The organism is Streptomyces sp. NPDC054813 (assembly GCF_053611365.1).
Map to the genome: position 1 here is coordinate 12,299 of NZ_JBSHAF010000014.1, position 115,343 is coordinate 127,641.

General features: G+C 71.0%; 91 protein-coding genes and 3 pseudogenes. 32 read left to right on the top strand and 62 right to left on the bottom strand.

Going from position 1 to position 115,343, the window contains the following annotated elements:
* Positions 1–938: 938 nt before the first annotated feature.
* Positions 939–3,593: a MinD/ParA family ATP-binding protein gene (locus tag ACWGJB_RS27140; RefSeq protein WP_453382866.1), complete on the top strand. Its 2,655-nt coding sequence runs from the start codon at positions 939–941 to the stop codon at positions 3,591–3,593.
* Between the two features lie 87 nt (positions 3,594–3,680).
* Here ACWGJB_RS27140 and ACWGJB_RS27145 read toward each other — a convergent pair whose 3' ends face one another.
* The 9 genes from ACWGJB_RS27145 to rimP all read right to left on the bottom strand — a co-directional run bounded on the left by ACWGJB_RS27145 (position 3,681) and on the right by rimP (position 15,725).
* Complete coding sequence (locus ACWGJB_RS27145) at positions 3,681–4,631, bottom strand: bifunctional riboflavin kinase/FAD synthetase (protein ID WP_453382698.1); 951 nt, start codon at positions 4,629–4,631, stop codon at positions 3,681–3,683.
* 120 nt (positions 4,632–4,751) lie between these two features.
* Entirely contained in the window at positions 4,752–8,393 is a 3,642-nt protein-coding gene (locus ACWGJB_RS27150; protein ID WP_453382699.1) for a trypsin-like peptidase domain-containing protein, read from the bottom strand.
* A gap of 264 nt (positions 8,394–8,657) precedes the next feature.
* Positions 8,658–9,563, bottom strand: coding sequence for a tRNA pseudouridine(55) synthase TruB (gene truB, locus ACWGJB_RS27155; protein WP_453382700.1), 906 nt, complete (start codon positions 9,561–9,563; stop codon positions 8,658–8,660).
* Positions 9,560–10,039 (bottom strand): 30S ribosome-binding factor RbfA, encoded by a 480-nt coding sequence (rbfA, locus tag ACWGJB_RS27160; protein WP_453382701.1) that lies wholly within the window; start codon positions 10,037–10,039, stop codon positions 9,560–9,562. The genes truB and rbfA overlap by 4 nt, the downstream gene beginning before the upstream one ends.
* A 40-nt stretch (positions 10,040–10,079) precedes the next feature.
* Positions 10,080–10,373: a DUF503 domain-containing protein gene (locus tag ACWGJB_RS27165; protein WP_365805416.1), complete on the bottom strand. Its 294-nt coding sequence runs from the start codon at positions 10,371–10,373 to the stop codon at positions 10,080–10,082.
* Between the two features lie 159 nt (positions 10,374–10,532).
* On the bottom strand, positions 10,533–13,667 hold the full coding sequence (gene infB / locus ACWGJB_RS27170) for a translation initiation factor IF-2 (RefSeq protein WP_453382702.1): 3,135 nt from the start codon (positions 13,665–13,667) through the stop codon (positions 10,533–10,535).
* A 154-nt stretch (positions 13,668–13,821) separates the two neighbouring features.
* Positions 13,822–14,091, bottom strand: a complete 270-nt coding sequence (locus ACWGJB_RS27175) for a YlxR family protein (RefSeq protein ID WP_362572456.1) — start codon at positions 14,089–14,091, stop codon at positions 13,822–13,824.
* A 135-nt stretch (positions 14,092–14,226) separates the two neighbouring features.
* Positions 14,227–15,213, bottom strand: coding sequence for a transcription termination factor NusA (nusA, locus tag ACWGJB_RS27180; RefSeq protein ID WP_360497183.1), 987 nt, complete (start codon positions 15,211–15,213; stop codon positions 14,227–14,229).
* Between the two features lie 2 nt (positions 15,214–15,215).
* Positions 15,216–15,725 carry a ribosome maturation factor RimP gene (rimP, locus tag ACWGJB_RS27185; protein WP_453382703.1) on the bottom strand — a complete coding sequence of 170 codons (510 nt, stop codon included), beginning with the start codon at positions 15,723–15,725 and terminating at the stop codon, positions 15,216–15,218.
* Between the two features lie 216 nt (positions 15,726–15,941).
* Here rimP and ACWGJB_RS27190 point away from each other — a divergent pair, with 216 nt between their 5' ends.
* From ACWGJB_RS27190 to ACWGJB_RS27200, 3 genes are read left to right on the top strand one after another with little or no spacing between them, the layout of a single operon-like run.
* Complete coding sequence (locus ACWGJB_RS27190) at positions 15,942–16,469, top strand: hypothetical protein (RefSeq protein WP_453382704.1); 528 nt, start codon at positions 15,942–15,944, stop codon at positions 16,467–16,469.
* A complete protein-coding gene (locus ACWGJB_RS27195; RefSeq protein ID WP_453382705.1) occupies positions 16,466–16,954 on the top strand; it encodes a ferritin-like domain-containing protein in 489 nt (162 codons plus the stop codon). The genes ACWGJB_RS27190 and ACWGJB_RS27195 overlap by 4 nt, the downstream gene beginning before the upstream one ends.
* Before the next feature lie 31 nt (positions 16,955–16,985).
* The gene (locus tag ACWGJB_RS27200) at positions 16,986–17,879 is read left to right on the top strand and encodes an aminoglycoside phosphotransferase family protein (RefSeq protein WP_453382706.1); all 894 of its coding nucleotides are present in this window, start codon (positions 16,986–16,988) and stop codon (positions 17,877–17,879) included.
* An 85-nt stretch (positions 17,880–17,964) separates the two neighbouring features.
* Here the strand turns inward: ACWGJB_RS27200 and ACWGJB_RS27205 are convergent, their stop codons facing one another.
* Genes ACWGJB_RS27205 through ACWGJB_RS27220 form a run of 4 tightly spaced genes read right to left on the bottom strand, consistent with a single transcriptional unit; the run spans position 17,965 to position 20,924 of the window.
* A complete protein-coding gene (locus ACWGJB_RS27205; protein ID WP_453382707.1) occupies positions 17,965–18,165 on the bottom strand; it encodes a ferredoxin in 201 nt (66 codons plus the stop codon).
* Between the two features lies 1 nt (position 18,166).
* Positions 18,167–19,384, bottom strand: coding sequence for an NADH-ubiquinone oxidoreductase-F iron-sulfur binding region domain-containing protein (locus ACWGJB_RS27210; RefSeq protein WP_453382708.1), 1,218 nt, complete (start codon positions 19,382–19,384; stop codon positions 18,167–18,169).
* Positions 19,384–19,959 (bottom strand): ferric reductase-like transmembrane domain-containing protein, encoded by a 576-nt coding sequence (locus tag ACWGJB_RS27215; RefSeq protein WP_453382709.1) that lies wholly within the window; start codon positions 19,957–19,959, stop codon positions 19,384–19,386. Before ACWGJB_RS27215 ends, ACWGJB_RS27210 begins: the two co-directional genes overlap by 1 nt.
* Positions 19,956–20,924 carry an FAD:protein FMN transferase gene (locus tag ACWGJB_RS27220; RefSeq protein ID WP_453382710.1) on the bottom strand — a complete coding sequence of 323 codons (969 nt, stop codon included), beginning with the start codon at positions 20,922–20,924 and terminating at the stop codon, positions 19,956–19,958. Before ACWGJB_RS27220 ends, ACWGJB_RS27215 begins: the two co-directional genes overlap by 4 nt.
* Positions 20,925–20,945: 21 nt before the next feature.
* Between ACWGJB_RS27220 and ACWGJB_RS27225 the strand changes: the two genes are divergently transcribed.
* Positions 20,946–21,179: a hypothetical protein gene (locus ACWGJB_RS27225; RefSeq protein WP_453382711.1), complete on the top strand. Its 234-nt coding sequence runs from the start codon at positions 20,946–20,948 to the stop codon at positions 21,177–21,179.
* A gap of 278 nt (positions 21,180–21,457) precedes the next feature.
* On the opposite strand, the gene ACWGJB_RS27230 is transcribed toward ACWGJB_RS27225, so the two are convergent.
* From ACWGJB_RS27230 to dxr, 9 genes are all read right to left on the bottom strand, one after another.
* Entirely contained in the window at positions 21,458–23,164 is a 1,707-nt protein-coding gene (locus ACWGJB_RS27230) for a proline--tRNA ligase (protein ID WP_453382712.1), read from the bottom strand.
* 73 nt (positions 23,165–23,237) lie between these two features.
* Positions 23,238–23,783, bottom strand: a complete 546-nt coding sequence (locus ACWGJB_RS27235) for a GNAT family N-acetyltransferase (RefSeq protein WP_453382713.1) — start codon at positions 23,781–23,783, stop codon at positions 23,238–23,240.
* Between the two features lie 146 nt (positions 23,784–23,929).
* A complete protein-coding gene (locus ACWGJB_RS27240; RefSeq protein WP_453382714.1) occupies positions 23,930–24,778 on the bottom strand; it encodes a GNAT family N-acetyltransferase in 849 nt (282 codons plus the stop codon).
* Between the two features lie 327 nt (positions 24,779–25,105).
* A complete protein-coding gene (ispG, locus tag ACWGJB_RS27245; protein WP_453382715.1) occupies positions 25,106–26,263 on the bottom strand; it encodes a flavodoxin-dependent (E)-4-hydroxy-3-methylbut-2-enyl-diphosphate synthase in 1,158 nt (385 codons plus the stop codon).
* Positions 26,264–26,495: 232 nt separating this feature from the next.
* Positions 26,496–27,185 carry a transposase gene (locus ACWGJB_RS27250; RefSeq protein ID WP_453382716.1) on the bottom strand — a complete coding sequence of 230 codons (690 nt, stop codon included), beginning with the start codon at positions 27,183–27,185 and terminating at the stop codon, positions 26,496–26,498.
* Positions 27,186–27,202: 17 nt separating this feature from the next.
* On the bottom strand, positions 27,203–28,129 hold the full coding sequence (locus ACWGJB_RS27255; protein ID WP_453382717.1) for a recombinase family protein: 927 nt from the start codon (positions 28,127–28,129) through the stop codon (positions 27,203–27,205).
* The gene (locus ACWGJB_RS27260; protein WP_453382718.1) at positions 28,093–28,389 is read right to left on the bottom strand and encodes a recombinase family protein; all 297 of its coding nucleotides are present in this window, start codon (positions 28,387–28,389) and stop codon (positions 28,093–28,095) included. Before ACWGJB_RS27260 ends, ACWGJB_RS27255 begins: the two co-directional genes overlap by 37 nt.
* Positions 28,390–28,570: 181 nt before the next feature.
* Positions 28,571–29,863 carry a M50 family metallopeptidase gene (locus tag ACWGJB_RS27265; RefSeq protein ID WP_453382867.1) on the bottom strand — a complete coding sequence of 431 codons (1,293 nt, stop codon included), beginning with the start codon at positions 29,861–29,863 and terminating at the stop codon, positions 28,571–28,573.
* Positions 29,864–29,871: 8 nt separating this feature from the next.
* The gene (gene dxr / locus ACWGJB_RS27270; RefSeq protein WP_453382719.1) at positions 29,872–31,143 is read right to left on the bottom strand and encodes a 1-deoxy-D-xylulose-5-phosphate reductoisomerase; all 1,272 of its coding nucleotides are present in this window, start codon (positions 31,141–31,143) and stop codon (positions 29,872–29,874) included.
* Positions 31,144–31,343: 200 nt separating this feature from the next.
* Here dxr and ACWGJB_RS27275 point away from each other — a divergent pair, with 200 nt between their 5' ends.
* Positions 31,344–31,802 (top strand): lamin tail domain-containing protein, encoded by a 459-nt coding sequence (locus tag ACWGJB_RS27275; RefSeq protein WP_453382720.1) that lies wholly within the window; start codon positions 31,344–31,346, stop codon positions 31,800–31,802.
* A gap of 4 nt (positions 31,803–31,806) precedes the next feature.
* Here the strand turns inward: ACWGJB_RS27275 and ACWGJB_RS27280 are convergent, their stop codons facing one another.
* Together ACWGJB_RS27280 and ACWGJB_RS27285 are read right to left on the bottom strand one after the other, a co-directional pair.
* Positions 31,807–33,741 (bottom strand): acyl-CoA dehydrogenase family protein, encoded by a 1,935-nt coding sequence (locus tag ACWGJB_RS27280; protein WP_453382721.1) that lies wholly within the window; start codon positions 33,739–33,741, stop codon positions 31,807–31,809.
* A gap of 146 nt (positions 33,742–33,887) precedes the next feature.
* On the bottom strand, positions 33,888–34,697 hold the full coding sequence (locus ACWGJB_RS27285) for a GH12 family glycosyl hydrolase domain-containing protein (protein ID WP_453382722.1): 810 nt from the start codon (positions 34,695–34,697) through the stop codon (positions 33,888–33,890).
* Between the two features lie 233 nt (positions 34,698–34,930).
* Here ACWGJB_RS27285 and ACWGJB_RS27290 point away from each other — a divergent pair, with 233 nt between their 5' ends.
* The 3 genes from ACWGJB_RS27290 to ACWGJB_RS27300 all read left to right on the top strand — a co-directional run bounded on the left by ACWGJB_RS27290 (position 34,931) and on the right by ACWGJB_RS27300 (position 39,585).
* The gene (locus ACWGJB_RS27290; RefSeq protein WP_453382723.1) at positions 34,931–35,938 is read left to right on the top strand and encodes a LacI family DNA-binding transcriptional regulator; all 1,008 of its coding nucleotides are present in this window, start codon (positions 34,931–34,933) and stop codon (positions 35,936–35,938) included.
* Between the two features lie 287 nt (positions 35,939–36,225).
* Positions 36,226–38,280: a glycoside hydrolase family 31 protein gene (locus tag ACWGJB_RS27295; RefSeq protein WP_453382724.1), complete on the top strand. Its 2,055-nt coding sequence runs from the start codon at positions 36,226–36,228 to the stop codon at positions 38,278–38,280.
* 117 nt (positions 38,281–38,397) lie between these two features.
* The gene (locus ACWGJB_RS27300) at positions 38,398–39,585 is read left to right on the top strand and encodes a sulfotransferase family protein (RefSeq protein ID WP_453382725.1); all 1,188 of its coding nucleotides are present in this window, start codon (positions 38,398–38,400) and stop codon (positions 39,583–39,585) included.
* A 48-nt stretch (positions 39,586–39,633) separates the two neighbouring features.
* On the opposite strand, the gene ACWGJB_RS27305 is transcribed toward ACWGJB_RS27300, so the two are convergent.
* The 7 genes from ACWGJB_RS27305 to ACWGJB_RS27335 form a co-directional block, all read right to left on the bottom strand.
* Positions 39,634–40,347, bottom strand: a complete 714-nt coding sequence (locus ACWGJB_RS27305; RefSeq protein WP_453382726.1) for a glycoside hydrolase family 12 protein — start codon at positions 40,345–40,347, stop codon at positions 39,634–39,636.
* A 36-nt stretch (positions 40,348–40,383) separates the two neighbouring features.
* Positions 40,384–42,579, bottom strand: a complete 2,196-nt coding sequence (locus ACWGJB_RS27310) for a glycosyl hydrolase family 95 catalytic domain-containing protein (protein WP_453382727.1) — start codon at positions 42,577–42,579, stop codon at positions 40,384–40,386.
* Entirely contained in the window at positions 42,576–44,561 is a 1,986-nt protein-coding gene (locus ACWGJB_RS27315) for a beta-galactosidase (RefSeq protein WP_453382728.1), read from the bottom strand. The genes ACWGJB_RS27310 and ACWGJB_RS27315 overlap by 4 nt, the downstream gene beginning before the upstream one ends.
* The gene (locus ACWGJB_RS27320; RefSeq protein ID WP_453382729.1) at positions 44,558–46,744 is read right to left on the bottom strand and encodes a 1,4-beta-glucanase; all 2,187 of its coding nucleotides are present in this window, start codon (positions 46,742–46,744) and stop codon (positions 44,558–44,560) included. The genes ACWGJB_RS27315 and ACWGJB_RS27320 overlap by 4 nt, the downstream gene beginning before the upstream one ends.
* A gap of 214 nt (positions 46,745–46,958) precedes the next feature.
* On the bottom strand, positions 46,959–47,897 hold the full coding sequence (locus tag ACWGJB_RS27325; protein ID WP_453382730.1) for a carbohydrate ABC transporter permease: 939 nt from the start codon (positions 47,895–47,897) through the stop codon (positions 46,959–46,961).
* The gene (locus tag ACWGJB_RS27330) at positions 47,894–48,934 is read right to left on the bottom strand and encodes an ABC transporter permease (RefSeq protein ID WP_453382731.1); all 1,041 of its coding nucleotides are present in this window, start codon (positions 48,932–48,934) and stop codon (positions 47,894–47,896) included. Before ACWGJB_RS27330 ends, ACWGJB_RS27325 begins: the two co-directional genes overlap by 4 nt.
* 27 nt (positions 48,935–48,961) lie before the next feature.
* Positions 48,962–50,653, bottom strand: coding sequence for an extracellular solute-binding protein (locus tag ACWGJB_RS27335; RefSeq protein WP_453382732.1), 1,692 nt, complete (start codon positions 50,651–50,653; stop codon positions 48,962–48,964).
* 356 nt (positions 50,654–51,009) lie between these two features.
* Between ACWGJB_RS27335 and ACWGJB_RS27340 the strand changes: the two genes are divergently transcribed.
* Positions 51,010–53,853, top strand: coding sequence for a glycoside hydrolase family 3 C-terminal domain-containing protein (locus ACWGJB_RS27340; protein ID WP_453382733.1), 2,844 nt, complete (start codon positions 51,010–51,012; stop codon positions 53,851–53,853).
* Between the two features lie 392 nt (positions 53,854–54,245).
* On the opposite strand, the gene ACWGJB_RS27345 is transcribed toward ACWGJB_RS27340, so the two are convergent.
* The 5 genes from ACWGJB_RS27345 to ACWGJB_RS27365 all read right to left on the bottom strand — a co-directional run bounded on the left by ACWGJB_RS27345 (position 54,246) and on the right by ACWGJB_RS27365 (position 61,528).
* Positions 54,246–54,632 (bottom strand): TraR/DksA family transcriptional regulator, encoded by a 387-nt coding sequence (locus ACWGJB_RS27345; RefSeq protein ID WP_453382868.1) that lies wholly within the window; start codon positions 54,630–54,632, stop codon positions 54,246–54,248.
* A 58-nt stretch (positions 54,633–54,690) separates the two neighbouring features.
* Positions 54,691–55,761, bottom strand: a complete 1,071-nt coding sequence (locus ACWGJB_RS27350; RefSeq protein ID WP_453382734.1) for an NADH:flavin oxidoreductase/NADH oxidase — start codon at positions 55,759–55,761, stop codon at positions 54,691–54,693.
* 249 nt (positions 55,762–56,010) lie between these two features.
* Entirely contained in the window at positions 56,011–57,459 is a 1,449-nt protein-coding gene (locus ACWGJB_RS27355; RefSeq protein ID WP_453382735.1) for an aldehyde dehydrogenase family protein, read from the bottom strand.
* Between the two features lie 183 nt (positions 57,460–57,642).
* Positions 57,643–59,208: a PucR family transcriptional regulator gene (locus tag ACWGJB_RS27360; protein WP_453382736.1), complete on the bottom strand. Its 1,566-nt coding sequence runs from the start codon at positions 59,206–59,208 to the stop codon at positions 57,643–57,645.
* Between the two features lie 130 nt (positions 59,209–59,338).
* Positions 59,339–61,528, bottom strand: a complete 2,190-nt coding sequence (locus tag ACWGJB_RS27365; protein ID WP_453382737.1) for an ATP-binding protein — start codon at positions 61,526–61,528, stop codon at positions 59,339–59,341.
* Between the two features lie 307 nt (positions 61,529–61,835).
* On the opposite strand from ACWGJB_RS27365, the gene gabT reads away from it, so the two are divergent.
* Together gabT and ACWGJB_RS27375 are read left to right on the top strand one after the other, a co-directional pair.
* On the top strand, positions 61,836–63,170 hold the full coding sequence (gene gabT, locus ACWGJB_RS27370) for a 4-aminobutyrate--2-oxoglutarate transaminase (protein ID WP_453382738.1): 1,335 nt from the start codon (positions 61,836–61,838) through the stop codon (positions 63,168–63,170).
* Positions 63,171–63,364: 194 nt separating this feature from the next.
* Positions 63,365–64,252 carry a phosphatase PAP2 family protein gene (locus ACWGJB_RS27375; protein ID WP_453382739.1) on the top strand — a complete coding sequence of 296 codons (888 nt, stop codon included), beginning with the start codon at positions 63,365–63,367 and terminating at the stop codon, positions 64,250–64,252.
* Here the strand turns inward: ACWGJB_RS27375 and ACWGJB_RS27380 are convergent.
* The 8 genes from ACWGJB_RS27380 to ACWGJB_RS27415 form a co-directional block, all read right to left on the bottom strand.
* Entirely contained in the window at positions 64,191–65,960 is a 1,770-nt protein-coding gene (locus ACWGJB_RS27380; protein WP_453382740.1) for a chitinase, read from the bottom strand. The genes ACWGJB_RS27375 and ACWGJB_RS27380 overlap by 62 nt on opposite strands.
* A 239-nt stretch (positions 65,961–66,199) precedes the next feature.
* Complete coding sequence (locus ACWGJB_RS27385) at positions 66,200–66,643, bottom strand: hypothetical protein (protein WP_453382741.1); 444 nt, start codon at positions 66,641–66,643, stop codon at positions 66,200–66,202.
* A 126-nt stretch (positions 66,644–66,769) separates the two neighbouring features.
* Complete coding sequence (locus tag ACWGJB_RS27390; RefSeq protein ID WP_453382742.1) at positions 66,770–68,197, bottom strand: NAD(P)/FAD-dependent oxidoreductase; 1,428 nt, start codon at positions 68,195–68,197, stop codon at positions 66,770–66,772.
* Positions 68,198–68,222: 25 nt separating this feature from the next.
* Positions 68,223–69,023 (bottom strand): ABC transporter permease, encoded by an 801-nt coding sequence (locus ACWGJB_RS27395; RefSeq protein ID WP_362572347.1) that lies wholly within the window; start codon positions 69,021–69,023, stop codon positions 68,223–68,225.
* Positions 69,024–69,953, bottom strand: coding sequence for an ABC transporter permease (locus ACWGJB_RS27400; RefSeq protein WP_453382743.1), 930 nt, complete (start codon positions 69,951–69,953; stop codon positions 69,024–69,026). It abuts the gene before it with no gap.
* On the bottom strand, positions 69,953–71,098 hold the full coding sequence (locus ACWGJB_RS27405) for an ABC transporter ATP-binding protein (RefSeq protein ID WP_453382744.1): 1,146 nt from the start codon (positions 71,096–71,098) through the stop codon (positions 69,953–69,955). The genes ACWGJB_RS27400 and ACWGJB_RS27405 overlap by 1 nt, the downstream gene beginning before the upstream one ends.
* Positions 71,099–71,105: 7 nt before the next feature.
* Complete coding sequence (locus tag ACWGJB_RS27410; RefSeq protein WP_453382745.1) at positions 71,106–72,341, bottom strand: ABC transporter substrate-binding protein; 1,236 nt, start codon at positions 72,339–72,341, stop codon at positions 71,106–71,108.
* Positions 72,342–72,393: 52 nt separating this feature from the next.
* A complete protein-coding gene (locus ACWGJB_RS27415) occupies positions 72,394–73,929 on the bottom strand; it encodes a gamma-aminobutyraldehyde dehydrogenase (RefSeq protein ID WP_453382746.1) in 1,536 nt (511 codons plus the stop codon).
* Positions 73,930–74,138: 209 nt separating this feature from the next.
* On the opposite strand from ACWGJB_RS27415, the gene ACWGJB_RS27420 reads away from it, so the two are divergent.
* Positions 74,139–74,702, top strand: a complete 564-nt coding sequence (locus ACWGJB_RS27420) for an NADAR family protein (RefSeq protein ID WP_453382747.1) — start codon at positions 74,139–74,141, stop codon at positions 74,700–74,702.
* A gap of 223 nt (positions 74,703–74,925) precedes the next feature.
* On the opposite strand, the gene ACWGJB_RS27425 is transcribed toward ACWGJB_RS27420, so the two are convergent.
* Complete coding sequence (locus tag ACWGJB_RS27425) at positions 74,926–75,669, bottom strand: DUF4190 domain-containing protein (protein WP_453382748.1); 744 nt, start codon at positions 75,667–75,669, stop codon at positions 74,926–74,928.
* 62 nt (positions 75,670–75,731) lie between these two features.
* Here ACWGJB_RS27425 and ACWGJB_RS27430 point away from each other — a divergent pair.
* Positions 75,732–76,905: pseudogene (locus tag ACWGJB_RS27430) on the top strand (adenosine deaminase); the annotation flags it as partial.
* Between the two features lie 33 nt (positions 76,906–76,938).
* Positions 76,939–77,634, top strand: coding sequence for a glycerophosphodiester phosphodiesterase (locus ACWGJB_RS27435; protein WP_453382749.1), 696 nt, complete (start codon positions 76,939–76,941; stop codon positions 77,632–77,634).
* Here the strand turns inward: ACWGJB_RS27435 and ACWGJB_RS27440 are convergent.
* On the bottom strand, positions 77,616–79,298 hold the full coding sequence (locus ACWGJB_RS27440; protein ID WP_453382750.1) for an RNA polymerase sigma factor: 1,683 nt from the start codon (positions 79,296–79,298) through the stop codon (positions 77,616–77,618). The genes ACWGJB_RS27435 and ACWGJB_RS27440 overlap by 19 nt on opposite strands.
* A 273-nt stretch (positions 79,299–79,571) precedes the next feature.
* Between ACWGJB_RS27440 and ACWGJB_RS27445 the strand changes: the two genes are divergently transcribed.
* The 3 genes and pseudogenes from ACWGJB_RS27445 to ACWGJB_RS27455 all read left to right on the top strand — a co-directional run bounded on the left by ACWGJB_RS27445 (position 79,572) and on the right by ACWGJB_RS27455 (position 81,934).
* A complete protein-coding gene (locus ACWGJB_RS27445; protein WP_453382751.1) occupies positions 79,572–80,741 on the top strand; it encodes a serine hydrolase domain-containing protein in 1,170 nt (389 codons plus the stop codon).
* Between the two features lie 138 nt (positions 80,742–80,879).
* A pseudogene (locus ACWGJB_RS27450) lies at positions 80,880–81,086 on the top strand (response regulator transcription factor); the annotation flags it as partial.
* 140 nt (positions 81,087–81,226) lie between these two features.
* The gene (locus tag ACWGJB_RS27455; protein WP_453382869.1) at positions 81,227–81,934 is read left to right on the top strand and encodes a LuxR C-terminal-related transcriptional regulator; all 708 of its coding nucleotides are present in this window, start codon (positions 81,227–81,229) and stop codon (positions 81,932–81,934) included.
* Here ACWGJB_RS27455 and ACWGJB_RS27460 read toward each other — a convergent pair.
* The 3 genes from ACWGJB_RS27460 to ACWGJB_RS27470 all read right to left on the bottom strand — a co-directional run bounded on the left by ACWGJB_RS27460 (position 81,931) and on the right by ACWGJB_RS27470 (position 84,382).
* Positions 81,931–82,347 (bottom strand): nuclear transport factor 2 family protein, encoded by a 417-nt coding sequence (locus ACWGJB_RS27460; protein WP_453382752.1) that lies wholly within the window; start codon positions 82,345–82,347, stop codon positions 81,931–81,933. The two genes, ACWGJB_RS27455 and ACWGJB_RS27460, sit on opposite strands and share 4 nt — an antisense overlap.
* Before the next feature lie 113 nt (positions 82,348–82,460).
* Positions 82,461–83,162 carry an SDR family NAD(P)-dependent oxidoreductase gene (locus ACWGJB_RS27465; protein ID WP_453382753.1) on the bottom strand — a complete coding sequence of 234 codons (702 nt, stop codon included), beginning with the start codon at positions 83,160–83,162 and terminating at the stop codon, positions 82,461–82,463.
* 119 nt (positions 83,163–83,281) lie between these two features.
* Entirely contained in the window at positions 83,282–84,382 is a 1,101-nt protein-coding gene (locus ACWGJB_RS27470; RefSeq protein ID WP_453382754.1) for an MBL fold metallo-hydrolase, read from the bottom strand.
* Positions 84,383–84,649: 267 nt separating this feature from the next.
* On the opposite strand from ACWGJB_RS27470, the gene ACWGJB_RS27475 reads away from it, so the two are divergent.
* From ACWGJB_RS27475 to ACWGJB_RS27490, 4 genes are all read left to right on the top strand, one after another.
* Positions 84,650–85,126: a MarR family winged helix-turn-helix transcriptional regulator gene (locus tag ACWGJB_RS27475; RefSeq protein ID WP_450766812.1), complete on the top strand. Its 477-nt coding sequence runs from the start codon at positions 84,650–84,652 to the stop codon at positions 85,124–85,126.
* 273 nt (positions 85,127–85,399) lie between these two features.
* A complete protein-coding gene (locus tag ACWGJB_RS27480; RefSeq protein ID WP_453382755.1) occupies positions 85,400–87,103 on the top strand; it encodes an NAD-dependent malic enzyme in 1,704 nt (567 codons plus the stop codon).
* A 91-nt stretch (positions 87,104–87,194) separates the two neighbouring features.
* Entirely contained in the window at positions 87,195–88,118 is a 924-nt protein-coding gene (locus ACWGJB_RS27485; RefSeq protein WP_453382756.1) for a LysR family transcriptional regulator, read from the top strand.
* A 31-nt stretch (positions 88,119–88,149) separates the two neighbouring features.
* Positions 88,150–88,281 carry a hypothetical protein gene (locus ACWGJB_RS27490; RefSeq protein ID WP_453382757.1) on the top strand — a complete coding sequence of 44 codons (132 nt, stop codon included), beginning with the start codon at positions 88,150–88,152 and terminating at the stop codon, positions 88,279–88,281.
* Between the two features lie 46 nt (positions 88,282–88,327).
* On the opposite strand, the gene ACWGJB_RS27495 is transcribed toward ACWGJB_RS27490, so the two are convergent.
* From ACWGJB_RS27495 to ACWGJB_RS27510, 4 genes are all read right to left on the bottom strand, one after another.
* Positions 88,328–88,822, bottom strand: coding sequence for a DUF3291 domain-containing protein (locus ACWGJB_RS27495; protein ID WP_453382758.1), 495 nt, complete (start codon positions 88,820–88,822; stop codon positions 88,328–88,330).
* 31 nt (positions 88,823–88,853) lie between these two features.
* Positions 88,854–89,558 carry a helix-turn-helix transcriptional regulator gene (locus tag ACWGJB_RS27500; protein WP_453382759.1) on the bottom strand — a complete coding sequence of 235 codons (705 nt, stop codon included), beginning with the start codon at positions 89,556–89,558 and terminating at the stop codon, positions 88,854–88,856.
* 164 nt (positions 89,559–89,722) lie between these two features.
* The gene (locus ACWGJB_RS27505; protein WP_453382760.1) at positions 89,723–90,445 is read right to left on the bottom strand and encodes a dienelactone hydrolase family protein; all 723 of its coding nucleotides are present in this window, start codon (positions 90,443–90,445) and stop codon (positions 89,723–89,725) included.
* A 612-nt stretch (positions 90,446–91,057) separates the two neighbouring features.
* Positions 91,058–91,975 (bottom strand): endo-beta-N-acetylglucosaminidase H, encoded by a 918-nt coding sequence (locus tag ACWGJB_RS27510; protein ID WP_453382761.1) that lies wholly within the window; start codon positions 91,973–91,975, stop codon positions 91,058–91,060.
* 617 nt (positions 91,976–92,592) lie between these two features.
* Between ACWGJB_RS27510 and ACWGJB_RS27515 the strand changes: the two are divergent.
* Positions 92,593–92,754 (top strand): annotated as a pseudogene (locus ACWGJB_RS27515) (transposase); the annotation flags it as partial.
* Between the two features lie 418 nt (positions 92,755–93,172).
* Here ACWGJB_RS27515 and ACWGJB_RS27520 read toward each other — a convergent pair.
* The 3 genes from ACWGJB_RS27520 to ACWGJB_RS27530 are packed head-to-tail and all read right to left on the bottom strand — an operon-like array spanning position 93,173 to position 96,728.
* Positions 93,173–95,518, bottom strand: a complete 2,346-nt coding sequence (locus tag ACWGJB_RS27520) for an ABC transporter permease (RefSeq protein ID WP_453382762.1) — start codon at positions 95,516–95,518, stop codon at positions 93,173–93,175.
* The gene (locus ACWGJB_RS27525; RefSeq protein ID WP_453382763.1) at positions 95,515–96,207 is read right to left on the bottom strand and encodes an ABC transporter ATP-binding protein; all 693 of its coding nucleotides are present in this window, start codon (positions 96,205–96,207) and stop codon (positions 95,515–95,517) included. The genes ACWGJB_RS27520 and ACWGJB_RS27525 overlap by 4 nt, the downstream gene beginning before the upstream one ends.
* Complete coding sequence (locus ACWGJB_RS27530; RefSeq protein ID WP_453382764.1) at positions 96,204–96,728, bottom strand: PadR family transcriptional regulator; 525 nt, start codon at positions 96,726–96,728, stop codon at positions 96,204–96,206. The genes ACWGJB_RS27525 and ACWGJB_RS27530 overlap by 4 nt, the downstream gene beginning before the upstream one ends.
* A 502-nt stretch (positions 96,729–97,230) precedes the next feature.
* Here ACWGJB_RS27530 and ACWGJB_RS27535 point away from each other — a divergent pair.
* Positions 97,231–98,736: a GMC family oxidoreductase gene (locus tag ACWGJB_RS27535; protein ID WP_453382870.1), complete on the top strand. Its 1,506-nt coding sequence runs from the start codon at positions 97,231–97,233 to the stop codon at positions 98,734–98,736.
* Between the two features lie 401 nt (positions 98,737–99,137).
* Here the strand turns inward: ACWGJB_RS27535 and ACWGJB_RS27540 are convergent, their stop codons facing one another.
* Positions 99,138–99,983, bottom strand: a complete 846-nt coding sequence (locus ACWGJB_RS27540) for a helix-turn-helix domain-containing protein (RefSeq protein WP_453382765.1) — start codon at positions 99,981–99,983, stop codon at positions 99,138–99,140.
* Positions 99,984–100,624: 641 nt separating this feature from the next.
* Here ACWGJB_RS27540 and ACWGJB_RS27545 point away from each other — a divergent pair.
* Positions 100,625–101,359 carry a hypothetical protein gene (locus tag ACWGJB_RS27545; protein ID WP_453382766.1) on the top strand — a complete coding sequence of 245 codons (735 nt, stop codon included), beginning with the start codon at positions 100,625–100,627 and terminating at the stop codon, positions 101,357–101,359.
* Positions 101,360–101,457: 98 nt separating this feature from the next.
* Here ACWGJB_RS27545 and ACWGJB_RS27550 read toward each other — a convergent pair whose 3' ends face one another.
* Together ACWGJB_RS27550 and ACWGJB_RS27555 are read right to left on the bottom strand one after the other, a co-directional pair.
* Positions 101,458–102,651 carry an ABC transporter substrate-binding protein gene (locus ACWGJB_RS27550; protein ID WP_453382767.1) on the bottom strand — a complete coding sequence of 398 codons (1,194 nt, stop codon included), beginning with the start codon at positions 102,649–102,651 and terminating at the stop codon, positions 101,458–101,460.
* Positions 102,652–102,885: 234 nt separating this feature from the next.
* Positions 102,886–104,325, bottom strand: coding sequence for a gamma-aminobutyraldehyde dehydrogenase (locus tag ACWGJB_RS27555; protein ID WP_453382768.1), 1,440 nt, complete (start codon positions 104,323–104,325; stop codon positions 102,886–102,888).
* Positions 104,326–104,490: 165 nt separating this feature from the next.
* Here ACWGJB_RS27555 and ACWGJB_RS27560 point away from each other — a divergent pair, with 165 nt between their 5' ends.
* The 7 genes from ACWGJB_RS27560 to ACWGJB_RS27590 all read left to right on the top strand — a co-directional run bounded on the left by ACWGJB_RS27560 (position 104,491) and on the right by ACWGJB_RS27590 (position 111,335).
* Entirely contained in the window at positions 104,491–105,009 is a 519-nt protein-coding gene (locus tag ACWGJB_RS27560; RefSeq protein ID WP_351712472.1) for an Lrp/AsnC family transcriptional regulator, read from the top strand.
* Positions 104,994–106,376 (top strand): aspartate aminotransferase family protein, encoded by a 1,383-nt coding sequence (locus tag ACWGJB_RS27565; protein ID WP_360484969.1) that lies wholly within the window; start codon positions 104,994–104,996, stop codon positions 106,374–106,376. Before ACWGJB_RS27560 ends, ACWGJB_RS27565 begins: the two co-directional genes overlap by 16 nt.
* A gap of 191 nt (positions 106,377–106,567) precedes the next feature.
* The gene (locus tag ACWGJB_RS27570; protein WP_453382769.1) at positions 106,568–107,308 is read left to right on the top strand and encodes an ABC transporter ATP-binding protein; all 741 of its coding nucleotides are present in this window, start codon (positions 106,568–106,570) and stop codon (positions 107,306–107,308) included.
* Entirely contained in the window at positions 107,290–108,735 is a 1,446-nt protein-coding gene (locus ACWGJB_RS27575) for a hypothetical protein (protein WP_453382770.1), read from the top strand. Before ACWGJB_RS27570 ends, ACWGJB_RS27575 begins: the two co-directional genes overlap by 19 nt.
* A 107-nt stretch (positions 108,736–108,842) precedes the next feature.
* Positions 108,843–109,250 (top strand): VOC family protein, encoded by a 408-nt coding sequence (locus ACWGJB_RS27580; RefSeq protein WP_453382771.1) that lies wholly within the window; start codon positions 108,843–108,845, stop codon positions 109,248–109,250.
* Between the two features lie 84 nt (positions 109,251–109,334).
* Positions 109,335–110,465 (top strand): LOG family protein, encoded by a 1,131-nt coding sequence (locus tag ACWGJB_RS27585; RefSeq protein ID WP_453382772.1) that lies wholly within the window; start codon positions 109,335–109,337, stop codon positions 110,463–110,465.
* Positions 110,466–110,603: 138 nt separating this feature from the next.
* A complete protein-coding gene (locus tag ACWGJB_RS27590; protein WP_453382773.1) occupies positions 110,604–111,335 on the top strand; it encodes an LAETG motif-containing sortase-dependent surface protein in 732 nt (243 codons plus the stop codon).
* 77 nt (positions 111,336–111,412) lie between these two features.
* On the opposite strand, the gene ACWGJB_RS27595 is transcribed toward ACWGJB_RS27590, so the two are convergent.
* Genes ACWGJB_RS27595 through ACWGJB_RS27605 form a run of 3 tightly spaced genes read right to left on the bottom strand, consistent with a single transcriptional unit; the run spans position 111,413 to position 115,154 of the window.
* Positions 111,413–112,435, bottom strand: coding sequence for an ABC transporter ATP-binding protein (locus tag ACWGJB_RS27595; protein ID WP_453382774.1), 1,023 nt, complete (start codon positions 112,433–112,435; stop codon positions 111,413–111,415).
* A complete protein-coding gene (locus tag ACWGJB_RS27600) occupies positions 112,435–114,033 on the bottom strand; it encodes an ABC transporter permease (protein ID WP_453382871.1) in 1,599 nt (532 codons plus the stop codon). Before ACWGJB_RS27600 ends, ACWGJB_RS27595 begins: the two co-directional genes overlap by 1 nt.
* Before the next feature lie 50 nt (positions 114,034–114,083).
* A complete protein-coding gene (locus ACWGJB_RS27605) occupies positions 114,084–115,154 on the bottom strand; it encodes a thiamine ABC transporter substrate-binding protein (RefSeq protein ID WP_453382775.1) in 1,071 nt (356 codons plus the stop codon).
* Positions 115,155–115,343: the final 189 nt, after the last annotated feature.

Here is a 115,343-nt window from a genome sequence, read left to right on the forward strand (position 1 = left end):
GCCACAACCTCCGCGACCCCGCCCCCCCCCCCGGGACCCCCCCCCCCGCGGGGGGGGCCCGGGGCGGGGCCGCGGCCCCCGGGCGCCCCCCCGGGCCGGGGTCCGGCGGCCGGCCCGGCGGGCCAGGGGCTCCGGGCTCCGCCTCCGGTACGACGCCAGCCGCGCAGCCCCGTTCGCCGTTCCCGCCGGGGGCGCCGATCCCCGGGCTGACTCCCCCGCCGCATGCCCAGCAGGGGGGCGGAACGCCGGGTCCCGGTGGTCCCTTCACTCCCGCGCCGACGTCGGCTCCGGGCGCGCCCTTCACCCCGCCGCCGACGGCAAACCCCGGGGCACCGTTCACCCCGCCGCCCGCCTCGACCCCGGGCGCACCCTTCACACCGCCGGCCACCGCCACGCCCGGTGCGCCGTTCACCCCGTCGCCCACAGCCACGCCGGGCGCGCCCTTCACGCCGCCGCCCGGTTCCGGGCCGGGTGCGCCGTCGGCGGCCGCGCCTGCCGCCGCGCCCGGGGCGCCGTTCACCCCGCCGCCCCCGTCAACGCCCGGAGCTCCGTTCACTCCCGCGCCCGCGTCAACTCCGGGAGCGCCTTTCGCCCCTCCGGCGGCGACACCCGGGGCTCCGTTCACGCCGGCGCCCACCTCGACTCCGGGCGCGCCGTTCACCCCGGCGCCTACCGCCACGCCGGGCGCGCCGTTCACTCCGGCGCGCACCACCACGCCGGGCGCGCCGTTCACTCCGCCTGCCCCGAGCGCAGACGCTGGGGCGCCGGCCGCTCCGCCGGCGCCGGTCGCCGCGCCGTTCACTCCTGCCGCACCGCCCGCGGACGGTGCGGCCGCCGTGCCGAAGCTGCCGGTCGGTTTCGAACCGCAGCGGCCCGCCGCCGAAGAACCGGCGCCGGAGCCCGAGCCGGACAACGGTGACCTGGAGAGCGGGGCGACGATGCGGTTCTCCGCCGGCGCGCTGAAGCGTGACATCGCCGAGGCCGCCGAGCAGGCGGCCGCGGCCAAGGACACGGCGGCCGAGCAGAGCCGCGCCGAGGACGAGGACGAGGTCGGAGCCGACGAGGAGGAGCAGTCGGCGGCCGACGTCATCGCGCTGCTGGTCAACTCCGGCGCCAAGGGCGCGGACGGCTCGCCGCACGTCGACAGCGACGAGACCGGCACCGAGGACGAGGCCCCCCTCGACGACGCGGGCTCCAGCGGTAGCACCGAGACCGGCGAACCCGCCCAGGAACCCGCCCCGGTGGACGACACCGAGACGGACGAGCACCAGGACGCGGTCGCGGACACCGACGACACCGACGAGTACGACGGTGCCGAAGGCGAGGCGCACTCCGCGTCCGACGATGCCGCCGACGCCGTAGCCCCCGAGGGCACCGCCGAGCCCGAGGACGTACCCCCCACGCCGCAGGACGCCGTAGCCGTCGCGCCCGCGCCCCAGAACGCCATAACCGCCGCGCCCGCGCCCCAGGACGCCGTAACCGCCGCGCCCGAGTCGCACGACGCGCCCCCGGCTCCCGAGGCCGCCGCACCGCCCGCCGCCTGGACTCCGCCGCCTACACCGCCGACGCCGCCGGCCGTGGTGCCGCCGCTGCCGCCGTCCTACCAGCCCGCGGCCCCCGCACCGGCCGCCCACTGGCCGGCCCAGTCGGCACCGTCGGAGCCGGCGCCCGGTCAGCCGCAGCCCCCGCAGGTACCCGCGCAGGGTCCCGCGGGCGTGCCCGGGCAACAGCCGGCGTTCCAGCCGCCGCAGGCACCGCAGCCCGCGCCCGCCGCCTGGAACCAGCCCCCGGCCCAGCAGCCGGGCGCCCCCGTGCCGCCGCAGGCGCCGACCGGTTACGGCTTCCCGCAGCCCGCCGCCCAGCCCCCCGTTCCCCCGGCCGAACAGCAGCGGCAGCCCGACGCACCGGGCGGCTACGGCTACCCCGGCGCTCCCGTGCCCCAGGCGCCCGCGCCGGCCGGTTACGGCTTCCCGCAGCCGGCCGCGCAGCCCCCGGCCCCCCCGGCCCCGCCCGGCGCTTACGGCTTCCCGCAGCCCGGCCCGCAGCCGCAGGCCCCCCAGGACCCGCGCGCCGCCCAGCCCGCCCAGCCGCCCGCTCCGGCCCCGTACCCGGAGCAGCCGGACCCGCAGGCGCCGCAGGCCCCCCAGGCCCCGGTCGACCCGCGGGTCGGTGCCGCCTGGCCGCAGCCCATGCAGCACGACCAGCGGCAGATGACCAACCCCGGTGCGGCACCGCTGGGTTACACCGCGGCCGTGGAGCTGTCCTCCGACCGGCTGCTCAACAACAAGAAGCAGAAGGCGAAGAGCGGCCGGCCCGGTGCCGCACCCTCGCGGTTCAAGCTCGGCGGCAAGAAGGAAGAGGCCGAGCGGCAGCGGAAGCTGGACCTGATCCGGACGCCGGTGCTGTCCTGCTACCGGATAGCGGTGATCAGCCTCAAGGGCGGGGTCGGCAAGACCACCACGACCACCGCGCTCGGCTCCACCCTGGCCACCGAGCGCCAGGACAAGATCCTCGCCATCGACGCCAACCCGGACGCCGGCACACTCGGCCGCCGGGTGCGCCGCGAGACCGGGGCCACCATTCGTGACCTGGTCCAGGCGATCCCGCACCTCAATTCCTACATGGACATCCGGCGGTTCACGTCCCAGGCGTCGTCCGGTCTGGAGATCATCGCCAACGACGTCGACCCGGCCGTCTCGACCACGTTCAACGACGAGGACTACCGGCGCGCGATCGACGTGCTGGGCAAGCAGTACCCGATCATCCTCACCGACTCGGGTACCGGTCTGCTCTACAGCGCCATGCGCGGTGTGCTGGACCTCGCGGACCAGCTGATCATCATCTCGACGCCTTCGGTGGACGGTGCGAGCAGCGCCAGTACGACCCTGGACTGGCTGTCCGCACACGGGTACGCCGACCTGGTGTCGAGGTCGATCACGGTGATCTCCGGAGTCCGCGAGACCGGCAAGATGATCAAGGTCGAGGACATCGTGCACCACTTCGAGACGCGCTGCCGGGGGGTCGTGGTCGTGCCCTTCGACGAGCACCTGTCCGCCGGCGCCGAGGTCGACCTCGACATGATGCGGCCGAAGGTGCGCGAGGCGTACTTCAACCTCGCGGCGATGGTCGCGGAGGACTTCGTACGCCACCAGCAGATGCACGGCCTGTGGACCAGCGACGGCAACCCGCCGCCGGTCGCCGCCCCGCCGCTGCCGGGCCACCCGCTGCCGGGCCAGCCGCTGCCCGGCCAGCAGTACGCCCCGCCGCCGGTTCCGGGACAGCAGCCGCCGTACGCGCCGGGACAGCCGTACCCGCAGCAGCCGTATCCGCAGCAGCCGGGACAGCCTCCGCAGCAGGAGCTCTACGGCCGGCCCCAGCCCGGCGCCCAGCCCTATCCGCAGCAGCCGGGCCAGCCGTATCCCCCGCAGGCGGGCCAGCCGTATCCCCCGCAGGCGCAGCAGCAGCCGAAGCCCGGCTACGGCTATCCGCAGCCCGGTGCCCAGCCCCCCGCCGCTCCCCCGGCCCCGCCCGGCGGCTACGGCTTCCCGCAGCAGGGCCAGCCCCAGGAGCCGCCGCAGCCTCCGCAGCAGTAGCAGAAACGCCGAAGGGCGGCCGGTGCCTCACCGCACCGGCCGCCCTTCGGCGTGTGTAGGGATGAACCCTCTGACCGAACCCTCTGGTCAGGCCTCCTCGGCCGCCACCAGCTCACGGCACCTTTTGACGTCCTCGGCCATCTGCTCCAGCAGCGCGTCGAGCGAGTCGAACTTGGCCTGGCCGCGGACGAAGGCCAGGAAGTCGACGGCGACGTGCAGCCCGTACAGGTCGAGGCCGACGCGGTCGATGGCGTACGCCTCCACCGTGCGCTCGGTGCCGTCGAACTGCGGGTTGGTGCCGACGGAGATCGCGGCCGGCATCACCTCGCCCTGGGCGTGCAGATAGCCGGCGTAGACACCGTCGGCCGGGATCGCGGTGTGCGGGAGCGTCTCGACGTTGGCCGTCGGGAAGCCCAGCTCACGGCCGCGCTGGGCGCCGCGCACGACCACGCCCTCCACCCGGTGCGGGCGGCCCAGGATCTCGCGGGCACCCGCCATGTCACCCTCGGCGACCAGGCGCCGGGTCAGGGTCGAGGAGAACGGCTCGCCGCCGCCCGCCTCGCCACGCACGTACAGGTCGACGACCTCGACCTCGAAGTCGTAGACCTTGCCCTGCTCGGTGAGGAACTCGACGTTGCCCGCGGCCTTGTGGCCGAAGCGGAAGTTGGGGCCCTCGACGACGGCCTTGGCGTGCAGCTTGTCCACCAGCACCTTGACCACGAACTCGGCCGGCGACAGCCGCGAGAACTCGGTGGTGAAGGGCAGGATGAGCACCGCGTCCACGCCCAGCTCCGCCATCAGCTCGGCGCGGGTGTGGTGCGGGGCGAGCAGCGGCGGGTGGCTGCCGGGGCGGACGACCTCGCTGGGGTGCGGGTCGAAGGTGACGACGACCGCCGGAATGCCCAGCTCACGGGCGCGGTCCACGGCATGCCGGATGATCAGCTGGTGACCGCGGTGCACCCCGTCATAAGAACCGATGGTGACGACGCTGCGCCCCCAGTCCTCGGGGATGTCCTCCAAGCCACGCCAGCGCTGCACTGTGACCGCTCCTCGAACCTGTGTCCGTTGTCCGTCTTACGCAGGTCTAAGGGTGCCATGTTTGCCGGACCCGTCTCACACCGGCACGGTCGCTGTGACCTGGCGCACGCCTCCGGCGCCTCACGCGGGCACCCGGACACCGGCCAGGTTCCCCAGCATCCGCCGTGTGCTGGGCCCCACCACGGCGGCCCATTCCTCCGGGGTGTCGGTGAGCCAGCGGGCCATCAGGGCGGCGAATCCGGGCACGTGCCGGCCCAGGTCGACCAGTCCGCGGTCGAACCGGGTCGCCCCGTCCGGGGTGCGGACCAGCAGCAGACCGGTGCGCCTGACCAGCTCACGCATCTGCTCGCCGTCGTCCTCGCGCTGTACGGCGGCCGCGTGCAGGAGCGCGTCGAGGACGCCCGGGTCCCGTTCGTGAGCGAGCAGGAACTCCAGCAGCTCCCGGCGCAGTGGGCGCGAGACGGGGGTGCCGGCCGCGCCCAGGACGGTCGCCAGGGCAGCCCGGACCGGCTCGGGGCCGTCCTCGAGCAGTCCGGTGACCAGCGGCAGCAGTACGGCGCGGGCTCCGGCGCCCTGGTCGAGGCGGCGCTCGACGAACCCGGCCACCTGCCCGGCGGTCTCCGGGCGTAGCCCGACGGCCTCGAGGACCAGCTCGGTGACCCGGTGGGCGAGGGCCGGTGTGGTGACGTCGGCGAGGGCGCGCAGCACCTGTCCGGCGCCTGGCCCGCGCAGCCGGGTGCGGAAGGCCTCCAGGACGTCGTCGGGGTGGGTGGCCAGGGCGGGGACCAGGGCGCTCGGCGCGAGCTGCGGGTCGCCGGTGGCGAAGTGCCCCAACGCCTGCGGGAGATGGCGGGCCCGGGTGCGCGGGTCCTGGACCAGCAGGGCGAGGGCGCCCCCGTGCAGGGTGCAGTCGGCGGGGCGCGCGAGCAGGGCGAGCGCGGCGTAGCGGAGCAGTTCACGGTCGGGTTCGCTGCGGACGTGCGGGGCGGCGCGCAGCCCGTGGGCCACGGCGGCCACCCGGCGGGCCGGGCGCTCGTCGTGCGCCCAGCGGTCGACGGCCCGGCACACCGCGGACGGCTCGTCCTCGGCGAGCACGGCGAGCAGTTCGTCGCCCCGTCGGTGCGCGGCGTCGACCAGCACCTCGGTCAGGTCGTCCAGCGCCCGGTGCCGGTGGGTGTGCAGCAACGCCTGCGCCGCGGTCGCCACGGTGGCGTGCGGCATCGCGGGCAACGGCCGCTCGTCGTCGAACCACCGGGTGAGATACGGCTGTACGGCGGTGGGGTCGGCGGCGAGCAGCCGGGCGACGGCGTCCAGGTAGCGCGGGGCCGTGCCCTCGGGGGCCTCAACCGTCGGCCGGGCCCCGAACCGGCCGAGGCCCGCGGTCTCCGGGAGCGGCTCGTCGGCGCGCACCAGCCTCCGCAGCAGGTCGAAGCGTTCGGTGTCGGGCAGGGTGAGCGCGGTCCAGAAGTCCGGCCCGAACTCGGTGGGCGCGGTGCGCTGCCGGCCCACGACCCGGTCGGCGAGCAGCCGTAGCACCCCGGTGTAGGGCGTGGCGTCGGGCAGCCGCAGCAGGGTCTGGGCGAGCAGTCGGGCGGCCCACCAGGAGCCGGGGTCGAGGTCGAGGGCGTGTGCCAGGTCGTTGAGTCGCGGGGCGAGTTGGGCCGGCCCGTACTGGCGGTCGAGGAGCAGCAGCGCCTGGACGACCGGTCCGACCCGGTGGTGCGGGACGGGCAGCGGGTGGGCGCTCTCGGGGGTCCGGGGGCGGTGGACGAGGGCGTGCAGGGCCTCGTCCAGGTCCAGGTGCATGCCCTGGATCCAGTCGGCGAGTTCCTCGTGGGCGAAGCGGTAGCCGCCGCCCGCCGGCACCAGCAGGCCCTCGGTGAGCACGGCGGAGGCCCAGCCGGAGCCGCCGCCGAGGTGGGCGGGGACGGGCCCCCAGGGGAACACCGCCTCGAACGACTCCCGGTCCAGCTCGCCCTGGCCGGGCCCGAGGCTGCGCCGGGCGGCCTCGTGCACCTGGCCGGAGACGCGGGCGGCGAGCCGTCGTACGGCCGTACCGCGCAGGCCGTTCTCGGCGGCCAGCCGGACCGCGATGCGCAGGCACAGCAGGTCGAGGTAGGCGGCGAAGACGTCGTGCCGGTCGATCGGGCCGGCGGCGGGGGCGTCCGGGAGGGCGGCGCGGACCTCGGAGAGCAGGCGCAGGGCGAGGGGGTGACGGGCGTCGCGGTCGGTGAGGGCGCCGTCGGGCACGCCGTAGCGGGAGCGGGCGCGGCAGGCCTCGTCGGGGGTGAGGTCGCTCAGCCGGACGCAGGAGGGGGTACCGGTGCCCCGGTGCAGCAGGTCGGGCGGGAACTCGGCACCGGCCCGCTCCCAGTACTCCTCGCGGCAGGCGACGAGGAGCCGGGCGCCGGTGTCGCGCAGCCATGCGGCGGTGCCCGCGGTCCAGGTGGAGAGCCGGTGGGCCAGGACCGGTGGCATCTCCTCCGGGCCGTCCAGCAGGAGGAGGAGCGGGTGTCCGGCCCGGGTGGCGAGCCGGGCCAGCCGCTCCACGGTGAGTTCGCCCAGGTCGCCCGGGAGTTGGGAGCGGGAGGCGGCGACGATCCGGACCGCGCGCTCCAGGGCGCGGCGGGCCGCGTCGGTGACGGAGTCGTCGGCGTCCTTGAGGTCGGCGCCGCGGAGCCAGAGGGTGGGGGCGGGGTGCGGTCCGCGGTGGCGGCGGGCGGCGAGGGCGGCGAGTTCGGTGGTACGGCCGGTGCCGGGGTCTCCGACGAGTGCCAGGACGGTCCCGTTGGCCTTGTCGGCTCCGGTGTCTTCGGCGAAGGCCGACAGCTCCTTTGCGGTTGCCGCTCGCTCGACGGGCTGAACGGGGTCCGTGTGTTCGCCGGCGAGTGCCATGAAAGGTGGTGGAACGTCTGCGGGTGCGTGGGGGCTGGTCGCGCAGTTCCCCGCGCCCCTTTCGGGCGCTCCAGTGCGGGGCGTTTTGCGGCCGATGTAGCCGGCCAGGGCGCCCGGGGGGCCGTCCTGGTCCACCGATGTGGCTGTCAGTTCCAGGATGCCTGCGAGGTTGAGGTCGGTGCCGTAGGCGGGGACCGTCGCGGCGTTGCGGGTGAGGAGGTCGGCCAGGGGGGTGCTGTCGGGGTGGTGGAGCGAGACGGCGAAGCCCACGTCCCGCTGGCCGGACTGGAGGGCGGTGCCCAGCACGCCGAGGACCGCGCCGGTCTCCGCGTCGAGGACCGGGCCGCCGGCCGCCCCGCCGCCGAGGCGCAGCGCGTCCCGGCCGGCCGTGCCCATCGCCAACTCCAGGGCGTCGTGCAGGAGATGGAAGCGGTCGGTGGCGGTGTACGTCACCTGGGTCGCGGCCAGTACCCGGGCCTCGCGCCAGCGGTCGGCGGCGATCCGTACGTAGGTTCCGACCGGGATCCGCTCCCGTACCGTGATCGGCAGCGGGTCCACGCACAGGCCCTCGGTGTGGATCAGGGCCAGGTCGTGGGCGGGCAGCGGGGTGACCGCGTCCGAGTCGACCACGCAGGTGCGGTCCCCGGCCGCGTGCAGCACGATCCGGGCCAGCCCGTCGACGGCCTCGTGGCTGGTGACCAGGGTGCCGTGGTGGTCGGCGAGGAAGCCGGTGCCACGCGGGCGCCCGGCGAGGTCGCGGACCCGGACCAGCCGGTCGTCGAGCACCGGCCAGGTGTCCTGCCGTGCCTCCCGCGTACCGTCCGCCGTGCGGCGGCCGCTCCCGGTCCGCGGGCCCCGTCCCGCCATGATCGAACCTCCCCGCCCGTCCATCCGTGCCCTTGGGCCCTTGGGCCCTTGGGCTCGACGGTAGGCGCGAAATGATCAGCGGGACAGAGCGGGTGGCGAACGCGCCCCCCTCCGCTCCCCCGGTTCACTCCGAGCGCCTGCTCGGTCGGGTGAATAGCCCGGGACAGGTGGATACACCCTAGGGGTGGGGGAACCGAGGGGGGACCGTGGAGCGGCGGCGGCGCCAGACCCCGTGGTCGCCGCTCCACGGGCACACCGGACGGTTCAGCGGAACACGGCGAGGCTCTTGGCCTTGCCCTTCTGCTCCTCGACGAGCACGAGGAAGCGCCCCTCGGGGTCGAACACGGCGACGGGACCGACGCCGGCGTACTGCTCGGGCATGTCGATCCGCACCCCGTTGGTGAGCAGACCGGCCCGTCTGGCGTCGACGTCCCAGCGCGGGAACGCAGCCGCGGCCGCCTCGGCGACCGGCATCACGGTCAGCTCCTGCTGGAGCTGGTCGAGGGTGCGCGCGGAGTCCAGCTTGTACGGTCCGACGCGCGTCCGGCGCAGCGCCGTGAGGTGGCCGCCGACGCCCAGGTCGGCGCCCAGGTCGCGGGCGAGGGCACGGATGTAGGTGCCGGAGGAGCAGACCACCGAGACGACCAGGTCGAGCACGGGGGTGCCGTCCTCGGCGACGGCGTCCCGGACGTCGTAGACCGTGAACGACGAGACGGTCACCGGCCGGGCCGGGATCTCGAAGTCCTCGCCCTCCCGGGCGCGCTTGTACGACCGGACACCGTCGATCTTGATGGCGCTGACCTTGGACGGCACCTGCATGATGCGGCCGGTCAGCTTGGCGATGCCGGTGTCGACGGCCTCGCGGGTGACCCCGGAGGCGTCGGCGGACGAGGTGATCTCGCCCTCGGCGTCGTCGGTGAGGGTGTTCTGTCCGAGGCGGACGGTCCCCAGGTACTCCTTCTCGGTGAGGGCGAGATGCCCGAGGAGCTTGGTCGCCCGCTCGATGCCGAGGACGAGGACGCCGGTGGCCATCGGGTCGAGGGTGCCGGCGTGCCCGACGCGCCGGGTGCGGGCGATGCCCCGCATCTTGGCGACGACGTCGTGCGAGGTGAAGCCCGACGGCTTGTCGACGATGACAAGGCCGTCGGGCGGGGTGGGCTTGCTGGTCATTCGGTGGCGTCGTCCGTCTCGTCGGCGTCGGCAGCGATGTCCGCCTCGTCGTCGGAACCCGGCTTCTTGTACGGGTCCGCTTCACCGGCGAAGGCAGCGCCCGCGGAGACCTCGCGGACCTTCGCGTCCGAGGCCCGTGCCTTGTCGAGCAGGTCCTCGATGGTCTTCGCAGTGTCCGGAAGGGCGTCCGCGACGAAGGTCAGGGTCGGCGTGAACTTCACCCCGGCCGCCGCGCCGACCGCCGAGCGGAGCACGCCCTTGGCGCTCTCCAGGCCCGTTGCGGCCGCGGCCCGCTCCTCGTCGTCTCCGTACACCGTGTAGAAGACGGTCGCCTCCCTGAGGTCACCCGTGACCCGGGTGTCCGTGATGGTGACGTGGGTGCCGAGCCGCGGGTCCTTGATCCCGCGCTGCAGCTTCTGGGCCACCACCTCTCGGATGAGGTCCGCCAGCCTCTTGGCGCGCGCGTTGTCGGCCACTGGTCCGTCTCCCGTTCTTTCTTCTGTGTCGTTCTCAGGTCTAGTCGTCGTCGCCGTGGAAGCGCCGTCGGACGGACAGCAGCTCCACCTCGGGGCGGGCGGCGACCAGCCGTTCGCACCGGTCGAGCACGTCGGTCAGGTGCACGGCGTCGCCGGAGACCATGGCAAGGCCGATGCCGGCCCTGCGGTGAAGGTCCAGGTGGTCCACCTCGGCCGCGCTCACAGCGAACTTCCGCTGGAGTTCGGCGACGATCGGGCGGACGACGGAGCGCTTCTCCTTCAGCGAATGGATGTCGCCGAGGAGGAGGTCGAAGGACAGAGTCCCCACGTACATGTATGTATCCGGTTCACCCGCCGGTACGGGATCGATGGCCCTGTCAGGAACGGTACCCCGTCCCCGGCGCGGGCTCGACCGACTTTCCCGGCCGCACGCGGCCGGGAAAAGCGCTGGCCGACGGAACCGAAGTCCCGTCGGCCAGCACCAACCGTCGGGTTACACCCGCGGCTTCTCGCGCATCTCGTACGTCGCGATGACGTCGTCGATCTTGATGTCGTTGAAGTTTCCGAGGTTGATACCGCCCTCGAAGCCTTCCCGAATCTCGGTGACGTCGTCCTTGAAGCGGCGCAGACCGTCGATGTTGAGGTTCTCCGCGATGACCTTGCCGTCGCGGACCAGGCGCGCCTTGGTGTTGCGCTTGACCTCGCCGGAGCGGATGAGAACACCCGCGATGTTGCCCAGCTTGGACGACTTGAAGACCTCGCGGATCTCCGCCGTACCGAGCTCGACCTCTTCGTACTCCGGCTTGAGCATGCCCTTGAGGGCCGCCTCGATCTCCTCGATCGCCTGGTAGATGACCGAGTAGTACCGGACGTCCACACCCTCGCGCTCGGCCATCTGCGCCGCACGGCCTGCCGCGCGGACGTTGAAGCCGATCACAATGGCGTCCGAGCCCATCGCCAGGTCGATGTCCGACTCCGTGACCGCACCGACGCCGCGGTGCAGGACGCGGATGTCGACCTCTTCGCCGACGTCCAGCTGGAGCAGGGACGACTCGAGCGCCTCGACGGAACCAGAAGCGTCACCCTTGATGATGAGGTTGAGCTGCTGGACCTCGCCGGCCTTGAGCACCTTGTCCAGGTCCTCGAGGGAGACACGGCGCGTGCGCTTGGCGAAGGCCGCGTTGCGCTCACGGGCGGCACGCTTCTCGGCGATCTGACGGGCCGTACGGTCCTCGTCGACCACCAGGAAGTTGTCGCCGGCACCCGGGACGTTGGTCAGACCCAGGACCTGGACCGGCGTCGCGGGTCCGGCCTCGGCGACGTTGTTGCCGTTGTCGTCGAGCATGGCGCGGACGCGACCGTAGGCGTCGCCCACGACCATCGTGTCGCCGACCCGCAGGGTGCCTCGCTGGACGAGGACCGTCGCCACGGCACCACGGCCGCGGTCGAGGCGGGACTCGATCGAGATGCCCTGCGCGTCCTGGTTCGGGTTGGCCCGCAGGTCGAGCGAGGCGTCGGCCGTCAGGATCACGGCCTCCAGCAGGGAGTCGATGTGCAGACCCTGCTTGGCGGAGATGTCGACGAACATCGTGTCGCCGCCGTACTCCTCGGCCACCAGCCCGTACTCGGTGAGCTGACCGCGCACCTTGGTCGGGTCGGCGCCCTCGACGTCGATCTTGTTGACCGCGACGACGATCGGGACGTCGGCCGCCTTGGCGTGGTTGAGCGCCTCGACCGTCTGCGGCATGACGCCGTCGTTGGCCGCGACGACCAGGATCGCGATGTCGGTCGACTTCGCACCACGGGCACGCATGGCGGTGAACGCCTCGTGACCCGGGGTGTCGATGAAGGTGATCTTGCGCTCTTCGTCGTTGACCTCGGTGGAGACCTGGTAGGCACCGATGTGCTGGGTGATGCCGCCGGCCTCGCCCGCGATGACGTTCGTCTTGCGGATGGCGTCGAGGAGTCGGGTCTTACCGTGGTCGACGTGGCCCATGACGGTGACGACCGGCGGACGGACCACCAGGTCGTCCTCGTCGCCCTCGTCCTCGCCGAACTCGATGTCGAAGGACTCGAGCAGCTCGCGGTCCTCCTCCTCGGGGCTGACGATCTGGACCGTGTAGTTCATCTCGCCGGCGAGGACCTCGAGGGTCGCGTCGGAGACGGACTGCGTGGCCGTGACCATCTCGCCGAGGTTCATCATGACCGCGACGAGGGACGCCGGGTTGGCGTTGATCTTCTCCGCGAAGTCGGTGAGCGACGCGCCGCGGGAGAGACGGATGGTCTCGCCGTTGCCGCGCGGCAGCATCACGCCGCCGACGCTCGGGGCCTGCATGGCCTCGTACTCCTGGCGCCGCTGCCGCTTCGACTTGCGACCACGACGCGCCGGACCGCCGGGACGGCCGAAGGCGCCCTGCGTGCCACCACGGCCGCCGGGACCGCCCGGACGCCCGCCGAAGCCGGGACGACCGCCGCCGCCACCGCCGCCGGGGCCGCCGCCGAAGCCGCCGCCACCGGGGCCACCGCCACCGGGACGACCGGCGAAGCCGCCGCCACCGCCCGGACGGGCGCCGCCACCGCCGCCGCCGGGACGACCGGCGAAGCCGCCGCCGCCACCGGGACGACCGGCGCCGCCGCCGGGACGACCCGCACCGGCGGGACCGCGACCGCCGCCACCGGGGCCGGGACGCGGGCCGGCAGCGGGACGCTGCGGCATCATGCCGGGGTTCGGACGCGGACCCGCGGAGCCGCCGCCGGGACGCGGACCGCCCTGCGGACGGGGCATGCCGGACGGGCTCGGACGGGAACCGCCGGGAGCCTGGGGACGCGGACCGCCGCCCTGGGCGCCGGACGCCTGGGGACGGGGAGCACCGCCGGGACCGCCGGGGCCGGGACGCGCGCCGCCCTGCGGGCGCGGGGCCTGCGGGCGGGCCATGCCGGTGGAGCCACCGGAGGTGAAGGGGTTGTTGCCCGGACGCGGACCGGCCGGACGGGCACCGCCCGGACGGGGGGCGCGCTCACCGGGGCGCTGCCCGCCCTGACCCGGACGGGCCTGGCCCTGCCCCTGACCGGGGGCGGGACGACCGCCGGGGCGCGGGGCGCCCTGACCCGGACGGGGAGCGCCACCGGGACGCTGGCCCTGTGCGGCGGCCGGGCTCTGTGCCGGGGCGGCCGGAGGGGCCGGCGGGGCGGTGAACTCGGGCGCGGCCGGGGCCGGACGCGGAGCGGGCTTCGGGCCCGGACGCGGGCCGGAGGCGGCCGGCGCGGGGGTGACCGGAGCCGGAGCCGCCGGAGCCGAGGGCTCGGCCGGAGCCGAGGCCGCGGGGGCAGGCGCCACAGGGGCCGGCGGCTGTGGGGCGGCCGGACGCGGAGCGCCCGGCTTGGGGGCACCACCCGGGCGTGCCGCCTGCGCCGGAGAGGGCGCGGCGGGCCTGGGGGCAGCCTTGCGCGGGGCGGACTTGCCGTTGCCACCGCCCTGGAAGGCGTCTGTCAGCTTGCGTACAACGGGCGCCTCGATCGTCGAGGACGCCGAACGGACGAATTCACCGAGTTCCTGGAGCTTGGCCATGACGACCTTGCTCTCAACCCCGAACTCCTTGGCGAGTTCGTATACCCGGACCTTAGCCACTTCGCTCCTTTTAGGTCCGGGTGTGTCCGGACCGTCGCTACTTCATGGGCGTACTCATCGCGTGCTCATCGAGTGCTCATCGCAATCTCGACCTACTTCCAACTCGCGGGGTACCAGAGCCGCACGGACGTTCCGTACGACGCTTCTTACGGTGTTACTGCTCGACGTAGGGGCGCAACGCCTTTACGTCCAGCGGACCCGGGACGCGGAGCGCCCGTGGGAGTGCCCGGCGGCGCACCGCCTGGTCCAGACAGACCTGGGCGGGGTGTACATATGCACCCCGGCCGGGCAGCGTACCGCGAGGATCGGGGACACATTCGTCCTCGACCGCCACGATCCGCAGCAGTTCGGTCTTGGCCGCTCGCTGCCTGCACCCCACACAGGTGCGCTCAGGGCATGCGCGGGCACGCGTCCGGCCAGACACCGCTAAGTCTACCTCCCCGCACCGACCTCACCCCATCGGGGCAAAGATCGAACGGCCGTTGTCGTAATCCAAGCGACCTGCGGCTTGGAACTATTCCCCCCGTCCGAGTGAACCCCCGACGAGGGAAAGAGTGATTTATTCGGACACCTGTTCGGTATCCGGCCGGATGTCGATCCGCCAGCCGGTGAGCCGGGCGGCGAGACGGGCGTTCTGTCCCTCTTTGCCGATCGCCAGTGACAGCTGGTAGTCAGGCACGGTCACCCGGGCGGACCGGGCCGCCAGGTCCACGACCTCCACCTTGGAGACCCGGGCCGGCGACAGCGCGTTCGCCACCATCTCGGCCGGGTCGTCCGACCAGTCGACGATGTCGATCTTCTCGCCGTTCAGCTCGCCCATGACATTGCGGACCCGGCCGCCCATGGGGCCGATGCAGGCGCCCTTGGCGTTCAGGCCCGAACGGGTGGAGCGGACCGCGATCTTCGTGCGGTGACCGGCCTCGCGGGCGATGGCGGCGATCTCGACGGACCCGTCGGCGATCTCCGGCACCTCGAGCGCGAAGAGCTTCTTCACCAGTGCCGGGTGGGTGCGGGACAGCGTGACGGAGGGGCCGCGGACGCCCTTGGCCACCCGGACGACGTACGAGCGCAGCCGCATGCCGTGCGGATAGGTCTCGCCGGGTACCTGCTCCTGCACCGGCAGGATGGCCTCCAGCTTGCCGATGTCGACGAGCACGTTCTTCGGGTCGCGGCCCTGCTGGACCACGCCGGTGACGATGTCGCCCTCACGGCCGGCGTACTCGCCGAGCGTGGCGTCGTCCTCCGCGTCCCGGAGCCGCTGCAGGATGACCTGCTTGGCGGTGGTGGCGGCGATCCGCCCGAAGTCCGACGGGGTGTCGTCGAACTCGCGGGGTGCCTGCCCCTCCTCCAGGTCCTCGGGGTCCTCCTTCGCCCACACGGTCACATGCCCGGTCTCCCGGTTGAGCTCCACGCGCGCGTGGCGGCGGCTTCCCTCGGTGCGGTGGTAGGCGATGAGGAGGGCCGACTCGATCGCTTCGACCAGCAGGTCGAAGGAGATCTCCTTCTCCCGAACCAAGCCCCGCAGGGCACTCATGTCGATGTCCACGGCTACGCCTCCTCTTCTTCCGTCATGTCCTTCTTGTCCTTGCGGTTGAACTCGACCTGCACACGCGCCTTGTCGATCCCGGCGAAGCCGAGTCTGCGGCTGGTGGGCTTGCGGCCCTTGACGCCGGGCACTTCGAGATCGAGGCCCTCGTCGTCGACGTCCAGGATTCTCGCGACCAGTTCCCCGCCCTCGGCCAGCTGGAACCTCACCAGGCGGTCCACGGCACGCACGTAGTGCCGGTGCTCGGTGAGGGGGCGCTCCGCGCCCGGGGTGCCGACCTCGAGGGTGTACTCGCCCTCGCCCATCGCGTCGCTCTCGTCGAGCTTCGCCGAGAGCTCACGGCTCACATCGGCGATCTGGTCCAAATCGGCCCCGGTGTCGGAGTCGACGACCACGCGCAGCACCCTCTTGCGTCCGACGGAGTCCACGGCGATCTCTTCGAGATCCAGGCCCTGAGAGGTGACGAGCGGTTCCAGGAGCTCTCGCAGCCTCTCGCTCTGGGTCGTGCTCATCCGGGTGACTCCTCGGCCGCGTGTGCTGTTGTGGGTTGGGTCGCGTGTCTGGTCAAAGGGTATCCGGTCGTGAGGAGTGTTGCCGTCCACCCGGGTACGGACGGTGCCGATGAGTGGCTTCGGACAGGTGCGCGGGTACGGTGATCACGGGCGGGTCCGTCCCGTGTCCCATTCCTTTCGCGTTTCTTCGTATCCAGCTCCCCGAGGACGTCTGCCGTGCCGTTCCCCCCGCCGCCGCGTACCCCCTGGGGAGTACGCAGAAGGAGCCTGATCGTCTCGGCGGCCTCGGCCGCCATGTTGGCGGGCTGCTCCGCCGACCCCGACTCCGCCGGCCGCGGCGGCAGCACGTCGGTCACCGCGCGGGCACGCGCGCGTGCGGCCAGGGACAGCCAGGCGCTGCTCCGGCAGTACGACGCCGTCCTCGCCGCCCACCCCGGACTCGCAGAGCGGCTGCGGCCGCTGCGGGCCCAGGTGGCGGCCCATGCGGCGGCCTTCACGGAGGGCGCATCCAAGGGCGATACGGCGACGGGCTCACCGTCGGCCACGGCGTCCGCGTCGGCCGCCCCGGAGGTTCCGGCCGACGAGAGGTCCGCGCTCGCGGCGTTGGCCGCCGCCGAGCGCAGCCTCGCCGACCGGCGGGCCAGGGAACTCCTGGACGTGCCCGGTGAACTGGCGCGGCTGCTGGCCGGGGTGGCGGCGTCCGGGTCCGCGCACGCCTACCTGCTGACGGAGGGTGAGAAGTGAGCGACGAGGCCGAGGCCGGGGCGCTGAAGGCGCTCCAGGCGGCACTGGCGGCCGAGCACGCGGCGGTCTACGGGTACGGCGTCGTCGGCGGCCGGATCGGCACACGGCGGCTGGCCGAGGCCCGCTCGGCCTACGACGCGCACCGGGCCCGCCGGGACGCGCTCGCCCGCGAGGTGCGGGACCTGGGCGCCGCGCCCGTCGCCGCGAGCGCGGCCTACGCGCTGCCGTTCGCCGTCACCGACACGGTGACGGCCGTACGGCTCGCCGCCGAGTTGGAGGAGCGGGTGGCCGACGTGTACTCCGACCTGGTCCGGGCCTCCTCCGGCGCGCGGCGCGGGTCGGCGGCCGGGGCGCTGCGCGAGGCCGCGGTGCGGGCGGTGCGGTGGAGCGGGCAGAGCGTAGCCTTCCCTGGGCTCACCGAGCGGGACGCGCCGCTGGGCCGGGCCGGCGGTTCGGCCTCGCCTTCGGCCACGTCAACTCCGTAGAGCACCAGAGCAGGAAAGGAACGACTCGCGTATGGCCTTCGAACCGCCGCGGCGCCTGGTGAGGGCGCTCGGTGAGACGGCGCCGGACGGTGACGAGTGGCTGGAGAAGCTGCCGGGTGCGGTGGAGCGGGCCGTAGCACTACGCGAGTTGACCGTGGAGCGGGTACAGGTACCCGGCGGCCGCAGCAGCGTCGTCCTGCTGGTGCGGCGGGCGGACGGCACACCGGCGGTGCTGAAGCTGGCGCCGCGGCGGGCCCGGCCGGAGAGCGAGGCCGCGGCGCTGGCGCACTGGGGCGGGCTGGGTGCCGTACGGCTGCTGGACGCGGACGGGGCCGACGGGGTGCTGCTGCTGGAGCGGCTGCATCCGGAGGTCTCGGTGCGGTCGCTGCCCGAGGCGAAGGCGTTGCTGGAGGCGGCGGGGACGTTGCGGCGGCTGTGGGTGGAGCCGCCGGACGGGCCCGTCTTCGAGACGGTGGCGGAGCGGACCGGGCGGCAGGCCACGGCGATGCGGGCGACAGCCGACCTTGAGGTGACCCCGCTGGTCGACGCGGCGCTCGCGGCCCGGGACGAGTTGCTGGCCGCGCCTCCTGAGCGGCGGTTGCTGCATGGAACGTTCCGGCAGAGCAAGGTGCTGGCCGGGGAGCGGCTGCCGTGGCTGGCCGTGGGGCCGGATCCGGTGGTCGGGGAGTGCGCGTTCGATCTGGCGCGGCTAGTGCGGGACCGGGTGGAGGATCTGATCGCCTCGTCGTCGGGGCCGACGATCACGCGGCGGCGGATCAAGCGGCTCGCGGAGTCGCTCGAGGTGGATCAGGAGCGGTTGCGGGGGTGGACGTTGTTCCGGGCGGTGGAGTCGGGCGTGCGGGCGCGTCGCGTGGGACGGCCGAGGGATGCGGAGCTGTTGCTCGAGTTCGCGGGGTGGCTCTGACGGGGTCGGGTGCGGGTGAGCGGGGGCTGGTCGTGCCGCGCGGCGGAGCCGCATGTCGATACAGCCCCGCACCCCTGAGGGGCGCTCAGCCAGACCTCAGTTTCAAAGCCAGGACTGGGCAGTCTGCCGCTGCTCTGCGGGCTCGTTTGCGGGTGCGGGGTGGGATGGGGCGGCCATCGACCAACGGGTAGCCCCACTCGTCCAGGGTGATGTGTTCCGGGAGCAGCTCTGCGCAGAGGCCGTGGCCCTGGCAGGACGTCCAGTCGACGGCTATGTGCTGGTCCATGTCAGGTCCGCTCCGTGGGGACGGGCAGCAGGGGCGTGGGGTCGGTCGCGGTGCACACCCCGTGGGCGTGCGCGTCCAGTTCGGTCGCGAACGTGGTCAGCGCGCTGCGGACCAGGCGGACCGTGCCGTCCGGGTGGTGGCAGGCGCCTCGGCCCTCCACCAGGCCCGCCCAGCGGGAGATGTCGGCGCGGGTGGTGCCCTGGGGGCCGGGCACGGCCAGGGTGTGGAAGGCGGCGGCGATGCGCGGGAGGCCGTTCAGGCAGGGGCCGCACTGGCCCGCCGACTCCAGGGCCAGATGGCGCAGGACGCGGGCGGTCTCGGCCGGCCCGCAGCGGCCGACGGGGAGAGCGGCCAGCACTCCTGCACCCAAGTAGGCCGAGGAAAGGGGGACTTGAGCCGCCTCGGCCGCCGGGATCCAGGTGCCGTGGTAGCCGCCGACCAGGACCGCGGACGCTCCTTCCAGCGGGAGCAGGCGGCCGATCCGCATGCCGAAGGGGGCTTCCACCACCCGGACTTCGCGGCCCGGCACATGCAGGGTGCACAGGGTGCTGCCGGGTTCGGCGGGGGTGCCTGCCGTGCGGAACCAGTCCGCGCCGTACCGGGCGATCAGCGCCAGGTGGGCCAGGGTCTCGACGTTCTGGACCAGGGTGGGGGCGCGGCGCACCCCGCGTTCGCGGACCGGTGGGGTCGGATGGGCGGGCCGGGCCGGGCCCCCGGAGAGGTACCGCACCAGGGCCGAGGCCTGGCCGGAGAGGAAGCGGGCGGGCAGCCGTACGACCGTCACGCGCACCGGATCGTGGCGCCGGGCGAGGGCCGACTCCAGGTAGGAGGCGCCGTCCTCCACGGCGAGGTAGGCCTCCCGCGCGCCGGTCGCCTCGGCCGCCAGCTGCAGTCCGTCCAGGACGAGGTGGGGTGAGAGCCGCAGGAGCGTCTTGTCCTTGTGGGCGGCCGGTTCGCTCTCCGCGCCGTTCGCCACGACGACTGGGGCGCGTTCGGTACGCCGGGCCGCGTCGGCGACCGCGACGAACTTCCGGTACGCCGGGAAGCCCGCCCCGCCACGGCCGGTGAGGCCGGACTCGGCGAGGGTGCGCAGGACGGCGGCCGGGTCGCCGTGGGAGAGCGGGCCGTAGCGCCGCTGGTGCGTGGTGAGGTCGGCCGGGGTGCCACCGGGGGCCAGCAGCCGGGGCGGCATGTGGACGTCGGTGCAGAGCGTGGTCATCAGTGGGCCCCTTCGGTGTGCAGAAGTGCGGCGGGGGTCCGGCGGGAGGCTCGGACGGCCTGGGCGGTACGCAGGGCGAAGGCGGCGATCACGGTCGCCGTACAGGCCACGGTCAGCCAGGTCGTCCAGTCGGCGCCGGTGTCCGTGCCGATGCCGATGCCGTGGATCAGGGCGACCGGCCAGGAGGCGTACGCCAGCCGGTGCACGGCCCGCCAGGTGCGGTGGCCGAGGCGGTCCCGGAGGAGGCTGGTGACCAGGACCGCGAGCATCAGGTCGAAGGCGACCGTGCCGAGGCCGAGCCAGGGCGGCCGGTAGTCGGAGGCGAAGGGGACGAGGGCGTCGAGGGGGCTGATGCCGACGTAGCCGTCGACCACCGCCGTGGTGATGTGCAGGGCCAGGAAGGCGGTGGCGGAGAGGGACAGGCTGCGGTGGAGGGCGAGGGTGCCGAAGCGGGGCAGGCCGGGGAGGCGGGTGCGCAGCCGGACGGCGATGCCGAGCAGGACGACGACCGTGAAGAGGACCAGGCAGACGGCGCCGGTGGCGCGGTTGGCGTACCAGAGTGTCTCGGAGGTCATGCGGCCGCCTCCAAGGCCGGGGCGGAGGTGGGCCAGCCCGGTGTGGTGACGACCGTGCCGTCGTGGGTGACCAGGCGGGCGGGCAGGCCGAGGCGGGTCAGCCAGCGTTCCGCGCCCGCGCCCTTGACCAGGGCCGCCGTCGTCGCCGCGTTGGCGTCGGCGCAGCTGGCCGCGGCCACCGAGACCGTGCGCCACGGGGAGCGGACCGGCAGTCCGGTGCGCGGGTCGACGATGTGGTGGAGGTCGTAGCCGCCGCGCTGCCAGCGGCGGGCGCCGGTGCCGGAGGTGGCGAGGCCTCCGGAGCGCAGGCCGACGGTGTCGTACGACCCCTGCGCGGGCCGTTCGCCGACCGGGCCGGTGATGTCCTGGACGCGGATCTGCCAGCCGCCCGCCGGGAGTTCACCGGCGACGGCCATGTCGCCGCCGAGGCTCACCAGTACTCCGCAGCCGGCCGTGCCGGCGAGCATCCGCGCGGCCCGGTCGGCCGCCCAGGCCTTGGCGGTGGCGCCCAGGTCGAGGCGGACGCCCGCGGGGACGGTGACCGTTCCGGTCGCCCGGTCGAAGGTGATCTTGCGCCAGCCGGGGGCGCGACGCACCCGCAGGGAGACCGGGCGGTCGTCCTCGCGGACGAGGGTGAAGTCACGGTCGTAGCCGATCGCGTCCATCGCCGAGCCGACCGTGGGGTCCACCGCGCCTTCGGTCGCCTCGGCCGCGCGCAGAGCGACGGCGAGTGCCTCGGCGAGCAGCGGGCTGACCCGGACCGGGCGGCCCCCGGCGGTGTCGAGAGCGGCCAGTTCGGAGTCGGCGCGGAACCGGCTGCAGGCCGCGTCGACCTCGGCGAGCTGCCGGGCGAGGAGCAGGTTGCAGGAGTCCAGCAGGGCCGGGTCGGTGACGACCAGGCGGACGGTGGTGCCGAGGGCGCGCCAGTCGGCGGCGGCCTTCGTACCCGGGACGAGGGCGGTCATGACGCCCCCGAGGTGGAGTCGGTGGAACTCGATCCGCTGCCGGAGGTGAGGCCGCCGGAGGAGGACTGGAGGTCCGAGGAGGAGCTTGAGGAGTCCGAGGAGGAACTTGAGTCGCTCGAAGTGCTGGAAGAGGAACTGTCCTTGCCGGAACTTGAGTTGGAGCTGGAACCGGAGCTGGAATCGGAGCTGGAGCTGGAGCTGGAGCTCGATGTCTGGGTGCCGGTGCCGCTGCCCGCCGTCGTGTCGGCGTCCTGAAACGTGCCGACCAGGGCGAACACCCCGGCCGCCGCGGCGAGCGTGACCGCCGCCGTCAGGGCCGCCGTACGCCGGGCGCCCCGGCGGACCATCGCGGCCGCCCCCTGCTCCCCCTGCTGCCTGCGCCGCACTCTCTCGGTCATGACCGATCCCCTCCCGCGTGACTCTCTGTCACGCATTACGTTCGGGCACCGGCCTGAGAGAAGTCTGTGAGGCTCCCATACGGAGTGGAAGAACTGTCTGAGAGGTTCCTGAAAAGGCGCGGCGGGAGTTGGGACTCAGCTGGCGGTCAGGCGGGCGATCGCCTCGTCCACCGTCAGCTCCTCGCGCTCGCCCGTCTTGCGGTCCTTGAGCTCCAGGACGCCCTCGCCGGAGCGTCGGCCCGCGACCAGGATCTGCGGTACGCCGATCAGCTCGGCGTCCGTGAACTTCACGCCCGGGGAGACCCCGGCCCGGTCGTCGACCAGGACGCGCAGTCCGGCGGCGCGCAGCTTCTCGGAGACGTCCAGGGCGAGTTCGGTCTGCAGGGCCTTGCCTGCGGCGACGACGTGCACGTCGGCCGGGGCGACCTCGCGGGACCAGACCAGGCCGTGCTCGTCGGCGGTCTGCTCGGCGAGCGCGGCGACGGCGCGGGAGACGCCGATGCCGTAGGAGCCCATGGTGACGCGGACCGGCTTGCCGTGCTGGCCGAGGACGTCCAGCTTGAGGGCGTCGGTGTACTTGCGGCCCAGCTGGAAGATGTGACCGATCTCGATGGCGCGGTCCAGCTTGAGGCCGGTGCCGCACTTCGGGCAGGGGTCGCCCTCCAGCACGACGACGACATCGACGTAGTCGTCGACGGTGAAGTCACGGCCCGTTACGACGTTCTTGGCGTGCGTGCCCGCCTTGTTGGCGCCGGTGATCCAGGCGGTACCCGGGGCCACGCGCGGGTCGGCGATGTACTTCACCTTCTCGCCGAGGCCCTGCGGGCCGACGTAACCACGGACCAGGTCGGGACGGCCGGCGAAGTCGGACTCGGTGACCAGCTCGACGGCGGCCGGGGCGAAGTGCTCCTCGACCTTGCCCATGTCGACCTCGCGGTCGCCCGGTACGCCGACGGCCACGATCTCGCCGTCGACCTTCACCAGGAGGTTCTTCAGGGTGGCGGAGGCCGGGACGCCGAGATGGGCGGCGAGGGTCTCGATGGTCGGCGTGTCCGGGGTCGGGATCTCTTCGAGGGCGGGCACGTCGGAGGCGTCCACCGCCTTGAGCCCGTACGTGATCGCCTCGGTGTTGGCCGCGAAGTCGCAGTTCGGGCAGTCGGCGAAGGTGTCCTCGCCGGCCTCGGCCGGGGCCAGGAACTCCTCCGACTTCGAGCCGCCCATCGCGCCGGCGGTGGCGGCGACGATGCGGTAGTCGAGGCCGAGGCGCTCGAAGATGCGCTGGTAGGCCTGGCGGTGCAGGGCGTACGACTTGGCGAGGCCGTCGTCGTCCAGGTCGAAGGAGTAGGAGTCCTTCATCAGGAACTCGCGGCCGCGCAGGATGCCGGCGCGCGGGCGGGCCTCGTCCCGGTACTTGTTCTGGATCTGGTAGAGGATGACCGGCAGGTCCTTGTAGGAGGACGCCTGGTCCTTCACCAGGAGGGTGAAGATCTCCTCGTGGGTCGGGCCGAGGAGGTAGTCGCCGCCCTTGCGGTCCTGGAGGCGGAACAGCTCCTGGCCGTACTCGTCCCAGCGGCCGGTCGCCTCGTACGGCTCCCGGGGCAGGAGGGCCGGGAGCAGCACCTCCTGGGCGCCGATCGCGTCCATCTCCTCACGGACGATCCGCTCGATGTTGGAGAGCACCTTCAGGCCGAGGGGCAGCCAGGACCAGATGCCGGCGGCCGTGCGGCGGACGTAGCCGGCGCGGACGAGGAGCTTGTGGCTGAGGACCTCGGCGTCCGCCGGGTCGTCACGCAGCGTCTTCGCCATCAACTGGGACATGCGTTGGACCGGTGCGTTCGCCATGGTTCTCGTACTCCTGCCGGGAAAGGTTGATGGCTAGGAGGTTAGCCGGGCTCGCTGTGCCGGTGGAAATCGGTTAGCGGCGTTCGGTACCCCTGCGGCGCAGCGGCAGGGGGGCGCCCATCACGGCGTACGGCTTGGGCGCGCTCGGGAAGTGGACCTGGCGGGCGAGGTCCACGTAGCCGAGGGAGTGGTAGAGGCCGCGGGCCGGGCTGTCCGTGTCGATCGCGGAGAGGATCGAACGGGGCTCGGTGGTGCCGTCGGTGATCGTCGTGATCAGCCGGCGGCCGATGCCGCGGTTCTGGTGGCGGGGGTGCACATGCAGTTCGGTGATCACGAAGGAGTCGTCGAGCCAGCCGGCGTGGCCCTGGGCGCGCAGGTAGGGCTCCACGACGGTGGACCACCAGTGGGTGCGGCTGTTCGGCATGCCGTAGACGAAGCCGACGAGCAGACCGTCGGCGGTCGCGCCGAGGGCTCTGGCGCCGGGGTACTGCATGTGGCGGACGACGATCTGACGGCGTACGGCTACCTCGTCGGGGCCCAGGCCGAAGGCGATCGCTTGGACTGCCAGGGCCTCGTCCACGTGGGAGGAGAGGTCCAGGGGGCCGATCACGAGGTCCATGTGGGGAGGGTACAGGGCGGTTCCGGTTGTCGTCCGGGTGCGGGTTGTGTGTGGGTGGTCGCGCTCACGCGGCGGTAGCCGCATGTCGGTTACAGCCCCGCGCCCCTTTCGGGGCGCTCCCCCCGGGGCCTGCCGGAAGAGAACCGTCAGAACAAGACGCTCATGAACGCGCCGACTTCCTGGAAGCCCACCCGCAGATACGTCCTTCTCGCCGCCGTGTTGAAGTCGTTGACGTAGAGGCTGACCACCGGGGCCACGTCGGCCAGCGCGTAGCGCAGCACCGCCGCCATGCCGGGGACCGCCAGGCCCATGCCCCGGTACTCGGGGGCCACCCACACGCCCTGGATCTGGCAGGCCGCCGGGGTCGCCGCGCCGATCTCCGCCTTGAAGACCACCCGGCCGCTGTCGTCGAGCCGGGCGAAGGAGCGGCCGGAGCCGACGAGTTCGGCGACCCTCGCCTGGTAGAGGAGGCCGCCGTCGCCGGCCAGCGGGGAGACGCCCACCTCCTCGGTGAACATCGCCACGCACGCCGGCATGATCGTCTCCATCTCGTCCTTGCGGATGCGGCGGACGTACGGATCCGGGGCGATGCCGGCGGGCATCCGCTCGGTGACCATCAGGGGCTGGTGGGCGCGGACCTCGCGGGCTGGGCCCCAGTGCGGTTCCAGGAGGCGCCACAACTGGGTGGTGGCCTCGCTCGGTCCGACGATCGAGGAACAGCGGCGGCCGGCCCGGCGTGCGCGGTCGGCGAACGCGCGGACCGCGCGCGGGGTGGCACAGATCGGGACCAGGTTGGCGCCGGCGTAGCAGAGGGACGTGAGCATGCCGTCCTCGTACCAGCCCCACATCTCGCCGCCGAGGCGCCAGGGGTCGAGGCCGGCCACCTGGACGCGTGAGGTCACGAAGGCGTTCGTGACCGGCTCGCGGTCGAGTACGGCGAGCGCGGCGTCCAGGTCACTCGGTTCGAGCACCCGAGAGGTGGTCTGCGTCAACACGTGCGGGGCCTCACGCTGAGGGGTTCTGCTGATCTCCGCACTGTACCTGCGGAAGCTTGGCGGTGCCGCCCCGTGTGGGTGACCGTTGGCCTTGCCGTACCGGGGGCCTAGTCCCGTCGCCGGGGGCTGCCGCCCCGGTCCCCCGCTCCGTGTCGCCTGCGAGCTCGGGAGCCATGTGTGTTCGCGAGTGCGGGTCGTCGGGGGCTGGTCGCGCAGTTCCCCGCGCCCTTCTCGGGCGCCTGGACCTGGCGGGGCCGAAAGGGCTCAGCCCCTTCGGGACGGGACGGGCGGGGACGGGTGACTCCCGCCGTCGCCCGAAGAGCTTCCTCAGCCCGCCACCGACACCGACGGCTCTCCCGACTCCGTGCCCTCCGCCTCCATCTGCTCGGCCAGCTTCATGGCCTCCTCGATGAGGGTCTCCACGATCTTGGACTCAGGGACGGTCTTGATGACCTCGCCCTTGACGAAGATCTGGCCCTTGCCGTTGCCGGAGGCGACGCCGAGGTCGGCCTCCCGTGCCTCGCCGGGGCCGTTCACGACGCAGCCCATGACCGCGACGCGCAGCGGGACCTCCATGCCGGTCAGGCCCGCCGTGACCTCCTCGGCCAGCTTGTAGACGTCGACCTGGGCGCGGCCGCAGGACGGGCAGGAGACGATCTCCAGGCCGCGCTGCTTGAGGTTGAGGGACTCCAGGATCTGGTTGCCGACCTTGACCTCCTCGACCGGAGGAGCCGACAGGGAGACCCGGATGGTGTCGCCGATGCCCTGGGAGAGCAGCGCGCCGAAGGCGACCGCCGACTTGATGGTGCCCTGGAAGGCCGGGCCGGCCTCCGTGACACCGAGGTGCAGCGGGTAGTCGCACTGGGCGGCGAGCTGCCGGTAGGCCTCGATCATCACGACCGGGTCGTTGTGCTTGACGGAGATCTTGATGTCCCGGAAGTCGTGCTCCTCGAAGAGGGATGCCTCCCACAGGGCCGACTCGACCAGGGCCTCGGGGGTCGCCTTGCCGTACTTCTGGAGCAGCCGGCGGTCCAGGGAGCCGGCGTTGACGCCGATGCGGATCGGGGTGCCGTGGTCCTTCGCGGCCGCCGCGATCTCCTTGACCTTGTCGTCGAACTGCTTGATGTTGCCGGGGTTGACCCGGACCGCGGCACAGCCGGCCTCGATGGCCGCGAAGACGTACTTCGGCTGGAAGTGGATGTCCGCGATGACGGGAAGCTGGGACTTCTTCGCGATGGTGGCGAGGGCGTCGGCATCGTCCTGGGTGGGGCAGGCGACGCGCACGATCTGGCAGCCGGACGCGGTGAGCTCGGCGATCTGCTGGAGGGTGGCGCCGATGTCCGACGTACGGGTCGTGGTCATCGACTGGACCGAGACCGGGGCGTCTCCGCCGACAGCCACGGAGCCGACCTGGATCTGCCGGCTCTTCCGGCGCTCGGCGAGCTTGGTCGGAACGGACGGCATGCCGAGAGAAATCGCAGTCATCTGCTGTGCAACCCCAAGTCGTGGATCTAGGTCCAGGTCCCGTCGAAAGCGGGTTCCAGACTCCGAGATTACGGCACCGGGCCAGGCGCCAGCACATCCCCTACGGGTAAACCCACTCAATGGAAGCGGCCCGGAACACAGTGTTCCGGGCCGCTTCGAACGTCGTATGGCTACGAGATTTTCACGGGGTTAACCCGGTTCGGCAACCTCGGAGCCTCCAGAGCCCTCGGGTTCAGAGCCGGGTGCGGACGGCCAGCGTCGGGCCCGCCTCGTGGCTCAGGACCGGTGTGCCCGCTCCCTCGTCGTTCAGGAGCTTCACGGTCTCCCGCCACACGCCGTCCGCCAACCAGCTGCGCTGCCGCGCTCGGACCTTCTCCGGGTCACCGAACCGCTCGGGAAGATCACGCCAGAGGATGCCCGTGCGTAGACGGTGCAGCATCCCGGTGAAGGCCGCTCGCAGATCCAACGGTGAGCGAAAGTGATGCGCCCGGTACCTGGAGCGGAGCAGGTCCTCGACGTGGCGCCACTGGCTGTCAGCAGGGTCGGGAGGTACGAGCGTCCCCGTGCCCTCATGCCAGCGGACGGTCAAGCACTTCGTTCCCTCTCGATACCGAAACTCCGCGTCCACGATGTCGACCTCCACCCCGGCTGCCTCGATCAGGCGACGCAGCTCGGACGGGGGCAGGGACCGGATGTCCGGAGCGTCCGACTCCAGTACGGCCGAGAACCGGGCTTCCCTGGCGCAGAGCTCTTCCAGTTCCTCCAGCCAGCCCCGCGCATGGGTCAGGATCCGTTCGAAGACCCTCTGCTCTGATTCGAGCTGCCGCATCGCGGCGGCGACGACACGGTTGTTCTGCGCCTGGTGTCGTAACCCGTCGAGTTCCTCCGCGCACTGGGCAACGAGTCGTTCCAGCGATGTCACCCGATCAAGGTGCCGAGTCAACCGCGCCCGCGCCAGGAAATCGGCAGCGTCGGCCTGCTGTGCAACGGCATGGCAGCCAGCTGGGCGTTGACATGCCGTGCCGCCTCTTCCTCGACGTGATCAGCGGGCAGAAAGACACAGCCGCAGGAGTCGGCCGCGTTCCATCCCGAACAGCGATAGGTCCGTAATCCGTCCTTGCTGCGGAAGCATCCGATGTACGGACGCCCGCAGCTTCCTCGGATCCGTCCGGTGAGCGGGTACTCCCGGACAGGGTTTCTGCGCTGCCGACTCAGACTCAGGGCAGCCAACGCTTTTCGAAATGCGCGGATCCGTTCAGCCGGGAGAATCGCAGGCAGCGCGATCACCACGGGCTCGCCGTGCAGGGGACGTCCGTCATCGCCGAGCCTGGTGCAATGGTCGCCCCATTGCTGATCAAGGCGCCGAAAGACCACCTCGCCGAGAAATGCCGCGCTTTGCAGACGTTTGTGAATGTTGACGGCTGTCCAGTGCTTACCGTTCCGGGTGCGGATTCCGCGACCGTTCAGCTCCGCCGCAAGATCTGCGAGAGTGCGCCCGCCTTCGATCACCAGGTTGGCCAGCAGCCTCACCACGTCCGCTTCAGCCGGGTCCACTTCGAGCGTCGAGCCGAAGGCGCCCTTCCCGCTGATCCGGTAGCCGTAGGGAGGCGGACCACCCGGCCATCCGCCGTCGACCGCCTTGAGCTGCCGACCTGCCTGTGTACGGGCCACGATGCGTCCGTAGTCGGCCTCGACCTCCCGCGCGAGACGGTCGATCGTGAGCCACCTGTCGAGACCGGGTTCACCAAGGGCTTGGGAACAGCGCTCCACCCTCGCTCCGGCGTCCTCGATCTGCCACATGCAACGCCAGATCGCCCTCTCCGTCCGCCCTAGGCGGTCGAGGCGGTGCACCAGGACGAGTTCCACCGCCCCCAGGAGATGTCATCGAGGAGTGCGTCCAGTCTTGGGCGCGAGTCGTTCGAACCTGATGCACCGATGTCCTCATGGGACTCCACCAGACGCCACGACGAACGCTGTGCCACGAACTCACCGATAGCACGTGCCTGGGCCGGAATTCCGTACTTCCCCTTCTGCTCCGCGGTGGAGACCCTGATGTACGCGGCGACATCCAAGGTCGCCGCCCCAACTGCCTCGCCGTCTGCGCACGGCGCAGTACCTTGCTGCATGTCAGTCCCTTTCCAGACTGGCCAGACCCCAGGGTGTTGGCGCACCGCTGGGGTCACGCATGAACAGCAAGAACGTACGAAGAGGCCGTACGCGTCGCACAAAAAAGCCGCGCCCTTCACCCGTCAGAGTCAGGCGAGTGAAGGGCGCGACCTGGCCAGAGCGACAGAAATTGCTCGTCAGCTAGCTGATCTTGACCGGATTGACGACATCTGCAATGAGCACGAGAACCGTAAAGCAGATGAAGATCCCGGCCACCACATAGGCCACCGGCATCAGCTTCGCCACGTCGAAGGGACCGGGGTCCGGGCGGCGCAGCACCTTCGCCAGGTTCCGGCGCAGCGACTCCCACAGGGCGCCCGCGATGTGGCCGCCGTCCAGCGGGAGCAGCGGGAGCATGTTGAAGAGGAACAGCGAGAGGTTGAATCCGGCCACCAGCATCAGGGCCATGGCCAGCTGCTGCGTGGGCGGGATGTCGAGCGTGAAGATCTCGCCGCCGACCCGTGCCGCGCCGACCACGCCCATCGGGGAGTCCGGCTGCCGGGGGGCGCCGTCGAAGGCCGCGTCCCACAGGGCCGGGATCTTCCCGGGCAGACCCGCGATGGAGTCGACGGCCTCGCCGAGCCGGTCGCCCATCCAGGTCACCGACTGGCCGAGGTCCTGGCGGACGATGCCGGTGGCGGCGCTGAAGCCGAGGAAGCCGGCGGTGACGTACTGGCCCTGGACGATCTGCCCGCTGGAGTCCTTCTTGGCGACCTGGTTGCTGGCGATCTTCGCGTGCAGGGTGACGTCCTGGCCCTTGCGGTCGACGACGACCGCGACGTCCTTGCCGGGGGTGGCACGGATCAGGTCGGAGAGCTGGTTCCAGCTGGTGGTCCGCACCCCGTCGAAGGAGACGATCTTGTCACCGGCCTTCAGACCCGCGGCGGCGGCCGGGGAGGCCGCGTCGGTCTTCTTGCAGCTGTCGCGGTTCTCGCTCTGGGCGATCACGCACTGGGAGACCGAGCTGACGGTGGTGGTCTGCTGGCTGATGCCGAAGCCCATCAGGACCGTGAGGAACAGTGCCACCGCGAGGATCAGGTTCATGAAGGGACCCGCGAACATCACGATCACGCGCTTCCAGGGAGCGCGCGTGTAGAAGAGGCGGGTCTCGTCGCCGGGCTGGAGCTCCTCGAAGGCGGCCGAGCGGGCGTCCTCGATCATGCTGCGCCACGGGGAGGTGGAGCGCGCGGTGATACGGCCGTCGGCGCCCGGCGGGAACATGCCGATCATGCGGATGTAGCCGCCGGCCGGGATGGCCTTGAAGCCGTACTCGGTATCGCCCTTGCGCCGCGACCAGATGGTCGGGCCGAAGCCGACCATGTACTGCGGGACGCGGATGCCGAAGAGCTTGGCGGTGGAGAGATGCCCCAGCTCGTGCCAGGCGATCGAGACCAGCAGGCCGATCACGAAGACGACTATGCCGAGGATCATCATCAGGGCTGTCATGCACGCGCCTCCGCGGTCGCCGTCTGTGCTGTCAGTTCCCGGGCCCGGGCCCGGGCCCAGGTCTCCGCTTCGAGTACGTCCGGCACGGTGAGCGAAGTTCCCGTACGAGGAGTGCCGTGTTCCTCGACGACCCGGGTGACGGTATCCATGATCCCGTTGAAAGGCAGCAGACCGCTCCGGAACGCCTCGACGCACTCCTCGTTGGCCGCATTGAACACCGCCGGCGCGGTGCCCGCGAGCTCACCGACGTGCCGGGCGAGGTTCACGGAGGGGAAGGCCTCGTTGTCCAGCGGGAAGAACTCCCAGGTGGAGGCCTTCCTCCAGTCGAAGGCCGGGGCCGCGTCCGGGACCCGTTCGGGCCAGCCGAGACCGATGGCGATCGGCCCCCTCATGTCGGGGGGCGTCGCCTGCGCGATCGTGGATCCATCCGTGAACTCGACCATCGAGTGGACATACGACTGCGGGTGCACGACCACCTCAATCCGGTCGAAGGGAATGTCGTAGAGGAGGTGCGCCTCGATGACTTCCAGTCCCTTGTTCACCAGGGTGGCGGAGTTGATCGTGATGACCGGCCCCATCGCCCAGGTGGGGTGGGCGAGCGCTTCGTCGACGGTCACCCGGGCCAGGTCGGCCTTGGTGCGACCCCGGAAGGGCCCCCCGGACGCCGTGACGACCAGCTTGCGGACGTCGGCCCGCGTCCCCGCCGCCAGCGCCTGGAAGAGCGCCGCGTGCTCGGAGTCGACCGGGATGATCTGGCCGGGCTTGGCCAGCGCCTTGACCAGCGGGCCCCCGACGATCAGCGACTCCTTGTTGGCGAGCGCGAGGGTGCGGCCCGCCTCCAGGGCGGCGAGGGTCGGCGCGAGGCCGATGGAGCCGGTGATGCCGTTGAGGACGGTGTGGCAGTCGGACGCGGCGACGTGGGTGGCCGCGTCGGGTCCGGCGAGGATCTCGGGGAGCGGCTCTCCGGCTCCGTAGAGCCCCGTCAGTGCCTCGCGCAGTGCCGGTACGACGTCCTCGCGGGCGACCGCGACGGTCCGCACCCGCAGCCGGTGCGCCTGCTCGGCGAGGAGGGCGACCCGGCCGCCGTTGGCGGACAGGGCGGTGAGCCGGAAGCGGTCGGGGTTGCGCAGGACGAGGTCGATGGCCTGGGTGCCGATGGATCCGGTGGAGCCGAGGATCACCACGTCCTTGGGGCCGTCGCCCGCGAGCGGGTCGTACACGAGGTGCGGGTCGGCGAGGGGGGCCGGACTGGCAGGACTGTCGGTCATCCCCCCATTGTTGCCGCATCCGGTGGCCCGGAGGACAGCGCGTCCCTCACGCGGGTGCCTTATCAGTTCTTGGCGCCCTATGAAGCGGAATTCCCTTTGTGAGGTTCACGTGAAGATCATGTGATAACACTTCTGTCTGGCCGGTGGACGACCGGCCAGACCGGAAGACATCCGGATCCGGATCCAGGGGGGATCTCTCCATGCGTACTGTGCGTATACGTGCTGCCCTGCCCGCGCTCGCGGGCGCCGCGCTGCTCACCGGCACCCTGCTCAGCACCCCGGCGCAGGCCGCCGGCGGCGTGACCATCTACCACGTGTGGTTCGACAGCCCGGGCACCGACAACCGCTCCAACGGAAGCCTCAACGGCGAGTGGGTGCAGATCAAGAACACCGGCGGCTCGGCCGTCTCGATCAAGGGCTGGGTCCTGAAGGACACCTCCAACCACCGCTACGTCTTCAAGAACATCAAGATCGGCGCCCACAAGACGATGAAGGTGCACACCGGCCGGGGCACGGACACCGCGTCGGACAAGTTCCAGAACCGTGGCGCCTACGTGTGGAACAACACCAGCGACACGGCGACGCTGACCAAGGCGACCGGCAGCAAGGTGGACTCCTGCTCCTGGACGACGCGGGATCCGAGCGACAAGTACTGCTGAGCCCCTACTTGAGCGGGCGGCGGACGTTCTCGCGCTGCGACGGTCCGGGGGTCGCGTCGGCGATCCACGGGCCCTCGCCCGACGGGTCGACGATCCCCCGCTCCAGCCACTCGTAGGAGCCGCCGAGAACACCCTTGACGACCTTGCGGTCCAGGTCGTCGGTGTTCGACCAGAGGCGGGTGAACAGCTCGTCGACGCGGACCCGTGCCTGCCGGCAGAACGCGTCGGCGAGCTGGTAGGCCTCGCGGCCGTGGTCGCCCTGGCTGCGCAGCAGTTCGGCGCGGACGCAGGCCGCGCTCATCGCGAACAGCTCGGCGCCGATGTCCACGATCCGGCCCAGGAAGCCCTGCTTGGTCTCCATCCGGCCCTGCCAGCGGGACATGGCGTAGAAAGTGGACCGGGCGAGCTTGCGGGCGTGCCGCTCGACGTAGCGCAGATGCGGGGAGAGGTCCACGCCGTGCTTGAAGTCGCCGTAGGACGTGGGGAGCTGGCCCGGACCCGCCACCAGTTTCGGCAGCCACTTGGCGTAGAAGACACCCGCGTTCGCGCCCGCCTTCGCCTTGTCCTGGAGGGACTTGTCGGGGTCGATGAGGTCGCCGGCGACCGAGAGGTGGGCGTCGACGGCCTCGCGCGCGATCAACAGGTGCATGATCTCCGTGGAGCCCTCGAAGATGCGGTTGATGCGCAGGTCGCGCAGGAGCTGCTCGGCGGGGACGGCGCGTTCGCCGCGTGCCGCGAGGGACTCCGCCGTCTCGAAGCCGCGGCCGCCGCGGATCTGGACCAGCTCGTCCGCCATCAGACAGGCCATCTCGGAGCCGTAGAGCTTGGCGAGGGCGGCCTCGATACGGATGTCGTTACGGCTCTCGTCGGCCATCTGGGAGGACAGGTCGACGACCGCCTCCAGGGCGAAGGTGGTCGCCGCGATGAAGCTGATCTTGGAGCCGACCGCCTCGTGCAGCGCGACCGGCTTGCCCCACTGTTCGCGGACGGCCGACCACTCGCGGGCGATCTTCAGACACCACTTGCCGGCGCCCACGCACATCGCGGGGAGCGAGAGCCGGCCGGTGTTGAGGGTGGTGAGGGCGATCTTGAGGCCCGCGCCCTCGGGGCCGATCCGGTTGGCGGCCGGGACCCGGACCTGGTGGAAGCGGGTCACGCCGTTCTCCAGGCCGCGCAGGCCCATGAAGGCGTTGCGGTTCTCGACCGTGATGCCCGCGGAGTCCGCCTCGACGACGAAGGCCGTGATGCCGCCCTTGCCGTCCTCGGTCCTGGGCACGCGGGCCATGACGACCAGGAGGTCGGCGACCACGCCGTTGGTGGTCCACAGCTTCACCCCGTCGAGGACGTAGTCGTCCCCGTCCCGTACGGCGGTGGTGGCCAGCCGGGCCGGGTCCGAGCCGACGTCCGGTTCGGTGAGCAGGAACGCCGAGATGTCGGTGCGGGCGCAGCGGGGCAGGAAGGCGTCCTTCTGCTCCTGGGTGCCGAAGATCTTCAGCGGCTGCGGGACGCCGATCGACTGGTGGGCGGAGAGCAGCGCGCCGACCGCCGGGTTCGCGGAGCCGACCAGCGCGAGGGCCTTGTTGTAGTAGACCTGGGTGAGGCCGAGGCCGCCGTACTTGGTGTCGATCTTCATGCCGAGGGCGCCGATCTCCTTGAGGCCGGTGACGACCTCGTCGGGGATGCGCGCCTCGCGCTCGATACGGGCCGAGTCGATCTTCGTCTCGCAGAACTCGCGGAGCCGGGCGAGGAACTCCTCGCCGCGGCGCACGTCCTCGTCCGCGGGGAGCGGGTGCGGGTGGATGAGGTCGAGCCGGAAGCGCCCGAGGAACAGTTCCTTGGCGAAGCTGGGCTTGCGCCAGTCCTGTTCCCGGGCGGCCTCCGCCACCTGACGGGCCTCCCGCTCGGTGACGGTGGGTTTCTTGGTGGTGGGGGCGGTCATTGGGGCTCACCTCGCCACGAAAGGGGATGTTGAGGACCGTTCGTTACCGACCAGTGCTACTGGATCGTTGGTACCCGAAACGGGCCGCCCCCACCAGTCCTCGCGGTCCGATCGGGTCACCCGGGCAGACCATCACCGAGGGTGTCTCAGCCGATGTCGACGGAGTACGACCTGGTGTCCAGGCGGCCCGAGCCCTTGAAGACCTCGCTGCCGGACTCGATGCCGGAGACGTACTTGTCGTTGCTCAGCAGCTTGCGGCGGACCAGGGCCTGGGTGAAGTCGTCGAGGTTCAGCGCGGCGCCGGTGGTGCTGGCGCGGCGGACGAAGGAGTAGACGTTCCAGCCGATGTTCCCCCGGTAGATGTCCCACATCGCGCCGTCCAGGCTGACGCTGCCGTACTTGGTGCCCAGCGGTCCCGCCCCGCCCTGGCGGTCGAGCCAGATCATGATCTCGTCGGTGGGCTGGTCCTGCCAGTCCGCGGTGCTCTTGGCGTGCAGCCACAGGTCGTAGGCCACGTTCAGGGTCCCGGGGTCGGAGCTGAGCGCGAAGCTCCACTTGGCGATGACCTTCTTGCGGTCGCCGACCCGGATCGGCAGCCCGGTGAACGCCTTGTCGGTCTTCCAGCCCCAGTGCCAGCCGAGGACCGTACTGGCGTAGGACTTGACGTCCGAGTCGGTGCCCTTGGTGTTGTTCGCCCAGGTGTACGACGTCCCCCAGGAGATCGTCGAACCGGACTGGGAGTTGTCCCAGACGCACTGGCTGCCGGTGCCCTTGTCCTGACCCCAGAGGTTGTTGTTCAGGTAGTACTTGCCGAGCGTGACGGTGTCGAAGGCGGTGCACTTCCTGCTCGGCTCGCCGGCCTGCGCCACGGTGACGCCCGCGGCGGCCGCAAGCGCGACCGAGGCGGCCAGCAGCGACTTCGCCGTCGTGGACAGGCGCGGTCTGCGGTGTTGCATCGGGGGGTCCTTCCGGGGGACGGTTCGGGATACGACCCGTCTGACGGCCGTACGACCTCTTTGTCGCCGCCGCCCCTGCGAAAGGTTGCCGAGGGCGTACCGTCAATTAGCTGTCGAAGCGCTTCGACAGCCTATGGACACCCACCCCCACTGAAGCTACTGTCGAACCACCCTCACCCACCCTTGTCAGCAATGCGCACTGTCGAAGCGCTTCACAAAGCTTGGAGAGCTGGATGGTCACCCTCGCCGAGGTCGCCCAGCACGCCGGAGTCTCGGCGAGCACGGTGAGCTATGTCCTCAGCGGCAAGCGGTCCATCTCCACCACCACCCGGCAGCGGGTCGAGCAGAGCATCCGGGAGCTGGGCTACCACCCGAACGCGGGTGCCCGCGCCCTGGCCAGCAGCCGGTCGAACATCATCGCGCTCATGATCCCGCTGCGTACGGACATGTACGTGCCGGTGATGATGGAGATCGCGATCGCGGTGGCCACCACGGCCCGCACGCACGGCTACGACGTCCTGCTGCTCACCGGTGAGGAGGGGCCGGACGCGGTACGCCGGGTCACCGGCAGCGGGCTGGCCGACGCGATGATCCTGATGGACGTGGAACTGGAGGACGAACGGCTGCCGTTGCTCCGGGGGACCGACCAGCCCTCCGTGCTCATCGGACTGCCCGCCTCCACCACCGGACTGACCTGTGTCGATCTCGACTTCGGGGCGACCGGGGCACTGTGCGTGGAGCACCTCGCGAAGCTCGGCCACCACGACATCGCTGTCATCGGCGAGGCCCCCGCGGTCTACGAGCGGCACACCGGTTTCGCCGAGCGCACCCTCGACGGACTCCGGTCCCGGGCCCGGGAGTTGGGCCTCAGGGTGCTGCACCGGCCGTGCGAGGGCGGATACGACGCGATGGCCGTCACGCTGGCCCGGATCTTCGACGAGCGCCCGGGCACCACGGGCTTCGTCGTCCAGAACGAGTCCGCGGTGGAGCCGCTGCTCGCGCTGCTGCGCCAGCAGGGCCGGGCCGTGCCCGAGGACGTGTCGGTGGTCGCGATCTGCCCGGACCAGGTCGCCGTCCAGGCCTCGGTACGGCTGACGTCGGTCGCCATCCCCGCGCAGGAGATGGGCCGGTACGCCGTGGAGCACCTGGTCGCCAAGCTGGACGGCCGGGGCGGCGACGAAGTCGTCCTGATCGCACCCGAGTTGACGGTACGGGCGAGCACGGGCCCGGCGCCGGCGTAACGCCCGCCGACACCGCTCATCCCCCCTACGGAGGCATCCCGTGCCCGCGCTCCTTCAGGAGCCCGCCTCTTGAACCCTCCCCCTGCCGAAGCAAGGGAATTCCTGGCTCACGCTGCTCGGGCGCTCAGCGAACGACCGAGTCTTACGCGATCAGCGCCAGCCGGGTTGGAACCAGCCCGGTTGCCCCGAAAGACAAGGAGGTTGCGCGTGCTTGGTTCTCGCTACGCACGCTGCGTAACTTACCCGACCATCTGGGTGACGATGCACGAAATCGTCGGAGGTTGCCAGTGAATCAGCCTGCCGAAAACCGCTCTGCCGCAGCGCAGCCCAAGGTGAGCCTCGCGCAGTCCTCCCCCACCGTCGGCACGTTCCGTGAGCGGGACGGTGCCCTGGAGTGGACCGGCCGTCAGGAGACGCTGCGGATCGAGCCGTGGGGGCCGGACGCGGTCCGGGTACGTGCCCGGCTCGGCGGTCCGGTCCTCGACGGCCTGCCGGGCGCCCTGCTCGACGAGCCGCCGGCCACCGGGTCGACCGTCAAGATCGTCGACGGTGAGGGGCGGCTGACGGTCGGCGGCCTCACCGTCGAGGTGTCCGCCGAGGGCCTGGTCCGGTTCCTGCGCACCGACGACCTCACGGAGATCCTGGCCGAGCAGCGCGCCCACTTCTGGTGGCCCGGCTCGCGTCTCTACACCGCCGTGGGCAACGGCCACCACCGGCTGGAGCAGCGGTTCGCCGCCTACGAGGACGAGCGGCTGTACGGCCTGGGCCAGCACCAGCACGGGCGCCTGGACCAGAAGGGCCTGGTCCTGGACCTGGTCCAGCGCAACGCCGAGGTCTCGGTCCCGGTGCTGGTCTCCAGCCGCGGCTACACCCTCCTGTGGAACAACCCCGCCATCGGCCGCGTCGAACTCGCCGGCAACGGCACCCGCTGGGTGGCCGACTCGGCCCGCCAGCTCGACTACTGGATCACCGCCGGCGATCCGGCCGACGGGCAGCGCAACTACAGCGCGGCGACCGGCCGTTCGCCGATGCTGCCGGAGTGGGCGGCGGGCTTCTGGCAGTGCAAGCTGCGCTACCGCACCCAGGACGAACTCCTGTCCGTGGCCCGGGAGTACAAGCGGCGCGGGCTGCCCCTCTCGGCGATCGTCTGCGACTTCTTCCACTGGACCCACCTCGGCGACTGGAAGTTCGACCCGAAGGAGTGGCCCGACCCGGCCGCGATGGTCCGCGAACTCGCCGAGCTGGGCGTCAAGCTGGTGGTCAGCCTGTGGCCGTCGGTGTCCCCGCTGTCCGAGAACCACCCGGTGATGGAACAGCACGGCTACTTCATCGGCACCCAGTACGGCCCGATGGCGCACGCCGACTGGCCGGACAAGGAGGTGGCGTCGACCGTCCAGGTCGCCTTCTACGACGCCACGAACCCCGAGGCCCGCGCCTTCGTGTGGTCCCGGGTGAAGGAGAACTACCTCGACCCGTACGGCATCACGGCGTTCTGGCTGGACGCCTGCGAGCCCGAGCTGAAGCCCGGCTTCCAGGAGAACCTGCGCTACTGGACGGGCCCGGGCCTCGAGGTCGGCAACAGCTACCCCGCCGAGAACTCCCGCACCTTCTACGAGGGCCTGCGGGCCCAGGGCGAGGAGGTCGTCACCCTCAACCGTTCGGCCTGGGCGGGCAGCCAGCGCTACGGCGCCGCGCTGTGGTCCGGCGACATCGGCACCGACTTCGCCACCCTGCGCCGGCAGATCGCGGCCGGCCTCAACACGGCCCTGTCCGGCATCCCCTGGTGGAACACGGACATCGGCGGCTTTCACGGCGGCGACCCGGACGACCCGGCCTACCGCGAGGTGATGGTCCGCTGGTTCCAGTTCGGCGCCCTGTCCCCGCTGATGCGGCTGCACGGCTTCCGCGACCCGGGCATGCCGCTGGGTCCGGACATGACCGGCGGCCCGAACGAGGTCTGGTCGTACGGGGCGGAGGCCGGTGCGATCCTGGAGAAGTACCTGCGGCTGCGCGAGCGCCTCAGGCCCTACGTCCTCCAGGTCATGCGGGAGGCCCACGAGGAGGGCCTGCCGGTGATGCGGCCGCTGTTCCTGGAGTTCCCGCGGGACCAGACGGCCTGGACGGTCGACGACGCCTATCTGTTCGGCCGGGACCTCCTGGTGGCACCGGTGCTGACGGCGGGAGCCACGGCCCGGACGACGTATCTGCCGGCGGGCGCCTGGTGGACGGACGCGTGGACCGGTGAGTCGTACGAGGGCGGTACGGCGGTGACGGTGGACGCGCCGCTGGATCGTATCCCGCTGTTCCTGCGGGACGGGGCGGAGCTGCCGGTCACGGAGTAGCGCCGGCCGGCCGCGGTTACCACCCGGTAAATGTCTCAACTCAGCGGTGTGGTCGGGCAGTTGGAGGGGGTAGTACGTATCCCCTCTCCCTGTCCCCCCACGAAGGGTCCCGTTGCCGTGTCCTCCGGCCCGCTCCCCCTCACGCTCGCCAATCTGCTGCTCGGACCCGCCTCCCGCACCCGCCGCACACCGGACCGGGCCTTCGAGCGGCTGCTCGACACGGCCGGACGGTCGGAGGGCGACGAGCGGTTCGCCGACGACTTCCGTCACCTGCTGCGATGTTGGTCCCGCGCCGAGCACCTCACCCCCGTCGGCTGGCTGTCGGCGCGCGGCCACGTCGGCCGCCACCTCGCCAACCGGGCCCGGATCCGCCGGCTGCTCGCCGAACACCCCGGGATCGAGCGGGAGCCCGTCGACCGGCCGGTGTTCGTGGTGGGCCTGCCCCGCACCGCCACCACGCTCACGCACAGTGTGCTGTCCCTCTCCGCGGACCACCGCTGCCCGCTGCTGTGGGAGTTGCTCACCCCCGGTCTCGAACCCGACCCCGCGGAACGGGAGCAGGCGATCACCACCGCCCGCCGTCTGGTCGGCGGGATCAACCTCTTCGCCCCGGGCTTCCGCCACATCCACAACCTGCGCCCGGAAGGCCCGGAGGAGTGCACCTTCGCGCTGCCGCACACGGTGATGCCGCTGTCCCAGGCCGTCATCCCGGAGTACCTGCCCTGGCACGAGAGCCATGACTTCGCTGCCGACTACCGCTACCTCAAGCAGATCTACCAGGTACTCCAGTACGGCCGCCCGCGCCGCCGCTGGGTGCTGAAGTCCCCGCTGCACCTGGAGAACCTGGACGCGCTGCGCGCGGTCTTCCCGGATGCCACGATCGTGTGGACGCACCGCGATCCGGCCACCGCCGTGGCCTCGTTCTGCAGCCTGGTCGAGCACGGCATGGCGGTCAACACCCGCCCCCTCGACCTGAACTGGATCGGCGCCACCTGGCTGGAGCTGCTCAGCCGCTCGGCGGCCCGCGGCCTGGCCGCCCGTGCGCACATCCCCCGCGAGGCGCTGGTGGACGTGCCGTACACCTGGCTGGGCGCCGACCCGGCGGCGGGCGCCCCGAAGCTCTACGCGGCCGTCGGCGCCCGCTGGACCGAGGCCGACGTGGCCCGCCTCCCCGCCGTCGTCGCCCGCCCCAAGGGCACCCGCGTGCACAGCTACGACCTGGCCCGCTACGGCCTCACCCGCGCGGACGTCGACACGGCCTTCGCCGACTACAACGCGCTGCGCGCGGAGGTCGACCGGGCGTGACCGCGTGGGGGTGGGCCCCGCGACGCGCACGGGGCCCACCCGTCCGGCTCAGCTGCTGCTGACGGTGAGGCTGTTGGTGGTGAAGTTCAGACCACCGGACGAGCTGGTGATCTCGTAGCCGAACTGCACGTCACCGATGATCACGTTGCCGAACCAGCCCTTGGAGTCCTTGATCCACTTCAGGATCGGCAGGATGTCGATCGTGCCGGAGCTGGAGTTGGAGCTCCGGATGAACGAATAGACGTTGTTCGAGCCGTTGTTGCCCTTGTAGACGGTCCAGGTGTTGCTACCCAGGGTGAGCGTGCCCTGCGAGGTGCCGAGCGGGCCGACGGCTCCGGTCTTGTTGACCCAGAGCATGATCTCGTTGGCGTATCCGGTGTCCCAGATGTCGTACGACGTGTTGTACGCGCCGGACGAGGGGACGGTCACGTTGTAACTGCTGGTGAGCGAGGACAGCGAGGTGATCGTCTTGTTGATCACCTTCTTGGAGTTGGGGTACGACTTGATGCCACCGGTGTTGGGGTGGTTGGCGGTGACGCCCCAGTTGGTGCCGGAGTTGGCCCAGATGCACTGGGTGCCGGCGCCGGAGCCCCAGATGTTGTTGTAGAGGGTGTAGCCGTTCAGCGTCGTGTTGCCCCACTGGTCGCAGGAGCTCCAGACGGCGGCCGAGGCGGGCGCCGAGGCGAGGCCGACGGTGGCGCCGAGGGCGAGCGCGGGGGCGATCAGGGCCGTGGCGGCCCTGCCGAGCATGCGTGGTGCCATGGTGTCCCTTCCATGGGTGGGGGGAGATGCGGGTGGCTACCACGTCCCCAGGGTGAGGACGCGGTCTTCTCCGGCGACGAGGTCGAGCGGCTGGGTGCCGGAGGAAGTCCACAGGTCGACACGGAGCGTCCGGTGCGGCTTCAGGACGGCTCGTGCACCGGCGGGGGCCCAGGAGAGGTCGAGTTCGGCTCCGAACCGGGTGCGGATCCCGGTCAGCCGCCCTCGGCCGAGGGCGGTCGGGGGCGCGGGGAGCAGGACCAGCCGGTCGGGGGTCGACTGGACGAGGGCCTCGATCAGGACGGCGGGCAGGGTGTGTGCGGCGTCGGCGTTGTAGACGTCGCGGTTCGGGTAGTGGGCGCTCATCAGGGAGGCGTGGAAGAAGTCGCCGTCCAGAACCCGGCCGAGGGCGGCGGCGACCCGTTCGCCGTCCCGCAGCCGGGCGGCGACGAGCGCGTGGTGGAGGTGCCCGTGCGCCGAGTCGTTCTCGGCTCCGCGCAGTTCGAGCGCACGGTGGGCGGCGGCCGCCAGTTCCGGGGTGTCGTAGGGCGTGATCTCGTCGAGCGGCCAGACGCCGTAGAGGTGGCTGAGGTGGCGGTGGTCGTAGGTGTCGTCGAGGCCGGGGCGCGCCCACTCGGCGAGTGCGCCGTCGGCGTTGATCCGGTGCGGGGGCAGCCGGTCGGCGAGGGCGCGCCAGCGGTCGGCGTCCGGGCCCGGGTGGTAGTCGGCGGCCGTACGCAGGGCGTGCCGGGCGGCCGAGAGGTCCATCGCCGCGTCGACCGCACCCCAGCTGCCGTTGGCCGGCCGGTTCTCGGGCGAGTAGGACGGGACGACCACCAGCTGGCCTTCGGCGTCGGTCCGGGTGAGGAAGTCCTCGTAGAACGCGGCGACCTGGGCCAGTAGCGCGGCCGTACGCGGATCGCGCACACCGCGCGTCTCGTCGTGGTCGACGAGCGGCTTGAGCAGCCAGTCGGCGCCGGCCGTCCACAGGTGCAGGGGGTACTCACGGCTGAAGTGGTACGAGAGCCCGGACTCACCGTCGGTGTGCGCGGGCGCGACCATGCCCCGGGCGCCGAAGACCGTTCGGGCGTTCTCCCGCCAGTCGTCTTGCTGACGCTGGATCAGGGCGGCCAACGCGTCGGTGACTTCGGGGAGGTCGGCGGCGGGTGCGGAGGCCGTCTGGAGGTTGAGGTTGGCGTCGTTGGTGAAGGCTCCGGACCAGGCGGTGTTCCACTCGCCGGTCCACAGTCCGGTCAGGCGGGGCGGGTTGAGGCCGGAGGAGGAGAGCAGGTGGTAGCGGCCGGCGGCGAAGAGCCGCTCCAGGAGGGCCGCGCTGCGGGTGCGCTTGAGCAACTCCGAGCCGGGCAGTGCGCGTTCGGCGGGATCGGCGGCCAGGTCGAGGGTGACCCGGGTGTAGGCAGTGCGGTGCGGTTCGAGGTGCCGGGCGAGCAGCGTCTCGTACGACGGCGCGTCCTCGAGTATCTCGCGCAGTCGGCGCGCCTCGGCGGTCACGTCGAGTTCGCCCCTGTGGCGGCGGACCCGGGTGAGGAGGAGGACGGAGTCGGCGCCGGTGACGCGGACGCCGGGCGGCACGAGCCCGGTCGCGCCGCCGGTCACGGCGACGAGGGTGACACCGGTGTAGGCGCGGTCGCTGTCGGGGTAGCGGGCCCGGAGGCTGAGCAGGGCGCCCTCGGGGGTGCGGAGCGCGCCGTGGCCGATCCCCAGGCCGGAGGGGACACCCGGGAGCTGGTGATCGAGGGCGACATCGAGAGCGGGCGTGGTGACCCGCTGCACGATCACGTCGTCGGCACGGGAGACGAAGAGGCGGCTGGTCCACTCGCCGGTGGCGGCGGCGACCTCGCCGGTGCCGAAGTCGACGGTCCGGCGGTAACCGCCTGCCTGGCTCCGCGGCCCCCGCAGTCGTATCTGGAAGGCCGGATGAAACGGCTGGACCCACTGGAGCGGGCGGCCGTCGGTGAAGCTCTCGGCGGCCTTGAGGTCGCCGGCGAGCAACCGGTCCTGCACGGAGGCGAGTTCTGCGGCCAGGTGGGGCGGACGGGCGTGTTCGCCGCCGTTCGGGCGGACGAGGGTGTGCTGGGTGACGATGACACGGTCATCGTTCGGATCACCGAACACCAGGGCACCGTGGTGGCCGTTGCCACTCAGGAAGGCGTCCTCCCAGCGGGCGGCCGGGGCGGGCTCCCAGGTGCCGTGGACGGGTCCGGTCGGGGTCATGGCTTGAGCACCGCCACTCCGTATCGATCGAGGGTCACCTCGCCGCTGATCGCGGAACCGGTCAGCAGGTCGCGGTGCGTGCCCGGCACCCGGACCCGCACGGCCTCGCGCCCGTGGTTGAACAGGAACAGCAGCTCACCCCTGCGCACCGCCTCGACCCCCGCCGGCAGCCCGTCGAGCACCGGACGGATCCCCGCCCCCGCGGCGATCCTGCCGACCAGCTCACGCAGCGCTTCCGGTTCGGGGAGCGTGGAGACGTACCAGGCGCGCCCGTTGCGCAGCACGGCCGGCCGGCCGTCGAGCTCCCCGCCCCGGTACGGCACGGTCTCGGAGACCCCGGGAGCGGCCTCGATCTCCTCCGACCAGAGGGTGCCACGGAAGCCCTCGCACGCGACGCTCTCCCCCGCGTCCAGCGGCCACCACTCGTGCAGTGTGCGGATGCCGAACAGCTCGCGCAGCCGGGCGTCCATGCCGCCGGGGCGGATCCGGTCGTCCTCGTCGGCGACGCCGGTCAGGAAACCGCTGACCAGGGTGCCACCGTCGCGGACGTAGGCGAGGAGGTTGCGGACGGCGGTGTCGGTGAGGAGATAGAGCTGGGGCACCACCACCGCCCGGTAGGGGGACAGGTCGTGTTCGGGGTGGGCGAAGTCGGTGGCGAGGTTCGCCTCCCAGAGGGCGCGGTGCCAGGCGTGCAGTAGGTCGGGGAGGTCGACCTCGCTGGAGAGCCGGCCTTCGTGGGCGCCGGCCCACCAGGAGTGCCAGTCGTGGAGGACGGCGATGTCCGCGGTGAGGTGACTGCCGGTCACCTCGTCGCCGATGGCGGCGAGTTCGGCGCCGAGCTGCTTGACCTCCTGGTAGGTACGCCCCTCCTCCCCCGCGTGGCTGACCATCCCCGAGTGGAACTTCTCCGCGCCCTGCCGGGACTGCCGCCACTGGAAGTAGCAGACGGCGTCCGCGCCGCGGGCGACGGCCTGGAGCGACCACTGTCGGTTGAGGCCACGGGGTTTGGGGTGGTTCACCCCGCGCCAGTTGACCGGCCCGGCGGCCTGCTCCATCAGCATCCAGGGGCCGCGCGCCTGGGAGCGGGTGAGGTCGTGGACGAGGGCGCCGTGCTGCGCGCCCAGCGGGTTGCGCGGGTCGGGATAGAGGTCGACGGAGACGACGTCCTCCTCCGCCGCCCAGCGCCAGGCGTCCTGGCCGATCCACAGCGGCATGAAGTTGGTGGTCACCGGGATGTGCGGGGTGTGCCGGGCGACGATGTCCCGTTCGGCCGCGTAACACTCCAGGAGCATGTCGGAGGTGAACCGGCGGAAGTCCAGCACCTGGGTGGGGTTCTTCATGTAGTGGGCGTGGCGTGGCGGCAGGATGCCGTCCCAGGTGTCGTATCCCTGGCTCCAGAAGGCCGTTCCCCAGGCGGAGTTGAAGGCGTCGAGGGTGCCGTAGCGCTCGCGCAGCCAGCGGCGGAAGGCGGCGGCCGCCTCGTCGCCGTAGTCGAAGGTGCAGTACTCGTTGTTGATGTGCCACAGGGTGAGGGCGGGGTGGCCGCCGTAGCGGGCGGCGAGGTCCTCGGTGATGGCGGCTGCGTAGCGGCGGTAGGTGGCGCTGGAGTGCGAGAAGTGCTGGCGGCCGCCCCACCACTCGGTGCGGCCGTCGGCGTCCCGGGGCAGGGTGTCCGGGTGCAGCCGGCCCAGCCACGGCGGCGGCGCGGAGGTCGGGGTGGCGAGGACGACTCCGACGCCGTTGTCGTGCATCAGGTCCATGAGCCGGTCCAGCCAGCCGAAATCCCGCTCCCCCGGCCGGGGTTCGAGCTTCGCCCAGGAGAAGACGCCCATGGTCACGGAGTTGACGCCGGCCGCCTTCATCAGCCGGACGTCCTCGGGCCAGGTCTCCTCGGGCCACTGCTCGGGGTTGTAGTCGCCGCCGAAGAGGATGCGGCCGCGGGTGACGTCGGAGAGGCCCGGTCGCTGTCGTTCGACGGTCATCGAAGCGGCTCCCCGTACTGGATGCCACGCCCGTTGGTGGCGAGGTAGACCCGGCCGTACACGCGCGGGTCACCGGTGATCGCCTGCCCGGTCCACCCCCACTGGTGCCGGTCGTCGTTGATACGGACCCAGGACCCGGCCTCGTCGTCGGAGCGGTGGACGGCGGTGATGGACTCCGTGGAGCCGACGAGATAGATCGCCGGGTAGCCGGCGCCGTCGGCGGCCCTGCCGAAGCCGAGGGTGTAGGCGGCCCGGCAGCCGGCGACCTTGACGAAGCTCGCACCCCCGTCGACGGACCGGTACAACCCGTTCCACTTCACGCTCAGCCACAGGTCACCGGATCTGCCCGGGGCCGCGACCAGCTGGAACTGGCTGTCCCCGGCGGGCAGTCCGGTCGCACGCACCGTGAACGTGCGGCCACTGTCAGTGCTGGCTTGTAGCGTTCCCGTGTCGGTGTCGTATGCGTAGAAGAGCGTCGGGTCGGCCGGGTCGGCGACCGGCGTGGCGCCCTTCGGGAAGGAGGGGATCTCGGTCCAGGTGGCGCCGTCGTCGTCCGAGCGGTGGGCGGGGTACTTCGTCCCGTCCCAGTGCACGAAGGACCACAGCAGCGCGCTGCCGTCGGCGTTGGCGGCGATCGGCCCCGGTGCGTCGTGGGCGAGGGAGGGCTGGGCAGCGAAGGGCGCCCAGGTCCGGCCCCCGTCGTTCGAGAAGGCGCCGTTGCCGTTGTCGCCCCAGCCGGTGCGGACCACGTACGCCGGCCTGCCCGCGGCCTGCGCGAGTCCCGTCGCCGATCCGAACACGGGGTTCGTCGCCATACCGCGGGACGGAGACGCGGTGAGCCGCTCGTGGTACAGGACGCCGATGTCCCCCGAGCCGCTCAGCAGGTGCGCCTCCCCGACCGGAGGCGACACCAGCTGCAGTACGGACGTCTCCTCCAGGCCGCGGATCCACGGGGACCAGTGGACGAGGTCGCGGGTGCCGTAGAGGGTCGCGCCGGTGCCGTAGACAAGGTGCGACGAGTCGTACGGATCCACGGCCACGGCCTGGATCCACCACCCGAACTTGGGCTGGTCACCGCCCCACTTGAGGAAGGGCGTCTCCGACACGTCGAAGACGGCGGTGTCCTTCAGGGACGTCCAGGTACGGCCGCCGTCGGTGGTCCGGTAGAGGGTGTCCACGGCCGCCCACCGGTTGTTCGTCGAGACGACGACGGTACCGGGCCGACGGGCGTCGACGGCGACCCCGCCGTAGCCGAAGGTGTCGCTGCCGCCGGGGTGGACGGGGGTGACCTCGGTCCAGCGGCCGGTGACGGTCGACAGCTTGTGCACACTGCCGTCGGCCTGACCGTTGGGACCGGGGGCATCGGCGTAGGTCACGTACAGCTCGCGCGTGTGCCGGCCGTACGCGGCGCGGACCGGGATCTTGGCGGAGGCGCCGGCGGGCTGCCCGGGGACGGCCTCCCAGGTGGTCCCGTCGGTGGTGCGGTACAGGGTGACGGCGGTCGCGCCGCCGTCCCCGTCCGCCCAGCCTGCGTAGACGGCACGGCCGACGGCGACGAGAAGGCTGACACCCTGGCCGGAGACGGAGGGGGCGGCGGGGAAGCCGGTGGCAGCCGCCCAGGTGGCGCCGCGGTCGGTCGACTTGAGCAGTCCGTCGTGCCTCGTCCCCAGCCAGAGGGTGTCGCTGTCCCGCGGGTCGACGAGGAGGCGCTCGCCCATGCCCCGGCCGTCCTCGTTGGCGCCGAGCCTGACGTCGAGGTCGGTACGGGTCCAGGTGGCGCCGCGGTCGTCGGAGCGGAGGATCGCACCGTTGCCGGCCCAGGACTGGGCGTAGGTACCGAGGGCGAGGTAGAGCCGGTCGGGGTGGGCGGGGTCGACCGCCAGGGCCTCGACACCGAGGAGGTTCCAGTCGTCCCAGCCGAGGTGGTCGGTGAGGGGGGTCCAGCGGGCGGTGCGGGTGTCCCAGCGGTAGGCGCCACCGATGTCGGTGCGGGCGTAGGCGAGGCCGGGGGTGGTCGGGTGGAAGAGGACGCCGGTGACGAATCCGGTGCCGCCGATCACTGCGTTGCGCCAGCGGTACGCCTGCGGCCGGGGTGCGGTCGCATGGGCGTTGGCGGCGAGGGCGGAGAGCGCGGCAGCAGTGGCGGTGCCGGCCAGGACGGTTCTGCGGCTCAGGCTGGGCATGGGGAACCTTCGTGGGTGTGGGTCGGGTGGGTGGTCCCGGGTGGGGGCGGGGGGTCTCGCTCACCGGCGCTTGCAGGGTGCCCCCTGCGAAGAGCCGGCTGTATGAGCACGGCTGGGGAGCGCCCTGTCAGGGGCGCGGGGAACTGCGCGACCAGCCACGAATCACCGCAGTCGCCGACGCTCCCCCGCCACCCCCTCCAGAGGGCGCCGTCGGCTACCCCTTCACCGCCCCCGTCAGCATCCCCTTCTTGAAGTGCTTCTGGACGAAAGGCGAAAGCACCGCCACCGGCAGGAGCGCCAACACCATCACCGCCATCTGCACCGCGAGCCCCGACAGCTGACCCGTCTTGATCGCCTGCCCCAGCCCCACCGGGGCCTCCTGCTTCTGCACCAGCTGGATCATGACGTTCTGCAGCGGCATCTTCTCCTGGTCGTTGAGGTACAGGGACGCGTTGAACCACGCGCTCCAGTACCCGACCGCGTAGAAGAGGGTGATCACGGCGAGCACCGCACGCGACAGCGGCATGACGATCTGCCACAGGATCCGGAACTCGCCGGCGCCGTCGATGTGCGCGCTGTCGATCAGCTCCTGCGAGATGCCCATGAAGAACCCGCGCAGGACGAGGATGTTGAAGACGCTCACCGCGCTCGGCAGGATCAGGGCGAGATAGCTGTCGGTGAGGCCGAGGGACTGGACCAGGAGGTAGGTCGGGATCAGGCCCGCGCTGAAGAACATCGTGGCGAGCAGCAGCATCAGGAACCAGCGGTGGCCCAGGGAGCCGATGCGCGAGAGGCCGTACGCGCACAGCACCGACACGGCCATCGAGAACAGCGTGCCGACGACGGTGATCAGGACGCTGATGATGGTGGCCCGGGTGACCTGGCCGCCGCTCAGCAGCTCTTTGTAGGCGATGAAGGTGATGCCCTTGGGCACCATCACCAGTCCGCCGGCCTCGTCGATCGTCTTCCGCGAGGAGAGGCTGGTCACGATGATGATCCACAGGGGGAAGAGGATGCCCAGGCAGGCGAGGGCGAGCACGAGCCCCTTGCCGGCGGCGCCCGCCCGGCCGGGCTCCTCCTCCCATGCCGGACGGGGTGGCGCGGCCCACCGGGAGGGTTCCCGTACGGGTGGCTTGTCGATGACGGCGGTCACTTCTTGTACACCCCCTGCTCGCCCATGAGATGGGCCACTTTGTTCGCGGCGAGGACCAGGCCGAGGCTGACCACGCCCTTGATCAGACCGGCGGCGGCCGCGTAGCCGAAGTCCTGGTTGCGGACGCCGTTCCACCAGACGAAGGTGTCGAGGACCTCGGCGGCTCCTGGGCCCACCGCGTCGCGTTGGAGGAGGATCTGTTCGAAGCCGACCGTCAGGGCGTCGCCCACGCGCAGCACCAGCAGCAGGGCGATCACCGGCCGCAGGGCGGGAAGCGTGACATGCCAGATGCGGCGCCAGCGGCCCGCCCCGTCCATCGCCGCCGCCTCGTAGAGGTCGGGGCTCACCGAGGCGAGCGCGGCCAGGAAGACGATGATCCCCCAGCCCGCGTCCTTCCAGACGCCCTCCGCCGTGACCAGGAACTTGAAGGTCGACGGGTCGGTCATGATGTCGAGGCCGTCATAGCCGTGCTGCCTCAGCAGCTGCGACAGCACGCCCGCGCCACCGAAGATCTGCTGGAAGACGGAGATGACCAGCACCCAGGAGAAGAAGTGCGGGAGGTACAGGACCGCCTGGGAGAAAGCCCGTACCCGGGGCCGGACCACGCTGTTGATGAGCAGGGCGAGCCCGATCGGGATCGGGAAGAACAGCACGAGTTGCAGGAAGAACAGCACGAGCGTGTTCTTCACCGCGTCCCAGAACGCCGAGTCGGCGAAGATCCGCTGGAAGTTCTCGAAGCCCACCCAGGGACTGTGCAGCATGGAGACGATGCCGTTGTCGCTGACGTACGGGTCGTAGTCCTGGAAGGCGACGATGTTGCCGAGGATCGGCAGGTAGTTGAAGACCAGGATCAGCAGGACCGCCGGCAGCGTCATCAGGATCAGCGCGCGGTCGCGTCTGAATCTGAGGCGCAGGCTCAGCTTCCCGGTCTTCCTCTTCTTCCCGGTTCCGGTGGTGCCGTCGGACGCCACCGGAGTCCTCCCCGCCCTGTCGTCGTCTGCCTCGGCCCTGCTGCGAGGCACCGTGCTGTGGGACACGGCCGTTCTCCTTGCCTCAGTGCCTGGTCAGCTCGCCGAAGAACCGTTGTCGTCGAGCAGCTTCTGGTACCAGTCGCGCAGCTTGTCGCCGCCCTTGCTCTTCCAGTCCGAGACGGCCTGCTGCATGTCGCTGATCTTCTTGCGGCCGCGGGTGATGTCGTCTTCCAGCTGCTCGAAGTCGTTACCGAGGCTGGTGTAGCGGGACGGCTCGGTGATCATCTGGCCGTAGAAGCTGGACTTCTTGGTGAAGGCGCCCATCCGCTGCTGCCACTCGACCTGCGCCTTGGCGACGTCGGGGAAGTCGGGGTGGGCGATGGTGGCGGCGGGGCTCGCGACCATGACGTAGGCGTTCAGCACCTCGTTGTTGCCCTGGGTGGTCTTGGTGGGCACGCCGTCCTTGACGGTGTAGTCGGTGCCCTCGGGGCCGTAGTTGGTGAGCATGTACTCCTTGGTGCCGTACGGCGCGGCGGTGACGTTGGCGACGGCCAGCACGTCGCGGATCACGGACTCCGAGGCCTTCTTGTTGATGAAGGCGAAGATGCCGGCGGGCTGCTCGGCCCACAGCTGCGGGTTGCCGCCGTCGTGGCCGAAGACGTCCATGCCCCAGATCTTGTAGTCGGGGTTCTGGGTGGCCTGTTCGGCGGTACGGCTCCACCACTGGGTGATGTTGTTGGGGTAGACCAGGAACTCGCCGGCCGCGAACTTGGGGCCGGGGTCGGGGGCGTTCTTGCCCAACAGGGAGTCGGGGTGCACGACCCCGGCGGCGAAGAGCTTGCGGGTCCATTCCAGCGCTTCGAGGTACTCGTCGGTCTCGATGCGGTTGACGAGCTTGCCGTCGACGAGGTTCCAGCCGAGCGGCTTCTCGCTGCCGGAGAGCACGCCGAAGGACTGGAAGGCCGTCCACTTCATGTCCATACAGGCCCAGCGCTTGGCCTTGGCGTTGGTGATCTCCTTCGCCAAGGACAGGAACTCGTCCGCGGAGCGCGGAATCGCGTACCCCTCCTTGTCGAAGATGTCCTTGCGATAGAGGGGCACGATGCCGGTGACGTACGGCGAGGGCTGCGGCAGGCCGCGCAGCTTGCCGCCGATGATGCAGCGCTGCCAGGCGTCGGTGGGGATGGCCGCGAGGTTCGGGTAGTCCTTGACCTTGTCGCCCGACAGGTACGGGCCGAGGTCGGCGAACTTGCTGATGATGGCGGTGGGTATCTTGCCGCCCATGTTCCAGCTCGGAACGACCACGACGTCCGGTACGTCGCTGGAGGCGAGCACGGCGCCGAGCTTCTGGTCGTAGGTGTTGCCGTCCTGGTTCTGCCACCGGACGTCGACGCCGATCAGGTCGTTCATCGCCTGGTAGTAGGCGTTGTCGTCCTTCGGCGGGGAGCCCCAGAACGGGGACATGATGGTGACCTTGCCCCCCTTGCCGAGCTTCTTGGGCACCGAGGTCTTCAGGGTCGCCAGGTCGAGCTTTCCGGTGAAGCCGATCGCCGAGCCGTTCTTCGCCGGGATGTCCGGGGTCACCACGTTGTTGGCGAGGTAGGACGGCAGCAGCTTCTTCGCGTCCTTGCCCGAGGAGGAGCCACCTCCCGACCCGCTGTCCGACGCTCCGCAGGCGGCGAGCAGCGGCATCCCGCCCGCCACCGCTGCGGTGGCGACGGCCGTGGAGGCGAGGAAACTTCTCCGGCTCGGCCCGGAGGGGGCGGAAGCGGCGTTCGGCGTCATTGCGTCAACCCTTCATGGCGCACCAGGACACCCGGCGGTGGCCGTCGGCTGCGGTGTCTCGAGTGGAACTGGCTGAGCTGAAGCGATCCCCCGACCACGGTCGACCACCGTCGTGCGTCCCTGGGGCGGACCGGCGAATCGGCTAGTCGAAGCGCTTCGATGTTGCTGCGAGGTTAAGTGAACACCCGGGGGTGCACAAGGGTCGCTTCCAAGATTCCTCCGAGGTGGTGGGGATGACCTCTGCGTATGTGCCGCTTGAAATTTCGGTGAGCGTCTCTTGACACCCGACGGTGCGTCGAATGAGCATCGAAGCGCTTCGAAAGCTCCTCGTCGCTCCATCGCAAGGGGAACCGCACGTGACCGCTCAAACGCCGCCCACGCCGCCTTTCCGCGATCAGCACCTGCCGTTCGCGAAGCGCATCGACGACCTGCTGGCGCGGCTCACCCTGGACGAGAAGGTCTCCTTCCTGCACCAGTTCGCGCCCGCCGTGGAACGCCTGGACATCGCCGCCTTCCGCACCGGCCAGGAGGCCCTGCACGGGGTCGCCTGGATGGGGCCGGCGACGGTGTTCCCGCAGGCGGTCGGCCTCGGCGCGACCTGGAACACCGATCTCGTACGACGGGTCGGCGAGGCCGTGTCCAAGGAGGTCCGGGCGATGCGCGCCCGCGACGACCGCGTGGGCCTCAACGTCTGGGCACCGACGGTGAATCTGCTGCGCCACCCGCTCTGGGGCCGCAACGAGGAGGGCTACTCCGAGGACCCGAAGCTCACCTCCGCCATCGCCACCGCCTACACCCGTGGCCTGCGCGGCGACCACCCGGTGTACTGGCGCACCGCGCCGGTGCTCAAGCACTGGCTCGCCCACAACAACGAGACGGACCGGGCCACTTCCTCCTCCTCGGTCCGCCCGCGGGTGCTGCACGAGTACGACCTGCGCGCCTTCGAGGAGACCGTGCGGGCGGGCGCGGTGGCCGGGGTGATGCCCGCGTACAACCTGGTCAACGGCCGCCCCAACCACGTGTCCCCGTATCTGCGCGAGCAGTTGCGGACCTGGACGGAGGAGGATCTGCTGGTCTGCTCGGACGCCGGGGCGCCCAGCAACCTGGTCGACCACGAGCACTACTTCGACACCCACGAGGAAGCCACGGCGGCCGCCCTCCTCGCCGGTGTCGACAGCTTCACCGACCACGGCACGGACGGTTCGCAGATCGTCGCGCGGATCAACGGGGCGTTGGCACAGGGCCTGTTGACCGAGGCCGACATCGACACGGCCGTGCGCCGCCAGCTCTCGGTCCGCTTCCGCCTCGGCGAGTTCGACCCGCACGACGACCCGTACGCGCACACGTCCGACTTCGACACCCCGGCCCACCGCGCCCTGGCCCAGGAGGCTGCGGAACAGGCGGTGGTCCTCCTCAAGAACGACGACGACCTGCTGCCGCTCGCGCCCGACACCCGGATCGCGGTGGTCGGCCTGCTCGCCGACGAGTGCAAGCTCGACTGGTACAGCGGCACGCTGCTGCACCGCTCCACCCCGCTGGAGGGCCTGTACGAACGGTTCGGCGCGGAGCGGGTGGAGTTCGCGGAGGGCGTGGACCGGGTCCGGCTGAGGCTCGCGGACGGCACCTTCCTGCACGTGCCGCCCGCCCCCGAGGCCGCCGACGAGGCACGCGGCGCGGCGGGCGCCCTGGACCCGGCGCTGCTGGCGGGCCGTACCGACCTGCCCCCGCTGACCACCGACGCCACGGGCACCGAACTCGCCCTCGTCGACTGGGGCGAGGGCGTGCTGACGCTCCGCGCCCCCGACGGCCGGTATCTCTCGGTCGCCGACGACGGCCGGGTCCGCGCCTCCGCCGACCAGCCCGGCGGCTGGGTCGTCCAGGAGACATTCCGCCTGGAACCCCACGAGAACGGTCACCTCCTCCGGCATCTCGGCACGGGTCGCCACGTCTCTGTCGCCGCCGACGGCGTGCGGGTTGCCGCCGAGAACGCGTCGATCTTCGAGTTGATCATCGTCGAGCGGGGTACGGAGGCCGTCGCCAGGGTGGCCGCGGCGGCCGACGTGGTCCTGGTCGTCGCGGGCAACGACCCGCACATCAACGGCCGCGAGACCGAGGACCGTACGACTTTGGCCCTGCCCCCGCACCAGGAGCGCCTGCTGCGCGCGGCCCGGTCCGCGAACCCGCGGACGGTCCTGGCCCTGACCTCGGCCTACCCCTACGCGGTGGACGTGGCCCGCCTCCCCGCCGTCCTGTGGACGGCGCACGGCGGCCAGGCGGCCGGCACCGCGCTCGCCCGCGTCCTGGCCGGTGACGTCTCCCCCGCGGGCCGTCTTCCGCAGACCTGGTACGCCGCCGACGCGGACCTCCCCGACCTGCTCGACTACGACGTGCTGGGCGCCCGGCAGACGTACCTCTACTTCGAGGGCACCCCGCTCTTCCCGTTCGGCCACGGCCTGTCGTACGCGTCCTTCTCCTACGCCGACCTGGTCACCGAGGCGGCGGCGGGGACGCTCCACGTGTCGTTCACGGTCACCAACACCGGTGCCGTGACGGCGGACGAGGTGGCCCAGCTCTACTCACGGGCGGTCGAGCCGTCGTCGGTGCGCCCGCGCCGCGAACTGCTGGCCCACCGCAGGATCACCCTCGCCCCCGGCGAGCGGACCGGGCTGGCCTTCGAAGTCCCGCTCTCCGCCTTCGCGTTCTGGGACGTGGCGCGGGACCGACGGCGCCTGGAGCAGGGGCCGTACGACGTCCTGGTCGGCGCGTCCAGCGAGGACATCCGGCTGCGTACGACGGTGGTCCTGGACGGCGAGCAGGCGGCACCGCGCGATGTCACCTCCGAACGCGGCCTGGATGCCGCCGATTTCGACGAGCATTCGGGGATCACGATCGTGGACCGTACGAAGACGGCGGGCGACGCGGTCACGCCGGAGGACGACGGGCTCGGTGAACTCGTCTACCGGGACTGCGACTTCGGCCGGGGGGTGACCGAGGTGACCGTGCGGGTGTCGGGCGCCGGCTCGCTGGAACTCTCCCTGGACGGGGGTCCGTCGTCGGCGGTGCTGACGCTCGCCGAGCCGACGCCGGGTCCGTACGCGTACACCTCGCTCACCGCCGGCATCGTCGCCGAGGGTGTGCACGACGTCCACCTCAGACTGCGCGGCCCGCTGCGGCTCGCGCACGTCGGCTTCTCCGGTTGAGGGTCCGGAGCGGCCGGCACCGAGAAGGGGCCCGGCGCCGGAAGGCATCGGTACCGGGCCCCTTCGAGGGGACGACGATGAGCGTCATGGACGAACTTACTTGAAAATGGTTCCCATTGGCAAGAGGGTGGCGGCCCTGCCCCGGTCCCCGGCCGGGATCATCCGTCGGCGGAGCCCATCGGCGGGCCCGAAGCACACCGACGCCCGGAGCCCCCGCACAGTGAGCCCTCCATAGGGTGTCGTCGGTATCCGATGAGCCAGGCCGTGTCTTCTCCTGATCGAGCCGGGTGAAGGTCAGATGGTGAACGGCCGCCGGCGGAGGAACTCGGCATCTACCCGCACGCCGAGTCGGGGCAGGACGACATGTCGCGCCCTCAACTACTGTGCACCCTTCAACGAGCTACGGACGCGCAGCGCACGCAGGTTTTCGCCGCCGGGCGAACTTCGAGGCGCTCCGTCGGGATCGGCTCACCGCATTGCTCGCAGCGCCCGTAGTCGCCTCTCTCCAACCGTTCCAGGGCGCGATCGAGATCGTTCAGATGCTCGCGCGACTGGGACAGCAGAGCGGTGACGTGCGCCCGCTCGAAGGCCGTGCTCGCCCCCTCCGGGTCGTGCTCGTCGTCAATGGCCACCAGTGCGTTCGCCTCGACGATCCCTTCGAACTCACGGCCAAGGGCGGATATCTGCTGCAGCGTGGCGACACGGTCGGCCGCGAGCAGCGCCCGCATCGACTCGCCCTGGGGCACGAGAAAAGCGGCATTGGTGCATTGATCGCTCATATCGGAGGAAACCTCATTGTCTTGTGCCGAATTCCCGGGTGTTCGGGCGACGACGGCCTCAGCGATGACGTGGGCGGCCACGCTGGTACTGCTTCGGCCACGGGACGTCGTCACCGAGCACGTGGGCCGCGCGGAGCGGCCAGGTCGGGTTGCGCAGCAGTTCGCGCGCGAGCATGATCGCGTCGGCCGAGCGGTCCACGAGGATCTGGTCGGCCTGCTCCGGTGCGGTGATCAGGCCGACCGCGGAGACGGGCAGGGCCGCGCCCTCGCGGACGGTTCGGGCGAAGGGCACCTGGTAGCCGGGTTCCACTTCGGTACGGGCGTTGTGGACGAGGCCGCCGCTGGTGATGTCCACCAGATCGACGCCGTGGGCCACCAGGTGCCGCGACAGCTCGACCGTCTCCTCCGGGGTCCAGCCGCCGTCGGCCCAGTCCGTGGCCGAGAAGCGTACGAACAGCGGGCGGTCCTCCGGCCACTGCGCCCGTACGGCGTCGGTGACCTGGACCAGGAAACGGCTGCGCCCGTCGAGATCGCCTCCGTACTCGTCGCCGCGGTGGTTGGACAGCGGTGACAGGAACTGGTGCAGCAGATAGCCGTGCGCGGCGTGGATCTCCAGGACCTCGAAGCCGGCGGACAGCGCCCGCGCGGCGGCCTCGCCGAAGGCCCGGACCAGAGCGCGGATGTCGTCCGCGCCGAGTTCCCGCGGGGCCGGCCAGTCGCCGAATGGCAGCGGTGACGGTGCGACCGTCTGCCATCCTCCGGCCTCCGGTTCGACGTACACGTCCCCCTCCCAGGGCGGTGCCGTCGACGCCTTGCGGCCGGCATGGGAGATCTGGATGCCGGCAATGGCTCCCTGCCCGTGGACGAAGTCCGTAATCCGCTGGTACGCGGCGGCCTGCCCGTCATCCCAGATGCCGGCGTCGGAAGGGGTGATCCCGCCCTCGGGTTCCACCGCCGTGGCCTCCTGCATGACCAGGCCGGACCCGCCGCGTGCCAGGGAGCCGAGATGGACCAGATGCCAGTCCTGCGGGTAGCCGTCGACCGAGCTGTACTGGCACATGGGGGCCACCCAGGCCCGGTTCGGGAAGGTCGTGCCGCGGAGGGTGAGCGGCGAGAAGAGGCGGCTCATGGGAGGCCTCGCAGGAGGGGTGTGGGACGCCGGTGGTGCCCCGCACCCGTCGAGCCGTGACGGCCTGGGTTCCTGCGGGGCGCCCCGCACGGTGGGTGCACCCGAGTACCCCGGCCGCTCGTGGCACACACCACCGGCCAGGCGTGCTCACCCGCGCGGATGTCCTGCCCAGGTCACACCCCATGCGCAACACCACGGCCGGAGCCCCCGCACAGCGGGCTCCGGCCGTGGTGAGCTGTCCCTGGCAGGTCAGAGGGCGAGGCCGGTGAGGACCAGGACCCGCTCGTAGGTGTAGTCGTCCATCGCGAACTTGACGCCCTCGCGGCCGACGCCGGACTGCTTGGCGCCGCCGTACGGCATCTGGTCGGCGCGGTAGGAGGGGACGTCACCGACGACGACACCGCCGACCTCAAGAGCGCGGTGGGCGCGGAAGGCGGTCTGCAGGTCGTGGGTGAAGACGCCCGCCTGGAGGCCGTACTTGGAGTCGTTGGCGGCGGCGAAGGCCTCGGCCTCGCCGTACACCTTCTGCACGGTGAGGACGGGTCCGAAGACCTCCTCGCAGGAGATCGTGGTGTCGGCCGGGACCTCGGTGAGGACGGTCGGCGCGAAGCTGGCGCCGTCGCGGTCGCCGCCGGTGACCAGGGTGGCGCCGGCCTCCACGGCCTCCTTCACCCAGGCCTCGACGCGCTCCGCGGCGGCCTCGCTGACCAGCGGGCCGACGTCCGTCTTGGCGTCGGCCGGGTCACCGGTGACCTGGGCCTCGACGGCGGCGACGATGCGCGGGAGCAGCCGGTCGTACACCGACGCGTCGGCGATGACCCGCTGCACGGAGATGCAGGACTGGCCGCCCTGGTAGTTGGAGAAGGTGGCGATGCGGGTGGCGGCCCAGTCGAGGTCGGCGTCGCTCGCGTAGTCGCCGAGGACGACGGCCGCGCCGTTGCCGCCCAGCTCCAGGGTGCAGTGCTTGCGGGGCACCGAGTCCATGATCGAGTAGCCGACCTTCTCGGAACCGGTGAACGAGATGACCGGGAGGCGCTCGTCCTGGACGAGGGCGGCCATCTTGTCGTTGGCGACCGGGAGGATCGACCAGGAGCCGGCCGGGAGGCCCTCGGTCTCGGCGAGCAGATCGCCGATGATCAGGCCGGACAGCGGGGTGGCGGGCGCCGGCTTGAGGATGATCGGCGCGCCTGCGGCGATGGCCGGGGCGATCTTGTGGGCGCAGAGGTTGAGCGGGAAGTTGAAGGGTGCGATGCCGAGGACGACGCCCTTGGGGAAGCGGCGGGTCAGCGCGAGCCGGCCCTGGCCGCCGGGGTCGGTGTCGAGCCGCTGGGCCTCGCCGCTGTTGAAGCGGCGGGCCTCCTCGGCGGCGAACCGGAACACGGAGACGGCACGGCCGACCTCGCCGCGCGCCCACTTGATCGGCTTGCCGTTCTCGGCGGAGATCAGCTGGGCTATCTCCTCGGTGCGCTCGGCGAGGCGCCGGCTGACGTGGTCGAGGGCGGCGGCGCGTATGTGCGCCGGGGTGGCGGCGAACTCGTCCCGTACGGCGTACGCGGCGGCGACGGCTTCCTCGACCTGCGCGTCGGTCGGCACGCTGACCTTGCCGACAGGGCGCCCGTCCCAGGGGCTGGTGACGTCGAAGGTGTCCTCGCCGGTGACCTGACGGCCGGCGAGCCAGAAGGCGTGGGTGGCGGTCATGAGAGTCCCGGCCCTTCCGCGTGTGGGGATTTCTTGGCTTCCGAGGTCCACCGTAGGCGCGGGAGGCAGAAGCGGCGCTTGTCCGGGGTGTAGTGGTGGCGAGCGGGGGTGCGCCTCTTTGGCAGGGGCGCGTCGGCCTCGTTCTCCGAGTTCTCCGGGGTCCTCCGGGTTCTCCGGCGGCGGTCAGTCCGCCGAGGTCGCCTTCAGGGCCAGCCACAGCTCCATCCTGGCGTCGGGGTCGTCCAGGGAACGGCCCAGGATCTCCTCGACCCTGCGCATCCGGTACCTCAGCGTATGCCGGTGGACGCCCAGGTCGGCGGCGGCCGCGTCCCACTGGCCGTGCCGGGACAGCCAGGCCCGCAGAGAGGCCACCAGGTCGCCGCGGCCCGTGGCGTCATGCTCGTACAGCGCCCGCAGCAGGCCGTCCGCGAACGCCTTCACCGCGTCGTCGGCCAGCAGCGGGAGCACCGAACCGGCGGCCAGCTGCTCGTGCTCGACCAGCACCCGGCCGCGCCGCCGGGCCACCGACAGTGCCTGTTCGGCCTGTTTGTAGGCGGCCGCCGCGCCGATCGGGCCGGACGGGGCGGACATGCCCACGACCAGGTCGTCCTCCTCGGTGGCGTCCTTCTCCGGGACGGCCCGCGCGACCTCGCGCGCCGCCGCGTGGTCGACGCACGCGCCCACCGCCGCGCCCCCGTCCGCGGCCAGCACCACCAGCCGCTCCCCCTCCGGCACCACCAGCACCGCCTCCCCCGCGCGCGCCGCGGCCGACTCGACCGCCTCCGCGAGACCGGCGAGCAGTTCGGCGCCCGCATCGGCGACGATCATCCGGAAGGGTGCGTCGAGAAGTCCGCCGTACAGGTCCCCGGCGACCCCCCGGGCGTGGTCCGGCTGCCCGGCGAGCAGCATGCGCAGCACCGCCGCGCCCACCCGCTGCTCGGCCGCGTGCAGCGACCGCGAGCGTTCCGTCGTCAGTGTGAGCAGGGCGATGGCCGAGTGGACGGCATACCGCTCGGCGGTGCCGAGGGCGGCCGCGGTGCCGACCGCCAGCGCCGCCCGGGACCTGCGGCCGGTGCCCAGCGAGTGCAGCTCCACCCGGTCCTCGTTGTCCGGGCCGCCCACCACCGAGGAGGCCGGCGCCGGGCGCTCCCGCAGCCGTTCCACCTCGGCCGTCAGCCGGGCCGCCCGGCGCCCCGCCCACTCCGGTGCCGTGGCGACGACCGCGCCCGAGGCGTCGTACAGCGCCGCCCACCCGTTGACCTGCGCGGCGAGTGCGGCGAGCAGGCCTTCCGGCCCGGCGTTGAGGGCCTGCCTGGTCAGTTCGCGCTGGGCGGCGAAGCCCGCCGTCACCGCCCGGTACTGGTCGGCCGCGATCGCCGCGGAGACGGCCTTGCTGATGGCGAGGAAGGGGGTGCGGCGCGGGACCTCGAGGAGCGGCAGGTCCTCCTCCTCGGCCGCGTCGACCAGAGCCTTGGGGATCTCGTCGTAGTTGACCCCGACGGCGAAGCCGAGACCCACCACACCTGCTTCCACCAGGCGTTTCACATACCGGCGCATCGCCTGCGGATCATCCGCGTCCAGCTTCAGCGCGGTGATCAGGAGCAGTTCCCCGCCCTCCATGTACGGCACCGGGTCGGCGAGTTCGCTGACATGGGCCCAGCGCACGGGCACGTCGAGGCGGTCCTCGCCCGCGCGCACGGTCAGTTTGAGCGCGGAATGGTGGACGAGCGAGGCGAGCGTCGGTGGCATCGGCCGTCAGATCTTCTCTTCGGTCGGGAACAGGTGAAGACGTGCACAGGGGGCAGTGGGCCTTTGGCCGTCTCGTATGAACGACCTCTGTCGATTCTGCCTCACTGTACGGTCGCGTGTGCCTCCCTGTTCAAGCCCGGCCGGCGCCGCCCCTGAGGTCCACCAGCAGCGGCGGCGCGTGCTCGCCCTTGACGGTCGTCAGGGAGAGGACCGCATGGCCCGCCGGCACACCGTGGGCCAGCTCGGAGGCCGACCAGCGCTCGCGCTCCACCTGGCGGACGGTGACCGCGCGGGCCGTGGGCGCCTTGCCGGTGATGACCTGCCGTACGACGTGCAGCGCCTTGCCCGCCGGGGTCTCCGCGATGATCTGGCGGTCGGTGACGTCCCGGGCCTCGGTCCACTCCTTGCCCCAGACCTCGGCGAAGTCCTGACCGTCCCAGGGGGTCAGCCCGGCGAAGGCCATGCGGCAGCCGGCGGCGCCCAGCAGCGGCCCGCGCAGGGGGCGGGGTACGTCGTCCAGGGTGCGCAGGGTCAGGGCCACGCCCGCGTTGGCGGACCGCAGCCGCTGGACGGCGCGTACCGCCTCCGGCGTCACCACGCCCGTCGCGTCGTCCAGGAGCAGGCAGGCGAAGAGCGAACGGTCGTCCCGTACCGTCACGCTCGCCGTGAACTGGGCGAGCACCAGCCGGGCCAGGATGCGGGAGGCGTCCGCGTGGCCGCGCTCCGGCAGGTCGATACGGACCCGGACCGGGTGGTCGAGGGCCTTGAGGGAGAAGGGGCGGGACTGGCCGGAGGTGTCGAAGAACCCGGCGAAGGCCGGGCGGTCGAGCAGGGCGATGCGGTCGGCCAGGACCGAGCCCACGTCTCCGGGATGGCCCATCTGCCGTTCCCGGGCGTCGAGTTCGCGCAGCAGCGACGCGTGTCCGGTGGCCGTCAGCGCCTTGCGGAGCGCGGCCACCGGGCCGGGGGCGCCATCCAGGAGCTGGCGGAGTTCGGGTACGGAGGGGAAGCGGCCGTGGACGGCCTTGAACGGGCCGAGCAGCTGGGCGAGGACGGTGGTGGAGCGGCGGCTGTCGCTGCCGGGGTGCGGGTCGGCGAGGTCGCCGACGAGGGCCTCGGCGATTATGGCGGCGGCCTCGTCGGGGTCGGTGGTGCCGCCGTACAGGTCGAGGTCGTAGACGGACTCGGGGTGCGCGATGCGGACGACGACGTCGTAGGAGTCGGCGGGGCCGAGTCCGGCGCCGGCCGCGCCGACGACGACCACGGAGGCGCGGCCGGCGAGTGCGTGCAGGCAGAGGGACTCGGCGAGCGGGCGTACGAGCGCGCCGGTCTTGCCGGAGCCGGCCGGGCCGACGGCGAGCAGGGAGGTGCCGAGCAGCTCGGGGCCGAGGGCGAGACCGGTGCCGCGGTAGCGGTAGGCGTTGCGGGGGTCGTCGGCGGTCGTGCCGAGCCGCACCTGGCCGGTCACCAGGTCGTGCCGGGCGTGCCGGGCGGGCAGGTCGCGTTCCCCTGAGGGGTGCAGGCAGGCGGCGGCGCCGTCCTTGACCACGGCGGCGGAGAAGGAGGCCATGCTGTGCCGGCCGCTGCGCACGCCCTGCCAGGCGCGGGCGATCCGGGCCTGGTCCACGTCCCCCATCAGCCCGGCCCGCGCGTCGGCGGCCAGCCGGTCAGCGGCATCGTACGCCCCGGCGGCACGGAGGTGGGGCCACTGGGCGGGGTCCTGCTCGGGGGCGGGGGGCCGTTCGGCGGCGGGGGTGGCGGCGGCCGGGGTCCAGGCTCGCGGGCCGTAGCGGCGCCAGACCTCGCCCCAGCGGCCGAGGCGGCCGACGGCGAGCATGATCGCCAGGGCGATGAGCGTGTAGTAGCCGTACCAGAGGACGGCGTTGCCGACGCGGTCGTCGCTGTGCCGCCAGGAGTCCGGGGTGAACAGCTCCAGGGGCACCACCCACCAGCCGCCCAGATAGCCGTTCCACAGCAGCGACCAGAACAGCCAGCCGACCAGGAACGCGATCAGCGCGCCGCTCAGCAGTTGCCGGGCCGGGATCCGCTCGGGCTCCTCCTCGGGCCTGGGGGTGTACCGGAACCGCCACACCCCGGGCGCGGCCTCCGGCCGCGGCGCCCGCAGCCAGCTCACGAAGGCCGAGCCGTCGGGCATCGGAGGCGCCCCGGGCGGCAGGTTCGGCGTCCCCGGAGGCAGGCTCGGCCGCGGCGGCACGGCAGCGGCCTCGGCCGGCGTCCTGCCCGCGTCCTGCGGCCCCGCCGGACGCGGCACAGGATTCGCGTGCGTGCCCCGCGTGTCCCGCGTCCCGTCGCTGTCCATCGCCCTTTCCCCCCGACCAGCCGTTCCGTCCATCGTCAGCGAGTCAATCTAACGCCCTCCGAAGGGGAGTTCACCGCTTACACGGCCGAGGAACAGTCAGCCGGATCCCGGCATCGTCCGGCGCCCTATGTCCACCACGGACAACGCCGCCTTCCGACAACACCCACATGGAGCATGCCCACCTCTCATACCCGGCCCTAGCCTGCGAAGAAAGAAGGAGAGCGTCCGGATACGCACCGCCGGAGCCGCCCCGGGGCCGCCGGACACGCACAGCGCCCCGGAACGCACGATTGATCAGGGAGCCCCCATGACCGCACTTCCGCAGGAGCGCCGCGTCGTCACCGCCATCCCCGGCCCCAAGTCGCAGGAGCTGCAGGCCCGCCGTACCGCCGCGGTCGCGCAGGGCGTCGGTTCCGTGCTGCCGGTGTTCACCGCCCGCGCCGGCGGCGGCATCATCGAGGACGTCGACGGCAACCGTCTGATCGACTTCGGTTCCGGTATCGCGGTCACCAGCGTGGGCGCCTCCGCCGAGGCCGTCGTACGCCGGGCCGCCGCCCAGCTGGCCGACTTCACCCACACCTGTTTCATGGTCACCCCGTACGAGGGCTATGTGGCGGTCGCCGAGGCGCTGGCCGAGCTGACGCCCGGCGACCACGCCAAGAAGTCCGCGCTGTTCAACTCCGGCGCCGAGGCCGTCGAGAACGCCGTGAAGATCGCCCGCGCCTACACCAAGCGGCAGGCCGTCGTGGTGTTCGACCACGGGTACCACGGCCGGACCAACCTCACCATGGCACTGACCGCGAAGAACATGCCGTACAAGCACGGCTTCGGGCCGTTCGCGCCCGAGGTCTACCGGGTGCCAGTCGCGTACGGCTACCGCTGGCTCACCGGCCCCCAGAACGCCGGTGCCGAGGCCTCCGCCCAGGCCATCGACATGATCAACAAGCAGATCGGCGCGGACAACGTGGCCGCGATCATCATCGAGCCGGTGCTCGGCGAGGGCGGCTTCATCGAGCCCGCCAAGGGCTTCCTGCCGGCGATCAGCCAGTTCGCCAAGGACAACGGGATCGTGTTCGTCGCCGACGAGATCCAGTCCGGGTTCTGCCGTACGGGCCAGTGGTTCGCGTGCGAGGACGAGGGGATCGTCCCGGACCTGATCACCACCGCCAAGGGCATCGCCGGCGGTCTGCCGCTGGCCGCCGTCACGGGCCGCGCCGAGATCATGGACGCGGCGCACTCCGGCGGCCTCGGCGGCACCTACGGCGGCAACCCGGTCGCCTGTGCCGGTGCGCTCGGTGCCATCGAGACCATGAAGGAACTGGACCTCAACGCCAAGGCGAAGGCCATCGAGGCGATCATGAAGCCGCGGCTGTCCGCCATGGCCGAGAAGTTCGACGTCATCGGCGACGTGCGGGGCCGCGGCGCGATGATCGCCATCGAGCTGGTCAAGGACCGTACGACCAAGGAGCCGAACCCGGAGGCGACCGCCGCCCTCGCCAAGGCCTGCCACCAGGAGGGCCTGCTGGTCCTGACCTGTGGCACCTACGGCAACGTGCTGCGCTTCCTGCCGCCGCTGGTCATCGGCGAGGACCTGCTGAACGAGGGCCTCGACATCATCGAGCAGGCCTTCGCCCGGATCTGAGCCACAGGCTTCGCGTAGCCCGCTCACAGGGTGTCGAACCCCTGTGCCACCGCCGCCCCTCCCCTCCCACCTGGCGTGATGCGGGGGGGCCGGGGCGGCCACCGTCAGGCCGTGTGAAGAAGGTGTGCGAGGTGGATGACGGGACGCGTTTCCGCCTGTCGCCACGCCTGCCCCTGCCGTAGGTTCTAATCCAGATGAGAGATACACCCCGCCCACAGGGGACTGTGGGCGACCTCAGGCCGGGGCCTCCCCAGCTTCGACCTGGTCGTGCCCTCGCGCACACAACCGGGGCCTCTGGCTCCGGATCTCCTCACCGATCGGACGGTCGCTCGCCCCAAACCCCCCGGGGCGCGCGGCGTTCCGATCCGGACGGCCGCCTCGGAACCACCCCCCCTGTTCCGGGGCGGCCGACCTCCTTCCTTCGCTCTCCCCTCGCGGGAATCCTGGGGCTTCTGGGCCTTCCGGCCCTTCTCTTCGCGCTGATCACCTGGCAGGTCGTGGCCCATGGCCCCCTGCTCCGCCTGGACAGCCGTCTGAGCAGCGCACTCGTCCACCCGGACCGGTTCTCCGAGCTGCTCTCCGACCTCGGGAACGTGCAGGTCGCGGTTCCGGTCCTGGTGATCGTCATCGGATACGTCGTCCGGCGCGGCCGTTCCACTGGTACAGACCGCTGGTGGCTGCCGCCCGCCGCGGCCGCCGTCCTGATGGCCCTGGTCCCGGCGATCATCGTGCCGGTCAAGGACTGGACCGCCCGTCCGGGGACCCCGGTGGTGCCCCCGGCGGTCGGCTACTTCCCCTCCGGCCACACGGCGACGGCGGCGATCGCGTACGGCTCCGCGACCCTGCTCCTCCTCCCCTGGCTCCGCTCCCGCGCCGCCCGCCGCACCGTCGTCACCGTCTGCGCGACCCTGGTCCTCGCCGTCTCCTACGGCCTGGTCCGCCGCGGCTACCACTGGCCGCTGGACGTGGCGGCCAGCTGGTGCCTGTGCACGGTCCTGCTGACGGCACTGTGGCTGCCGCTCAGCCGAAGTACGCGTCGAAGTTCTTCTGGAACTCCCAGTTCGAGAACCGGTCCCAGTTGATCGACCAGGTCATCAGGCCACGCAGGGCCGGCCAGGTGCCGTGGGTCGCGTACGAGCCGCAGTTCGTCTTCTTGGTCAGGCAGTCCAGGGTCTTGGTGACCTCGGTCGGGGCGACATAGCCGTTGCCCGCGTTGGTCGAGGCCGGCATGCCGATCGCGATCTGGTCCGGGCGCAGCGGCGGGAAGACGTTGCTGGCGTCGCCCGCCACCGGGAAGCCGGTGAGCAGCATGTCGGTCATGGCGATGTGGAAGTCGGCGCCGCCCATGGAGTGGTACTGGTTGTCGAGGCCCATGATCGGGCCCGAGTTGTAGTCCTGGACGTGCAGCAGGGTCAGGTCGTCGCGCAGGGCGTAGATGACCGGGAGGTAGGCCCCGCAGCGCGGGTCCTGGCCGCCGAACTTGCCGGTGCCGTAGAACTGGTAGCCCATCTGCACGAAGAAGGTCTCGGGCGCCATGGACAGCACGAACTTCGCCCCGTACTTGGCCTTCAGCGTCTTCAGCGCGGAGATGAGATTGACGACCACCGGGGTCGTCGGGTTCTTGAAGTCCGTGTCGTTCGCGTTCAGGGACAGCGAGTGGCCCTCGAAGTCGATGTCGAGACCGTCCAGGCCGTAGGTGTCGATGATGTTCGAGACGGAGGAGACGAAGGTGTCCCGGGCGGCGGTCGTGGTGAGCTGGACCTGGCCGTTGGCGCCGCCGATCGATATCAGCACCTTCTTGCCGGCCGCCTGCTTGGCCTTGATCGCCGCCTTGAAGTCGGCGTCGCTCTCGGCGTTCGGGCACTCGGTGGCCGGGCAGCGGTTGAAGCGGACGTCCCCGGAGGTGGCCGAGGTCGGTTCGCCGAAGGCCAGGTCGATGACGTCCCAGCTGTCGGGGACGTCGGCGAGCCGGGTGTAGCCGGAGCCGTTGGCGAAGGAGGCGTGCAGGTAGCCGACCAGGGCGTGGGTGGGCAGGTCGGTGGAGCCGCCGGAGGAGCCGGCGGTGGTGGTGGCGGTCACCGCGGCCGACTTCGCGGACTCGCCGGCGTCGTTCACGGCGGTGACCTGGAAGCTGTAGGCGGTGGCGGGCGTGAGGCCGGTGGCCGTGGCCGAGGTCCCGGTCGCCGTCTGGACCTTGGCGCCGTTGCGGTAGATCGCATAGCTGGTGGCACCCGTGACCGCCGTCCAGGACAGACCCACGCTGGAGGAGCTGATCGTGCCGGTCTTCAGGCCGGTGGGCGCGGCGGGCGGCTGGCCCGTGGTGCCGCCGGGGCCCACGAGGGAGAGGTCGTCGGCGTAGTAGGCGCCGGTGCCGTACCAGCCGTGGGTGTAGATGGTGACGTTGGTCGTCGAGGCGCCGGTGGTGAAGGTGGTCGTGAGTTTCTGCCAGTCGGGGGCGGACTGGGTCCAGGTGGAGACGTCGGTGGTGCCGGTGCCGCTCGCGCCGAGGTAGACGTAGGAGCCGCGGACGTAACCGGACAGGGTGTACTGCGAGCTCGGCTTGACGGTCACGGTCTGCGCGCACTGCGCGTTGTCGCTGCCGGCCGGGGTCGCCTGGAGCGCGGAGCCGCCGCTGTGCACGGGTGAGGTCACGGTGGTTCCGGCCGTACAACTCCAGTTGTCGAGGCCGGACTCGAAGCCACCGTTGCGAGCGAGGTCCGCGTCGGCCGCACGGGCGGCCGACGAGAGCGCGGTGATACCGGGTACGGCCAGCAGCAAGGCCGTGAGCATGCCGAGGACAGGTCTCGCGCGAACCACAAGTGCCTCCGGTGATGGGGGAATTGGAGGTGGGATGCGCGCTCAATTTGGTCCAGACCAATCCACTTGTCAAGACCTACGGCTGTCCATGACCACCCGCAGGACAGCGCCCCCTCAGGGGCGCGGGACCCTGTCGATATGCGGCTCCGCCGCGGGGCGCGACCAGCCACAACGCAGCCGCACACGACCGACAACCTTGCAGTCCCCGGGACCTAGTCATCGGCCAGGCCGGCGGCAGCCTCATGCATCGCCAACTCCAGCAGCGCCGGATCCGTCAGCGTCCCCGACCCGTCCGGCACCACCAGCCACCGCACCCCCTGGGTCGACCGGCCGGGATACGGCACGACGATCCAGGTGCCGGCGCCCGCCGTGCGGATCCCGGTGCCGAGCCACCGGGCGGCCGTTCCGGGTGGCACGAAGAAGCCCACCCGGCTGTCCCCGAAGTCGACCAGGACGGGCCCTGGTTGGTCGAGGACGCGGGTGAGCACGTCGAGGGTGGGGTAGCCGAGCTCGCCCGGCAGGATCAGTACGTCCCAGGCCCGGCCGGCGGGCAGCAGCGCGATCCCGAGGGCATTGCGCTCCCATTCCCACCGGCACGCCTCGGGGTCAGGTGCGACGGATGCCAGCCATTCGACCGCCGTCTTCGCCCCAGTCATCAGAAGACCTCCCAGTCCCGCTCGTCGACGCGGGTGTCGCGTCACGGGGAGAGAGGGAGGTCTTCCAGGGGCATTACGCGGGTTTCGCCACCCCGTTGGGGTGACCTGGAACACGCGCCGGGAGGGTCAGCTGTCGAAGCCCAGCCCCACCCGGTCCATCGCCCTGAGCCACAGGTTGCGGCGCCCCCCGTGGGCGTCGGCGCGGGCCAGCGACCACTTGGTGAGGGCGATGCCGGTCCAGGCGAACGGCTCCGGCGGGAACGGCAGCGGCTTCTTGCGGACCATCTCCAGACGGGTGCGCTCGGTGTCCTCGCCGGCCAGCAGGTCCAGCATCACGTCGGCACCGAACCGGGTCGCGCCGACACCGAGGCCGGTGTACCCGGCCGCGTACGCCACCCGGCCCTGATGGGCGGTGCCGAAGAACGCCGAGAAGCGGGAGCAGGTGTCGATCGCGCCGCCCCACGCGTGGGTGAAGCGGACGCCCTCCAGCTGCGGGAAGCAGGTGAAGAAGTGTCCGGCGAGCTTGACGTAGGTCTCCGGGCGGTCGTCGTACTCGGCGCGGACCCGGCCGCCGTAGTGGTGGATGGCGTCGTAGCCGCCCCAGAGGATCCGGTTGTCCGCCGACAGCCGGAAGTAGTGGAACTGGTTGGCCGAGTCGCCGAGGCCCTGCCGGTTCTTCCAGCCGATCGTGCCGAGTTGCTCGGCGGTGAGCGGCTCGGTCATCAGGGCGTAGTCGTAGACCGGGACGGTGTAGGCGCGGACCCGCTTGACCAGGTTCGGGAAGATGTTGGTGCCGAGCGCGACCCGCCGGGCCCGGACCGAGCCGTACGGGGTGCGTACGGCCATGCCGGCGCCGTACGCCTTCAGTTCGAGGGCGGGCGTGTGCTCGTACACCCGGACGCCGAGGGCGAGGCAGGCCTGCTTGAGGCCCCAGGCGAGCTTGGCCGGGCTGACCATGGCCACGCCCCGGCGGTCCCACAGGCCGGCCTCGAAGGTGGGCGAGTTCACCTGCTCGCGCACCGCGTCGGCGTCGAGGAACTCGATGCCGTCCGCGAGGCCCTTCCGCTCCAGCTCCCGGTGCCAGTCGCGCAGTTCGCGGGCCTGGTAGGGCTCGGTGGCCACGTCGATCTCGCCGGTGCGCTCGAACTCGCAGTCGATGCCGTGCCGGGCGACGGCGGCCTCGATCTCGTCGAGGTTGCGCCGGCCCAGCTCCTCCAGGCGGTGGATCTCGCCGGGCCAGCGGCCGAGCCCGTTGGGCAGCCCGTGGGTGAGGGAGGCGGCACAGAAGCCGCCGTTGCGGCCGGAGGCGGCCCAGCCCACCTCGCGGCCTTCCAGCAGGACCACCTCGCGCCCGGGGTCGCGCTCCTTGGCGTTGAGCGCGGTCCACAGTCCGCTGTACCCGCCGCCGACGACCAGCAGGTCGCAGGTGTCGGCGCCGGTGAGCGCGGGCTCGGGGTGGGGCTTGCCGGGGTCTTCGAGCCAGTACGGGACCGGCTGTGCTTCGGAGAGAGACCTGGTCCAATCTGCCTGACGGCTCATGGCGCTTGGGGCCATGATTTTCAACTCCCTACAGAGTTCTTTACGCCTTTTGCCTGGTGCGGCGGTTGGTGATGAGCATCGATACCAGCACGAGCAGTACCGCGACCAGGAACATGGCCGTACCGATGACATTGATCTGGACGGGCGTGCCGCGCTGTGCCGAACCCCAGACGAACATGGGGAAGGTGACGGTGGAGCCCGCGTTGAAATTGGTGATGATGAAATCGTCGAAGGAGAGCGCGAAGGACAGCAGCGCGCCCGCCGCGATTCCGGGGGCCGCGATGGGAAGGGTGACCCTGACGAACGTCTGCACCGGTCCGGCGTAGAGGTCCCGGGCCGCCTCCTCCAGGCGCGGATCCATCGACATCACACGCGCCTTGACCGCGGTGACGACGAAGCTGAGGCAGAACATGATGTGGGCGATCAGAATCGTGTAGAAGCCGAGCTGGGCGCCCATGTTCAGGAAGAGGGTGAGCAGCGAGGCCGCCATGACGACCTCGGGCATCGCCATCGGCAGGAAGATCAGCGAGTTCACGGCGGAGCGGGCGCGGAACCGGTAGCGGACCAGGGCGAAGGCGATCATCGTGCCGAGGAGCGTGGCGCCGATGGTCGCCCAGACGGCGATCTGGAGGCTGATGGAGAGCGAGCCGCACATGTCGGCGACTCCGCACGGCTGCTTCCAGGCGTCGAGCGAGAACTGCTGCCATTCGTAGTTGAAGCGCCCCTTCGGTTTGTTGAAGGAGAACACCGTGACGATGACGTTCGGAAGCAGCAGATATCCGAGGGTGAGCAGTCCCGCGATGACGACTAGACGCTTCTTGAGCCAGTTGACGAAGGGCATTTAGACCAGATCCTCCGTCCCGGACCGGCGAATGTAGATCGTGACCATGAACAGGATCGCGGCCATGAGGATGAAGGAGAGCGCGGCCGCCGTCGGATAGTCGAGAATCCTCAGGAACTGCGTCTGGATCACGTTTCCGATCATGCGGGTGTCGGTCGAGCCGAGGAGTTCGGCGTTGACGTAGTCGCCGGCCGCCGGGATGAAGGTCAGCAGCGTGCCGGAGACCACGCCCGGCATCGACAGCGGGAAGGTGACCTTGCGGAACGTCGTCCACGGCTTGGCGTACAGGTCGCCGGCCGCCTCGTGCAGCCGTCCGTCGATGCGCTCCAGCGAGGTGTAGAGCGGCAGGATCATGAACGGCAGGAAGTTGTACGTCAGACCGCAGACGACGGCGAGTGGTGTGGCCAGCACACGGTCGCCGGCCGTCCAGCCGAGGAAGTCGGTGAGGTCCAGGATGTGCAGCGAGTTCAGTACGTGCACGACCGGGCCGTTGTCGGCGAGGATCGTCTTCCAGGCCAGGGTGCGGATCAGGAAGCTGGTGAAGAACGGCGCGATCACCAGGATCATGATCAGGTTTCGCCAGCGGCCCGCCCGGAAGGCGATCAGGTACGCCAGCGGGTAGCCGAGCAGCAGACACAGCACGGTCGCTGCGGCCGCGTAGAAGACGGACCGCAGGAACTGCGGCCAGTACTCGCTCAGCGCGTCCCAGTAGGTCGCGAAGTGCCAGGTGACCTTGTAGCCCTCTTCCAGGGAACCCGTCTGGATGGACGTGGACGCCTGGTAGACCATCGGCAGCGCGAAGAAGACGACCAGCCACAGCATGCCGGGCAGCAGCAGCCAGTACGGCGTGAACCGGCCCCGCTTGCGCGGGGGCTTCTTCGTGGGTTCGGCGGGCGCCAGAGGCGGCGGCGCCTCGGAGAGCGTGGCCATCAGGCGACTTCCTCCTCGGTGCCGGCGTCGATGTCCTGGTCGGCGTCGAGACCGAAGGTGTGGGCCGGGCTCCAGTGCAGGACGACGTCGGCGCCCGGGACGAGCCGCCCGTCGCGCTCGACGTTCTGTACGTACACCTCGAACTCGGGGCAGACCGCGCTGTCGATCACGTACTGCGTGGAGACGCCGATGAAGCTGGCGTCGGCGATCTTGCCGGTGATCCGGTTGCGCCCCTCGGGGATCGAGCCGGCGTCGTCGGCGTGCGTGAGGGAGATCTTCTCGGGCCGGATGCCGACGAGCACCTTGCCGCCCGCCCGGGTCGGCGCCGAACATCGCGCCTCGGGCAGCACCAGCTTGCCGCCGCCGGCCTTGAGGACGATGTCGTCCCCGCTCTTCGTGTCGACCTCGGCCTCGATGAGGTTGGACGTCCCGAGGAAATTGGCGACGAAGGTCGTGTTGGGGTTCTCGTACAGATCGGTGGGCGAGCCGAGCTGCTCCACCCGTCCCGCGTTCATCACGGCGACCGTGTCGGCCATGGTCATGGCCTCCTCCTGGTCGTGCGTGACATGGACGAAGGTGATGCCGACCTCGGTCTGGATCCGCTTGAGCTCCAGCTGCATCTGGCGGCGCAGCTTGAGGTCGAGGGCGCCGAGCGGCTCGTCGAGGAGCAGCACCTTGGGGTGGTTGATGAGCGCCCGGGCCACCGCGACCCGCTGCTGCTGGCCGCCGGAGAGCTGGTGCGGCTTCTTGCGCGCCTGCTCGCCGAGCTGCACCAGGTCCAGCATGTCCTCGACCTGCTTCTTCACGCTCTTGATGCCGCGCCGGCGCAGGCCGAAGGCGACGTTCTCGAAGATGTCGAGGTGCGGGAAGAGGGCGTAGGACTGGAAGACCGTGTTCACCGGCCGCTTGTACGGCGGCAGATGGGTCACGTCCTGGTCGCCGAGGTGCACGGTGCCGCTGGTCGGCTCCTCAAGGCCCGCGATCATGCGCAGGGTGGTGGTCTTGCCGCAGCCGGAGGCACCGAGGAGGGCGAAGAAGGAACCCTGGGGCACGGTCAGGTCCATCGGCTTCACCGCGGTGAAGCCGTTGTCGTAGGTCTTGCCGATGCCGGTGAGGCGGACGTCGCCGCTGCTGTCTGTCGTCATGGTGTCGTCACGCCCCTGTGAGCTTCGCGAACTTCTGCTGGTATGCCGTCTCTTCCTTCGAGCTCAGCGAGCGGAAGGCATGGGACCTGGCCTGCATGGCCTTGTCGGGAACGATCAGCGGGTTGTCCGCAGCCGACTTGTCGATCTTGGCCAGGTACGGCTTCACGTCCCCGACCGGGCTGACGTAGTTGATGTAGGCGGCGAGTTCGGCGGCCGGCCCGGGCTCGTAGTAGAAGTCGATGAGCCGCTCGGCGTTCGTCTTGTGGCGCGCCTTGTTGGGGATCAGCATGTTGTCGGTCGACGTCATGTAGCCGCTGTCCGGGATGACGTAGGCGACGTCCGGGTTGTCGGACTGGAGCTGCACGATGTCACCGGCCCAGGCGACACAGGCCGCCAGGTCGCCCTTGCTGAGGTCCGAGGTGTAGTCGTTGCCCGTGAAGCGGCGGATCTGGCCGTTGTCCACGGCCTTCTGCAGCCGGGCGATCACCGCGTCGTAGTCGTCGTCGGTGAACTTCGCCGGGTCCTTGCCCATGTCGAGCATGGTCATGCCGACCGTGTCGCGCATCTCGGTCAGCAGACCGACCCGGCCCTTGAGCGCGGGGTTGTCGAGCAGGTCGGAGACCGACTTCACCTCGACGCCGTCGAGGGCCTTCTTGTTGAAGGCGACGACGGTCGAGATGCCCTGCCAGGGGTACGAGTAGGCCCGGCCCGGGTCCCAGTCGGGGCTGCGGAACTGGTCCGACAGGTTGGCGAAGGCGTGCGGCAGGTTCGACGGGTCCAGTTTCTGGACGTAGCCGAGCCGGATCATGCGGGCGGCCAGCCAGTCGGTGAGGACGATCAGGTCCCGGCCGGTGTCCTGGCCCGCGGCGAGCTGCGGCTGGATCTTGCCGAAGAACTCGTCGTTGTCGTTGATGTCCTCGGTGTACTTCACCGTGATGCCGGTCCGCTTGCGGAACTCGTCCAGCGTCGGACGGTTCTTCCCGCTGTCGTCCACGTCGATGTACTCGGGCCAGTTGGAGAAGTTGACGACCTTCTCCTTCGCCGAGTGGTCGTCGGCGGAGACGCCGCCCTGGGACTTGCCGGCCGCGGGGATACCGCAGGCGCTCAGTGCCCCGACGCCGCCCACCGCGAGCGCACCGCCCAGGAACGACCGGCGGGCCAGGGCGGCCCGGCCGGTGCGGAGGCTGCGCCGGATGGCGGCCACTTCGACCGGCGAAGGGCGGTCGGGCTCGTACTGCCTCATGCGCTTGATGCCCTTTCGGGAAGGGGGCCGTGATGAGCGGCCGCAGGTATGACTATCGGTCCCCGAAGATCGTGCGGTGCCAGTCCTTTCGGGCAACCGCCGTATTGTCGAACATTACGTGCTTGACCTGGGTGTACTCCTCGAACGAGTACACCGACATGTCCTTGCCGAAGCCGGACGCCTTGTAGCCGCCGTGCGGCATCTCGCTGATGATCGGAATGTGGTCGTTGACCCACACGCACCCCGCCTTGATCTCGCGGGTGGCGCGGTTCGCCCGGTAGACGCTGCTGCTCCACGCGGAGGCGGCCAGACCGTACGGGGTGTCGTTGGCCAGCCGGATCCCCTCATCATCACTGTCGAACGGCAGAACGACCAGCACCGGACCGAAGATCTCGGCCTGGACGATCTCACTGCCCTGCGGCGCGTCGGCGATCAGCGTGGGTCGGTAGTACGCACCGCTCTTCAGCTCGTCCTGCGGCGGCTCGCCGCCGGTCACCACGCGCGCGTAGCCGCGCGCCCGCTCGACGAACCCGGCGACCCGGTCCCGCTGAGCGTGCGAGATCAGCGGCCCGAGGTCGGTACCGGGCGCGAACGGGTCGCCCAGCCGCACGGTCTCCATCAGGGCGGCCGTCTGCTCGACGAAGGCCTCGTAGAGCGGCCGCTGCACATACGCGCGGGTGGCGGCGGTGCAGTCCTGCCCGGTGTTGATGAGCGCCCCCGCGACGGCCCCGTTGACGGCCGCCTCCAGGTCGGCGTCGTCGAAGACGACGAACGGCGCCTTGCCGCCGAGCTCCAGATGCAGCCGCTTCACGGTCGCCGTGGCGACCTCCGCCACCCGCTTTCCGACACCGGTGGAGCCGGTGAAGGAGGTCATGGCGACGTCGGGGTGCCCGACGAGATGCTCACCGGCCACCTTCCCGGTCCCGGTGACGACGTTGATCACACCGTCGGGGATACCGGCGAGGGTGGCCGCCTCGGCGAAGAGCAGCGAGGTCAGCGGGGTCAGCTCGGCCGGCTTGAGCACGATGGTGTTGCCGGCCGCGATCGCCGGGAGGATCTTCCAGGCGGCCATCTGGAGCGGGTAGTTCCAGGGCGCGATCGACCCGACGACACCGATGGGCTCGCGGCGGATGTACGACGTGTGGTCGCCGGAGTACTCACCGGCCGCCTGCCCCTGCAGATGCCGGGCGGCCCCCGCGAAGAACGCGGTGTTGTCGATGGTCCCCGGCACGTCGAACTCACGCGTCAGCTTGAGCGGCTTGCCGCACTGGAGGGACTCGGCGCGGGCGAATTCCTCCGCGCGGTCGGCGAGCACGGCGGCGAACCGGTGCAGCGCGTCCGACCGCTCGCCGGGGGTCGTCCCCGCCCACCCGGGAAACGCGTCCCGCGCGGCGGCGACGGCCCGGTCGACGTCGTCCGTCCCCGCCAGCTCGTAGGTGTACACCTCCGCGCCGGTGGCCGGGTCCACGACGGCGTGCGTACGGCCCGACGTGCCCTTGCTGAACCGTCCCGCGATGTACTGCGCGCCGCCCGCGAGCCGCTCCTGCGCGGGGAAGGTGTCCGCGGTGGCGGTGCCCGGGTTGTCCATGTCGCTTCTCCTCCGCCGTCGTCCCGTCCCGAGGGGTGGGTGGCGTAGCTCCAGCTGGATTTGACTGCCGATCCTGACAGAGCAAGGGGAGTCCAACAAGTGATTCCGTTGTTGCCTTTTGGTTACGCGACGGAATCTGTCGACCAGGTGTCGAGTCGGGGCGGAAAAGGCGGGACGGAGTGTCAGTGGTGCCTGCCAGACTGGCGTGCATGGCGAAGATCGATTCTGCGGAAGCCCTGATCAGGGCCGTCCGGGCGGGGGCCGGGATCAAGTACCTGCACTTCTGGGGACACCGACCGAGGCCGGACGGACAGCTCTCGTCGAGCTGCCTGAGCCAGTGGTGGCCGTCACGCTTCGTGGTCGACGGTGTGGAGTACGCGACCGCCGAGCACTGGATGATGGCAGGAAAGGCCCGACTGTTCGAGGACGCGGAGGCGGAGCGCCGGGTCGTGGCGGCGGGGCATCCCGCCGAGGCGAAGAAGGCGGGCCGGCTGGTCCGGAACTTCGACGAGGCGACATGGGAGCGGGAGCGCTTCGAGATAGTGGCGCGCGGCAGCGTGCACAAGTTCACGGCCGACCCGCACCTGCGCGAGTACCTGCTCGCCACCGGCGACCGGGTACTGGTGGAGGCGAGCCCGGTGGACCGGGTATGGGGCATCGGCCTGGCGGCGACGGACGAGAGAGCGACGGATCCGTCCCGCTGGAGAGGGCTGAACCTGCTGGGGTTCGCACTGATGGAGGCGCGCGAGAGGTTGCGGACGGCGGGGGTGTAGGTCTACAGGTGGGGCGCTTCCGGCCGACGAGCACTGGTCCCACCCAAAGGAACAGGAGACCGAGCGCTTCCGGCCGACGAGGACCGATCCCACCCAAAGGACAGGGGGCGCGGGGCCGTATCTGATCTGCGGCTCCGCCGCGTGGGCGCGACCGGCCCCCGTCTACCCGCACCCGACCACCGGCCGCCCCCTTTACCCGCACCCGACCACCGGCCGCCCCCGCCTACCGCGTGCTCGCCACCACGATCAGCACGATGAACCCCACCGCGAGCACAAGCCCCACCGACCCGCAGATGATCCCGGCCAGCGCCTGCCCCCCGTTCGTGGCCTCCCCCCGCCCGACCCGGGCCCGCCCGATCGAACCGAAGACGATGGCCAGCACCCCCATCACCAGCGCGACCGGCCACGCACAGAACCCGACCACGCTGATGATCCCGGTGACGAGACCGGCCGTGCCCAGCCCGTTGTTGGGCATCGGCTGCATACCGGGCCAGCCGCCGTATCCCCCGGGCCCGCCGGGGTACGGCGGAAACGGCTGCCCGGGGTAGCCGTACCCCGGCCCGGGAGCCGGTGCGGCCGGGTAGCCGTAGGGAACCTGACCGGGTCCGTCCGGAGCCATCGGCGGCGGAGGCACCGCCGCACTCTGCGGATACGGCGGCGCAGGCGGGGCATAGGGACTCGGCGCTGCGTACGCGCCGGGCGCGCCCGGCGCCGCGAACGGGTTGGCCGGCGCGGCCGGAGCCGAGTCCGACGGCGCCGCATAGGGGTTCGCCCAGCCCTGAGGCGTCACCCCGTCCTGTGCCCCGGGCATCGCCGCGACCGTCCGCTGGTCATGGATCGGGGGCGGCGGCACCTGATCATGGATCAAGGGCGGCACCGACGCCTCTGCCCCGGCCCCCGCCCCTTCCCCCGCGTCGGCCGCCTTGTCCAGCCGTATCTTCGGAGCTTCCGGCGCCTCGTCAGCCATCTCGCGATGTCCCCTCTCCCGCACGCGTGCCGCCGTCATGCTAAGGCCCGTCCACCTCGAACGTCGGTCCGGCCTACGATGGCCCCGAATCACCGATCAGCCGATCACCGCGCAAGGGGCCAGCTCACGGCCGTACCACCGCCGAAGGCGGCCCCGCGCCGTTCCGGGGAGGAACCCTTGACCGACCGCCACGCCGAACCCGCCCTCCGCGACGTGCACGCCTTCATCGCCGGGCTGCCCAAGGCCGAACTGCATGTCCATCACGTCGGCTCCGCCTCCCCCCGGATCGTGTCCGAACTGGCCGCCCGGCACCCCGACTCCAAGGTGCCCACCGACCCCGAGGCCCTGGCCGACTACTTCACGTTCACGGACTTCGCCCACTTCATCGAGGTCTATCTGTCGGTCGTCGACCTGATCCGCACGCCCGAGGACGTCCGGCTGCTCACCTACGAGGTGGCCCGCGAGCTGGCCCGCCAGCAGGTGCGCTACGCCGAGCTGACCATCACCCCCTTCTCCTCCACCCGGCGCGGGATCGACGCACGGGCCTTCATGGACGCGATCGAGGACGCGCGGAAGGCGGCGGAGACCGAGTTCGGGACCGTGCTCCGGTGGTGCTTCGACATCCCCGGCGAGGCGGGCCTGGAGGCCGCCGAGGAGACGGTCCGGCTCGCGACCGACGACCGGCTCCGTCCGGAGGGCCTGGTCTCCTTCGGTCTCGGCGGCCCCGAGATCGGCGTACCCCGGCCGCAGTTCAAGCCGTACTTCGACCGGGCCGTCGCGGCCGGCCTGCACTCCGTCCCGCACGCCGGTGAGACGACGGGGCCCCAGACGGTCTGGGACGCCCTGGTCGACCTGCATGCCGAGCGCATCGGCCACGGCACCAGCTCCGCGCAGGACCCGAAGCTCCTCGCCCACCTCGCCGAGCAGCGCATCGCCCTGGAGGTGTGCCCGACCTCCAACATCGCCACGCGCGCGGTCCGCACCCTGGACGAGCACCCGATCAAGGAGTTCGTGGACGCGGGCGTGCTGGTCACGGTCAACTCCGACGACCCGCCGATGTTCGGCACCGACCTGAACAACGAGTACGCGGTCGCCGCCCGTCTCCTCGGCCTCGACGAGCGCGGTGTGGCCGACCTCGCCAAGAACGCGGTGGAGGCGTCCTTCCTGGACCGGACGGGCAAGGCGAGGATCTCGGCCGAGATCGACGCGTATACGAAGGCATGGCTCGCCCCCTGAAGAACCCCTGCGGGGCCCTGAGAACATGGGCCCATGCAGACCGTGACCGCCGTGGCCCACCGCGGCGACCCCTACCGCTTCCGCGAGAACACGTCGGCCTCCCTGCGTTCCGCGCTCCAACAGGGCGCGGACGCGGTGGAGATCGACGTACGGCTGACGCGTGACGGCGTCCCCGTCCTCCTGCACGACGAGACCCTGAAACGCCTCTGGGAAGTCGACCGCCCGCTGAGCGCGCTCTCCGCCGACGAGGTGCGCGGCCTCACGGAGGACGGGGTACCGACGCTCGCCGAGGCGCTGGCGGCGGCGGAGGACAGCCGGGTGATGATCGACCTGCCCGGCGCTCCGAGCGAGCGGGCGGTGGCCAGGATCGTGGCCGTGGCCCGGGAGTGCGGTGCGGCCGACCGCGTCTACTACACGGGGGACGCGGCGGCGATGCTGGCGGTACGGGCGGCGGACGCGGCGGCGGAGATCGCGCTGACCCGCAAGACGCTGGCGCCCGTGCGCCCGGCGGTCCTGGACGTGATCCGCCCCCGCTACCTCAACTACCGCTTCACCCTGCTCGACCACGACCTGACCGAGCACGTCCACCGCAGCGGCTACCTGGTCTCCTGCTGGACCCCGGACACCCGCCGCTCGCTGCGCCGCCTGCTGGACATGGGCGTCGACTCGATCACCACGAACCGGGTGGACGTGCTCGACCGGCTCCGGCGCTACACCACCGACCGCTGAGCAACCGTCGCCGGATCGCTCGGCGTCCCCCGTGTCACGTACTGCGGAACCGGCGCCGAGTCCTTCCCGTCGTCCCGGACCAGCCCGTACCGGATGGCGCCGTCCGGCGGCCCGTACCGGACGTCCTTCTCCACCGCGTCCCAGGACGAGGGGAAGACGCTCACCCCGTAGTCGGCCCCCCGCTCGTTCACCGTGAACGTCACGCTGCCGTCGACGTAGAAGTACTCGTTCTGCCACATCTGCTGGGTGCCGGCCGGCAGGACCGCATAGCCGGTGGCCGAGCTGCCCATGCCGGTGGCGGAGGCGTCCGTGCTGCTGATGCGGTCGTCCATCCGGCGGCCGCCGCCCGACGCCACGTGGAAGAGCCTGCCCTTCAGGCCGGTCCAGCTCGGCATGACGAGGCCGCCGGCCCGGGACAGCGGGGCGATCTGCCAGCGGACGAGGACATAGCCCCGCCCGGTCAGCGTCACGTTGTCCCCGCGGTGGTTCAGCACCGCGTGCGCCCCGCCCGTGCTGGTGATCCCCGTCTCCGGCCGGTGCGGCAGCGTGCCGGGCCCGGTGTCCGGGTCCGGCGCCCTGTCGACCGCGTCGACGACCGAGCCGTACCGGGCGGCGCTCGCCGACGGGGAAGGTGACGGCGAGGCGGAGAGCGAGGCCGACGGGGACGGCGAGGGACTGGTCGCCGGGGTCGGCGTCGGCGCGCCGGTGATCGCCGCCGTGGGCGCGGTGGCCGTATGCGGTGCCGGACGATCCGGGGTCTGTACGACGACGTACGCGCCGCCCGCGACGATCGTCGCCCCCGCCGTGACCGCCACCGCGGGCTTGGCCAGCGCGCCCAGCACCTTCGCCGACCAGCCGACGGAGGTCGCCGCGGCCGCCGTCTTGCCGCCGAGCGCCAGCGACAGCGTGAAGCCGACCGGGACCGGCACCAGGGCGATGCCGGCCAGCAGCCGTTCCGCCGGTACGACGGAGTCGCGGGCGTCGCCGCAGTAGCCGCAGCCCCGGACGTGCCGGGCCAGCCGCTTGCGCCAGACGGAGTCGGGGTGCCCGTCCCAGCGGGCGGTCAGCTCGCGCAGTTCGGGGCAGGCACCGCCCAGCGCGCGCACGATGCCCCGCGAGATCTCCAGCCGTTCCTTCATCCGCTGCACGCGGACGGCGGCGTGCTGCCGGCTGATGCCGACGGCCGCCGCCAGCTCACGCCGGGTGAGTTCGCCCGAGACCTCCAGCCACCACAGGGACACCAGCTGCCGGTCCTCGGCGTCCAGCCAGCGCACCGCCTCCGCGACCTCTCGCCGCTGGCCCTCCAACTGGAGCCGCAGCACGGCGAGTTCGGCGAAGTCCGGGGTGCCGTCCGGGACACCCTCGTCCAGTTTCCGCTCCAGCCTGCGGCGCGCCCGGTCCCGTATCTGCCGCATGGCGATGGCCATCAGCCAGGACCGGAAGCTGTCCGGGTCGCGGAGGGTGCCGAGGTGGTCGACGGCGCGCAGCATGGTCTCCTGGACGACGTCGTCGACGTCGGCATGGCCGTTGAGGGCGCGGCCGACCACGTTGTAGACCAGGGGCAGCCAGCCCTCGACCAGTTCGTCCAGCGCTCGCCGGTCGCCCGCCTGCGCGGCCGCGATGGTGGTGCGCCACTGCCGCGACACGTGCGCGTCCGTCCTCATGACCGCACCTTCTCAGCCGGGGCGGTGAGCTTGGCAATGTCGGGGATCACAGTGCGGAGACGGAGCACAGGGCTCCGCGATAACACTTTTTCCACCCCGGCCTCCCCACCGCCCGCTCCCCTACGGGCGATCCCCCACAACTTCCTTATTTCTAAGGGAAGTTGATGAGGGGCGACTCAGGGGCGTACGCCCCCCTCGGCGACGATCCGGCGACCGCCGTACCGCCGGAGGATGACCAGGTCCCTTCACACGTCGCCTCCCTGGAGCTCACGCATGCATGTCCGCAACCGGAGCACCGTCCTCGCCGCCTCCCTCGTCCTGGCCCTCACGGCCGGACCGCTGGTGGCGCCCGCCCTCGCCGCACCCGCAGCCGCACCCGCCACCTCCGCGCCCACCACCGCCGGCCCGGACGCCGAGGCCCTGCGAGCCGCGATCGCCGGGCTGCCCGACTCGGACGCCACCGCCGCGCTCGTCCGGGTGGGCGGCACCGACGGCGCCTGGCGCGGCAGCGCGGGCGTGCACGACCTGACGAGCGGCGGAGCGGCGGACCCGGACGGCCGCTTCCGGGCCGGTTCGACGACGAAGGTGGTGACGGCGGCGGCCGTACTGAAACTGGCCGCACAAGGGAGGATCGACCTCGGCCGCCCCGTCCAGCACTACCTCCCCGGCCTCTTCACCCGCGCCTTCCGGCCCATCACCGTCCGGCAGTTGCTGAACCACACCAGCGGAATCCAGGCGGCCGACGGCTGGGGCGACTCCTTCCCGGCGCAGTACGCGCACCGCTTCGACACTCTCACCCCGGAGCAGGTGGTGCGGTCGGCGGTGGCGAAGGGGCCGGAGTTCTGCCCGGGCAGGAAGCAGGACTACCTCAACATCAACTACACCGTGCTCGGGCTGCTGATCGAGAAGGTGACCGGGCAGTCGTACGCCTCCGTGACCACCCGGCTCGTGCTGCGCCCCGCCGGGATGCGGGACACCTACTTCCCCGGCACCGACCCGCGCATCCTCGGCCCGCACAACCACGGCTACCAGAAGGTGACGGAGGCCGACGGGACGACGTCGTTGGTGGATGTCACCGACTGGAACCAGGCGGACCGGTTCGCGGCCGGCGACATGATCTCCACGACCGCCGACCTGGAACGGCTGCTGACCTCCCTCTTCCGCGGGCGGATCGTGCCGCCGGGACCGTGGCTGGAGGAGATGTTCACGGTCCCGGCGCACATCGAAGGAGCCACCTACAGCGCCGGATTGCAGCGCTTCGAGTACGACGGCCGGGTGTACTGGGTCAAGTCGGGCTCTCGGTACGGCTACAGCGCGGTGCTCGCCGGGACCCGGGACCTGAGCCGGACCCTCGTCTACTCGGTCGACTCGACCGACGCCAAGGACGAGGACATGAACCCGGTGGCGAAGCGGATCGTGATGGCCGCGCTCAAGCAGGGCTGACGGCTCGGGCGGTGCTCCGGTCGCAGTACGGCCGGGCGGTCGGGAGTGGTACCCCGGTACCACTCCCCCGCCGAAGATTCTCCCGGTGTCCCAGGGCCCGGGACCCGCCCGCACCTGGCGTCGACGACGGCAAGCGCCCGGCTGCGCGCGCTCACCGACCGCGAGCGCGAGGTGCTGGTCGCGATCGGCCAGGGCTGGAACAACACGGAGATCGCCGAGCGCCTCTTCCTCACCGAGTCCACGGTCAAGAAGCACGTCGGCCGGGTCCTCGCCAAGATCGGGGCGCGCTCCCGGATCCAGGCCGCGATCACGGCGTACGACACGGGGCTGGTCCGCGCCAAGTGAACACGGCTGAGTGAACACTGCCGAACCGAGCGACCAGAACCGAGCGAGCAGACCCACTCTCCCCGGGCGGCGGATCCAGGCGTAGCATGTGAACGAAACAGTTTCGTTCACGGAACGGACCTCGCATGGAGAAGACAGGCATGGTCTCCGTACTCGTCGTCAACGACCAATCCCTCCAGCGCCTCGCCCTGCGCATGCTCCTCACCGCCGAGCCGGACCTGACGGTCGCCGGGGAGGCGACGGACGGAGACGGGGCGATCCGTGCGAGCGCCGCGCTCCGCCCCGACGTCGTCCTCATGGACAGCCGGCCGTCCGGGGCGGCCGGCACCGAGACCATCCGGCACCTCACCCACCCCGCCCTCCGGACGTCCCGCGTCCCCGGATTCCCCGCCGCCACCGAGGACGCCTACGCCCCCCGGGTTCTGGTGCTGACCGCCGCCGAGCAGGAGGCGGAGGCCTGGGCCGCCCTGCGGGCGGGCGCCGGCGGCTTCCTGCTCGACGACGCCGACCCGGTCGAACTGACCGCGGCCATCAGGGTGGTGGCCGCCGGGGACGCCGTCATCACGCCCGGTCTGACCCGCGCGCTCATCGACGCCGTCCGCCAGCAGCACACCGTCCGCCTGCTCCCCCGCACCGCGGGGCTCGGCGCCCTCACCGAGCGCGAGCGCGATGTCCTGGTCGCCGTGGCCTCCGGCTGGTCCAACGCCGAGATCGCCCAGTGGCTGTCAATCGCCCCGACCACCGTGAAGACCCACGTCAGCAACGTCCTGGCGAAGATCGGCGCCCGCGCCCGCGTGCAGGCGGTGGCCTTCGCCTACGAGTCGGGGCTGATCCGGCCGGCGGCCTAGAAGCTCTCGCCGCCCAGCGCCTTGATGAACGCGAGCGGGTTCCAGTACTCCCGGTACTTGACGATCTTGCCGTCCTTGAACGTCACGAACGTCGCGTAACTCATGTCGTACGGGTTCCCGTTGGCCAGGACCCGGCCGGTGACGCTCCAGTCGGCGACGGCCGTGTCCGGGTCGTCGGTCCCGCGGATGGTCGCCGACGTGATCTGCTGCACGTCGATGAGGTCGGGGTAGCCGCGCAGGTACTCATAGACCGCGGTCCGGCCCTCCAGCCGGGCGGGGCTGCCCTCGGGGGCGAAGGGGAACTCCACGACGACGTTCTCGTCGCACAGGTCCGCCCAGGCCTTCATGTCCTTGGCGAGGAAGGTGTCGAGGCTGCGCCGCACCAGGTCGGCGGCGGTAAGGGTCTCGCTCATGGTTCGTTTCCCATCGTGATACGGAGTTGGGCCACATGCGGAGTGACCCACGCATTAATGTGGCTAGCCACATACTTACTTGGCTAGCCACATAAGTCAAGCGGTCCGACGGCTCACGTGAAGACGCCCCCGCCGTCCACGGTCAGGATCTGGCCGGTCAGCGCCTCGGCGGCGTCGCTCGCCAGGAAGCCGACCGTCGCCGACACGTCCTCGGGCGTCAGTGCGCGGGGCAGCGCCTGCCCGGCCTGCGAGGCCTCGAAGGCGGCGTCCGGCTGGTAGGCGGTGGACGCGGTCCGGGTCAGGCCCGGCGCCACTCCGGTCACCGAGATCCCGTGCCGCCCGAGCGACGCCGCGAGCGAGCGGGTGGCGGCGACCAGCGCACCCTTGCTGGTCACGTACGCCAGGAGGTCCGGGCTCGGCGGCTTCCAGAAGGTGTCGGAGAGGATGTGCACGATCCGGCCGAAGCCGCGCTCCCGCATCCCGGGCACGAACGCCTGGGCGAGCAGCACCGCGGACTCGACGTTGACCGCCTGGACCCGGCGCCAGGCGTCCAGGTCCACGGTCTCCACGTCCATCAGGTCGGTGACGGCGGCCGCGTGCACCAGCACGTCGCACCTTCCGTTCTCGGCCAGCACGCGGCGCGCCGCCGCCCGTACGTCCCCGGCGTCGGCCAGGTCGCAGGCGATGTCACCGGCGCGGTCCAGGACCCGTACGGTATGTCCGCGCGCGGCCAGCTCGCGGACGATGGCGCCGCCGATGACCCCGGCCCCGCCCACGACGACGGCGACCCTGGGTGCGGTGGGGTTCTCAGGCATCAAGTGCTCCCGCTCGTAGGGCCGGTGCGGTAGGCCGACGACTGCCCCACGTCACCCACGTACCGCACCGGCCGTCTTGTTTGCTTGTGTCAGCAATAAAATGCTGGGGCAAAAACCCGTCAGGCGTGGATGGCGCTGCCCAGACCGAGGTCCAGCCGCAGGGACTCCACGAGCGAGAAGGCGCTGCTCTCGGTGAAGACGTCGGCGGCCGCGAGCGTCCCGGTGTACTTGGCCGCGACCGGGGCGGCCGCCTGCCGGCAGACCTCGTCGAGCCAGGTCTTCACGACGGCCCAGATGTTGTTCCCGTACTTCGCCGCGTAGACCCCATAGTCCACGGTTCCGAGCGCCTGCTTGAGCGAGGCGGTCAGGTCGTCGATGTACTGCTGGTGCACGGTGACGTCGGCGCGCCTGCCGAGCCGCCCCATGTGACCGGCGATGTGGTACTTCCAGGGGTACGACAGCGCCTTGGCCGGAGCCGCGAGGTAACCCTGGATGTCCTCGCTGTAGTTGAGCGCGCCGAACGGGGCCCAGCCCGGGATGGTGATGTCCACCAGCATCAGCGCGTCGTGGTGCGGGAACCGGATGTAGATGTTGTCCGGCGAGTGGTTGCTGCCGTGGTGCGCGAGTTCGACCCGCTCGCCGCCGACGTGCAGGGTGTAGCGGTCGGCGAAGGTGACCTCGGGCGCGGGCTTGTTCGGGTCGTTGTCGCGCCGCAGCAGCCGGCGGTTCTCCTCGTGCCCGATCCGGACCACGTTGCGGCCGAAGAGCCCGGACGCGCCGACGTGGTCGGAGTGGTGGTGGGAGTGGACGATGTGGGTGACCTTGTTGCTGGTGCCGTTGGCGGCGGCTATCTCGTCGACGGCGCGCTGCAGGTTGTGGCCGATGGTCGGCGGGGCGTCGAACAGGACGACACCCTCCCGGGTGGTGAGGAAGGCGGCCTGGTAGTCGCCGTCGGTCACCCAGTAGAGGTTGTCCTTCACGCGGCCGACGTAGTAGCCCTGGCTGTTCACCGCCGGGCCGAGGGATCCCGCGGGCACCGGCGCGTAGTCCGGCAGACCGGCGTCGGCGGACCCGGCGGCCGAGGTGCGGGAGGTGGCCGCCGAGGCCGGCGTCGCGGTGCCCCCCGCGACCAGGGCCGCGGCAGCCGGTACGGCGGTGGCCGCGGCGACTCTGGCGAGGAACGAACGGCGATCGGTCCCGGATTCGGAGCTGGCTGACATGTCGATTCCCTTCGGAACGGTCCCAGGAGGGCCAGGGGCGATCCACCCCTGCGACTCCCGCCCGGCGCAACGGGCTCACCGTAGCCTCAATTAGCTTGCGCAGGCAAGTAATTAGTCCCTCGTTCCGCAGCGGCGCCGAACGCGTGCCGCCCTCGGGAGCCGACCGTGAACCGGCTCCCGGCATCCGCTGCCACTAAGGTGTTCGCAGCCCCGGAAGCGGCGGAGCAGCGAGTTTCCGCCCCTATCGCCCGCCAGACGAGGAGCGCCATGCCAGCCGCGAAGCCCGATCCGGTGATGCCTCGGCCCAGCCTCGTCGAGCGCGCCCCGGTCAGCTTCGGGCTCTTCGCCCTCTCCCGCGAACTGCACGGTTACGGCGCCGAACTCCTCCTCAGGCTCGGCCTGCACCCCGGCCAGGAGCTGATCCTCATGCGGCTCTTCGACCGGGACGGCCAGACCCAGGCCGAGTTGCAGCAGGCGGTCGGGCTCGACCACTCCACGGTCTCGCGATCGATCCGCCGCATGGAGGACGCGGGCCTGGTCGCCCGGGCCCGAGCCGAGCACGACCGCCGGGCCTTCGTGGTCTCGCTCGCCGAGGGCGGTGAGGCGCTCCGCGAGCCGCTCGCCGACCTCTGGACCACCCTCGACCGGCTCGCCACCGACACCCTGCGCCGGCTGGAGGGCGCCGACTTCCTCAGCACGGTCGCGGAGCTGGAGCGCGCCTACGCCACCGCGCGCCGCGGCTGACCCGCGGCCCCACCACCGCGGCCCCACCACCGCGGAACCGCCCCGCACCGGGCACCGCCACGCCCCGCCGAACGCCCAGGTGACTCGACATACATACACCGGGCTCATGGACCGCTCCTTTTTCAGGCATTGGACGCATGTATGTCCGGCTGCGAGGCTTCCGGATAGCGCGTTCCCCCGAAGGCACGAGGCACCCCGAAGCGCCTCGAAGCGACCCGGACGCGCTCGGGAAGCACCCTGGAAGCAACGCGGAAAACGGACAAGGAGCCGATCATGGGGACCCAGTGGAACGCCGACGAGGGGCACATCGAGACGACCGCCCGTGGCCGTGCCGTGCTCTCCCAGCCCCGCCTCAACCGGGGCACGGCCTTCACCCGGGAGGAACGGCAGTCGCTGGGTCTGGTGGGTCTGGTGCCGCCCGCGGTGCTGACCCTGGAGCAGCAGGCCGAGCGGGCGTACCAGCAGTACGCGGCCCAGCCCACCGATCTTGCCAAGAACGTCAACCTCACCGCGCTGCACGACCGCAACCAGGTGCTCTTCTACCGGCTGCTCGGCGACCACCTCGACGAGATGCTGCCCATCGTCTACACCCCGACCGTCGGCAGGGCGATCCAGCGCTACAGCAACGAGTACCGGCGCCCGGCCGGCGTGTACCTGTCGGTGGACGCACCGGAGGAGATCGAGGGGGCGCTCACCGCCACCGGCCTGGGCCCGGACGACCTCGACCTGATCGTCGCCACGGACGGCGAGGCGATCCTCGGCATCGGCGACTGGGGCGTGGGCGGTATCGACATCTCGGTGGGCAAGCTCGCCGTCTACACCGCCGCCGCCGGCATCGACCCGAACCGCACCCTGGCGGTCATGCTGGACGTCGGCACCAACCGCCAGGAACTCCTGGAGAGCCCGCTCTACCTGGGCAACCGGCACCCGCGGGCGGACCGGGAGACGTACGACGCCTTCATCGACGCCTACGTCCTCACCGCCCGCCGGCTCTTCCCGGACGCCCTGCTGCACTGGGAGGACTTCGGCGCCGCCAACGCCCGCCGGATCCTGGACCGTTACCGCCCCAGCGAGTTCACCTTCAACGACGACGTGCAGGGCACCGGCGCCGTCAACCTCGCCGCCGTGCTCTCCGGGGTGAAGGCCAGCGGGATCGCGCTGCGCGACCACCGCGCGGTGATCTTCGGCGCGGGCACCGCCGGCATCGGCATCGCCGACCAGCTGCGCGACGCCATGGTCGCCGACGGACTGACCGTCGAGGAGGCCACCGCCCGCATCTTCGGTGTGGACCGCTACGGCCTGCTCACCGAGGACCAGGAGGGGCTGCGCGACTTCCAGGTCCGCTACGCCCGCCCGGCCGCCGAGGTCGCCGACTGGCGCCGGGACGAGAAGGTCGGGGGCATCGCACTGGCCGAGGTCGTCGAGCGGGTACGGCCGACGGTCCTGATCGGCACCTCCGGCCAGGGCGGCTCCTTCACCGAGGACATCGTCCGCACGATGGCCGCCCACGCCGAGCGTCCGATCGTCCTGCCGATGTCCAACCCGACGGACCTGGCCGAGGCGGTCCCGGCGGACCTGCTGGCCTGGACGGACGGCCGCGCCCTGATCGCCACCGGCAGCCCGTTCCGCCCGGTCGAGCAGGACGGGGTCAGGTACGCGATCGGGCAGGCCAACAACGCGCTGATCTTCCCGGGCCTCGGGCTCGGCGCGATCGTCGCCCGGGCCAACCGGGTCACCGACGGCATGCTGGCCGCCGCCGCGCACGCCGTCGCCGGCCGGACCGACGCCACCGGCCCCGGCGCGCCGATCCTGCCCCTCACCGACCAGCTGCGCGAGACGTCGGTGGCCGTGGCGGTCGCGGTGGCCCGCGCCGCGGCCGCCGACGGGGTGGCCCGCGCGACGGTGGACGACTCCGTCGAGGACCGGGTGCGGGCCGCGATATGGCAGCCGGTGTACCCGCCGATCAAGGCCGTCTGAGCCGCCGCGACTCCACGCGGCGCCCGGGGCGCTTCCCCCATACCCCCACGGCCTGAATCCGGCCCCTCCGATGCGGCGGGAGAATAGGACCATGGATCTCCAGGTACTGCGCTCCTTCCAGGCCGTGGCCGAGGGCGTGACCGTCACCGAGGCCGCGGCCGCCGCGCACATCACCCAGCCCGCCCTCTCCCGGGCCCTGAACCGGCTGGAGAGCGAGATCGGCGCGGAACTCTTCCAGCGGGTCGGACGGGTGCTGCAACTCACCCCGGCCGGGCGGGTGTTCAAGGAGTACGTCGACACCGTGCTGGACGGTTACGACCGGGGGCGGCGGGCGGTGGCCGAGGTGGTCGACCCCGACACGGGCGTGGTGTCGCTGGCCTTCCTGCACACCCTGGGCACCTGGCTCGTACCCGGACTGGTCACCGGTTTCCGGCAGCGCTTCGCCGCCGTCCGGTTCGAACTGCACCAGGCGGACGAGAACGGCCTGACCCAGCGCCTCCTGGACTCCACCGCGGACCTGATCATCACCGGCAAGGACCCCGGCCATCCGCTGATCACCTGGCGGCGGCTCCTGGTCGAGCCTCTCTGGCTGGCCGTCCCCGCCCGCCACCGGCTCGCTCAGCGCCGGCGGGTGCGGCTGGCCGAGGTGGCCGACGAGCAGTTCATCGTGCTCAAGCCCGGCTACGGGCTGCGCAGCGTCACCGAGACCCTCTGCCACCAGGCCGGGTTCAGCCCTCTGGTCGGCTTCGAGGGCGAGGAGGTGGAGACGCTGCGCGGGCTGGTCGCATCCGGGCTCGGCGTCTCCCTGATCCCGGCCGCACCGGACGCCACCGCGGCCCCGGAGACCAACCCGGACCTCCCCATCCGCTACCTCGCGGTCACCGACGTCCGGGCCGCCCGGGACATCGGCGTCGCCTCTCTGGCCGCCCGCACCCTGCCTCCGGCCACCCGGCGCTTCCTCGACCACGCCCTGAACGCGACGGCCGGGACGGGCGGGGTGCCGCGGCACACCTGAGCACACGCACCTGCTTCTCGGCGTCGGCGCCGTGCAGATGGCGCAGAGCTACTCGCGCGGCCGGCTGGAGGAGGCCGCGGCCTGGGAGCAGGTGAGCCGATCGGCCGACTTCGACCAGGCCTACCCGACCGAACTGCCCTACCAGGCCCCGCCGATGAGCTAGTTCACGAACAGGCCCGACAGGACGACCGCGACTCCCCCGGCCTCCGCTACTTCCGCGCCACGGCCTGGAGGTCCCGGGCCGCGTCGGCGGCGGAGAAGGAGGAGGCGAAGGTGAAGGCGCGCGCGGACGGTCCGTGCGTGCGCAGGTCCGCCAGCCGCTCCAGGGCCTCGCCGGCGGTCGGGAGGTGACCGGCGGGGACCCACCAGAGCACCAGGTGCGCCTCGACGTGCCGCTCGAACCATTCGCGCCGCCGCCGCATCACCTCCAGGTGCTCACTGCGGTAGGTGAACCCCCACAGCGCCTCCCGGGTCTGCCACACCGTCAGGTTGACGATGACGTGCTCGCCCGCCGGGCGCAGGGCCGTGGCGTCGGCCTCCCCCTCCGCCACCAGCCGCCACACGAAGCCGGGCGCGGCGTCGGCGGCGGCGTTGACCGAGTCGAGCATCTCGACGAACGGCGCGATGCGCGGGTCGTCGAGGGGATGGCGGAGCGTGGCGACATTGAGCTGGGCGAGGTGAACGGCGTACCCGGATGCGGTCATGACCTCATGTCAGCATGCACTCATCTCTATGTCAATCACTGTTGTTTTTAGAACTTTCGAGCACGACACAGCACTGTCCCGGCCGGGCGTCCATGCGGGCGTGGACGGGTCCGCCCGTACCGAGCAGCCCCTCCAGCAATGCGAGGTTCATGCCGCAGACAAGCGGCGGAAAGCGCTCGGCGACGGCATGGAAGGGGCAGTTGCGCATGCGGACGACGGCCGCCTCTTCACCCGCCGCCTCGGCACCCCGGTCGCCTCCGGGGCCCCCCGCCCCCTCCAGGTGCGGTTCGTAGCCGCGGGCGGCCAGCGTCTCCATGGCCTCTTCGAGGCTGCCGCAGGGCGCCGTCGAGCCGCGCAGGGCCTCGCCGCGGCGGCGGGCGGCCGCGCAGAGCCCGGCGTCGAGCCCGGCCTGTTCGGCGGCCTCGGCGAGCAGTTCGGCGGCGGTGCGGTAGTCGCGGGCGGGCAGCGACACCGCCCGCTCCTCCCGGGCCCGCGTGTACACCTTGGCGGGACGCCCCGCCCCCGGCCCCGAACGTCCCGTCAGGCGGCGGCTGCCGGTGTCGAGCAGCCCGGCCTCGGCCAGCCGGTCCAGATGGTGCGCGGCGAGCGTACGCGCCACCCCGGTCGCCTCGGCGGCCTCGTTACGGCCGACCTCGCGGCCCTGCGCCGCCACGTACTCGTACAGCCGGCGTCGCACCGGATCCTGCAGCACCGCGATCGCGTCGATGTCGTTCACCCGGCTATTCTAGGAACAACGCAGGTTGGAGATAGAAGCCGACCAAGGTGCGCGGGCCTCCGCCCGTGGACACCGTCATCGGGGAAGGCCGGGACGACCTGTCCTCGATGACGGCATCCGGGCCGGCACCGCCTACCGTCCGCTGCCCGCCGGACGGCCCGGCCTCACTTCAGGTGTCGGTCCAGGAACCGGCACCCGTCCTCCAGCTCGAACCACGGGGTGCCGGTGTGCCCTCCCGTATTGGCGTGCAGCGTCTTCTCCTTGCTGCCGAAGGCGTCGAACAGGTCCAGGGCCCGTTGCCGGGGGTTCCCTTCGTCGTCCCACTGCAGCAGGTACAGCAGCGGAATGGTGACCTGCCGGGCCTCCTCGCGCTGGGCACGGGGCACGTACCCCCCGGCGAAAAAGCCTGCGGCCGCGATGCGCGGTTCGACCACCGCCAGCCGGATGCCGAGGGCGGTCCACCCCCCGGAGTACCCGACCGGGCCGCCGATGTCGGGCAGTTCGAGGAGGGCGTCCAGAGTGGTCCGCCATTCCGGGACGACGTTCTCGACCAGTGGGCCGATGAAGGACTCGAAGATCTCGTCGACCGGTTCGCCGGCCTGCATCGCCCGCCGGAGGTCGGCACGGGCCTGCTCGTCGGCGGCGGAACGGGGACGGTCACCGCAGCCGGCGGCGTCGATGGTGGCCACCGCGTAGCCGCGCGCCGCGGTGTACCGGGCCCGGGCCACCAGCCGGGGTTCCGCCTTGGGCAGGCCGTTGTTGTGGGCCATCAGGACCAGCGGGGCCGGTGCGGATCCAGGCGTCCACAGGGTGCCGGGGATCTCGCCGAGGGTGAATTCGCGCTCGAGGACGCCGTCGTCGAGGCGCTGTTCGGAAGTGAATTGCACGGTCGTGCCTTTCGGGAGTGCGCTTGAACGGCGCTCCCGGACGACCTATCGCCCGACCGTGACCCCGGAGGGGAGCACCCATGTCGATACTGCGTTCACGGGTACCACCTCCTCGTTCTCTCGCACGGCCTCCGGAAAGTAGCACCGGCCGCCGTGGTCCGCCAACAGGTTTTCGCGACCGCCGAGGAGGTGCCGACCCCGGTCAGACCACTCGCGTTCCTCGACCGCCGTCTCGGGTGGTCGCTCGCGGCCGTCACGATGCCCCGGCGACCGCTCACCGTTCGGCGCCCCGAGCGGCTCGCCAACACGCGACACCGCGACATGCGAGCCCACCGGCCCCAAGGCCGGAACAGCCAGTGACCGCAAGGCGTGTGAAGAAGATTGCTAGTTGACCTCGGGCGACGTTCATGACCTGCGCTGATGCCAACTGGCTTCAGCGGCCGGAAGCGCAGAATCAGAGAGACAGTCGGCACTTTGGTACAGCGCAGGTCACGGTACCTACGGCGACCGCGCCTCCGACATCGTTGTCGAAGGCGTGGCCTGCCCGAGGCGCGGCCCTACGGGATGCAGCAAGCCCCGAGGGGGCACCGGACGCCGGGGAGTGTGGTCGGCCTACGGCGTGTAGTGGGCGTCACTGCCGTACAGCTCCCTGGTGAACGCGGAGACATCGGCGCTGCGATCGGCGCCGTCGAGGTTGTACGTCAGATAGACGCCGTACCCCTCATCGACCGTGCGGCGGGCGAGGTCGGCGGCCGTGCTTTGCGAGGTTCCGCCGATCTCGACGGCCGCCGGCGACAGCTTCGACTTGGGCAGTGCGATGCCGGGGACCTGCCAGGTGCCGTAGTACGGGTTCCAGGCGTAGTCGAACTTGGACGAGACGTCGACGCCGCCGTAGGACAGGCGCGACGCGGCCGGGCCGATGTTGTAGAGGCTGATGATCTTGTCCGGCATGTTGGCGCGCAGTGCCGACACCAGGTACACGAACGAGCTGGCGTTGGGCTGGCCGGTGCCGTTGTTGCCGTACTCGGCGTACTCGTCGTCGAAGTCGATGCCGTCGAGGCCGTACTTGGCCACGGTGTCCGACAGTTGTTTCGCGAACGTCGAAGCCGCCTGCTGGGACGGGAAGTTGGCGAAGCCCGCGCCCTGGTGGTTGCCGAGCACCGAGAGGACGACCTTGATGCCCTTCTGCTGCAACGGCCGTATCTGCGTGGCGGCGTTGTCGAGGACGCGTTGCACGTTCTCGTTGAAGTACAGGGTCGCCGCCTTCGTGCCCGTGTCGTAGTTGATGTTCGCCGCGAAGATCACGGCGACGTCGAAGACGTTGCCGCCACCGTTGGCGAGGGTGTACTTGCCGACGTTCAGCATGCTGTTGTTGTTCACCTCGACGTACGCCACCGAGGTTGGTCCTTGTTTCGCGGAAGCGGGGGCCGCTGCCGCGCCGGTCGTGGCGGTCGCGCCTAAGACGAGGGCCGTAACGGCCGAGAGCGCGAGCGCGGCCCTCCGCACTCTGCTCCGCACCGGAGTGAACATCGTTGATCGGTCTCCCATCGCATGGAGCGGCGCCCGACCTGTTCGCAAGCGCCGAGTGAGCCCCCCGATCTTTCCGCTCCCGTGACCCGATCCCCAGAACCATGCGAGAACTTTTCACGCCCCCCACGCACGTCGCGCGGTAACTCTGGGCCCGGCCAAGGGAGTTACTGGAACACTACGCTGCCACACCGTCCCAGGCCTGCGACCAACAGAACCCATTGGAGATCGACATCGACGCGATCACCGCGGGCACGGACGAACCAGGCATGCACGCCTCGGATCGCAGCACTGGAGGAGACTGCCGGCGGCGCCTCTCCGGCCAACCTCAGGTTCCGCTCCTCAGAGGGCGGCGGGCGCCCAGCCTGCCCGTCGGCGCACCGGTCGGCGAATCGAACGTCCGACCGGTCTCAACCATCCCTCCTTTGTGCCAACCAAGAATCCTCGTCACAACCGGTGTGACCGGGACCGCTAGTTGGCACCAGGTCACTCTCGTGAGATGCGCTGATGCCAAGTAGCTTCAGTAGCTGGAGGCACGGGATCAGAGAGATAGTTGGCACTTTGGTACAGCCCAGGTCACGAGGGGTGCGCCGCCCACATGACGGCTCCGCGGCTGACACCGCGACGCGGAGCCGAGTGCGGGTGTGATCGACTCGCAGTCCGTCAAAGCGGACGCCGTCGTCGGCTCCGACCGCCGCGGGTTCGACGGCGGGAAGCTGGTCAACGGCCGCAAGCGGCACGTCGTGGTCGACACGCTCGGCCTGCCGCTGGGAGTGATGGTCACCGCGTTTCGCCTTCGACCGCAACACCTCCACCTTGGCCGGCACCGCGTCCAGGCCGAACAAGACAGCCAACTCCTGGCAGATCAGCGGCCCTTGACGGAGCCGACGCCGGTCCGCGAGCGCCTGCACGATGCGCTGATAGTCCACCGACAGCACCGACCAGGCCAGCCCCTCACGCGCGATGCTCGATGCCTGCTCTGGGTGACTCAGCGAGCCGTTCGGCCGCAGAACTCTGCCTGGTCGCTGTCGGCAGGCTCCCGGCCGACGCCGTCTGATGGCGTGCTCGCCTCGACTGCGGATTCTGCTGTGCGCCGAGGTTGCCCTGACGGTGACTGTGCCGATGCCGACCGGGCTTGCCTGCGTGCAGGGGTGGGCTCCTCCTGGCAGGAGGAGCCCACTTCGGGGGATGTGTGAGGGGTTATTCCGTGCGCAGGCCTTCCGGGCGCATCATCCGCAGCAGCGGCGGCAGGCTGAGCAGCGTGACCACGCCGACCACGGCCGCGCCCACGCCGGTCATGGTCAGGACGCTCGCCCAGTCCATGGCCACCGGTGTACGGGTCATCTTCAGCAGCGCCGAGCCAAGGGTGATACCCACCGATGTGGCCAGTACGAGGCCGAGTCCGACCGGGAGGGCCGTCTGCCACAGTACCGACAGGGTCAGCGTGCGGCGCCGGGTGCCGAAGGCGACCAGCGCGGAGAGCAGCTTCCTGCGCTCGCGCAGCTGCTCCAGCTGGGAGACCAGCAGACTCGCGCCGATCAGTGCCAGCACGAAGGCGGAGCCGACGAACAGGCCGGTGCGGATGGAGGTGTACTTGGCGTCCTCCTGGGTCGCCGACCAACTGTAGGTTTGTGCCAGGGGGTCGATGCGGGCGACGACGTTGCGTACGTACTCCCGTGAGTCCGGCACCGACGGGTCCAGACGCAGGTAGACACCGTCCGAGAACACCGCGGGCGCGGCCTTGTGGGGCAGGGCGGCGGGGGTGACCAGCAGACTGGTGTAGTCCTGCAGTGAGTCCTTGCGCGCGTTCACCTCCCGAATGTTTGCCGGAACGGTCCAGGGCACCTCGAGGCGGCGTTCGGCGCCGTCGTACGACGGGTCGATGTAGAGCTGCCGACCGGGCTTCACCAGGGCGATTTCGGATGCGTTGCTGGGGTCCGAGTAACCGCTCCGCGTTCGCGTGATGAACACGTCACCGTCCTTGCAGGAGGGCAATGTGGCGAGTTCACGCAGGGCGGCGCAGTTACCCACGGTCAGGCCGTTGCTGTTCTCCGGGTTGCGACGTGCGTCCCCGTACTGGGAGCGGGCCAGGGCCACCGCGGCCCGGACCCCCTTGGTGCCGGTGAATTCGCGCTCGATGCCGGGCAGCGGCTTGGGGCCGCTGAAGTCGACCTGCATCTGGACTCGGCTGGGGTCCTGGCCGGTGCTCTTGGTGTACTGGCTCTGCGTTCCCGTGAAGAGCATCTGCAGCGCGATGGCCCCGGCCACCGCCACGGCGATGCCGTTGACCATGCGGGCGGCAGTGCCGCTGCTCAACTGCAGTCGTCGCACGGCCAACTGCCAGGACAGCGGGCCCTTGCCGAGCCGGACGACGACCGCCTCCACGGCCCAGGGCAGCAGGGCGGTGATGCCGATCAGCAACATCAGGACGCCGCCGATGACGAGGTACTGGTTGAAGTTTCCGTTCTTGTGCCCTTGGCCGATCATCGGGTAGAGCATCACGAGGCCGGCCAGAGTCGGCAGCAGCCGCCACCACAGCCGACGGCGACTCTGCTTGGCAGCACGCACGACACCGAGGGGTTCGACGGCCACGCCGCGCATCGCGAGCAGCGTGACCAGCACCGCGGCGACCGGCACCGCCACCGCGACCAGCGCGGCAAGCGCGGGAGTGGGGTCGAGGTAGCTGGGCCAGACGCTCACGCCCAGCAACTCGCCGGTGCCCAGCTTCCGGCGGCCGAGCAAGAAGAAGCCGGTGCCCACGGCCAGACCGAGCAGAGCTCCTGCCAGCGCCTCGCCCGCCGCGATCCGCCGGGTCATCCCCCGGTCGGAGCCGACCAGGCGCAGCGCGGCGAGGCGGCGGTCGCGGCGTTCGCCGCCGAAGCGGACGGCGGCGGCGATGAACACGGCGACCGGCGTCAGCAGCACCACGAACACGACCAAGACCATGAGCAGCAGCACCGGGTCGCTCTTCTCGGGCGTCGCGTCCGGTTTGCCGAACTTGGCCAGCCGTGTCACCAGGGAGGAGTCCGTGAGCTTCAACCCCGAGGCGCCCGCGTAGTAAGCCAGTTCGTGCGAGCCGATCAGCCCGCTCTCGCCGATCGTGCCGGTGATCTTGTACGGCAGGCGCTCCCGTAGCAGTTTCGCGTTGTCCGAGTCCAGCAGGTCCTTGAGCGCAGGGGAGACCACCATCTCGCCCTTACCTGGGAAGCGGTCGACCCCGGGGGGCAGCGGCGCCCGCCCGCCCTCGGGTTCGACGAACCGGCCCTGGATGTCGTCGTCGTGCCAGGTGGTGTCGGCATCGGCGATCAGGAGAGTGTTGTCGGCCTTGGGCGGGACCGTCCGGGAGTACATGTTGGCGTAGCGGGCGTCCTCCACCTTGCTGCGGGAGGTGAACACGTTGGGCATCGCGGTGCACAACAGGAGCAGGGCCACGCCGAGGCCGACACCGACCGCTGTCAGCGTCATTCGGACCCAGCCCTCGCGGCCGCCGGTGACGGCGAACCGGGCTCCCATGGCCAGGTCTCTGGACCACTGGCGCGGACTCATATGGCGCGCTCCATGTCCCGGGTCTTGCCGTCGCGTACGACGATCTCGCGGTCGGAGTAGGCGGCCACCCGTGTCTCGTGGGTGACGAGGACGACGGCGGCGTTGGTGGAGCGGGCCGCGCCGGTGAGCAGTTCCATCACGCGCTCACCGTTGTAGGAGTCGAGCGCGCCGGTCGGTTCGTCGGCGAACAGCACCCGGGGGCCGGTGACCAGCGCGCGGGCCACGGCGACGCGCTGGCCCTGGCCGCCGGAGACCTCGCCGGGCCGCTTGCCCTCCAGGTCGTCGACCTCCAGGCGTTCCATCCAGCCGAGCGCCGCCCGCTCGGCTTCCCTGCGGGAGGTGCCGTTCAGCCTGAGCGGCAGGGCGACGTTCTCCACGCAGGTCAGTTCCGGCACGAGCTGCCCGAACTGGAACACGAAGCCGAACTCCGAGCGGCGTAACGCGCTGCGCTGGGCGTCGCTCATCGTCGTCACCTCGCGCCCGTTGTAGGTGATCGACCCGGAGTCGGGCGGCAGGATGGCCGCGAGGCAGTGCAGCAGCGTCGACTTGCCGGAGCCGGAGGGGCCCATGACGGCGACGACCTCGCCGGGGTGGATGGAGAACTCGGCGCCGTCGAGGGCATGGGTGTGCCCATAGGTCTTGCGCAGGTCCTGCGCGGTGAGCAGGGAACCAGGGGGAGAAGTCGTCATCGGGCTACAGCCTCACGGAGTTTGTCGAGTCGGGCGGCGGTCAGCTCCAGCCAGCGCAGGTCCGCTTCCAGGTGGAAGAGGGCGTGGTCGCAGATCAGCTGGTCCGCCAGATCGCCCTTGCGCTTGCGGTCGGTCAGGATGCGCATGCTGCGCAGGTGTTCGGAGCGTTGGGTGTCCAGGATGTCGGCGGCGTCCCGGTGGGTGAGCAGCGCGAGGACGACTTTGGTGTAGAGGGCCGACTGGAGGTATTCCTCCGGCTTCTGCGTGGTCGCGAGCCACCGCTCTACGTCGGTGATGCCGGCGTCGGTGATCGCGTAGCGCTTGCGCTCCGGGCCGCCGCCGGCCTCGATCCCGTCGACCTCGACGAGGCCGTTCTTCAGCAGCCGGGACATCGTCGAGTAGACCTGGCCGTAGTGCAGCGGTCGGTCGTGACCGAACGTCTCGTCGAAGGCCCGCTTCAGGTCGTAACCGTGGCGCGGGCCGGACTCCAGGAGCCCCAAAAGGGTGTGACCGATGGACATGACCCGCACTCTACACGTCGTGTATACGCGGCGTGTATACGCAGAGTGTGTAGAGCGGCCTGCCGCAGCGCTGCGCTGTGTGACGCCGGCTGTCTCGCCACCCTGCCCGCCCGTGAACGAACCGAAGCATGTGCTCCAACGTTGTCTTATGGCGCTCAGGTTCCGAACGGACGTCGCGGTGGTTCAAGTGCGTGCTGTGTCGGTCTTCGTAAGCTTCGACGGCAGAGGGAACACCCGGGCTGTTCCTCACAGGGCCGCGTGGCGGGCATCCATCCGGACAGCCGTGCGGCACTGGAGCCCGATCGCTGCTGATCAGCCGGTTCCACGCCTTCTGCGCGCCGAGCCCGGACGCGGCTGGGTGACCCACAGGGCTGACGCGAAGACGACCATCCTGACTTTTAGGCCCCTTTAATACATAAGCCTAATCAGCTCCTTGATCGTCGAGGAGTTGATTTCTGAAATCCGGTGGTCGGACAAGGCCGCCGTGGAAAGCGGAGACATGATGGGCAAGAGTCCTTATGACTATGTCGTGGTGGGAGCAGGGACAGCGGGATGCGTGATTGCCTCCCGGCTTTCGGAACGCCCCGGCGTGCGGGTGTTGCTGCTGGAGGCCGGAGCCCGGGACGCAACCGAGACGATGGCATCTCCTTGGGGCTTCCTGGGGTTCGACCCGTCATCCCTCTGGCTGGGCGCCTCGACCGTGCAGGCCGGTACAGGCAGGGCCGCTGACGTGCTGCGCGGCAAAGCGCTCGGCGGATCGTCGAGCATCAACGGCCTCTACCACCTGCGGGGGCACCGCTCCGGTTACGACGAATGGCCCGGCCTCGGTGCTCCCGGCTGGGGTTTCGACGATCTGCTGACCTATTTCCGCCGCAGCGAGAGCACTCGCAGCCGTAATGCCTCCGTGCGGGGCACGGACGGGCCGGTCGTGGTCGCCCCGGTCCCGGAACCCCATCCCCTGGCCACGGCGGGCGTCGACGCCGCGGTGGAGGCTGGGTTCGCACGCGCCGATGACATCGGCGGCGGCCTGGAGACCGGGTTCGGGTGGAGTGACATGAATCTGCCCGGCGGCGTCCGGCAGAGCGCGGCCGACGCCTACATCCGTCCGTTCCTCGACCGGCCGAACCTGGACGTCGTCACGGACGCGACCGTGCAGCGGCTGCGCACCACCGCGGGCCGCTGCACCGGCGTCGAGTACACCATTGGTGGCGAGCACCTGTCCGTCGACGGCGCCGAGGTGGTACTGACCGCGGGGGCCATCGGTTCCGCACACCTCCTGATGCTGTCAGGGATCGGCCCGGCACAACACCTTGAGGAACACGGCATCGACGTCGTCGCCGACCTGCCGGGAGTGGGCTCCCATCTGCAGGACCATCCGATGGCGGGCGTGGTGTACGAGGCCATCCAGCCCGTACCGTTCGTTCCTGCCAACCCGCCGGCCGAAATGATGGGCCTGCTGTACAGCGACCCCGCCGCGGCCCGGCCGGACCTTCAGGTCTACATCGTCGCCGCACCGCTCCCGTCGGCATGGGGCCAGCCGCCGGCCAACGGCTACTCCATCGCTTTCTCCGCGATGGCTCCGCACAGCAGCGGCACCGTGCGCCTGGCGGACGCCGATCCCGGCAGCGCTCCCGTCGTCGACCCCGGCTACCTGAGCGACGACCGGGACCTGGAGGTCATGCGCAAGGGCCTGGCCCTGGCACGCCGCATCGGGGAGGCGGACGCGTTCGCCGACTGGCGCAAGCAGGAAGCGGTGCCGGGCTCCGGGACGAGCGGCGAATCCGTGGACGAGTTCATCCGCAAGGCCACCGGCCCCTACTTCCACTTCACCGGCACCTGCCGCATGGGAACCGACGCCGATGCGGTCGTCGACCCTGCGAACCTTCGCGTACACGGAATATCCGGACTGCGGGTCGCCGATGCCTCGGTGATGCCGTCCATACCCTCGGCCAACACCAACGCGACCGTCTACGCCATCGCCGAACGGGCCGCCGAACTGATCGACTGAGCCTTCTTCAGCGCCCACGGCGCTTCCACAACGCGCTCATCCCCGACGCCTGGACCGCCGGCAGCTGGTCGGAGTCTTCGACCACCTGCCGGCATCCTGCTTGCCGAACTCAAGACGGCCGGCGAACTCGACAGGTCCAGGACCTGTGTGGACGGCCGCCACATACGCGCGAAAGAGGGGGAGCTGACGCCGGTCCGCCGTCGGTCGGCCAGCGGAAGTCGGGCGCCGAGTTCCTGAAACGACCGAGGGCCCTGCGGGCACCGCCGGCGAGGTCACCCAGACCCGCGCCCTCATTCGACAACATCCCGCCGCGGTCACATGCCCAGGCCGCCCACAGCGCCGCCCTGCCTTGCTTGGGACACGAGTAGGCGGCATCCGCTGAACTGCGGTCGTACCTTTGGTCACGCGCTTTCGGTCGGCCCGTGGCCCGGCGGGTGCCGGTTCGGCGAGAGCGAGGCTGCTCCGGTCGAACGGGCGTACTCGGTGGGAGTCTGGCCGTAGTGCTTCTTGAAGGTCCGGGTGAAGTGGCTGCTGTCCGCGAAGTGCCAGTGTGCGGCGAGTTCCGAGATACTCAGGCGACCTGACGGCGCGGTGAGGGCGAGCCGGGCCTCGTGCAGTCGCCGGTGGCGGATGTACGCGGTCACCTGCTCTCCCACCGCGGCGAATGCCCGGTGCAGCGTACGGACGGAGACGTTGAGTTCACGCGCAAGCATTGCAGGAGAGAGTTCGGGATCAGCGAGCCGACGGTCCGCGAGGTCCTTGGCTGCCTGGGTGAGCGCGGGAGCCAGCCGGGGTTCTACGTCGTCGAACCGGCCCTTCGCCACCGCCTTGGCCAGCTCGATCAAGGCGCCGTGGGCGGCTTCCACACCGGCCGGGCCGAGGTCGGCCACAGTTGTCTGGATCATCCCCGTGAAGGCCGTCAGTAGGCGTATCTCGGCCGAGTCCGCCGACCCGGTGATGACACGGTTCCCGAGCAGGGGTTTGAGCTCGCCGGGGGGCAGGACGAAGAATTTCGCCGTGAGGCGCGCCGTCGTCTCGAAAGCCGACAGGCGCCCGACGTGTCGGACGAGGAACTGCCCGGCCGATACGGTCTGCTCGCCGCGACCGGGCGGGCCGCCCAGAGTCCATGCGCCGCGCTGCACTACATACATTGCCACCAGATCCTGATCGCCGCCCGGGGCGTCCGCGGTCCTGGTTGCCGACGCGGCGTGAAGGTCGGCGATCGCCGCGCCGTGCACCTTGGCCACGCGGCCCTTGACCCGGAAGTCACCGACCGTGTCCGGGCTGAAGGCCGGCAGTTGGAAGACATCGTCGCCGACCTGCGTCTCCCACCCGAGCCGAAAGGCGTCGTGTCCCCGCGGTGCGGCGGCCGGGGCGGTCGAGTCCACTGAGAACACCCCGCGCGCGCCGTCGACCTCCGCTCCAGCACTGTTCGTCACTCTCCGATCCCCTCACCTTGTTGTTTCAACGCCATCCTGTGGTGCTCGTGTTCCGTACGGGCGTCGCCGTGGTTCATGTGGGCGCTGTGCCGATCTTCCTATAGACGGCCCGCAGGGCAGCGGTCGAGGGGCAGGGCTGATGCGTTCTCAGCTTGACTCTGTCGGGGATCTTGGAGTTTCGCGATGCGGCAGCATGGGCAACGGGCATGCTCGGGTAGTTCCGATGACCGATGCAGCTGTCGAGGTCCCCGTTGTCCCTCCGCCCACGTTCCGGTGAGCAGGTCCCGCCTCTGACTGCGCAGGTCGCGCGGGCGAGCAACCCGGGCGGCATGACGGCGATATGGGTGAGAGACCGGCTGGACGGGCTGTGGCACGACGAGGACTTCGCCGACTGGTACCCGCGTGACGGGCGTCCGGGTCTGTAGCCCGCCCAACTGGCCACCGTCTGTGTGCTGCAGTTCCTGCTCGGTCTGTCGGACCGGCAGGCAGCCGAGGCGGTCCGCTGCCGCATCGACTTCGAGTACGCGATGGCTTGGAGGGCCGCGGCGGGCAACCGGAGGGCTACTGCCACCGGCAGCTGGTCGACGCGGTGCCCTACCTGGTGGGCGGGCGGCATCACCTGGCGGACTATGCCCGCGGACTTCCTCGCGTGGGACCGTGTCTACGCCTTCTTCCGGCGTTGGCGGGACAAGGGCCTGACCGCCGAGTTCCACGACCGGCTGCCCGACCAGGTCCGCGAGGCTGCAGTGAGGGCCCCACTGCGTAGCGGTGGGGAGGCGGGGCTGTCAGGCCCCAGGGCCATTGTTCGTGTCATGACCTCAGTCAAGGATCCAGAAGATTTTGTGGGCGTCACGGACACCATTGACGCCTTGTTACGGCAATGCGTGGATCACATCAACCGCAATCGCGACATGTGCACGCTCAAAGCAGAATGGTTCGCCTACATAGGGGAGTTGACGCTAGAGGGGGAGGTTACCTGGTTCGGGATGGGTCGCGGCGGCTGGTATCACGATGGACTGCCCACAGGACTGCGCAAGGCTCCGGTATATGCGGGCTTCTACTGGTGCCGGGAGGACGACAAGCCTCCGACCTCGAAGTCGTACCCCAGGCTGTCCGATGCCACCTGGGGGTGCCGTATCCGCGGGCCCGATCAGACGCCGCCCGAGCTGCGTGCATCGAGGTGATGCGCCGCCACCTCGGAGAACGGTCGTGATCTTGGTGCCAACTATCTCTCTTTTGTGCCAACTAAAAATCCTCGTCACAAACCGGATGCCGGCCCGGGCTACAACCCCACGATCGCGTTCCACCGCTTCGCGAAGGCCACGCGTTCCGTCGACGTGATGTCGCGGGCGATGGCCAGGCGCCTGCGCATCGCCGTGTTCGGGAAGATCAGGGAGTTCTCGGCGAGGGCCGCGGTGTCCTTGTCCTTGGAGGCGGCGAGGACCTGCTGGGCCGCCGGGACGGGGCAGACGTAGTTGACCCAGGCGGCCAGTTCGGCGGCCACCTCCGGCTCGTAGTAGTAGTCGACGAGACGTTCCGCGTTGGTCTTGTGGTCGGCGCGGTCCGGGATCATCAGGGAGTCCGACCACAGCTCCGCGCCCTCCTCCGGGACGAGGAAGCGGATGTCGGGGTTGTCGGCCTGGAGCTGGATGACGTCTCCGGAGTACGCCTGGCAGGCCAGGACGTCACCGCTGACAAGGTCCTTGGTGTAGTCGTTGCCGGTGAAGCGGCGGATCTGGCCGCGGGCGACCTGCTTCTCCACCTCGTCGCAGACGTCGTAGAAGTCGTCGGCCGTCCACTTGGTGATGTCCACGCCGTTGCCCTGCATCAGCAGCGCGAACGCCTCGTCGAGGCCGGAGAGCAGGGTCACCCGGCCCTTGAGGTCGCTCGCCCACAGGTCCTTGACGTGCCGGATCTCGCGGCCCAGCTTCCGGCGGTTGTACGCGATGCCGGTGATGCCCGACTGCCACGGCACCGTGTACAGGCGGCCCGGGTCGAAGGCGGGCGAGCGGAGCAGCGGATCCAGGTACTTCGCCACGTTCGGCTGGTGGGCGCGGTCCATCTTCTGGACCCAGCCCAGGCGGACGAAGCGCGCGCACATCCAGTCGCTTATGACGATCAGGTCCCGGCCGGTGGACTGGTGGTTCATCAGCGCCGGGCTGATCTTGCCGAAGAACTCGTCGTTGTCGTTGATCTCCTCGATGTAGTCGACGGAGATCCCGGTCTGCTTCTCGAAGGCGTCGAGGGTGGGCCGCTTGTTCGGGTTGTCGTCGTCGACGTCGATGTACAGCGGCCAGTTCGCGAAGACCAGCTTGTGGTCCTGGGCGGACAGGTCGGTCACCGTGCGGTCGCCGGCCTTGACGTAGGCGGCGGGCACCCCGCAGCCGGCCAGCGCGCCGAACGCGGCGGTGCCGCCGAGCGCGCGCAGCAGGGAGCGACGGGACAGCTCGTGCGTTCGAGAAGGATTCTGGGGCACACCAGAAGCATGTCCCGCCTCCCTGTGGCCAGGCAATCGACGCTGCGTCGAGCCCCCTGACACGGACCGGACACCTTGTCGATGACCTAGGTCAACACGGCGTTACGCGCCCGGTCACCGGGGGGCCTTCCCAACCCCGGGCAGCGCAACCCACCTAAAGGGGCGCGGGGAACTGCGCGACCAGCCCCCACGCCCCTGCAGCCACAGCCACAGCCACAGCCACAGCCGAAAGAATCAGCTCTCCAGCGACGTCATCACATGCTTGATCCGCGTGTAGTCGTCGAACCCGTACGCTGACAGGTCCTTGCCGTACCCGGACTTCTTGAACCCGCCGTGCGGCATCTCCGCGACCAGCGGAATGTGCGTGTTGATCCACACGCAGCCGAAGTCCAGCTTCTTGGACATCCGCATCGCCCGCCCGTGGTCCTTGGTCCACACGGAAGACGCCAGCGCGTACTCGACACCGTTGGCCCACTCGGTGGCCTGGTCCTCGTCGGTGAAGGACTGGACGGTGATGACCGGTCCGAAGACCTCGTTCTGGATGATCTCGTCGTCCTGCTTGAGCCCGGAGACGACGGTCGGGGCGTAGAAGTAGCCCTTGTCGCCGACCCGCTGCCCGCCGGCCTCGACCTTGGCGTGGGCGGGGAGCCGCTCGATGAAGCCGGAGACCTGCTTCAGCTGGTTCGGGTTGTTCAACGGCCCGAACAGCACGTCCTCGTCGTCCGGCTGGCCCGTCTTCGTCTCGGCCGCGGCCTTCGCGAGCGCGGCGACGAACTCGTCGTGGATGGACTCCTGGACGAGGACGCGGGTGGCGGCCGTACAGTCCTGGCCGGCGTTGAAGAAGCCGGCGACGGAGATGTCCTCGACGGCCTTGGCGATGTCCGTGTCCTCGAAGACGACGACCGGCGCCTTGCCGCCCAGCTCCAGGTGGACCCGCTTGAGGTCCTTGGACGCGGACTCGGCGACCTGCATGCCGGCGCGCACGGAGCCGGTGATGGAGGCCATCGCCGGAGTCGGGTGCTCGACCATCAGACGGCCGGTGTCGCGGTCGCCGGTGACGACGTTGAAGACACCCTTGGGGAGGATGCCGCCGATGATCTCGGCCATCAGGACGGTCGACGCCGGGGTGGTGTCGGACGGCTTCAGCACGACCGTGTTGCCCGCGGCGAGCGCCGGGGCGAACTTCCACACGGCCATCATCATCGGGTAGTTCCACGGCGCGACCTGCGCGCAGACGCCGACCGGCTCGCGGCGGACGATGGAGGTCATCCCCTCCATGTACTCGCCGGCCGACCGGCCCTCCAGCATCCGCGCCGCGCCCGCGAAGAAGCGGATCTGGTCGACCATCGGCGGGATCTCCTCGGAGCGGGTGAGCCCGATGGGCTTGCCCGTGTTCTCCACCTCGGCCGCGATGAGGTCCTCGGCGCGCTCCTCGAACGCGTCGGCGATCTTCAGGAGGTGCTTCTGGCGCTCGGCGGGCGTGGTGTCCCGCCACGCCGGGAAGGCCGCGGCGGCGGCCGCCATGGCCGCGTCGACGTCCGCCGCCCCGGACAGCGGCGCCGTCGCGTACGCCTCGCCCGTCGCCGGATTGACCACCTCCGTGGTCCGTCCGTCGGCGGCGTCCCGGAACTCACCGTCGATGTAATTGCGCAGACGACGCAGCTCGGTGCTCACTGCCGGCCCTCCAAGTTCGGGTGTCCATTGACTGAGACACCCACAGTAATCCGAGATCCCACGTTTTCAACACCCCCACGGCCGTCGCGTCTGCGAAATCCGCAATACTGGGTACCTCAAACAACGAATTTCATCGATGCGGCCTTGCGGAACCGTCGAGACGTCGTGCACAGTGAGGTCGTGGCCAGTCGAAGCGCAGACCAGAGGGACTCGTCCCGCGAGTCCAGGAACGGCACCCCCCAGTTGGACGCCGTTTCCCTCGCCATCATCCAGCAGCTCCAGGAGGACGGCCGTCGGCCGTACGCCGCGATCGGCAAGGCCGTCGGCCTGTCGGAGGCGGCCGTGCGCCAGCGCGTCCAGAAGCTGCTGGACCAGGGCGTGATGCAGATCGTCGCCGTCACGGACCCGCTCACCGTGGGCTTCCGCCGGCAGGCGATGGTCGGCGTCAACGTCGAGGGCGATGTCGAGTCGATCGCGGACGCGCTGACCGCCATGTCGGAAGTCGAGTACGTGGTGATGACCGCGGGCTCGTTCGACATCCTCGCGGAGATCGTCTGCGAGGACGACGACCACCTGCTGGACGTCATCAACAAACGCATCCGGTCACTGCCCGGAGTGCGCTCCACCGAAAGCTTCGTCTACCTGAAGCTGAAGAAGCAGACCTACATGTGGGGAACCCGATAACCGTGAGCCAGAAGGACCTCAGCAAGACCGCGTACGACCACCTGTGGATGCACTTCACCCGCATGTCCTCGTACGAGAACTCGCCCGTCCCGACCATCGTCCGGGGCGAGGGCACCTACATCTACGACGACAAGGGCAAGCGCTACCTCGACGGTCTCGCGGGCCTGTTCGTGGTCCAGGCCGGTCACGGCCGCGTCGAACTCGCCGAGGCGGCCTTCAAGCAGGCCCAGGAGCTGGCGTTCTTCCCGGTGTGGTCGTACGCCCACCCGAAGGCCGTCGAGCTGGCGGAACGCCTGGCCGACTACGCCCCCGGCGACCTGAACAAGGTCTTCTTCACCACCGGCGGCGGCGAGGCCGTGGAGACCGCCTGGAAGCTCGCCAAGCAGTACTTCAAGCTCAAGGGCAAGCCGACCAAGTACAAGGTCATCTCCCGCGCGGTCGCCTACCACGGCACCCCGCAGGGCGCCCTGTCCATCACCGGCCTGCCGGCCCTGAAGGCGCCGTTCGAGCCCCTCGTCCCGGGCGCGCACAAGGTGCCGAACACCAACATCTACCGCGCGCCGCTCTTCGGCGACGACCCGGAGGCCTTCGGCCGCTGGGCCGCCGACCAGATCGAGCAGCAGATCCTCTTCGAGGGCCCCGACACCGTCGCCGCGGTCTTCCTGGAGCCCGTGCAGAACGCGGGCGGCTGCTTCCCGCCCCCGCCCGGCTACTTCCAGCGGGTCCGTGAGATCTGCGACCAGTACGACGTGCTGCTCGTCTCCGACGAGGTCATCTGCGCCTTCGGCCGCCTCGGCACGATGTTCGCCTGTGACAAGTTCGGCTACGTCCCGGACATGATCACCTGCGCCAAGGGCATGACCTCGGGCTACTCCCCGATCGGCGCCTGCATCATCTCCGACAAGCTCGCCGAGCCGTTCTACAAGGGCGACAACACCTTCCTGCACGGCTACACCTTCGGCGGCCACCCGGTGTCGGCGGCGGTCGGCCTCGCCAACCTCGACCTGTTCGAGCGCGAGGGCATCAACCAGCACGTGCTCGACAACGAGGGCGCGTTCCTGTCCACCCTGCAGAAGCTGCACGACCTGCCGATCGTCGGCGACGTCCGCGGCAACGGCTTCTTCTACGGCATCGAGCTGGTCAAGGACAAGGCCACGAAGGAGTCCTTCAACGACGAGGAGACCGAGCGCGTCCTGTACGGCTTCCTCTCCAAGGCCCTGTTCGACAACGGCCTGTACTGCCGTGCCGACGACCGCGGCGACCCGGTCGTCCAGCTCGCCCCACCGCTGATCTCCAACCAGGAGACCTTCGACGAGATCGAGCAGATCCTGCGCGCCACGCTGACGGAGGCGTGGACGAAGCTCTGATCATCAGATCAGCGGTCTGATCGCGGCCCCGGTGCCGTCCGTTCGAGTGAGAACGGCGGCCCGGGGCCGTGTGCTGTCCGGGCTCGGCCCCCCTACCTGCCTAGCGTGCACGTGACCGATCGGCCCAGCCTTCGTTCCCCCGGACGGGGGATCGGACGCGCGAAAACGGATCAGAACCGAGGTGTACGCCCATGGAGGCCCCGCCGGACAACGACGTGCTGTGGGCACGCTCCCTGCACTTCTGCCACCAGGACGGCTCGCCCGGGGTCACCGGTGTCTCGCTCGGCGTGCGGGAGGGCGAGATCCTCGCCGTCAGCGGGCCGCGCGGCAGCGGCAAGACCACGCTGCTGAGGTGCCTGTCCGGTCTGGTCCCGGTGCAGCACGGCGAGGTCTGGTTCAACAGCACCGCCGTACACCGGATGGGCCCGCTCACCCGCGAACGGCTCCGCCGCGACCGCTTCGGCTGGATCGACCCGGCCCCGGCGCTGGTCCCCGAGCTGAACGTCTGGGAGAACACCGCGCTGCCCCTGATGCTGCGCGGCACCGGCCGCCGCCGGGCCAAGGTGGCCGCGCTGGAGTGGCTGGAGCGCCTCGACGTCGGCGACAAGGCCCGCAGCCACCCGGCGGAGCTCCGTCAGGCCGAACGCCAGCGCGTCTGCATCGCGCGCGCCCTGGCGCCCTCGCCCACGGTCCTCTTCGCGGACGAGCCGACGGCACCGCTGCACCGCGCCGACCGCGCCCATGTGCTGCGCACCCTCACCACGGCGGCCCGCTCGCACGGCATCACAGTCGTCCTCGCCACGCACGACGCGGAGACGGCGGCCGTAGCCGACCGCAGCGTCTCGCTCCTGGACGGGCGCCGGGTGAACACGGTCCACCTGCCGCCGGTCCCCGACGCGGAGGGCCGGGCCGAGTGCTCGCTCTCCGTCTGACCCGCGCCGCTCGCCCGGCCGTCCACCTGCGCCGCCTCCTGGTGGCCACGGCGGCCGCCGGCACGGGCTTCCTGCTGCTGTCCGCCCTCGGCTACGCGATGGTCCACCCGACCCACTCGACGGCCGCGCTGCTGCGCCTGTCGTGGTGCGCGATCCCGCTGGCCGCCACGGTGTACCTGGCGATCGCGGTGGCCCGCACCGACCCCGGCACCAAACCGCGCCCGGGCCTGTCCGCCCTGGGCCTGGGCCCGGGCCGGCTGATGGCCATCGCCGCCCTCAACACGGCCCTGGCCTGCACCCTGGGCTCGCTGCTGGCCCTGCTGGTCTTCCTCCACCTGCGCGGCGACCTCACGGGCATGCCCTTCGACGGCGCGGCGAAGGACTTCCTGGCGGCGAACAGGTCCCTGCCCGTCCCGGCGGCCCTGACCCTCCTGGCCGTGCTCCCGGTGCTCGCGTCCACGGCGGTGGCGGTGACCCTCCGGCCGAGGGACCTGCCGGGCCCGGCGGGCCGGGCACGGGTGTACGGCCGTTTCGGGGCCCACGGGAGATCAGCAGAGCGCGAAACCTTCGGCACCTACGGCCGCTTCGGAGCCCGGTTCTTCCGCGCTCCCACCAGCAGCCCCCAGCCCGCGGCCGGCACCCGACCGCTTCAGCACGCGGGCAGCCGTGCCGCCGGGGCGGCACGGGCGGGCGCCCAGGGCACCCCCTCTGACGGAGGCACCCCGCAAACGCCGGGGAGCGACGGCCCGCCCGCCCCGGCCACGGGGGACGGCGCGCAAGAAGCCCCGGACCACGTACCCGGCCTCCCGGCCCTCGGCACCGCTCCCACCGGCCTCCCCTGGGGCATCGCCGTGTTCGCGGCGGGTCTCGCCGTGGAGTCCTACGCCGGCGCCACCGAAGCCACCCCCCGGACCAGCCTCCCCGGCGGCCTGGCCGTGGGCCCCGTCGGCGTCCTCGCCGGGTGGACCCTCACCGCCCTGGGCCTGATCCTCGCCGCCCCCGGCCTCACCCACCTCTGCGGCCGCCTCCTCCAGACCGCCCGCCCCGGCGCCCTCCGCCTCCTGGCCGGCCGCGGCCTGATGGCCGAGTCCACCCGTATCGGCCGCCCCCTCGGTGTCGTCTGCGCGGTGGCGTCCGCGGCCCTCGCGGCCCGCACGCTCTACGACGACGGCGACGCCCTCGTCCCCGGCCCGCTCACCACCCTCGGCGGTGTCGTGGTCGCCGGCTGCGCGCTGGCCACTCTCCTGACCGCGGCCGTGGAGGCCCGCCAGTCCCGTGCCGACACCACCGAGGCCCTGCTCCGCCTGGGCGCCCCGGCCACCGTGCTGCGCAGCGCCGCGGCCCTGCGCAGCGGTGCCCTGCTGGCCCTCTTCACCCCCCTCACCCTGCTCGTCGCCGACCTGGCCGCGCTGCCGCTGGTCCGCTGAGACGCCCCAGGGACATCGCGACGGAGGAATCCGGACCCACCGATGACTTTCGCACCTCCCTTCGGTCTATCCCCCCGAACGGCACGACACCCGAGGGAGAGGTCCCCATGTACCAGCAGATGATCTTCGTGAACCTGGCCACCAACGACGTCGCCGCGTCGCGGAAGTTCTTCACGGAGCTCGGCTACTCGATCAACCCGCAGTTCAGCACCGACGACTGCACCTGTGTCGTGATCAGCGACACGATCATCGCGATGCTCCTCGGCAAGCAGCGCTACGCCGACTTCACGAAGAAGGAGATCGCCGACTCGACGAAGACCAGCGAGGTGCTGATCTGTCTGAGCGCGGAGAGCCGCGAGAAGGTCGACGAGCTGGTGGAGAAGGCGGTCGCGGCCGGCGGCACGGCGAACGACGACGTCCAGGACCAGGGCTTCATGTACGGCCGCTCCTTCGAGGACCTCGACGGCCACAGCTGGGAGGTCGTGTGGATGGACCCGGCGGCGGTCCAGGGCTGACCGGCCCGGCCCCACCCGCTCCTTCCCCACGAACGCCCGCGAATCCCTCTGAATCCTTACGAACAGCTGTGCCAGCATGGGCGGGTGCATCCGACACCCGCCCAGCCGCAGCCCCACCGTGCCGCCCGCGACCGTGAGATCGAGTCCCTCGCCGAGTTCGACGAGGTCGTCGCAGCGCACCGCACGCTCGCCCAGTACCGCGTCCAGGCCGTCGACCTGACGGACCGTACGGACGTCCTGCTCACCACCGACGCCGCCGGCGCCGTCTTCCTCGGCTGCCCGATGTCGGCCGAGGCGGCCGCCCGGGTCCGCGCCTCGGGTGCCCTGGTGTTCCCGCCCGTCCCCGACCTCCCCTTCGACCCCTATCGCGCCTTCGTCTACACGCCCGACGAACTGTTCGACGCGCTCGGCGAGGGCTACGGGGCGACCCGGGACGCCCGTGCGTACGCCTGGTTCCAGCAGACCAAGGCGGACGGCGACATATTCGCCTCGATGCTCCGCTCCATCCATGACGACGCGGTCTCCGACGCGCTCGACGAACTCCTCGCCGGCTCCCGGGTGGTGGGCGTCATGGGCGGGCACGCGATGGCGCGCGGTACGCAGGAGTACGCGGGCGCCGCCCGGCTCGGCCGGGACCTGGCGCGCGCCGGCTTCACGGTGGCGACCGGCGGCGGCCCGGGCGCGATGGAGGCGGCGAACCTGGGCGCGTACGCGGCGCCCTTCGACGACGGGATGCTGGAGGAGGCGCTGGGGCTCCTCGCCAAGGCGCCGTCGTTCCGGCCGTCGATCACCGACTGGGCGCGGGCGGCCTTCGAGGTCCGCGAGCGCTGGCCGGACGGCGGCCCCTCGGTCGGCATCCCCACCTGGTTCTACGGCCACGAGCCGCCGAACGCCTTCGCCGCGCACATCGCCAAGTACTTCGCCAACGCCACCCGCGAGGACGGCCTGCTGGCCCGCTCCAACGCCGGTGTGGTGTTCCTGCCGGGCGCCGCCGGGACCGTACAGGAGATCTTCGACAACGCGACGCCCAACTACTACGAGTCGCGGGGCGAGCCGACCCCGATGGTGCTCGTGGACGAGGCGCACTGGAGCGAGCGGCTGCCGGCTTGGCAGCTGCTGACCTCGCTTGCCCGGGAGCGGTCGATGGCGTCCCGTATCGCCCTGGTTGACCGGATCGAGCACGCTCCCGAGGCGCTGAAACGTCTCGGCAGTTAACAAGCAGGTAAAGTCAACGCCCGTGGGCCGCATATGCATTGACACTACTTACGGCGCACTTATAGACCTGTGAGCCTCTTGGGGTTGCTGATGCCTCACCTCGCGTTGCGTCAACTCCCCCGCAAGCCCCCCGCAGTTATGCACTCATTAAGGACAAACGTGTCCATATCCCGCCGCAGTGCACGTCGTTCCGTGCGCATCCTGGGTGTTGCCTCCGCGTCCGCAGCGCTGGCCCTGGGCGTTTCCAGCAGCGCCTTCGCGTGCAACATCTCCGAGTTCTCCGCCGAAGCCACCTGCGACGGCTCCAACGGTGTCATCACGGTCACCGACCAGGACGCCTCGGGTACTCCGGCCACCATCAGCGTCTTCCTCGAGAGCAACGGAGCCGACGCGAAGCAGGTCGGCGACTCGCAGTCCGTCAAGGGCTCCAAGGGAGGTACGAAGGTCACCTTCTCCGAGGACTGGGCGCCCAACGCGACGTACCGCGTCCGCGTCAAGGTCGACAGCGGTAGCATCCACATCGACAGGGACATCACGCCCAACCTGACGACCCCGTCGACCGCCTGCAAGTCCGACGAGAGCTCCAGCCCGTCCCCGTCGGAGTCGGCCACCCCGGCGCCCTCGGAGTCCGCGTCCACCCCGGCCGAGTCGGACTCCCCGACCCCGTCGGCCACGGAGAGCAGCAGCACCGCCCCGGCGTCCACGTCGAGCAACGCCCCGTCCCCGGCGGTCGGTGAGTCGAACCTCGCCGAGACCGGTGCCAACTCCAACACCGGTCTGATCGCCGGCGTCGCGGGCGCGCTGGTCGTGGTCGGCGGCGGCGCCGTGTGGTTCGGCATGCGCCGTCGTGGGGCGAACAGCGGAAGCTGACGCACCCGTCGTAGTACACCGTCGAGGCCCGTCCCCGTATCCCCGGGGGGCGGGCCTCGGCCATGTCCGTCGGGACATCAGTCCAGTACGACGGTCTCCGCCGCGTCGAACTCGACGCCCACCGTGTCCCCGGCCGCCGGCGCCTCCCGCAGCGCGCAGGCCGCCTCCAGCCGGGGGCCGTCCTGGGGCTGGAGGTGGACGGTGACATGGGTGCCCTGGAAGGTGCGGGCGGTCACCGTGCAGGGCAGCCCCGCGTCGGCGGCGACAATTCGTACGCCCGCGGGTCGCACCAGCAGCGTCCGCGCACCCTGACCCGATCCCTCGGGCACCGGCAGCTTCCCCCAGGGCGTCACCGCGGCCGAGCCCTCGACGGTCGCCGGGACCACGTTGCCGAAGCCGAGGAAGCGTGCCACGAACTCGTCGGCCGGCCGCTGCCAGACATCGAGGGGGGTGCCGGACTGGGCGATCCGTCCGTCCCGCATCACCACCACCCGGTCGGCCAGCGCGAATGCCTCGCCCTGGTCGTGGGTGACCGCGAGCACGGTCGTGCCCAACCGCCCGAACAGTTCCCGCAGTTCGACCACCAGCCGCTCCCGCAGCGAGCGGTCGAGCTGTCCCAGCGGTTCGTCGAGCATCAGCAGCCGGGGCCGGGGCGCCAGCGCCCGCGCGAGCGCGACCCGCTGCTGCTCACCACCGGAGAGCCCGGCCACCGCCCGCCCCACGGCCCCCGGCAGCCCGACCAGCTCCAGCAACTCGGCGACCCGATCGGCCTGTTGCCCCCTACCGGCGCCACGCATCCGGAGCCCGAAGGCCACGTTCCCGCCCACGTCCCGCTGCGGGAACAGCTGATGATCCTGGAACATCAGCCCGACCCCGCGCTGATGGGCCGGCACCCGAACCTGGTCCTGCCCGTCGAGCAACACCCGCCCCGCGTCCGTCGGTTGCAGCCCCGCCACCACCCGCAGCAGCGTCGACTTGCCGCTCCCGCTCGGCCCGAGCACGCACACCACCTCGTGCTCGGCGACCTGGAGGTCCACGGCGTCGAGCACGGTCCGTCCGCCGAACCGCACGGTGGCCTGCTCCAGTTCGAGAAGCGGCATCAGAACTCCCCCGTCCGGTCGGTCCGCAGTCGCTCCAGCACCAGCAGCGCCACCGCGCACACCACCATCAGAATCGTGGAAAGGGCCATCGCCTGGCCGTAGTTGAGGTCACCGGGGCGGGACAGCAACCGCGCCACGGCCACCGGCAGCGTCGGGTTGTCCGGCCGGGCGATGAACACCGTGGCCCCGAACTCCCCCAGCGACACCGCGAAGGCGAAGCCCGCCGCGACCAGCAACGCCCGTCGCACCATCGGCAGATCGACCTCCCGCCACACCCGCCACGGCGAGGCCCCGAGCACGGCCGCCGCCTCCCGCAGGCGTTCGTCCACGGCACGCAGCACGGGCAGCATGGTCCGTACGACGAACGGCACCCCGACCAGCGCCTGCGCGAGCGGCACCAGGATCCAGGACTGCCGCAGATCCAGCGGCGGCTTGTCGAGCGCGATCAGGAACCCGAAGCCGACGGTCACCGCGGACACCCCGAGCGGCAGCATCAGCAGCGCGTCGAAGCCCCGCACCAGGCGCCCCGCGTCCCGCCGGGCCAGTGCGGCGGCGGCCAGCCCGCCGATCACCAGGGCGATGGCGGTGGCGGCGACGGCGTAGTCGAGCGAATTGGCCATCGACTGGATGGGCGCGACCAGGAAGGTGCCCCCGTCGGCGTCACCCAGCGCCCGGTAGTAGCCGAACCCCCCGTCGAGCGACCGCCGTACCAGCACGGCCAGCGGCAGCACGAGGAGCACGGCAATGGTGGCGAGGACCGCGCCGAGCAGCGCCCACTGCCCGGCGCCGCGCGGCCGGCGTGCCGTCACCGACGGATCCACCAGCCGCAGCGCACTCTCCCGCCGCCGTACCGTCCATGCGTGCACGGCGAGGATCGCGCCGACCGCGACGAACTGCACGATCGTGAGGACGGCGGCCGTGGAGAGGTCGAAGATCTCGGAGGTCTGCCGGTAGATCTCCACTTCGAGGGTGGAGAAGGTCGGCCCGCCGAGGATCTGGACCACGCCGAAGGAGGTGAAGGTGAACAGGAAGACCATCAGCGCGGCGGCGGCCACGGCGGGCGCCAGCGCGGGCAGGGTGACCTTCCGCCAGGCGCCCAGCGGCGAGACGCCGAGCATCCGCGCGGCCTCCTCCTGCCGTGGGTCCAGTTGCGCCCACAGGCCGCCCACGGTCCGTACGACGACCGCGTAGTTGAAGAAGACATGCGCGAGCAGGATGGCCCAGACGGTGGTGTCCAGCCGTACGCCCCACAGCTCGTCCAGCAGTCCGCCGCGGCCGACCAGCGCCAGGAACGCCGTACCGACCACCACCGTCGGCAGCACGAAGGGCACCGTCACCACGGCCCGCAGCACCTGCTTGCCCGGGAAGTCCAGGCGGGCGAAGACATAGGCGGCCGGCAGCGCGACCAGCAGGGTGAGCGCGGTGGAGGCGAGCGCCTGCCAGGTGGTGAACCACAGGACGTGCCGGATGTCGGACTGGCCGACGACGTCGGCGATCCGCCCGAACCGCCACACCCCGTCGGCCTTCAGCCCGCGCGTGACGATCGCCGCGACCGGCCAGGCGAAGAAGACGGCGAAGAACGCGACGGGCACGGCCATCAGGCCGAGCCGCGCCACGCTCCCGCGCCCGCCGGCTGCTTGAGTACGAGCTACTTGAGTACGAGTGAGGTCCACGTCTTGACCCACTGGTCACGGTTGGCGGCGATCTTGTCGGGCGCCATGGTCTCGGGGTCCTTCGCGGCGGGACCGTACTTCGTGAACTCGGCGGGCACGCTCGCTCCCTCGACCACCGGATACACGAACATGTTCAACGGCATGTCCTCCTGGAACTCCTTGGAGACCAGGAAGTCGATGAGCGCCTTGCCGCCCTGGGTGTTCCGGGCGTTGCTCAGCAGCCCGGCGAACTCGATCTGCCGGAAGCAGGTGCCGGTCGCGACGCCGGTGGGCGCGGTGCCGGGCTTCGGGTCGGCGTAGATGACCTCGGCGGGCGGGGAGGAGGCGTACGACACCACGAGCGGCCGGTCGCCCTTCGCCTTCTTGCCGCCGGCCGAGCCGGAGAACTCCTCGTTGTAGGCCTGCTCCCAGCCGTCGACGACCTTGACGCCGTTGTCCTTGAGCTTCTTCCAGTAGCCCTGCCAGCCGGCGTCGCCGTACTGAGCGGCACTCCCGAGCAGGAATCCCAGACCCGGCGAGGAGGTGGCCGCGTTCTCGGTGACGAGGAGGTTCTTGTACTGCGGCTTGACGAGATCCGCGTAGGACGTGGGCGGTGTCAGCTTGTGCTTGCTGAAGTAGGCCTTGTCGTAGTTGACGCAGATGTCGCCGTAGTCGATGGGCGTGACCCGGTGCTTGCCCGCATCGAGCTGGTAGTCCGTGCCGACCCGGTCGAGGCCCTTGGCCTGGTACGGCTGGAAGAGGCCGTTGTCGAGAGCACGGGAGAGCAGGGTGTTGTCGACACCGAAGAAGACGTCGCCCTGCGGGTTGTCCTTGGTCAGGATCGCCTTGTTGACGGCCTGGCCGGCGTCGCCGTCCTTGAGGACCTTGACCTGGTAGCCGGACTGCTTCTCGAAGTCCTGGAGCACGTTCTTGGAGACGGCCCATGAGTCGTGGCTGACCAGGGTGACGGTCTTGGAGTCCGCTGCGGAGTCGCCGGACGACCCGCACGCGGACAGCGTGACGAGACCGAGCCCGACGGCCGCGGCCAAGAAGGTCTTGGTGTGCACTGGTGTTTTCCTCCTGGGGTGGACCAGGAAGAGACGCGGCCCCACCCGGTGGAACCACCCGGGCAGGGCACAACAGCTTGAGTGATGACCGAACTTCCTACCCAGAATGACCTGGGCGAGGTTCAGAGGGTCTGCGGCCCGGTTGCCGCACTCTCAGCGCTGTGGCGCTCCCCTGTCGGAATATGAAGA

What these genes read in the sequence shown, in the direction of transcription:
- ACWGJB_RS27315 (WP_453382728.1), bottom strand. Translation starts at nt 44,561, where the DNA reads ATGACCGTCGAACGACAGCGACCGGGCCTCTCCGACGTCACCCGCGGC.
- ACWGJB_RS27165 (WP_365805416.1), bottom strand. Translation starts at nt 10,373, where the DNA reads ATGTACGTGGGGACTCTGTCCTTCGACCTCCTCCTCGGCGACATCCAT.
- ACWGJB_RS27345 (WP_453382868.1), bottom strand. Translation starts at nt 54,632, where the DNA reads ATGAGCGATCAATGCACCAATGCCGCTTTTCTCGTGCCCCAGGGCGAG.
- dxr (WP_453382719.1), bottom strand. Translation starts at nt 31,143, where the DNA reads ATGACCGACAGTCCTGCCAGTCCGGCCCCCCTCGCCGACCCGCACCTC.
- ACWGJB_RS27265 (WP_453382867.1), bottom strand. Translation starts at nt 29,863, where the DNA reads ATGATGATCCTCGGCATAGTCGTCTTCGTGATCGGCCTGCTGGTCTCG.
- ACWGJB_RS27290 (WP_453382723.1), top strand. Translation starts at nt 34,931, where the DNA reads ATGGTCACCCTCGCCGAGGTCGCCCAGCACGCCGGAGTCTCGGCGAGC.
- ACWGJB_RS27425 (WP_453382748.1), bottom strand. Translation starts at nt 75,669, where the DNA reads ATGGCTGACGAGGCGCCGGAAGCTCCGAAGATACGGCTGGACAAGGCG.
- ACWGJB_RS27445 (WP_453382751.1), top strand. Translation starts at nt 79,572, where the DNA reads ATGCATGTCCGCAACCGGAGCACCGTCCTCGCCGCCTCCCTCGTCCTG.
- ACWGJB_RS27440 (WP_453382750.1), bottom strand. Translation starts at nt 79,298, where the DNA reads ATGAGGACGGACGCGCACGTGTCGCGGCAGTGGCGCACCACCATCGCG.
- ACWGJB_RS27380 (WP_453382740.1), bottom strand. Translation starts at nt 65,960, where the DNA reads ATGCTCACGGCCTTGCTGCTGGCCGTACCCGGTATCACCGCGCTCTCG.
- ACWGJB_RS27520 (WP_453382762.1), bottom strand. Translation starts at nt 95,518, where the DNA reads ATGAGTCCGCGCCAGTGGTCCAGAGACCTGGCCATGGGAGCCCGGTTC.
- ACWGJB_RS27405 (WP_453382744.1), bottom strand. Translation starts at nt 71,098, where the DNA reads ATGACGACAGACAGCAGCGGCGACGTCCGCCTCACCGGCATCGGCAAG.
- ACWGJB_RS27510 (WP_453382761.1), bottom strand. Translation starts at nt 91,975, where the DNA reads ATGTTCACTCCGGTGCGGAGCAGAGTGCGGAGGGCCGCGCTCGCGCTC.
- gabT (WP_453382738.1), top strand. Translation starts at nt 61,836, where the DNA reads ATGACCGCACTTCCGCAGGAGCGCCGCGTCGTCACCGCCATCCCCGGC.
- ACWGJB_RS27365 (WP_453382737.1), bottom strand. Translation starts at nt 61,528, where the DNA reads ATGGACAGCGACGGGACGCGGGACACGCGGGGCACGCACGCGAATCCT.
- ACWGJB_RS27495 (WP_453382758.1), bottom strand. Translation starts at nt 88,822, where the DNA reads ATGACCGCATCCGGGTACGCCGTTCACCTCGCCCAGCTCAATGTCGCC.
- ACWGJB_RS27535 (WP_453382870.1), top strand. Translation starts at nt 97,231, where the DNA reads ATGGGCAAGAGTCCTTATGACTATGTCGTGGTGGGAGCAGGGACAGCG.
- ACWGJB_RS27410 (WP_453382745.1), bottom strand. Translation starts at nt 72,341, where the DNA reads ATGAGGCAGTACGAGCCCGACCGCCCTTCGCCGGTCGAAGTGGCCGCC.
- ACWGJB_RS27385 (WP_453382741.1), bottom strand. Translation starts at nt 66,643, where the DNA reads ATGACTGGGGCGAAGACGGCGGTCGAATGGCTGGCATCCGTCGCACCT.
- ACWGJB_RS27140 (WP_453382866.1), top strand. Translation starts at nt 939, where the DNA reads ATGCGGTTCTCCGCCGGCGCGCTGAAGCGTGACATCGCCGAGGCCGCC.
- ACWGJB_RS27455 (WP_453382869.1), top strand. Translation starts at nt 81,227, where the DNA reads ATGGTCTCCGTACTCGTCGTCAACGACCAATCCCTCCAGCGCCTCGCC.
- truB (WP_453382700.1), bottom strand. Translation starts at nt 9,563, where the DNA reads ATGACCAGCAAGCCCACCCCGCCCGACGGCCTTGTCATCGTCGACAAG.
- ACWGJB_RS27280 (WP_453382721.1), bottom strand. Translation starts at nt 33,741, where the DNA reads ATGACCGCCCCCACCACCAAGAAACCCACCGTCACCGAGCGGGAGGCC.
- ACWGJB_RS27350 (WP_453382734.1), bottom strand. Translation starts at nt 55,761, where the DNA reads ATGAGCCGCCTCTTCTCGCCGCTCACCCTCCGCGGCACGACCTTCCCG.
- ACWGJB_RS27570 (WP_453382769.1), top strand. Translation starts at nt 106,568, where the DNA reads ATGGAGGCCCCGCCGGACAACGACGTGCTGTGGGCACGCTCCCTGCAC.
- ACWGJB_RS27360 (WP_453382736.1), bottom strand. Translation starts at nt 59,208, where the DNA reads ATGCCACCGACGCTCGCCTCGCTCGTCCACCATTCCGCGCTCAAACTG.
- ACWGJB_RS27285 (WP_453382722.1), bottom strand. Translation starts at nt 34,697, where the DNA reads ATGCAACACCGCAGACCGCGCCTGTCCACGACGGCGAAGTCGCTGCTG.
- ACWGJB_RS27590 (WP_453382773.1), top strand. Translation starts at nt 110,604, where the DNA reads ATGCACTCATTAAGGACAAACGTGTCCATATCCCGCCGCAGTGCACGT.
- ACWGJB_RS27600 (WP_453382871.1), bottom strand. Translation starts at nt 114,033, where the DNA reads ATGGCCGTGCCCGTCGCGTTCTTCGCCGTCTTCTTCGCCTGGCCGGTC.
- ACWGJB_RS27580 (WP_453382771.1), top strand. Translation starts at nt 108,843, where the DNA reads ATGTACCAGCAGATGATCTTCGTGAACCTGGCCACCAACGACGTCGCC.
- ACWGJB_RS27275 (WP_453382720.1), top strand. Translation starts at nt 31,344, where the DNA reads ATGCGTACTGTGCGTATACGTGCTGCCCTGCCCGCGCTCGCGGGCGCC.
- ACWGJB_RS27525 (WP_453382763.1), bottom strand. Translation starts at nt 96,207, where the DNA reads ATGACGACTTCTCCCCCTGGTTCCCTGCTCACCGCGCAGGACCTGCGC.
- ACWGJB_RS27235 (WP_453382713.1), bottom strand. Translation starts at nt 23,783, where the DNA reads ATGGACCTCGTGATCGGCCCCCTGGACCTCTCCTCCCACGTGGACGAG.
- ACWGJB_RS27215 (WP_453382709.1), bottom strand. Translation starts at nt 19,959, where the DNA reads ATGACCTCCGAGACACTCTGGTACGCCAACCGCGCCACCGGCGCCGTC.
- ACWGJB_RS27335 (WP_453382732.1), bottom strand. Translation starts at nt 50,653, where the DNA reads ATGACGCCGAACGCCGCTTCCGCCCCCTCCGGGCCGAGCCGGAGAAGT.
- ACWGJB_RS27435 (WP_453382749.1), top strand. Translation starts at nt 76,939, where the DNA reads ATGCAGACCGTGACCGCCGTGGCCCACCGCGGCGACCCCTACCGCTTC.
- ACWGJB_RS27595 (WP_453382774.1), bottom strand. Translation starts at nt 112,435, where the DNA reads ATGCCGCTTCTCGAACTGGAGCAGGCCACCGTGCGGTTCGGCGGACGG.
- ACWGJB_RS27355 (WP_453382735.1), bottom strand. Translation starts at nt 57,459, where the DNA reads ATGACCGCCACCCACGCCTTCTGGCTCGCCGGCCGTCAGGTCACCGGC.
- ACWGJB_RS27420 (WP_453382747.1), top strand. Translation starts at nt 74,139, where the DNA reads ATGGCGAAGATCGATTCTGCGGAAGCCCTGATCAGGGCCGTCCGGGCG.
- ACWGJB_RS27415 (WP_453382746.1), bottom strand. Translation starts at nt 73,929, where the DNA reads ATGGACAACCCGGGCACCGCCACCGCGGACACCTTCCCCGCGCAGGAG.
- ACWGJB_RS27260 (WP_453382718.1), bottom strand. Translation starts at nt 28,389, where the DNA reads ATGCAGCAAGGTACTGCGCCGTGCGCAGACGGCGAGGCAGTTGGGGCG.
- rimP (WP_453382703.1), bottom strand. Translation starts at nt 15,725, where the DNA reads ATGAGCACGACCCAGAGCGAGAGGCTGCGAGAGCTCCTGGAACCGCTC.
- ACWGJB_RS27465 (WP_453382753.1), bottom strand. Translation starts at nt 83,162, where the DNA reads ATGCCTGAGAACCCCACCGCACCCAGGGTCGCCGTCGTCGTGGGCGGG.
- ACWGJB_RS27210 (WP_453382708.1), bottom strand. Translation starts at nt 19,384, where the DNA reads ATGACCACGCTCTGCACCGACGTCCACATGCCGCCCCGGCTGCTGGCC.
- ACWGJB_RS27470 (WP_453382754.1), bottom strand. Translation starts at nt 84,382, where the DNA reads ATGTCAGCCAGCTCCGAATCCGGGACCGATCGCCGTTCGTTCCTCGCC.
- ispG (WP_453382715.1), bottom strand. Translation starts at nt 26,263, where the DNA reads ATGACTGCGATTTCTCTCGGCATGCCGTCCGTTCCGACCAAGCTCGCC.
- ACWGJB_RS27200 (WP_453382706.1), top strand. Translation starts at nt 16,986, where the DNA reads ATGGCCTTCGAACCGCCGCGGCGCCTGGTGAGGGCGCTCGGTGAGACG.
- ACWGJB_RS27485 (WP_453382756.1), top strand. Translation starts at nt 87,195, where the DNA reads ATGGATCTCCAGGTACTGCGCTCCTTCCAGGCCGTGGCCGAGGGCGTG.
- ACWGJB_RS27230 (WP_453382712.1), bottom strand. Translation starts at nt 23,164, where the DNA reads ATGGCGAACGCACCGGTCCAACGCATGTCCCAGTTGATGGCGAAGACG.
- ACWGJB_RS27395 (WP_362572347.1), bottom strand. Translation starts at nt 69,023, where the DNA reads ATGCCCTTCGTCAACTGGCTCAAGAAGCGTCTAGTCGTCATCGCGGGA.
- ACWGJB_RS27220 (WP_453382710.1), bottom strand. Translation starts at nt 20,924, where the DNA reads ATGACCGCCCTCGTCCCGGGTACGAAGGCCGCCGCCGACTGGCGCGCC.
- ACWGJB_RS27480 (WP_453382755.1), top strand. Translation starts at nt 85,400, where the DNA reads ATGGGGACCCAGTGGAACGCCGACGAGGGGCACATCGAGACGACCGCC.
- ACWGJB_RS27305 (WP_453382726.1), bottom strand. Translation starts at nt 40,347, where the DNA reads ATGGCACCACGCATGCTCGGCAGGGCCGCCACGGCCCTGATCGCCCCC.
- ACWGJB_RS27460 (WP_453382752.1), bottom strand. Translation starts at nt 82,347, where the DNA reads ATGAGCGAGACCCTTACCGCCGCCGACCTGGTGCGGCGCAGCCTCGAC.
- ACWGJB_RS27320 (WP_453382729.1), bottom strand. Translation starts at nt 46,744, where the DNA reads ATGCCCAGCCTGAGCCGCAGAACCGTCCTGGCCGGCACCGCCACTGCT.
- ACWGJB_RS27400 (WP_453382743.1), bottom strand. Translation starts at nt 69,953, where the DNA reads ATGGCCACGCTCTCCGAGGCGCCGCCGCCTCTGGCGCCCGCCGAACCC.
- ACWGJB_RS27310 (WP_453382727.1), bottom strand. Translation starts at nt 42,579, where the DNA reads ATGACCCCGACCGGACCCGTCCACGGCACCTGGGAGCCCGCCCCGGCC.
- ACWGJB_RS27205 (WP_453382707.1), bottom strand. Translation starts at nt 18,165, where the DNA reads ATGGACCAGCACATAGCCGTCGACTGGACGTCCTGCCAGGGCCACGGC.
- ACWGJB_RS27390 (WP_453382742.1), bottom strand. Translation starts at nt 68,197, where the DNA reads ATGGCCCCAAGCGCCATGAGCCGTCAGGCAGATTGGACCAGGTCTCTC.
- ACWGJB_RS27530 (WP_453382764.1), bottom strand. Translation starts at nt 96,728, where the DNA reads ATGTCCATCGGTCACACCCTTTTGGGGCTCCTGGAGTCCGGCCCGCGC.
- ACWGJB_RS27375 (WP_453382739.1), top strand. Translation starts at nt 63,365, where the DNA reads ATGAGAGATACACCCCGCCCACAGGGGACTGTGGGCGACCTCAGGCCG.
- ACWGJB_RS27475 (WP_450766812.1), top strand. Translation starts at nt 84,650, where the DNA reads ATGCCAGCCGCGAAGCCCGATCCGGTGATGCCTCGGCCCAGCCTCGTC.
- ACWGJB_RS27150 (WP_453382699.1), bottom strand. Translation starts at nt 8,393, where the DNA reads ATGGCGGGACGGGGCCCGCGGACCGGGAGCGGCCGCCGCACGGCGGAC.